The sequence below is a fragment of the Cohnella terricola genome, assembly GCF_007786475.1.
GTDB lineage: Bacteria > Bacillota > Bacilli > Paenibacillales > Paenibacillaceae > Cohnella > Cohnella terricola.
Genome location: NZ_VNJJ01000010.1, coordinates 1 through 115,343, shown reverse-complemented (window position 1 = coordinate 115,343; position 115,343 = coordinate 1). Strand labels below are relative to the sequence as shown.

General features: G+C 48.5%; 102 protein-coding genes and 1 pseudogene (1 of these 103 running past the window's edge). 29 read left to right on the top strand and 74 right to left on the bottom strand.

From position 1 onward, the window contains the following. Nucleotides 1–794 carry the 5' portion of a fumarate hydratase gene (locus FPZ45_RS17340; RefSeq protein ID WP_144704631.1) on the bottom strand. The gene continues 757 nt to the left of window position 1, outside the view, so only the first 794 of its 1,551 coding nucleotides appear in the window; its start codon is at nt 792–794; the stop codon falls past the left edge of the window. Nucleotides 795–881: 87 nt separating this feature from the next. On the opposite strand from FPZ45_RS17340, the gene yfbR reads away from it, so the two are divergent. Beyond that, the gene (yfbR, locus tag FPZ45_RS17335) at nt 882–1,490 is read left to right on the top strand and encodes a 5'-deoxynucleotidase (RefSeq protein ID WP_144704628.1); all 609 of its coding nucleotides are present in this window, start codon (nt 882–884) and stop codon (nt 1,488–1,490) included. 66 nt (nt 1,491–1,556) lie between these two features. Here the strand turns inward: yfbR and FPZ45_RS17330 are convergent, their stop codons facing one another. The 6 genes from FPZ45_RS17330 to citZ all read right to left on the bottom strand — a co-directional run bounded on the left by FPZ45_RS17330 (nt 1,557) and on the right by citZ (nt 8,610). After that, a complete protein-coding gene (locus FPZ45_RS17330) occupies nt 1,557–2,483 on the bottom strand; it encodes a DUF3221 domain-containing protein (RefSeq protein WP_144704625.1) in 927 nt (308 codons plus the stop codon). A 117-nt stretch (nt 2,484–2,600) separates the two neighbouring features. Beyond that, nucleotides 2,601–3,830, bottom strand: a complete 1,230-nt coding sequence (locus FPZ45_RS17325) for an MDR family MFS transporter (RefSeq protein WP_246120485.1) — start codon at nt 3,828–3,830, stop codon at nt 2,601–2,603. Nucleotides 3,831–3,952: 122 nt separating this feature from the next. Next, the gene (locus FPZ45_RS17320; RefSeq protein ID WP_144704622.1) at nt 3,953–4,387 is read right to left on the bottom strand and encodes a DUF2269 family protein; all 435 of its coding nucleotides are present in this window, start codon (nt 4,385–4,387) and stop codon (nt 3,953–3,955) included. A gap of 429 nt (nt 4,388–4,816) precedes the next feature. Further along, the gene (gene mdh, locus FPZ45_RS17315) at nt 4,817–5,767 is read right to left on the bottom strand and encodes a malate dehydrogenase (RefSeq protein ID WP_144704619.1); all 951 of its coding nucleotides are present in this window, start codon (nt 5,765–5,767) and stop codon (nt 4,817–4,819) included. A gap of 329 nt (nt 5,768–6,096) precedes the next feature. Beyond that, nucleotides 6,097–7,389: an NADP-dependent isocitrate dehydrogenase gene (gene icd, locus FPZ45_RS17310; RefSeq protein WP_144704616.1), complete on the bottom strand. Its 1,293-nt coding sequence runs from the start codon at nt 7,387–7,389 to the stop codon at nt 6,097–6,099. A gap of 105 nt (nt 7,390–7,494) precedes the next feature. Further along, nucleotides 7,495–8,610 carry a citrate synthase gene (gene citZ / locus FPZ45_RS17305; protein ID WP_144704613.1) on the bottom strand — a complete coding sequence of 372 codons (1,116 nt, stop codon included), beginning with the start codon at nt 8,608–8,610 and terminating at the stop codon, nt 7,495–7,497. 340 nt (nt 8,611–8,950) lie between these two features. Between citZ and FPZ45_RS17300 the strand changes: the two genes are divergently transcribed. Then, nucleotides 8,951–10,492, top strand: a complete 1,542-nt coding sequence (locus FPZ45_RS17300; protein ID WP_144704611.1) for a Ppx/GppA phosphatase family protein — start codon at nt 8,951–8,953, stop codon at nt 10,490–10,492. A gap of 21 nt (nt 10,493–10,513) precedes the next feature. On the opposite strand, the gene ppk1 is transcribed toward FPZ45_RS17300, so the two are convergent. Beyond that, nucleotides 10,514–12,595 carry a polyphosphate kinase 1 gene (gene ppk1 / locus FPZ45_RS17295; protein WP_144704608.1) on the bottom strand — a complete coding sequence of 694 codons (2,082 nt, stop codon included), beginning with the start codon at nt 12,593–12,595 and terminating at the stop codon, nt 10,514–10,516. A 143-nt stretch (nt 12,596–12,738) separates the two neighbouring features. On the opposite strand from ppk1, the gene ytvI reads away from it, so the two are divergent. After that, nucleotides 12,739–13,851 (top strand): sporulation integral membrane protein YtvI, encoded by a 1,113-nt coding sequence (ytvI, locus tag FPZ45_RS17290; RefSeq protein WP_144704605.1) that lies wholly within the window; start codon nt 12,739–12,741, stop codon nt 13,849–13,851. A gap of 10 nt (nt 13,852–13,861) precedes the next feature. On the opposite strand, the gene FPZ45_RS17285 is transcribed toward ytvI, so the two are convergent. The 8 genes from FPZ45_RS17285 to FPZ45_RS17250 all read right to left on the bottom strand — a co-directional run bounded on the left by FPZ45_RS17285 (nt 13,862) and on the right by FPZ45_RS17250 (nt 23,320). Continuing rightward, nucleotides 13,862–14,263 (bottom strand): FxsA family protein, encoded by a 402-nt coding sequence (locus FPZ45_RS17285; RefSeq protein WP_144704602.1) that lies wholly within the window; start codon nt 14,261–14,263, stop codon nt 13,862–13,864. 16 nt (nt 14,264–14,279) lie between these two features. Beyond that, on the bottom strand, nt 14,280–14,747 hold the full coding sequence (locus tag FPZ45_RS17280) for an acyl-CoA thioesterase (protein WP_144704599.1): 468 nt from the start codon (nt 14,745–14,747) through the stop codon (nt 14,280–14,282). 102 nt (nt 14,748–14,849) lie between these two features. After that, nucleotides 14,850–16,604: a pyruvate kinase gene (gene pyk, locus FPZ45_RS17275; RefSeq protein ID WP_144704596.1), complete on the bottom strand. Its 1,755-nt coding sequence runs from the start codon at nt 16,602–16,604 to the stop codon at nt 14,850–14,852. Nucleotides 16,605–16,656: 52 nt separating this feature from the next. Continuing rightward, nucleotides 16,657–17,622, bottom strand: a complete 966-nt coding sequence (locus FPZ45_RS17270) for an acetyl-CoA carboxylase carboxyltransferase subunit alpha (RefSeq protein ID WP_144704593.1) — start codon at nt 17,620–17,622, stop codon at nt 16,657–16,659. Continuing rightward, nucleotides 17,612–18,478, bottom strand: a complete 867-nt coding sequence (accD, locus tag FPZ45_RS17265) for an acetyl-CoA carboxylase, carboxyltransferase subunit beta (protein WP_144704590.1) — start codon at nt 18,476–18,478, stop codon at nt 17,612–17,614. The genes FPZ45_RS17270 and accD overlap by 11 nt, the downstream gene beginning before the upstream one ends. Before the next feature lie 103 nt (nt 18,479–18,581). Beyond that, nucleotides 18,582–18,770 (bottom strand): glutamate decarboxylase, encoded by a 189-nt coding sequence (locus tag FPZ45_RS17260; protein ID WP_094050319.1) that lies wholly within the window; start codon nt 18,768–18,770, stop codon nt 18,582–18,584. A gap of 143 nt (nt 18,771–18,913) precedes the next feature. Further along, the gene (locus FPZ45_RS17255; protein ID WP_144704587.1) at nt 18,914–19,657 is read right to left on the bottom strand and encodes an alpha/beta hydrolase; all 744 of its coding nucleotides are present in this window, start codon (nt 19,655–19,657) and stop codon (nt 18,914–18,916) included. 39 nt (nt 19,658–19,696) lie between these two features. Continuing rightward, complete coding sequence (locus FPZ45_RS17250; protein ID WP_144704584.1) at nt 19,697–23,320, bottom strand: DNA polymerase III subunit alpha; 3,624 nt, start codon at nt 23,318–23,320, stop codon at nt 19,697–19,699. A 113-nt stretch (nt 23,321–23,433) separates the two neighbouring features. Here FPZ45_RS17250 and FPZ45_RS17245 point away from each other — a divergent pair, with 113 nt between their 5' ends. The 3 genes from FPZ45_RS17245 to FPZ45_RS17235 all read left to right on the top strand — a co-directional run bounded on the left by FPZ45_RS17245 (nt 23,434) and on the right by FPZ45_RS17235 (nt 24,672). After that, complete coding sequence (locus FPZ45_RS17245) at nt 23,434–23,760, top strand: YtrH family sporulation protein (RefSeq protein ID WP_144704581.1); 327 nt, start codon at nt 23,434–23,436, stop codon at nt 23,758–23,760. 9 nt (nt 23,761–23,769) lie between these two features. After that, complete coding sequence (locus FPZ45_RS17240; protein ID WP_144704578.1) at nt 23,770–24,264, top strand: sporulation membrane protein YtrI; 495 nt, start codon at nt 23,770–23,772, stop codon at nt 24,262–24,264. Between the two features lie 108 nt (nt 24,265–24,372). Next, nucleotides 24,373–24,672, top strand: coding sequence for a YtpI family protein (locus FPZ45_RS17235; RefSeq protein ID WP_144704575.1), 300 nt, complete (start codon nt 24,373–24,375; stop codon nt 24,670–24,672). Nucleotides 24,673–24,680: 8 nt separating this feature from the next. On the opposite strand, the gene FPZ45_RS17230 is transcribed toward FPZ45_RS17235, so the two are convergent. Beyond that, nucleotides 24,681–26,024, bottom strand: a complete 1,344-nt coding sequence (locus FPZ45_RS17230; RefSeq protein ID WP_144704572.1) for a DRTGG domain-containing protein — start codon at nt 26,022–26,024, stop codon at nt 24,681–24,683. Nucleotides 26,025–26,191: 167 nt separating this feature from the next. Here FPZ45_RS17230 and FPZ45_RS17225 point away from each other — a divergent pair, with 167 nt between their 5' ends. Continuing rightward, the gene (locus FPZ45_RS17225) at nt 26,192–27,532 is read left to right on the top strand and encodes a sensor histidine kinase (protein ID WP_144704569.1); all 1,341 of its coding nucleotides are present in this window, start codon (nt 26,192–26,194) and stop codon (nt 27,530–27,532) included. An 82-nt stretch (nt 27,533–27,614) separates the two neighbouring features. On the opposite strand, the gene FPZ45_RS17220 is transcribed toward FPZ45_RS17225, so the two are convergent. The 6 genes from FPZ45_RS17220 to FPZ45_RS17195 all read right to left on the bottom strand — a co-directional run bounded on the left by FPZ45_RS17220 (nt 27,615) and on the right by FPZ45_RS17195 (nt 32,422). Then, nucleotides 27,615–28,346 (bottom strand): hypothetical protein, encoded by a 732-nt coding sequence (locus tag FPZ45_RS17220; RefSeq protein ID WP_144704566.1) that lies wholly within the window; start codon nt 28,344–28,346, stop codon nt 27,615–27,617. A 108-nt stretch (nt 28,347–28,454) separates the two neighbouring features. Next, on the bottom strand, nt 28,455–29,177 hold the full coding sequence (locus FPZ45_RS17215; protein ID WP_144704563.1) for an SDR family NAD(P)-dependent oxidoreductase: 723 nt from the start codon (nt 29,175–29,177) through the stop codon (nt 28,455–28,457). Between the two features lie 166 nt (nt 29,178–29,343). Further along, the gene (locus FPZ45_RS17210) at nt 29,344–30,996 is read right to left on the bottom strand and encodes a b(o/a)3-type cytochrome-c oxidase subunit 1 (protein ID WP_144704560.1); all 1,653 of its coding nucleotides are present in this window, start codon (nt 30,994–30,996) and stop codon (nt 29,344–29,346) included. 13 nt (nt 30,997–31,009) lie between these two features. Beyond that, complete coding sequence (locus FPZ45_RS17205) at nt 31,010–31,483, bottom strand: cytochrome c oxidase subunit II (RefSeq protein ID WP_144704557.1); 474 nt, start codon at nt 31,481–31,483, stop codon at nt 31,010–31,012. An 18-nt stretch (nt 31,484–31,501) separates the two neighbouring features. After that, nucleotides 31,502–31,663 carry a cytochrome c oxidase subunit 2A gene (locus FPZ45_RS17200; protein WP_144704554.1) on the bottom strand — a complete coding sequence of 54 codons (162 nt, stop codon included), beginning with the start codon at nt 31,661–31,663 and terminating at the stop codon, nt 31,502–31,504. A 375-nt stretch (nt 31,664–32,038) separates the two neighbouring features. Then, nucleotides 32,039–32,422: a cupredoxin domain-containing protein gene (locus FPZ45_RS17195; RefSeq protein ID WP_144704551.1), complete on the bottom strand. Its 384-nt coding sequence runs from the start codon at nt 32,420–32,422 to the stop codon at nt 32,039–32,041. 221 nt (nt 32,423–32,643) lie between these two features. On the opposite strand from FPZ45_RS17195, the gene FPZ45_RS17190 reads away from it, so the two are divergent. Continuing rightward, a complete protein-coding gene (locus FPZ45_RS17190; protein WP_144704548.1) occupies nt 32,644–33,249 on the top strand; it encodes a hypothetical protein in 606 nt (201 codons plus the stop codon). 76 nt (nt 33,250–33,325) lie between these two features. Here FPZ45_RS17190 and FPZ45_RS17185 read toward each other — a convergent pair whose 3' ends face one another. From FPZ45_RS17185 to FPZ45_RS17095, 19 genes are all read right to left on the bottom strand, one after another. Beyond that, nucleotides 33,326–33,529: a hypothetical protein gene (locus FPZ45_RS17185; RefSeq protein ID WP_144704545.1), complete on the bottom strand. Its 204-nt coding sequence runs from the start codon at nt 33,527–33,529 to the stop codon at nt 33,326–33,328. A gap of 59 nt (nt 33,530–33,588) precedes the next feature. Beyond that, on the bottom strand, nt 33,589–35,277 hold the full coding sequence (locus FPZ45_RS17180) for a DNRLRE domain-containing protein (RefSeq protein WP_144704542.1): 1,689 nt from the start codon (nt 35,275–35,277) through the stop codon (nt 33,589–33,591). A 34-nt stretch (nt 35,278–35,311) separates the two neighbouring features. Next, entirely contained in the window at nt 35,312–37,582 is a 2,271-nt protein-coding gene (locus FPZ45_RS17175) for a discoidin domain-containing protein (RefSeq protein ID WP_144704539.1), read from the bottom strand. Then, nucleotides 37,575–38,600: a discoidin domain-containing protein gene (locus FPZ45_RS17170; protein ID WP_144704537.1), complete on the bottom strand. Its 1,026-nt coding sequence runs from the start codon at nt 38,598–38,600 to the stop codon at nt 37,575–37,577. The genes FPZ45_RS17175 and FPZ45_RS17170 overlap by 8 nt, the downstream gene beginning before the upstream one ends. After that, a complete protein-coding gene (locus FPZ45_RS17165; protein ID WP_246120484.1) occupies nt 38,600–39,217 on the bottom strand; it encodes a hypothetical protein in 618 nt (205 codons plus the stop codon). The genes FPZ45_RS17170 and FPZ45_RS17165 overlap by 1 nt, the downstream gene beginning before the upstream one ends. Before the next feature lie 90 nt (nt 39,218–39,307). Beyond that, nucleotides 39,308–39,781: a hypothetical protein gene (locus tag FPZ45_RS17160; RefSeq protein WP_144704531.1), complete on the bottom strand. Its 474-nt coding sequence runs from the start codon at nt 39,779–39,781 to the stop codon at nt 39,308–39,310. A gap of 27 nt (nt 39,782–39,808) precedes the next feature. Further along, entirely contained in the window at nt 39,809–40,975 is a 1,167-nt protein-coding gene (locus FPZ45_RS17155) for a hypothetical protein (protein ID WP_144704528.1), read from the bottom strand. A 33-nt stretch (nt 40,976–41,008) separates the two neighbouring features. Then, the gene (locus tag FPZ45_RS17150; RefSeq protein WP_144704525.1) at nt 41,009–41,446 is read right to left on the bottom strand and encodes a hypothetical protein; all 438 of its coding nucleotides are present in this window, start codon (nt 41,444–41,446) and stop codon (nt 41,009–41,011) included. 16 nt (nt 41,447–41,462) lie between these two features. Next, nucleotides 41,463–45,026 carry a phage tail spike protein gene (locus tag FPZ45_RS17145; RefSeq protein ID WP_246120483.1) on the bottom strand — a complete coding sequence of 1,188 codons (3,564 nt, stop codon included), beginning with the start codon at nt 45,024–45,026 and terminating at the stop codon, nt 41,463–41,465. A gap of 23 nt (nt 45,027–45,049) precedes the next feature. Beyond that, nucleotides 45,050–45,685, bottom strand: coding sequence for a phage tail family protein (locus FPZ45_RS17140; protein WP_144704522.1), 636 nt, complete (start codon nt 45,683–45,685; stop codon nt 45,050–45,052). Nucleotides 45,686–45,708: 23 nt separating this feature from the next. Next, the gene (locus FPZ45_RS17135; protein WP_144704519.1) at nt 45,709–46,344 is read right to left on the bottom strand and encodes a hypothetical protein; all 636 of its coding nucleotides are present in this window, start codon (nt 46,342–46,344) and stop codon (nt 45,709–45,711) included. Nucleotides 46,345–46,359: 15 nt separating this feature from the next. After that, nucleotides 46,360–46,956, bottom strand: coding sequence for a distal tail protein Dit (locus tag FPZ45_RS17130; protein WP_144704517.1), 597 nt, complete (start codon nt 46,954–46,956; stop codon nt 46,360–46,362). A gap of 47 nt (nt 46,957–47,003) precedes the next feature. Continuing rightward, on the bottom strand, nt 47,004–52,574 hold the full coding sequence (locus FPZ45_RS17125) for a phage tail tape measure protein (protein WP_144704514.1): 5,571 nt from the start codon (nt 52,572–52,574) through the stop codon (nt 47,004–47,006). Between the two features lie 24 nt (nt 52,575–52,598). Further along, nucleotides 52,599–53,024 carry a hypothetical protein gene (locus FPZ45_RS17120; protein WP_144704511.1) on the bottom strand — a complete coding sequence of 142 codons (426 nt, stop codon included), beginning with the start codon at nt 53,022–53,024 and terminating at the stop codon, nt 52,599–52,601. Continuing rightward, nucleotides 53,021–53,485 (bottom strand): hypothetical protein, encoded by a 465-nt coding sequence (locus FPZ45_RS17115; protein WP_144704508.1) that lies wholly within the window; start codon nt 53,483–53,485, stop codon nt 53,021–53,023. Before FPZ45_RS17115 ends, FPZ45_RS17120 begins: the two co-directional genes overlap by 4 nt. A 137-nt stretch (nt 53,486–53,622) precedes the next feature. Further along, entirely contained in the window at nt 53,623–54,411 is a 789-nt protein-coding gene (locus FPZ45_RS17110) for a hypothetical protein (RefSeq protein ID WP_144704505.1), read from the bottom strand. Nucleotides 54,412–54,418: 7 nt separating this feature from the next. Further along, nucleotides 54,419–55,144: a hypothetical protein gene (locus FPZ45_RS17105; protein ID WP_144704502.1), complete on the bottom strand. Its 726-nt coding sequence runs from the start codon at nt 55,142–55,144 to the stop codon at nt 54,419–54,421. A gap of 13 nt (nt 55,145–55,157) precedes the next feature. Further along, a complete protein-coding gene (locus FPZ45_RS17100; RefSeq protein WP_144704499.1) occupies nt 55,158–55,637 on the bottom strand; it encodes a hypothetical protein in 480 nt (159 codons plus the stop codon). Nucleotides 55,638–56,407: 770 nt separating this feature from the next. Beyond that, on the bottom strand, nt 56,408–59,299 hold the full coding sequence (locus FPZ45_RS17095; RefSeq protein WP_186438444.1) for an RNA dependent RNA polymerase: 2,892 nt from the start codon (nt 59,297–59,299) through the stop codon (nt 56,408–56,410). 239 nt (nt 59,300–59,538) lie between these two features. Between FPZ45_RS17095 and FPZ45_RS25400 the strand changes: the two genes are divergently transcribed. Both FPZ45_RS25400 and FPZ45_RS25395 read left to right on the top strand, forming a co-directional pair. Further along, entirely contained in the window at nt 59,539–59,697 is a 159-nt protein-coding gene (locus tag FPZ45_RS25400; RefSeq protein ID WP_186438443.1) for a hypothetical protein, read from the top strand. 23 nt (nt 59,698–59,720) lie between these two features. Then, on the top strand, nt 59,721–59,879 hold the full coding sequence (locus FPZ45_RS25395) for a hypothetical protein (protein WP_186438451.1): 159 nt from the start codon (nt 59,721–59,723) through the stop codon (nt 59,877–59,879). Nucleotides 59,880–59,982: 103 nt separating this feature from the next. Here the strand turns inward: FPZ45_RS25395 and FPZ45_RS25900 are convergent. The 7 genes and pseudogenes from FPZ45_RS25900 to FPZ45_RS17060 form a co-directional block, all read right to left on the bottom strand. Further along, nucleotides 59,983–60,081, bottom strand: a pseudogene (locus tag FPZ45_RS25900) (LuxR C-terminal-related transcriptional regulator); the annotation flags it as partial. A gap of 71 nt (nt 60,082–60,152) precedes the next feature. Then, nucleotides 60,153–60,527: a retropepsin-like aspartic protease gene (locus tag FPZ45_RS17085; protein ID WP_144704493.1), complete on the bottom strand. Its 375-nt coding sequence runs from the start codon at nt 60,525–60,527 to the stop codon at nt 60,153–60,155. Nucleotides 60,528–60,821: 294 nt separating this feature from the next. Further along, nucleotides 60,822–62,750 carry a hypothetical protein gene (locus tag FPZ45_RS17075; RefSeq protein WP_144704487.1) on the bottom strand — a complete coding sequence of 643 codons (1,929 nt, stop codon included), beginning with the start codon at nt 62,748–62,750 and terminating at the stop codon, nt 60,822–60,824. 138 nt (nt 62,751–62,888) lie between these two features. After that, complete coding sequence (locus tag FPZ45_RS17070; protein ID WP_144704484.1) at nt 62,889–64,505, bottom strand: recombinase family protein; 1,617 nt, start codon at nt 64,503–64,505, stop codon at nt 62,889–62,891. 102 nt (nt 64,506–64,607) lie between these two features. Further along, nucleotides 64,608–64,778 (bottom strand): hypothetical protein, encoded by a 171-nt coding sequence (locus FPZ45_RS25390; protein ID WP_186438442.1) that lies wholly within the window; start codon nt 64,776–64,778, stop codon nt 64,608–64,610. A 207-nt stretch (nt 64,779–64,985) separates the two neighbouring features. Further along, complete coding sequence (locus tag FPZ45_RS17065) at nt 64,986–65,768, bottom strand: DNA-methyltransferase (protein WP_144704481.1); 783 nt, start codon at nt 65,766–65,768, stop codon at nt 64,986–64,988. Between the two features lie 20 nt (nt 65,769–65,788). Further along, on the bottom strand, nt 65,789–66,040 hold the full coding sequence (locus FPZ45_RS17060) for a DUF5348 domain-containing protein (protein WP_144704479.1): 252 nt from the start codon (nt 66,038–66,040) through the stop codon (nt 65,789–65,791). A 532-nt stretch (nt 66,041–66,572) separates the two neighbouring features. On the opposite strand from FPZ45_RS17060, the gene FPZ45_RS17055 reads away from it, so the two are divergent. Both FPZ45_RS17055 and FPZ45_RS17050 read left to right on the top strand, forming a co-directional pair. Further along, entirely contained in the window at nt 66,573–67,925 is a 1,353-nt protein-coding gene (locus FPZ45_RS17055; protein WP_144704476.1) for a PIN domain-containing protein, read from the top strand. A gap of 257 nt (nt 67,926–68,182) precedes the next feature. Further along, nucleotides 68,183–68,914, top strand: a complete 732-nt coding sequence (locus FPZ45_RS17050; RefSeq protein WP_144704473.1) for a LytR/AlgR family response regulator transcription factor — start codon at nt 68,183–68,185, stop codon at nt 68,912–68,914. 16 nt (nt 68,915–68,930) lie between these two features. On the opposite strand, the gene FPZ45_RS17045 is transcribed toward FPZ45_RS17050, so the two are convergent. Genes FPZ45_RS17045 through FPZ45_RS17035 form a run of 3 tightly spaced genes read right to left on the bottom strand, consistent with a single transcriptional unit; the run spans nt 68,931 to nt 70,853 of the window. Further along, on the bottom strand, nt 68,931–69,446 hold the full coding sequence (locus FPZ45_RS17045) for a crossover junction endodeoxyribonuclease RuvC (protein ID WP_144704470.1): 516 nt from the start codon (nt 69,444–69,446) through the stop codon (nt 68,931–68,933). Continuing rightward, nucleotides 69,443–70,330 carry a helix-turn-helix domain-containing protein gene (locus FPZ45_RS17040; protein WP_144704468.1) on the bottom strand — a complete coding sequence of 296 codons (888 nt, stop codon included), beginning with the start codon at nt 70,328–70,330 and terminating at the stop codon, nt 69,443–69,445. Before FPZ45_RS17040 ends, FPZ45_RS17045 begins: the two co-directional genes overlap by 4 nt. A gap of 4 nt (nt 70,331–70,334) precedes the next feature. Then, entirely contained in the window at nt 70,335–70,853 is a 519-nt protein-coding gene (locus FPZ45_RS17035; RefSeq protein WP_144704465.1) for a TOTE conflict system archaeo-eukaryotic primase domain-containing protein, read from the bottom strand. Between the two features lie 215 nt (nt 70,854–71,068). Between FPZ45_RS17035 and FPZ45_RS17030 the strand changes: the two genes are divergently transcribed. From FPZ45_RS17030 to FPZ45_RS17020, 3 genes are read left to right on the top strand one after another with little or no spacing between them, the layout of a single operon-like run. Next, nucleotides 71,069–71,308 carry a hypothetical protein gene (locus FPZ45_RS17030; RefSeq protein ID WP_144704462.1) on the top strand — a complete coding sequence of 80 codons (240 nt, stop codon included), beginning with the start codon at nt 71,069–71,071 and terminating at the stop codon, nt 71,306–71,308. Continuing rightward, the gene (locus tag FPZ45_RS17025; RefSeq protein ID WP_144704459.1) at nt 71,298–71,627 is read left to right on the top strand and encodes a recombinase family protein; all 330 of its coding nucleotides are present in this window, start codon (nt 71,298–71,300) and stop codon (nt 71,625–71,627) included. The genes FPZ45_RS17030 and FPZ45_RS17025 overlap by 11 nt, the downstream gene beginning before the upstream one ends. Then, entirely contained in the window at nt 71,628–72,035 is a 408-nt protein-coding gene (locus FPZ45_RS17020) for a hypothetical protein (RefSeq protein ID WP_144704456.1), read from the top strand. A gap of 325 nt (nt 72,036–72,360) precedes the next feature. Here the strand turns inward: FPZ45_RS17020 and FPZ45_RS17015 are convergent, their stop codons facing one another. Continuing rightward, nucleotides 72,361–73,245, bottom strand: coding sequence for a tyrosine-type recombinase/integrase (locus tag FPZ45_RS17015; RefSeq protein ID WP_144704453.1), 885 nt, complete (start codon nt 73,243–73,245; stop codon nt 72,361–72,363). A gap of 202 nt (nt 73,246–73,447) precedes the next feature. On the opposite strand from FPZ45_RS17015, the gene FPZ45_RS17010 reads away from it, so the two are divergent. Then, on the top strand, nt 73,448–73,825 hold the full coding sequence (locus tag FPZ45_RS17010) for a type II toxin-antitoxin system PemK/MazF family toxin (protein ID WP_144704450.1): 378 nt from the start codon (nt 73,448–73,450) through the stop codon (nt 73,823–73,825). A gap of 35 nt (nt 73,826–73,860) precedes the next feature. Here FPZ45_RS17010 and FPZ45_RS17005 read toward each other — a convergent pair whose 3' ends face one another. From FPZ45_RS17005 to FPZ45_RS16980, 6 genes are all read right to left on the bottom strand, one after another. Then, nucleotides 73,861–74,133 (bottom strand): hypothetical protein, encoded by a 273-nt coding sequence (locus FPZ45_RS17005; RefSeq protein ID WP_144704447.1) that lies wholly within the window; start codon nt 74,131–74,133, stop codon nt 73,861–73,863. 309 nt (nt 74,134–74,442) lie between these two features. Then, nucleotides 74,443–77,496, bottom strand: coding sequence for a type I restriction endonuclease subunit R (locus FPZ45_RS17000; RefSeq protein ID WP_144704444.1), 3,054 nt, complete (start codon nt 77,494–77,496; stop codon nt 74,443–74,445). 14 nt (nt 77,497–77,510) lie between these two features. Continuing rightward, nucleotides 77,511–79,409: a restriction endonuclease subunit S gene (locus tag FPZ45_RS16995; protein WP_144704440.1), complete on the bottom strand. Its 1,899-nt coding sequence runs from the start codon at nt 79,407–79,409 to the stop codon at nt 77,511–77,513. Next, nucleotides 79,406–81,181 carry a type I restriction-modification system subunit M gene (locus FPZ45_RS16990; protein ID WP_144704437.1) on the bottom strand — a complete coding sequence of 592 codons (1,776 nt, stop codon included), beginning with the start codon at nt 81,179–81,181 and terminating at the stop codon, nt 79,406–79,408. Before FPZ45_RS16990 ends, FPZ45_RS16995 begins: the two co-directional genes overlap by 4 nt. 218 nt (nt 81,182–81,399) lie before the next feature. Beyond that, entirely contained in the window at nt 81,400–82,755 is a 1,356-nt protein-coding gene (locus tag FPZ45_RS16985; RefSeq protein ID WP_144704434.1) for a reverse transcriptase/maturase family protein, read from the bottom strand. A 493-nt stretch (nt 82,756–83,248) separates the two neighbouring features. Continuing rightward, a complete protein-coding gene (locus FPZ45_RS16980; RefSeq protein WP_144704431.1) occupies nt 83,249–83,443 on the bottom strand; it encodes a helix-turn-helix domain-containing protein in 195 nt (64 codons plus the stop codon). Between the two features lie 135 nt (nt 83,444–83,578). Between FPZ45_RS16980 and FPZ45_RS16975 the strand changes: the two genes are divergently transcribed. Next, nucleotides 83,579–83,881 carry a hypothetical protein gene (locus FPZ45_RS16975; protein WP_144704428.1) on the top strand — a complete coding sequence of 101 codons (303 nt, stop codon included), beginning with the start codon at nt 83,579–83,581 and terminating at the stop codon, nt 83,879–83,881. Between the two features lie 80 nt (nt 83,882–83,961). Here FPZ45_RS16975 and FPZ45_RS16970 read toward each other — a convergent pair whose 3' ends face one another. Beyond that, entirely contained in the window at nt 83,962–84,588 is a 627-nt protein-coding gene (locus FPZ45_RS16970) for a YhcN/YlaJ family sporulation lipoprotein (protein WP_144704425.1), read from the bottom strand. 200 nt (nt 84,589–84,788) lie between these two features. Between FPZ45_RS16970 and FPZ45_RS16965 the strand changes: the two genes are divergently transcribed. After that, nucleotides 84,789–85,754, top strand: coding sequence for a ketoacyl-ACP synthase III (locus tag FPZ45_RS16965; protein WP_144704422.1), 966 nt, complete (start codon nt 84,789–84,791; stop codon nt 85,752–85,754). Between the two features lie 77 nt (nt 85,755–85,831). Here FPZ45_RS16965 and FPZ45_RS16960 read toward each other — a convergent pair whose 3' ends face one another. From FPZ45_RS16960 to aepX, 7 genes are all read right to left on the bottom strand, one after another. Beyond that, the gene (locus FPZ45_RS16960) at nt 85,832–86,593 is read right to left on the bottom strand and encodes a YheC/YheD family protein (protein WP_144704419.1); all 762 of its coding nucleotides are present in this window, start codon (nt 86,591–86,593) and stop codon (nt 85,832–85,834) included. Between the two features lie 4 nt (nt 86,594–86,597). Continuing rightward, nucleotides 86,598–87,347 (bottom strand): YheC/YheD family protein, encoded by a 750-nt coding sequence (locus FPZ45_RS16955; RefSeq protein WP_144704416.1) that lies wholly within the window; start codon nt 87,345–87,347, stop codon nt 86,598–86,600. Between the two features lie 4 nt (nt 87,348–87,351). Next, entirely contained in the window at nt 87,352–88,476 is a 1,125-nt protein-coding gene (locus tag FPZ45_RS16950) for a 2-aminoethylphosphonate aminotransferase (RefSeq protein ID WP_186438441.1), read from the bottom strand. After that, nucleotides 88,476–89,627, bottom strand: a complete 1,152-nt coding sequence (aepY, locus tag FPZ45_RS16945) for a phosphonopyruvate decarboxylase (RefSeq protein ID WP_186438440.1) — start codon at nt 89,625–89,627, stop codon at nt 88,476–88,478. Before aepY ends, FPZ45_RS16950 begins: the two co-directional genes overlap by 1 nt. A 15-nt stretch (nt 89,628–89,642) precedes the next feature. After that, nucleotides 89,643–90,881 (bottom strand): YheC/YheD family protein, encoded by a 1,239-nt coding sequence (locus FPZ45_RS16940; protein ID WP_144704410.1) that lies wholly within the window; start codon nt 90,879–90,881, stop codon nt 89,643–89,645. 4 nt (nt 90,882–90,885) lie between these two features. Next, nucleotides 90,886–92,061 carry a KamA family radical SAM protein gene (locus FPZ45_RS16935; protein WP_144704407.1) on the bottom strand — a complete coding sequence of 392 codons (1,176 nt, stop codon included), beginning with the start codon at nt 92,059–92,061 and terminating at the stop codon, nt 90,886–90,888. A 206-nt stretch (nt 92,062–92,267) separates the two neighbouring features. Continuing rightward, nucleotides 92,268–93,146, bottom strand: a complete 879-nt coding sequence (gene aepX / locus FPZ45_RS16930) for a phosphoenolpyruvate mutase (RefSeq protein WP_144704404.1) — start codon at nt 93,144–93,146, stop codon at nt 92,268–92,270. Between the two features lie 223 nt (nt 93,147–93,369). On the opposite strand from aepX, the gene FPZ45_RS16925 reads away from it, so the two are divergent. Together FPZ45_RS16925 and FPZ45_RS16920 are read left to right on the top strand one after the other, a co-directional pair. After that, nucleotides 93,370–93,588, top strand: coding sequence for a hypothetical protein (locus FPZ45_RS16925; RefSeq protein ID WP_144704401.1), 219 nt, complete (start codon nt 93,370–93,372; stop codon nt 93,586–93,588). Nucleotides 93,589–93,627: 39 nt separating this feature from the next. After that, nucleotides 93,628–93,882 (top strand): hypothetical protein, encoded by a 255-nt coding sequence (locus FPZ45_RS16920; protein WP_144704398.1) that lies wholly within the window; start codon nt 93,628–93,630, stop codon nt 93,880–93,882. A gap of 55 nt (nt 93,883–93,937) precedes the next feature. Here FPZ45_RS16920 and FPZ45_RS16915 read toward each other — a convergent pair whose 3' ends face one another. From FPZ45_RS16915 to FPZ45_RS16900, 4 genes are read right to left on the bottom strand one after another with little or no spacing between them, the layout of a single operon-like run. Beyond that, the gene (locus FPZ45_RS16915) at nt 93,938–94,507 is read right to left on the bottom strand and encodes a 4-hydroxybenzoate synthetase (protein ID WP_246120482.1); all 570 of its coding nucleotides are present in this window, start codon (nt 94,505–94,507) and stop codon (nt 93,938–93,940) included. Further along, nucleotides 94,504–95,358 carry a bifunctional 3-deoxy-7-phosphoheptulonate synthase/chorismate mutase gene (locus FPZ45_RS16910; RefSeq protein ID WP_144704396.1) on the bottom strand — a complete coding sequence of 285 codons (855 nt, stop codon included), beginning with the start codon at nt 95,356–95,358 and terminating at the stop codon, nt 94,504–94,506. Before FPZ45_RS16910 ends, FPZ45_RS16915 begins: the two co-directional genes overlap by 4 nt. A 41-nt stretch (nt 95,359–95,399) precedes the next feature. Beyond that, nucleotides 95,400–96,635 carry a phenylacetate--CoA ligase family protein gene (locus FPZ45_RS16905; RefSeq protein ID WP_144704393.1) on the bottom strand — a complete coding sequence of 412 codons (1,236 nt, stop codon included), beginning with the start codon at nt 96,633–96,635 and terminating at the stop codon, nt 95,400–95,402. 35 nt (nt 96,636–96,670) lie between these two features. Then, nucleotides 96,671–98,014 (bottom strand): phenylacetate--CoA ligase family protein, encoded by a 1,344-nt coding sequence (locus FPZ45_RS16900; RefSeq protein WP_144704390.1) that lies wholly within the window; start codon nt 98,012–98,014, stop codon nt 96,671–96,673. 275 nt (nt 98,015–98,289) lie between these two features. On the opposite strand from FPZ45_RS16900, the gene FPZ45_RS16895 reads away from it, so the two are divergent. The 4 genes from FPZ45_RS16895 to FPZ45_RS16880 all read left to right on the top strand — a co-directional run bounded on the left by FPZ45_RS16895 (nt 98,290) and on the right by FPZ45_RS16880 (nt 101,153). After that, nucleotides 98,290–98,796 (top strand): tetratricopeptide repeat protein, encoded by a 507-nt coding sequence (locus FPZ45_RS16895; RefSeq protein WP_144704387.1) that lies wholly within the window; start codon nt 98,290–98,292, stop codon nt 98,794–98,796. A 62-nt stretch (nt 98,797–98,858) separates the two neighbouring features. After that, nucleotides 98,859–100,058: a splicing factor U2AF large subunit gene (locus FPZ45_RS25385; protein ID WP_186438439.1), complete on the top strand. Its 1,200-nt coding sequence runs from the start codon at nt 98,859–98,861 to the stop codon at nt 100,056–100,058. 20 nt (nt 100,059–100,078) lie between these two features. Next, a complete protein-coding gene (locus FPZ45_RS16885; protein ID WP_144704384.1) occupies nt 100,079–100,357 on the top strand; it encodes a hypothetical protein in 279 nt (92 codons plus the stop codon). Between the two features lie 4 nt (nt 100,358–100,361). Continuing rightward, nucleotides 100,362–101,153, top strand: coding sequence for an alpha/beta fold hydrolase (locus tag FPZ45_RS16880; RefSeq protein ID WP_186438438.1), 792 nt, complete (start codon nt 100,362–100,364; stop codon nt 101,151–101,153). 39 nt (nt 101,154–101,192) lie between these two features. Here FPZ45_RS16880 and FPZ45_RS16875 read toward each other — a convergent pair whose 3' ends face one another. Next, the gene (locus tag FPZ45_RS16875) at nt 101,193–107,591 is read right to left on the bottom strand and encodes a WIAG-tail domain (RefSeq protein ID WP_186438437.1); all 6,399 of its coding nucleotides are present in this window, start codon (nt 107,589–107,591) and stop codon (nt 101,193–101,195) included. A 167-nt stretch (nt 107,592–107,758) separates the two neighbouring features. Here FPZ45_RS16875 and FPZ45_RS16870 point away from each other — a divergent pair, with 167 nt between their 5' ends. The 3 genes from FPZ45_RS16870 to asd all read left to right on the top strand — a co-directional run bounded on the left by FPZ45_RS16870 (nt 107,759) and on the right by asd (nt 110,652). Then, nucleotides 107,759–108,124 carry an ArsR/SmtB family transcription factor gene (locus FPZ45_RS16870; protein ID WP_144704375.1) on the top strand — a complete coding sequence of 122 codons (366 nt, stop codon included), beginning with the start codon at nt 107,759–107,761 and terminating at the stop codon, nt 108,122–108,124. A 229-nt stretch (nt 108,125–108,353) separates the two neighbouring features. After that, a complete protein-coding gene (locus FPZ45_RS16865) occupies nt 108,354–109,742 on the top strand; it encodes an Nramp family divalent metal transporter (RefSeq protein ID WP_144704373.1) in 1,389 nt (462 codons plus the stop codon). A 118-nt stretch (nt 109,743–109,860) separates the two neighbouring features. Beyond that, nucleotides 109,861–110,652, top strand: a complete 792-nt coding sequence (asd, locus tag FPZ45_RS16860; RefSeq protein ID WP_144704370.1) for an archaetidylserine decarboxylase — start codon at nt 109,861–109,863, stop codon at nt 110,650–110,652. A 56-nt stretch (nt 110,653–110,708) separates the two neighbouring features. On the opposite strand, the gene FPZ45_RS16855 is transcribed toward asd, so the two are convergent. Together FPZ45_RS16855 and pdxR are read right to left on the bottom strand one after the other, a co-directional pair. Then, nucleotides 110,709–111,494, bottom strand: coding sequence for a helix-turn-helix domain-containing protein (locus tag FPZ45_RS16855; RefSeq protein ID WP_144704367.1), 786 nt, complete (start codon nt 111,492–111,494; stop codon nt 110,709–110,711). Next, nucleotides 111,487–113,046 (bottom strand): MocR-like pyridoxine biosynthesis transcription factor PdxR, encoded by a 1,560-nt coding sequence (gene pdxR / locus FPZ45_RS16850; protein WP_144704364.1) that lies wholly within the window; start codon nt 113,044–113,046, stop codon nt 111,487–111,489. Before pdxR ends, FPZ45_RS16855 begins: the two co-directional genes overlap by 8 nt. A 118-nt stretch (nt 113,047–113,164) precedes the next feature. On the opposite strand from pdxR, the gene FPZ45_RS16845 reads away from it, so the two are divergent. Together FPZ45_RS16845 and FPZ45_RS16840 are read left to right on the top strand one after the other, a co-directional pair. After that, entirely contained in the window at nt 113,165–113,791 is a 627-nt protein-coding gene (locus tag FPZ45_RS16845; protein ID WP_144704360.1) for a pyridoxamine 5'-phosphate oxidase family protein, read from the top strand. Nucleotides 113,792–113,896: 105 nt separating this feature from the next. After that, complete coding sequence (locus FPZ45_RS16840) at nt 113,897–115,198, top strand: aminotransferase class I/II-fold pyridoxal phosphate-dependent enzyme (protein WP_144704357.1); 1,302 nt, start codon at nt 113,897–113,899, stop codon at nt 115,196–115,198. The last annotated feature ends 145 nt before the right edge of the window (nt 115,199–115,343 follow it).

Here is a 115,343-nt window from a genome sequence, read left to right as displayed (position 1 = left end):
GCCGGCAAACGATTGTTAACGCCGATTTTGCACCCTAGCAAAGTGACGTTTCCGCCGAAGCCCATCGTTCCGATGCCAAGCTGGTTGGCTTTGTCCATAATGTACTCTTCCAGCTGTTTAAGCTCCGGAATCGGGTTGACGTCAACGACGTTGCGGAACAATTGATGCTTCGCAAGCTCGTACCCGGTCGTCCGGTCGCCGCCGATGCCCACGCCGATAAATCCCGCGCTGCAGCCTTGTCCTTGCGCCTGATACACGGCATGGAGAATACATTTGCGGATCCCGTCCAGATCGCGTCCCGCTTTGCCGAGTCCTTCGATCTCGCATGGCAGGCTGTACTGAATATTTTTATTCTCGCAGCCGCCGCCCTTCAGAATAAGCCGAACGTCGACTTCGTCGCGTTCCCACTGTTCGAAATGGATAACCGGCGTGCCCGCCCCGAGATTGTCTCCCGTGTTCGCGCCCGTCAGCGAATCCACCGAATTCGTGCGGAGCTTGCCGTCCTTCGTCGCTCTGGCGACTGCGTTGCGTATCTCTTGCTTCATGATGATCTGGTTGGCGCCTACTGGCGTATGCACGATAAAAGTCGGCATCCCGGTATCCTGGCAGATCGGCGATACGTTGCATTCCGCCATCTCTATATTTTGCGCAATGGTTGTTAAGGATAATCCGGCGCGAGTAGCGCGGTCCTCCGACTCGCGGGCCGCTGCGATCGCGCGGCGCACATCGGCAGGAAGGTTGGTAGATGTTTCCACGATCAGTTTGTAAATGCTTTGTTCGAATGAAGATGCCATGAGTGCGAAATCCCCTCTCTGTTCGTTAATCCCTATACTATTATATAATAGCATAGTAGTCGCTTAGGGAGAAAAGGAGTCACGTTCATGGCGAATCATTTTTTGGCTTATTTGTACCGATTAAGACACATAGAGCGCTGGAGCTTAATGCGCAATACGACGCACGAGAACGTCGCGGAGCATTCGTTTCATGTTGCGGTTATCGCCCATGCCTTGGGCAGTATTGCACGGGAAATATTTCATAAAGACATCAGCCCCGACGAGTTAGCCGCTTACGCGTTATTCCATGACGCCACCGAAGTGTTTACGGGAGATATTCCGACGCCGGTGAAGCATCATAACCCTCGCATTCTGGCTAATTTTCGCGAGATCGAAGATTTGGCGGCCGAACGGCTGCTGTCCACTGTCCCCGGCGAACTGCGGGAGAGCTATCAACCGCTCCTAAACCGCAAGCCGCCGAATCCTGAGTTGGGTAAGCTCCTGAAAGCAGCAGATTTACTGGACGCCTATTTAAAATGCGTAAACGAAATGGCGACGGGCAATCGGGAATTCGCGACCGCGCGCAGGCAGACCGAAGAGAAGCTGCGGAAGCTCGATATGCCGGAAGTCGAATGGTTTCTCACTCATCTTGCTCACGGGTTCGAAAGGACCATCGACGAGCTCGCGGAAATCGAACAGGGAGATTTGCAGTCATAACCGTAAGAAGGGATAGCGCGCGACGGAGAAACTCCGAACGTTCTATCCCTTCCGCTTTTTCGTCGCTTACTCCGTCACTTCGATCGCGAACGCATAGGACGAGGATCCTTCGGATACCCGTTTCTCCTTATCGACCAGCCATGTCGCGCTAATGCTGCCGTAATAAATTCCCGGCTCCTTGGGAGCCAAAAATGAATCGCCATCCATGTCATATTGCGTGATAACCCCGTCATGAGAGAGGGACAAGTATACTTCCGTCGGCGGCTTGGAGTCGAAGCGAACAATCATCTTGGCACCTGCCTTCACCCGATCTTTGGCTTTTTCCTTCAACATTTCCGCCGGAGCGACATAATCCCTACATTCCCCCACCGTTCCCTTATCCCAACAATATGAGCTTTGATAGATCGTCAGCGAGACATCCTCCGACCGAATGACCGGTATCGGCGGCTTAATTCCTAACTTTAAATTTTTCTCCTCGCCGATGTCTGCGACCTTGACTACCATCGCATTCACGTCACCGCTACTCGTAATGGCAATCCGCCATTCCCTTGAAGACGCATCGAACTCAGCCGATTTCACGACAGGGGCGATTACATCGACAATTTCCGGGGAAATGAGCGCTCGTCGGATCGCTTCGGCCTCCGTTAACTTAGCGCCTTCGGGTTTCGCCGAACGAATCACTTTAACGCTGCGAGCTCTCCCTTGGCCCGGATAGGATGCATTGATCCCGCCATCCACTCGTACGACGACCCGATCTCCGACGCTGTTGCTTTTTCCCGCGTTCGAAAACCAGATCGCCTCGTAATAATGGCTAGCCCCGCCGTTTGCTGAGAAATCCTGCTCCTTATCACTTACGACTAGAATGCGATCCCCTTCTTTTTTGACGATATATCCAACGAACCCCGTTGTCTGTCCATTCTCCGCATGATTTCCGCATGCCGCTATGAGCATGATGATTATCGTTATCGCCGCAATCTTCCAATAACGCATCATTTATGCCTCCCTGATCAGACTTTTCTATTCCTCAGACGCTTTCTCCCTCCAATATGTTCCAAAAATTCGTACAATTCTCAAACTGTAATAACGATCTGCACGCAAAAAAAACGGCCGTTACCGGCCGCCCAGAACTTGTTCCGTATGCGTTACGCTCTTCCTGATCGCGCGATACATGAAATGTCCCGCTACGAGCATCAACACGGCCAGCACCGTGAACAGCGCCTCTCCACCGCCCCAATTGAGCAGCAAGCCCCCGAGAATCGGTCCCAGTCCCCTCGATAGCATCTGGCTTGTCCCATACACGGAGAAGTAGAAACCTCTTTGATCGGCAGGCGCCATGAGCGACACGACTTTCTGGATATGAGGCCCGTAGATCATCTCGCCGATCGTGAAAATAAATTCGGTCACGAAGAGCGCGATGACAATACTGGAATAGCCGTACCCAATCGACACGATAGCGAACAGAATGTACGAACCGCCGATTACCGTATGAGAAGGCATCTCTTCGGTACGCCTGGCGATCCATATTTGCAGCGCAATGACAATGATCCCGTTAAAAGTAAGAATTGAAGCCAACACCGTCCGGAAGTTCTCGAAGTTCGTTTGCAGGTGCAACGGAAACGTCGATTCGACTTGCGCGTACAGCAAACCGACAGGCAAGCTGAGTAGCGTTATCATCAGCAACAACTTATGCGACGCCCATGAAAACCGCGTTTTTTCCTGCTTTCGCGGTAGTCCGGCAGCGGCCACGCCCGTCTTGAACGGGGCGCTCTCCGGCAGCTTAAACCAGACCAACAACCCGTAGACAATAAACGAGACGGCCGAGATCAGGAACACCGCGGACGGATTCCAACCGAACATGACGAGACCGAGAACCGGTCCCACCGCTGCCCCGACATTAAACGCGGTATGCATCAGAGCGAACACTTCCGCGCGTTGCTCCTCGGGCACCACATCGGTAATCTGCGCGTTCGCCGCAGGCATATAGAGAGCGAAGCCGATCCCGTTAACGATCGAGATGACCGCATAATGCCACACTTCATCCGCGAATACATAGCCGACCATGCACAGCATTTGCAGCAGCAGCGCCGACAAGATCAACGGTTTGCGCCCGTACCGATCGCTCCATCCGCCGCCGAACCAGTTGACGATCAATCCGCATAGAGGCTGCAAGCCGACGATAATCATCGGCAGAATGATCGAGCCTTCCATTCGATCGAACAAATAGAGGACAAGAAAAGGACGAATCATAAATCCAGTAATCGTCGTTAGCGCGGATCCGAGCACACGAATCCATATCCCACTGTCATAGCGGCCAAACATATTCATGATTTTGTTCATCATCTTCCGTTCACCTGCAGTTCGAATAGTAGCTTAAGTTATGAATTATATCACAGAGGATTTATAGGATATTAAGCAAAAAAATCCCCGCCCATTTTCGGACGAGGATTGTGATCCAATGCTTTCTACTTGATCCAAGGATTGCTCATGAGCCAGATGATTACAATGAACAAAACAAAAATAATCGCGCTTAGCGTCTGCACTCTCGAGACGAAGGAGCTTGCGCTTTCACCGTTAACGGAAGCGGCGGCGATTTTCTTCAGTGGACCTTGAATGATTCCGGACAAAGCGCCGATGGCGACAAATACGACAACGATCGTGATCATCCAAGCAACCGTGTAATCCGGCATATCCGAATTCGAAATGAGGAAACCTCCGGTCAGCAATTGCAGCACCAATGCATATTGTCCTATTCTTCCTCCGCTAATCAACCCGCGAGCCAGTCCTTCTTGCGCGGCTCCAGATAACTGTTTGAACTTCCCTGCCAAGAACGGCATAATCGCGTACACACCCATGCCCACAGCGCCGACAATGTGCAAGAACAACATAACTTTTAACATTTTCGCCGTACCTCCATTTTAAAAGCGAACTAAGACAACCTAAGTATACATGAAAAGCCGGTTGAACAAAACCTTCCAGCGGCCAAGAAAAACCGTCAGAGGAGTTCGCCCTGGCGGTCCATTCGAGTGGGGTGCGCTCCCTATAGCGATGTTTTTCATCGTACTTGCACTCCACCAGTTCCCCACAAGGCAGAAGTACGATGTTTTTCACCACTAATTACCCTGATGGCGAACAAAAAGTAGCGGCTCACTCCTCTTAGCGATGTTTTTCATCGTACTTGCACCCCATCAGCTCCCCACAAGGCAGAAGTACGATGTTTTTCACCACTAATCAACCCGATGGCCAAGTAAAACGGCTTCGCCGTCCCTATGTGATTGATTCAAAAAAGGAGAGCCCGAGGGCTCTCCTTCAACGCATAATGCGACGAGCTAGGCTTGACCGTTCTCGACGATCTTAATGACGGCGCGAACCGATTCCGCGGATTTCTCGAGAGCCGCTTTTTCTTCCGCCGTCAAATCGAGCTCGATCACTCTTTCGATGCCGTCTCCGCCAAGTACCGCGAGCACGCCCATGAACAGGTTCTCGTAGCCGTACTCTCCTTGAAGCAGAGCGATGATCGGAAGTATGCGTTTTTTGTCTTTCAGGATCGCTTCCGTCATTTGCACAAGGGAAGCCGCTGGAGCGTAGTAGGCGCTGCCGTTACCCAACAAATTGACGATTTCTCCCCCGCCCACGCGAGTACGGGCGACGATCGCGTCGATCTGGTCTTTAGGAAGCAATTGCTCAACCGGAATCCCGCCGATTGTTGTGTAACGAACGAGTGGAACCATATCGTCACCGTGACCGCCGAGAACGACGCCGCGCACGTCTTCGACGGATACGTTCAGCGCTTGCGCGAGGAACGTGTTGTAACGGGCCGTATCAAGAACGCCGGATTGGCCGATGACGCGATTTTTCGGGAAGCCGAGCGTTTTGTTCGCAACGTATGTCATCGCATCCACAGGATTGGACAGGATGATCACGTAGGCGTCCGGACTAGTCGCTTTGACGTTCTCGCAGACAGATCTCACGATGCCCGCGTTCGTGTTCACGAGGTCGTCGCGGCTCATGCCCGGTTTGCGAGCGATACCCGCCGTAATGATGACGACGTCGGAGTTCGCGGAATCCGCATAGTCCGCTGTGCCGACAATGTTGGAGTCGATGCCTTGAATCGGAGTCGATTCCAGCATGTCGAGCGCCTTGCCTTTGGTCGGATTCTCGAGTTGCGGAATGTCGAGCAGAACGACGTCTCCCAATTCCTTCTGAGCCAACATAAGCGCAGTTGTCGCGCCCGTAAAACCGGCACCTACGACCGTAATCTTCGCACGTTTGATTGCCACATGATTTCCCTCCTTGTAATAAGCCCGAGCACCAAAGCGCCCGAGCCCATTATCCATTTAAAGTTACAACGGAGTACAAATAATTATGCAGACGACCCATCAAAATGCGCGAATTACAAAGCTTGCTTTTGCCTCGTTAAGTCTGAGAACCACCGCCGAATTGGGCGGTGGTTCGATTCCTACACAATCTCACATTGCCAACCGACTCTAGCCTTGCTTAAACCGCTCGTTGGTGTCTCCCACCGCGAAGGCGGGTGTCCAGAGGGCTGCAAGCCCTTTGGAATCCCCCTTGGAAAGGGGGACTTAGGGGGATTGATCAGATTGATCTCTTAGAAGTTTTTAATGATTTCGTCCGCGAACGCCGAGCATTTCACTTCGGTCGCGCCTTCCATCAGACGTGCGAAGTCATAAGTGACGACTTTGTTGTTGATCGATTTCTCGAGACCTTTGTAGATCAGGTCAGCCGCTTCCAGCCAGCCCAGGTGTTCGAGCATCATAACGCCGGACAGAATAACGGAGCCTGGGTTCACGACGTCTTTGTCCGCGTATTTAGGCGCAGTGCCATGAGTCGCTTCGAAGATCGCGTGGCCAGTCACGTAGTTGATGTTCGCTCCCGGAGCGATGCCGATGCCGCCAACTTGCGCAGCCAGAGCGTCGGACAGGTAGTCGCCGTTCAGGTTAAGCGTTGCGATGACGTCGAAGTCGGTCGGACGAGTCAGAACTTGTTGCAGCGCGATGTCGGCGATCGCGTCTTTGATCAGGATTTTGCCTGCGTCAAGAGCCGCTTTCTGAGCCGCGTTAGCCGCTTCTTCGCCTTTTTCCGCTTTGATTTGGTCGTATTGGCCCCAAGTGAATACATTATCGCCGAATTCTTGCTCGGCCACTTCGTAACCCCAGTTTTTGAACGCGCCTTCCGTGAATTTCATGATGTTGCCTTTGTGCACGAGCGTAACCGATTTGCGGCCGTGTTTGATCGCGTACTCGATTGCAGCGCGAACGAGACGTTTGGAGCCTTCCGAAGAAACTGGCTTGATGCCGATACCGGAAGTTTCCGGGAAACGGATTTTCTTCACGCCCATTTCCTTTTGCAGGAACTCAAGCACTTTTTTAACTTCTTCCGTTCCGGATTGATACTCGATGCCCGCATAGATATCTTCGGTATTTTCGCGGAAAATAACCATGTCAACCAGTTCCGGACGTTTAACCGGGGACGGTACGCCTTGGAAATAACGAACTGGACGCAAGCAAACGTACAGATCGAGCTCTTGGCGCAGCGCTACGTTCAGGGAGCGGATACCGCCGCCGATCGGCGTCGTCAAAGGACCTTTGATCGCGATAATCATCTCGCGGATGGCTTCAAGCGTATCTTTAGGCAGCCATTCGCCGTAAGTATTGAATGCTTTCTCGCCGGCGAACACTTCGTACCAAGCGATTTTCTTCTCGCCGTTGTAGGCTTTATCTACTGCCGCGTCAAGAACGCGTTTGGATGCTTTCCAGATGTCGCGGCCCGTGCCGTCGCCTTCGATGAACGGGATGATCGGATTGTTAGGAACGTTCAATACGCCGTTCGATACCGTAATTTTCTCGCCGGAAGTCGGCGCTGCGAATTTTTCGAGTTTCATGTGATGTTTCTCCTCCTGGAATAATCTGCGTTTTTTTCGTAAATAACCGACGGCCTGTCTCCGCGATAGGACGCTGGAGGCAATCCGCCGGCGACAGCATTAAGATTAGCCTCTCTCGGCGATCGGCGTGTAGTGCTGATCTACCGGCCCGACGTATTCGGCGCGCGGACGAATCAAGCGATTGTCTTCGTACTGCTCCAAAATGTGAGCCGTCCAACCGGATACGCGGCTGACCGCGAAGATCGGCGTGAACAGGTCGCGAGGAATGCCGAGCATCGTATAGCAGGACGCGGAGTAGAAGTCCACGTTCGGCTTGAGACCCTTCTGGCCGGTCACGAGATCTTCGATCTTAACCGACATCTCGTACAGCGTCATGTCGCCTTTCAGCTCGCCGAGCTGGCGGGACATCTGCATCAGATGCTTGGCGCGAGGATCGCCGTTCTTGTAGACGCGGTGGCCGAAGCCCATGATCTTCACTTTGTTGTCGAGCTTGTTCTGAATGTAAGGCTCGACGTTCGCCAAGGAACCGATCTCGTCCAGCATGACCATAACTGCTTCGTTGGCTCCGCCGTGAAGCGGCCCTTTCAAAGCGCCGATCGCCGACGTAACGCCGGAATAAATGTCCGACAGCGTCGCGACCGTAACACGCGCGGCGAAAGTCGAAGCGTTCAATTCATGGTCGGCGTGCAGCACGAGCGCTTTATTCATCGCTTCGATGGCTACTTGCGCAGGCTCTTCGCCAGTCAGCATATACAGGAAGTTGTGGGCGATGCCGACGCCTTTCTTCGGAGCGACCGGCTCTTTGCCTTCGCGGATGCGCGCGAACGCCGCGACAACCGTTGGCAATTGCGCTTGAAGTCTTACCGCTTTGCGGTAATTCGCTTCCTTGCTCATGTCGTTCGCTTCAGCGTCGTACAGCCCAAGGCTGGATACGGCCGTGCGAAGCGCCGCCATCGAATTGCTTCCTTCAGGATAAAGGCGCAGACCGGCGATGACTTCAGCCGGAACGGCCGCGTATTCGCCAAGCTGGGCGATTAAACCGTCAAGCTCCGTGCGCGTCGGTAGTTTGCCTTGCCATAATAAGTATACGACTTCTTCAAACGAGGCTTTCTCCGCCAGTTCATCGATGTTAATGCCTTGATAGGTAAGGACGCCGTCGATAATCGAACTGATGGACGATTTCGCCGCGACGATTCCTTCGAGGCCTTTGGTTGCTGTCATATTTTCTCTCTCCTTTAACCGGAAAATTCAGCTCCCTCGGCTTGTCTGATACCGAGACCGAAGGACTTCAAAGTCGTGTCTGCGAATGAGCAATACGCTCTTACGGCTCAATATTAAACGCAAACCGCAAATAAGTAAGCATTTTTAGACCTTTTTTAATGATAATCGATTTCAGAGGCGAATGGAACCGATAGGCATATAAAATTGATTTATCGGAACCATAACGAATCGTTCTTGAATGGCTGGCAACTTTAGTCATTTGCTTAAACGATCTAATTATTCGACATTTGTTTTGTGATACAATGATACGAAAGCTCGAATCGGCAGGGGGACTTGCGGAATGATCGCCAACAACAATCAAATTACGGGAATTATCGATATCGGCTCGAACACCGTCCGATTGTCCGTCTATCGGCTTTCGGATAACGGAGCCTACCGCGTCATCGACCAGGGCCGTTGGGCCGCCAGGCTGAGCCAGCGAATGACCGCGGAAGGCGCTTTGCCGGATGATGCCATCGACGAGCTCGCCGAAGTACTTCGGCGGTACTTGCTCATCTGCGACAAGCACGGCGCAGGCAACGTTCGCGCGGTCGCCACGGCAGCCGTCAGGCAAGCGATCAATCGCGATGTTGTCATCGCGAAACTGCGAGAGGCGACAGGCCTCTCCATTGAAATTCTGTCCGGCGAGGACGAAGCGCGAATCGGCAGCAAAGCGATGCTTAACAGTCTGCATTACACGGATGGCTACATCGTGGATATCGGCGGAGGAAGCACCGAAATCACTCTCATTCGCGACAGAAAAGTCGTATCGGCAGTTTCCTTCCCGATCGGATGCGTTAACGTCTCGGCCAAATTCGGTTTGGGAAGCGGTCCAGTGTCGCCATCCACCCTGGCGGATATTCAATCGGAGGCCCGCCGGTTACTTCGCAAGGAGAAGTGGATATCCGAGCACGCGGATCTTCCGCTGATCGGCTTGGGAGGCACGGTTCGCGCGATGGCCAAGCTATACCAGCAGGAATCCGGTTATCCTTATCATCGCCTTCACGGTTACGAGCTTCAACTTGACGGCATCTTATCATCGTTGGAGCTTCTATCCTCGATCTCCGTAAACCAGCGAAGGAAACTTCCCGGTCTATCGAAAGATCGCGGAGACGTGATCGTGCCGGGACTGGCCATTCTGATCGCCGTCATGCAGGAGACCCGGTCATCCCGGTTGGTCGTATGCGGCACCGGCTTGCGCGACGGCCTCTTCTACGAAACCTGCCTTCCCGAGCATAACGCCGTGTCCGGGAACGATGTGCTAGAAGAAAGCATAAGCAACTTGATGGCTTTATATCCCGGCGCTCCGCTCGGCCATCTTGAGCAAGTTCGCAGATTGGCCGCAACGTTATACGATCAGCTCGAGGAGAAAACGGCGATGCCGAAGGCCGGCCGCATATGGCTGGATGCCGCGGCGCGACTATTTCGCATTGGAACCGTGATCGATTTCAACGATTGCGCGGACCATACCTTCTACATGCTGCTGCATACCCAATGGAACGGCTTGTCTCACCGGGAAACGATCATCACTGCGGCGATCGCCTCCTACCGCGGAGGTAATCCGCTCAAGCGCAAACTCGCCCCTTACCGATCTATCCTCGCTGAAGAAGACGCGGAGACGATCGGCAAGCTAGGTTCCTTGCTCCAGCTTGCTTCCGCGCTCGACCGAAGCGAATCTCAGGCCATCGTATCGCTGGGGATCGGCCACTCGGGCAAGCGGCTGCAGTTGGTCGCCGCCGCTACCCATCCGCTGCCCGTAGAACGGATGGAAGTCGAGAAGATCGCCAAGGAATTCAAAAAAAATTGGGGGATAACCCCCGAATTGACCGTACGGATCGGGTAACCCCGATCCGTACGATTATGTTTACTCCATTACCGAAGCGATCGATTTCCACAGCGGAATATCCGCCGCTTCGAATTGGCTTCGCAGCGGCGTTTCGCCATTGATGACACGTTCGTAAGAACCCGTCGGCCGAAGTTCACGCGCCTTGACGTTATCGTGCAAATTCATCCGCAGAATGTTCATTAACATCTGGCGAAGTCCCGCATCGTATACCGGGCACATCAATTCCACGCGGCGACTCAAGTTCCGGGTCATCCAGTCCGCGCTCGAGATGTAAACCTCCTCTTCGCCTTCCCCGCCAACCGCCAATATTCTCGCATGCTCCAAATATCGATCCACGATGCTGATGACCCGAATATTCTCGCTTAGACCGAGAACACCCGGACGCAAGCAGCATACCCCTCTCACGATCAGATCGATCTTCACTCCCGCTTGCGAAGCTTCATAAAGCTTGTCTATGATCTCTTGATTCGATAGCGAGTTCATCTTCGCCACAATCCGCGCCGGACGGCCGGCAGCCGCGTGCCCGATCTCGCGATCGACCAAATCAAACAGCTTGGGCTTCAGGCCGATCGGCGCGACGGCGAACGACGACCAGAGATGCGGCGTCGAATAACCCGTCATTTCATTGAACAAGGCGGTGGCGTCCGCGCCGATGGCCGGGTCGCTCGTGAATAACCCTGCGTCGGTATAGAGGCGAGCCGTATTTTCATTGTAATTGCCGGTGCCTACATGGACGTAGCGCCGGAGCGTGTCCGCTTCCTTGCGGACGACGAGCGTAATCTTGGCATGCGTCTTCAACCCCACCAAGCCATATACGACATGGCAGCCGGCTTTCTCGAGCCTGCGGGCCCAAGCGATATTCCGGGCTTCGTCGAATCTGGCTTTAATCTCCACGACAACCGTGACTTGCTTGCCCGATTCCGCCGCGTTCACAAGCGCCTGTAAGAGCGCCGAATTCACGCTGACGCGATATAGCGTCATTTTGATCGCAAGTACGTTCGGATCAGCGGCCGCTTCCGTCATAAAGTCGTTCACGACCTCGAACGATTCGTAAGGATGGTAGACAAGCACGTCCCGCTCGCGAAGCACGGACAGCATATCTTCCGTTTCATCGAATTCCTTCGGATAGACCGGCTCGTACTTCGGATACCGAAGGTGATCGTAGTTTGGCAGCCCCCCCACGAACTTGGACAAGAACCCCAGGTCGAGCGGCCCTTCGATCTCGGCAAAGGCGTCGTCCTCAAGATCAAGCTCGTCCTGAAGCAGCTCCAACGCGTCCGGATGAATGCCCTTCTCCACCTCGAGCCTGGCCGGCAGTCCGCGTTGCCTGCGGCGCAGCTCCTTCTCGATCTCTTGCAGCAAATCTTCCACGTTTTCTTCGTTAGGCGTAAGATCCGAGTTGCGGGTCACGCGGAATGCATGAACCGCCTCCGTGCGATAACCGCTGAACAGTAAGCCGATGTGCTCCTTAATCAAATCCTCAAGCAGCAAATAAACGAACTTTCTGCTGTTTTTTCTTCCGGGCACGACCACGGTGCGCGCCAGAATCGAAGGCACTTGTACGATGGCGCAAAAAGTTTGAACCTCGTCGTGCGAGATTTCCTCTTCCTTTTTCAAAACAACAGACAAATACAATTCCTTGCTATGCACGAGCGGAAAAGGGCGGCTTTGATCGACCGCCATCGGCGTGAGCACGGGATAAATAATCCGTTTGAAATAGTCCGTCATTGTCGTTTTCTGCTCTTCACTCAGGTCTGCGAAAGTTGTCAGCGTAACGCCTTCCTTGGAAAGCAGACGCAGGAGCTCGCGATATGTACGATATTGCTCTCTAACCATTCGGGCCGTTCTTTTCATCAAACGCTTGATCAAGCCATTCGGCGTATACCCGGTGAAATCCGTCTTCGAATAACCAGCTCTGATCTGAGCCTGTAATCCCGCGACCCTTACGCTCATAAACTCATCTAGGTTGCTTTGTACGATAGAGAGGAATTGAAGGCGTTCCAGAAGTGGCGTTCCTGCGTCTTCCGCTTCTTCGAGCACCCGTTTGTTGAACTCCAACCAGCTCAGGTCCCGGTTAATGTACTTCTTTACGCTGGACATATGGCTTCCCCCTGTTCGACGTTCATGCGGTGAAAAACGGAAATTCGACTTGTCTTCTCCATTATGTCGGTCAATTGTAAACCGAGCATCAACAAATCGTTAACGGAGAGTTAAATGAAGAAACAGGGAAAAAGGTGATTAACGTGAATCGGAGAATCGGCGGACAATTTCTGCGTCTTTTTCAGGTTGCGTCGTTGTTTTTGATCATCGTGCTCGTTTTGTGGTGGTCTTGGCCGCTCGTCTATCCGTTCTTCCTCGGATGGCTGCTGGCTTACGCGCTTAATCCGCTCGTGAATTTTCTTCAAGCGCGGGCTCGTTTCCCCCGATGGCTTGCAGTTACCGTAATCCTGCTCCTGTTCGCCGCGATCATGATCACGATCGTGTCCGCGCTTGTGATGCGTTTGGTTAACGAAATTATGAGCTTGTCGGGTTCAATGCAAGATCTGGTCGCCTGGTTGGAACAGTGGTTTAACGACTTGCTCGCCAAGCCGGAAATTCAAAACATGGTGACGAGAATTAACGATTTCTATCAACAGAATCCCGACTACAAGGAAACGATCAACAATAGCATATCGAATACCGCGCAAGCCGTCACGCATGCGGGAACCGGGCTGATCAGCCTGTTTTTCAACACGATCGTGAATATATTATATTCATTGCCGTCCGTGGCTACGATCGCCGGCGTCGTGCTCGTCGCTTCCTTCTTTATCAGCAAAGATTGGAATCGCTACACGCGACGCATCAAGCTCTGGTTTCCGCGAACGATGATCCGAAAAGTCGGCACGGTATGGGGCGGCCTTCGGCAAGCCTTATTCGGCTATTTAAGAGCTCAGCTCATCATGGTATTGATCACGGCGGTCGTTGTCTCGATCGGATTATGGATCATCGGGATCAAAAATGCCTTGTCCGTCGGTTTGCTGTTCGGTTTCGTTGACCTGGTGCCGTACGTGGGCGTTGGCGTGACGATGATTCCATGGATCGCTTATTCGTTCTTGGCCGGAGACTGGCAGCTCGGAACGAAATTGTCTATCCTGTACGGGGTTATTCTCGTCGTCAGACAGCTGAGCGAACCCAAAGTGCTGGCGTCCAGTGTCGGGCTCGATCCGTTGCCGACATTGATCGCGATGTTCGTGGGCCTTAAGCTGTTTGGTATATTCGGATTGATCTTCGGCCCCGTAACCATGGTCGTCTTAACGGCTTGCCATCGCGCCAATGTCTTTCGGGATATCGCAAAATATATCAGATACGGGCGATGATCTCCGTCTGTTAACGATGCGGCCCTCGATAAATCGTAAACCGCCCTCCGCGCACCAAACGTTCCAGCCAACGATACATAAAAAGCTTGTAGATTGGACGGGTAAAAGGCAATATCATCGTGATCCCTACCAGATCGGAAATGAATCCGGGAACCATCAGCAATATGCCTCCAACCAATACGCACAAACCTTCAAGCAGCGCGTGTCCCGGCGGTTGGCCCGACTGCATTTGCGTTTTCGCCTGCTGCCAGACTTTGCGTCCTTCCGTTTGGATCAAATAAGCGCCAAGCGCGAACGTCGCAAGCAACAGCAAGAACGTCCAGAATCCGCCGATCCAACGTCCCATCATGTAAATACCCCAAATCTCGATGAGCGCCGCAACGACTAGTATCGGTAGCAGTTTTCTTTGCATGGCCATCCCTCTTTTCTCAGTCCACCTCGACGAGTTTGAGCATTTTGTCGTACCAATCCGGTGCTTCCTTTGCGAATCGGACCGGCTTCCATTCCTTGTTCACCCACACGTGCCGAGTACCGCCTTTAACGAGCACGGTGCCAGGCGGTTCCTCTCCCGCATAGCTTGATCCGAATTGTTCCGTCAAATTCCCGTCGATCACCCTGGATTCAAAACGCACGCGCACGCTCGTCATCTCCGCGACTCGTGTGCATACCGTCACCCATTCGTCGTAGCTGGCCGGTTGCTTAAAGGATGCTTCGACGTCCGTAACCGGCAGGAGAAGCCCCCTCGCTTCCATATCCTTATAGGCTATGCCGGCTTGGCGGACCCATTCCGTTCTCCCGATCTCGAACCAGTTCAAATAATTCGCGTGATAGACGACCCCCATCTGATCGGTTTCCTGATACCTTACCCGAAGCGGATGCAAAAACCATTGACCCACGGATCGTTCCTCCTTCCAACGACATCTTTTTTAGTTGCGCCGGATATAAAAATCCCCCGCAGCGCGGGCTGCGGGGAAATCTCGTATTCGCGTTCCGTTCGATTACATTACTTTGGCTTGGCCGGAGTAAATGACGCCATGCTCGGCATATAGCGTGACTTCCATGCCATCCTCAAGAATCGAGGTCGCGTCGTTCACGCCCACGATAACAGGGATGCCCAAGTTCAGGCCAACAACGGCCGTGTGGCATGTGATGCCGCCGCATTCCGTAATGACAGCCGCCGCTTTCTGGATTGCCGGCATATATTCTTTATCGGTGGATGGCGCGACAAGGATCGCTCCGTCAACCATTTTGCGATTTGCTTCTTCAGGCGTCTTCGCGATAACGACTTTGCCTGTCGTGCTTTGGGAACCGATTCCTTGGCCTTTCGCGATCAATTCGCCGACGTTGTGAATCTTGATCAGGTTCGTCGTTCCGGAGCGGCCGACAGGGACGCCCGCAGTAATGACGATCGTATCGCCCAATTGAACGAGGCCGGATTCCAAGGCGCCTTTAACCGCGATTTCGAACATTTCGTCCGTCGTCGCAGCGGATACGCCTTTCACCGGAAGAACGCCCCATACGAGCTGCAAGCGGCGAAGCACTTGCTCGACCGGCGTAACGGCGATAATCGGAGATTTCGGTTTGTATTTCGAAACCATGCGAGCCGTATAACCGCTCTCCGTGGAAGTCACGATCGCTTTCGCTTCCAGATCGAGTGCGGAATTGGCAACCGCTTGGCTGATTGCTTCGGTTACCGACGTTTGCTGTGCTCTCGCCTGCTTCTTGAAAATCTCGCGGTAGTGAAGCGCGGATTCTGCGCGTTCGGCGATGCGGGACATCGTCTGTACGGATTCAACCGGATATTTACCAGCAGCCGTCTCGCCGGACAGCATGATCGCGTCCGTGCCGTCGAAGATGGCGTTGGCAACGTCGGAAGCTTCCGCACGCGTCGGACGAGGGTTGCGTTGCATGGAATCCAGCATCTGCGTTGCGGTAATGACCGGTTTGCCGGCGCGGTTACACTTCTCGATCATCATTTTTTGTACGAGCGGCACTTCTTCCGCAGGGATCTCGACGCCGAGATCGCCACGCGCAACCATGAGTCCGTCGGAAACTTCAAGGATTTCGTCAAGGTTGTCGACACCTTGCTGATTTTCGATCTTGGAGATGATATGAATGTAGCGAGCGTCGTGACGCTCGAGAAGTTCGCGGATTTCCATGACGTCGCTCGCTCTGCGAACGAATGATGCGGCAATGAAATCGACGCCTACTTCGATTCCGAATTTAATGTCGCTGATATCTTTCTCGGTCAAACCAGGCATGGAGATCGCCACGCCGGGAACGTTAACGCCTTTCTTGCTCTTGATCTGGCCGCTGTTGACGATTTGGCACTTGATCTCGGTTCCTTGGATATCCACGACCGTCATGCCGATCAGGCCGTCGTCGATCAAGATCGTCGAACCGACGCTAATGTCGCTCGGCAATTCCTTGTACGTAATCGGAACGCGATTGATGTCTCCCAGAATTTCTTCCGTCGTCAACGTAATATATTCGCCTTGAACAAGCTCGATCGGCTCTTCCTTCAGTTTGCCCAGACGAATTTCCGGCCCCTTCGTATCGAGAAGGATCGCTACCGTTTTGTTCAGCTCTTGGGAAGCTTGGCGAATCACTTTGATCCGGTTGCCGTGCTCCTCGTAGTCCCCGTGCGAGAAGTTCAGACGGGCTACGTTCATGCCGGCCGCGATCAATTTTTTCGTGTTCTCCAACGATTCGCTGGAAGGTCCGATCGTACAGACGATTTTCGTTTTGCGCATGGTTTCTCCACTACCTCCGTTTATGTTGCCTTTGTTCACATGTATATAAGAGCTATTCAAGCTCTACGGTACCGAACTTTCCGACTTTGCGGAACTTTCTGTACCGGTCTTCCCTCAATTCGTCGGGCGTTAGCTTCAAGAGCTCTTGCAAGTGGCGCCATAGAGCTTCCTTGATCGCCTCGGCCTGTATTTCTTTGTCCCGATGGGCGCCGCCCTGCGGCTCCGGAATGATCCCTTCGATAATCTCGAACTCGAGCAAATCCTTCGCCGTAATCTTCATCGCTTCCGCGGCCTCGTCCGCCTTGGAGGCGTCCTTCCACAGAATCGAAGCGGCTCCGTTCGGGGAAATCGCCGAGTAGATCGCGTTCTCGAGCATCAGCACGCGGTTGCCGACGCCAAGCGCCAACGCGCCGCCGCTTCCGCCTTCGCCGATGACAACGCAGATAATCGGCACGCCGAAGATCGCCATCTCCAGAAGGTTGCGCGCAATCGCCTCCGACTGGTTGCGCTCCTCGGCCGTGTTGCCGGGGTATGCGCCCTTCGTGTCAATGAACGTAATGATCGGGCGTCCGAATTTATTCGCTTGCTTCATAAAACGAAGCGCTTTGCGGAAACCTTCCGGATGGGGGCTGCCGAAGAAACGCTGGATGTTGTCCTTTGTATCTTTGCCGCGCTGGTGGCCGACGACCGTAACCGGAACGCCGTTCAGCTTGGCAAGCCCTCCGACGATCGCGAGGTCGTCGGCGAATACCCGATCTCCATGAAGCTCTACGAAATCCGTGAACACCAGAGGGATGTAATCGAGCGTTGTCGGACGCTGATGGTGGCGGGCCATGTGCATGATCTGCGCCGCGCTCATGCCTCCGTAGAGTTCATCTTCAAGTTGTTTGTAACGTTCCTCCAGCCGTCCGATTTCATCCGTGAAATCGATCTGCTTCTCGGCGCCGAAATGTTTAAGCTCGTCTATTTTCTTGCGAAGTTCGGCGAGCGGCTTCTCAAAAGGCAGTTCACTGGACATCAGCCGGCTCTCCTTTCCATGCGTGCATATCCAGCAGTTTGGTCAGCAGCGCTCTCATGTCCTTGCGATGGACGACTTTGTCCAGTTGACCATGTTGCAGATTAAATTCGGCCGTCTGGAAATTGTCCGGCAGCTTCTGCCGGATCGTCTGTTCGATGACGATTCGTCCCGCGAAACCGACGATCGCGCCAGGCTCGGCCAGATTGTAGTCGCCCAAACTCGCGAAACTCGCGGATACGCCTCCGAGCGTCGGATCCGTGAACACCGAGATGAACAGGCCTCCCTGCTCCTGGAATTTGGCGAGCGCCGCGCTCGTCTTCGCCATCTGCATCAGGCTGAGAATGCTTTCCTGCATTCTGGCTCCGCCTGAAGTCGAGAAGAAAACAAGCGGCAACTTTTTCTCGGTCGCCCGTTCGATCGCGCGAGTGACTTTCTCCCCGACGACGGACCCCATGCTTCCGCTGAAGAAATCGAAGCTCATGACGCCGACAACGGCCGGAAATCCGCCGATTTCCCCTTCGCCGGTCACGACAGCGTCATTCAAGCCGGAGCTGGCTTTCTGCTGCTCTAGTTTCGCGGCATAACCGGGGAACTGAAGCGGATCCTCGGATACGAGATTTTCGTCAATCTCAAAAAGACGCCCCTCATCGAGCGTCATCGCGATGCGCTCCCAGGCGTTCAGACGGTAATGGTGTCCGCAACCGGAACATACCTTCAAATTCTTCTCCAGCTCCTTGCTCAGCTGGATTTGTCCGCATTTCGGACAACGGTTCATCAGGCCTTCGGGAATATCCCTTTTCGTGCGTTCCGACGGAACGACGGCGTATTTTTTCTTCTGAAATAAATCCTTGAACACAGCGACACCTCACAAGCGATAAATGGCGACCGTCAAACGATGGGTCCGCGTTCAAAAAGCCCGTTTTTCGGTTTTGAACAACCTCTATGGGTATCGTAATGAATTAAAGGTGCAGAATGCTGCCTAATACTTCTTGCACTTCCCGCACTTCGCCGGATGGAACTAGTATTTCATACTGCGGTTTCGTCAGATTAATGGGGCGTACTTGTACAAGAAACCCTTCATCGGTAAGACGCTTCTGAATCCTGTCGGCGATCTTAGCGGTCGGTGCAATGTAGATGACCGTCCACATGATGCGGTACCCCCAATTTCTTAGTCGTTCGAATAGAATGATGTTGAAGCAATATGAAAATCATAGCACAAATTCCGCAAGACTAGCAACCAAAGAGCGGCAGTTTCCCCAAGCGTTGCTGCGGGGCAAGATGGCCGAATCCATCAATCGCCCTTCAGCGGAAGCCACTTCAGTACATGTTCGATATAGCGGTCCCAGTATCCCCATTCATGATCTCCCGGCCCCTCCTCGTACGTGAGCGGCAGCCCGAGCTTACGGCAATGGTCGCGGAAACGGACATTATCCTCGTACAGGAAATCTTCCGTTCCGCACGCCTGATATAATAGAGGAATTTCCTGTTTGCCGGCGCATTGTTCGGCAAGAGCGAACAAATCCGCCGGCGACCCCGCGACTGAAGACGAATCCTCGAATATATCCGCGAAGTCCGGATACTTTCTCTCCGTGACGAGACGGTTCACATCCATCGCTCCGGACAGGCTCGCGACAGCTGCGAAACGGTCCGGGAATGACAGGCCAAGCTTCATCGCGCCGTATCCTCCCATGGACAGCCCCGCCGCGAAGTTGTCTTCGCGATGATCCGACAGCGGGAAGAACGAGCGCGCAATCTGCGGAAGCTCTTCGGCGACGAAGGTCCAATACTTCGCGCCACGGTTCATGTCGGTATAAAAGCTGCGGTTAACCGCGGGCATAACGACCGCGATGCCGAGTGCTTCCGCGTACCGCTCGATCGACGTTCTTCGGCTCCAGCCCGTGTGATCGTCAGACAATCCATGGAGCAAATACAACGTCCGATAAGGTCTTTTCTTCTCGCCTTGAGGCAAAATCACGTTCATGGATGCAGATATTTCCAATGATTCCGATGAAAAATTGCACTGTAGAAAAGCCATTGTTGTCTCACCTTCGCCATTTTATTTTATGACATCCGATTACTTGACCCGGATCATGCCGACGCCGAGAAGCTTCTCCATCTCGGCTACGAGCTCAGGGCTCGGATCCACGTTGTATTCCACGCTCAATGCTACGGTGCGCCGATCTCTTTCGTACCTCAATATCGTCGGCAGTTCGCCGGGAAACGACTTGAGCAGCAGCTTCAGCCGGATCAAGGTCGCCGGTTTCTCATGTAATGCGTCAATGAGAATATACACTCGCGACGGGCCGCCGCCGGATACGTCCGGGGCCGCGGGTTTGGCAGGTGCCGCGATCGTTTTCGTTGCTCTTGCGGACGTCTTCCGTCCGCTTTCGCCGGAAGCCTGAGGGGCGGCTTTATTCGCGCGATCCGCGTAACGGCCGCCGCCCGATCGCGGGTATTGTCCGATTCTGTGCAACCGTTCCGCTTGTTGAGTCAGATCCGGAGCTTCCAGCGGCAGGATGTCGTCCGCCAGCAGCTTGTAATCTTCGTCTCCTTGCTGGACTTTCGCCCGTACGAACACGAGCGAGCCTTTCTTGGCGACGGAAGCCGCCTTGGCCCATACGGACGGAAATGCGACTAGCTCCGTCCCCATTATCCGATCTTCGATCTCCAGAAAAGCCATCGCCTGCCCTTTGCGGGTGACGAAAGGCTTCGACGAGACGATCATTCCCGCGGTAAATACGGTTGTGCCATCCGGCACGTCGGCGATATCGACTAACCGCTCTAGCTTTAATTCTTCCCATATTCCATCGTAAGCATCGAGCGGATGGCCGGATAGGTACAGTCCCATCAGTTCTCGCTCGAGCTCCAGCATCTGCGGTTGGGTATACGGCGGTATAGCGGGAAGCTCTACATTCCAGTTAGGGGATTCCTCGAAATCGAACAGCTCGATCTGGAATTCTTCCCGCTCCTTGCGCCAAAGTGCCGCTGCCGCAATCGTCGGCTCGAGCGCGGCTAGCTGCTGGGAGCGGTGCCCCGGCATGGACTCCAGCGCTCCTGCCAGTACGAGCGATTCGATGACACGCTTGTTGCACGTGCGCGGGTCGACTCTTCTGCACAGGTCGCTTAGGCTCTCGAAAGGTTTCTCGACCCGTTCGCGCATGATGCTCTCGATCGCCTGCGTGCCGACGTTCTTCACGCCGGCGAGTCCGAAGCGGATTGCGCCCTTCTCTCCGTCGCCCGTCGCGATCGGAGTAAATAACACGCCGCTCTCGTTCACGTCGGGTTTAAGCACGGCGATCCCCATTCTGCGGCACTCGTCCACGTATTCCGCCGTTTTACGCTGATTGCCGACGACCGCCGCCAGCATCGACGCCATAAAAGCGACCGGATAGTGCGCCTTGAGATAAGCCGTCTGGAAAGCGAGAACCGCATACGCCGCCGCATGCGCCCGGCAAAAGCCGTAGTCCGCGAAACGGACGATCAGATCGTACACGCCGTTCGCTTCCTCGTTCGTATAGCCTTGTCCGAGGCTCCCTTGGACGAAATATTTCCTTTGCTCGTCCAGCACTTCCCGCTTCTTCTTGCCTACCGCTCGCCGCAGCAGATCCGCCTGTCCGAGCGAAAAGCCGGCCATCACGGACGCGATCTGCATGATCTGTTCCTGGTAGACGATAATGCCGTAAGTATCCGCAAGAATCTCCTTCAAATTGAGATGAGGATATTCGACTTCGATCAGCCCATGTTTCGCGCGAATGAATTGAGGGATAAATTCCATCGGACCGGGACGGTACAGCGCGACCGCCGAGACGATATCCTCGAATGAGGATGGCTTCATTTCCTTAAGCACTCGCCGCATCCCCGAAGACTCCAATTGAAAAATACCCGTCGTCTCCCCGCGGCCCATTAACTCGTAAGTCGGAATATCGTCGTAGGACACTTCCTCCCACCTTAGCTCGCGACCGGTCATTTCGCGAATGGACGCCAACGTCCGCTCGATAATGGACAACGTTCGCAGTCCGAGGAAATCCATCTTGAGCAAGCCGACGGCTTCCAGGTTTTCCATTGAATACTGAGTAAGCGGTACGCCGTCGGTGCCTTCCTGCAGCGGCACGTAGTCCGTCAGCGGATCGGACGAAATGACGACGCCGGCGGCATGCGTCGAGGCATGCCGGGGCATGCCTTCCACGCGCCGCGCCATCGCGATCAATTGCCCCGCTCCGGTCTCTCCGTCGGCGAGTGCCTTGAACTCCGGACTTTCCTTCATCGCCCGGTCGATCGTCATACCCGGCATGCCCGGAATCAGCTTCGCGGTCTTGTCGACTTCGCCGTAAGGGAGGTTAAGCACCCTTCCGACGTCCCGCACGGCGGCACGGGCCGCCAGCGTACCGAAAGTAATGATCTGGGCGACGTGCTGCGCGCCGTATTTCCCGACGACGTATCGGATCACTTCGTCCCGTCTCTCGTCGCTGAAATCGATGTCGATATCCGGCATCGTCACGCGCTCGGGATTGAGGAACCGTTCGAACAGGAGCTTGTGCTTGATCGGATCGACATCAGTGATCTTTAACACGTAAGCCACCAGACTGCCCGCGGCGGATCCCCGCCCCGGCCCCGTCACGATGCCTTGCTCGTGCGCGAACCGGATAAAATCCCACACGATCAGGAAATAATCGTCAAATCCCATCGTGCCGATTACCTGCAGCTCGTATCGCAGCCGATCCTCGGCATCCGCGCGGAAATCGGATCTCTCCCACTCGGCCGTTCCTTCGAATCTCTCTCTTAAACCTCTCTCGCACAATTCCGCTAAATACCGTCCAGCCGTCTTTCCCTCGGGCAACGGAGCGAACGAGGGCAGAATATGCCGTCCGAATTCCAGTTCGAGGTTACAGCTGTCCGCGATCTTCGCCGTGTTGGCGATCGCCTCAGGTACATGGCGGAACAAAGCGGACATTTCGTCTCCGCTTTTCAGGTAGAGCTGGGTCGTCTCGATCTTGAACCGATCCGGATCGTCGACCGTTTTGCCAGTGCCGATGCACAGAAGCACGTCTTGCAGGTTATGGTCGCCTTCGCAAATATAGTGGGAATCGTTCGTCGCGACGAGAGGAATGCCGAGCTCTTCGGACAAGCGAATGACGCCGGCCGTAATCTTCTTCTGCTCGAGAATGCCGTGATCTTGAATTTCCAAGTAATAATCGTCGCCGAATAGCTTGCGGTACCGGAGCGCCGTCGCTTTCGCCGACTTGTAATCATCTTCCTTCAGATGCCGGGACAACTCGCTGCTCATGCACCCGCTCAAACAAATGATGCCTTCGGCGTGGGCCGACAGCGCCTCGAAATCGATGCGCGGCCGATAATAGAAACCTTCCAGATGGCCGATAGAGGTCAGCTTCATTAAATTGCGGTATCCCGTTTCATTCTTCGCTAGCAGCGTCAAATGATAGGTCGGCTGCTCTTTGCGGGACTGCTTGTCGTGCCGCGATCCCGCAGCCACGTATGCTTCCATGCCGATAATCGGCTTGATGCCGCGCTCCCGGCAAGCTTTATAGAATGGAATGGCTCCGTACATCACGCCATGATCCGTAAGGGCAAGCGAAGACATGCCGAGTTCCGCCGCCGTGGCCGCCATCTCTTTAATGCGGGCAGCGCCGTCCAGCAAGCTGTATTCGCTATGAACGTGAAGGTGAACGAAATCGCACATGTGTATCCCTTCTTTTCCGCTATCGTTCTCTTTTATTAATTGTATCATAAGCGCATAGGCCAGTCCCATAGATATGATAGTGAAGGTAAATCCAGGACGCGGAGGGAATGGTCATGGACGAGTTTATCACTAAAGCGGCTTTCAGCTTTTTCATCGCATTCGGCGTCGTTCTGGGCGGGGCGCTGTTGGCGGGTATGGGGTCGTTATTCTTGCTCGTCCCGCCCAAGGAGAAGATGCTTCTGGTCGCGGGCAATCTAAAAATCTGGGCGCTCGTCGCAGCCGTCGGCGGCACCATTGATCCGATCCGGGTCATCGAATCGCACGTGCTCGAAGGTTATCTTTCCCCTGCTATCCAGCAGATCGGTTATATTATGTTCGCTTTCCTCGGCGCCCATATGGGCGTGGAGCTCGTACAATGGCTGCATAACAACGGGGGGTGAGCCGTCGCCATGCGCATCCCTTCTTTCGACCGGTTCCAGAAATTCATGCAGGTGACGGCTTTTTTCGTGTGCGGAATGATCGTGGGCAGCGCTGTATACAGCGCGTTAAAAAATGCGATCGTCGACAAGGTCATCTTTGAAAATTATAATTTGCAAGATCAGCTCGAAACGGTAAAAAAAGATTTGGAGGCAGCCCACCTCATTCGCAAAGAAAACGTCATCCGGAGTATCGTGATGACTTTCGTCTACGAGCAGGCCAACGAACCGCTGGACATCCTGACGGAGAAGGAGCTGAAAAAAAGGCTCAAGGACGACTTGGAGATTTTCCAGGGGAGAAGCATCTACCTGATCAATAAAGACGCCGAGATGGCTCGAAAACTTCTAAGCACGAAAATGTACGCGCAGGTAGAAGGCCAGGATTACGACGTTACGATCCGCACGATCCTCGTCGTCGACGGCGTGCTCCAGACGTGGGTGGAAGCCAAAAAACATCTTGGCAAATAAGCTCCTATCCTCGTGAGGACAAACGCCCTGCCCGGCGCGCTTTCCGCTTCTTTTTATGGTACAATAATGCTCGTTCGGCATAGTTCGAAAGGAGTTGCTACACGCGACATGGTTAACGCGCTGCAATGGGTGTTCGGCACCCTGATCGTCATTTCCTGTTTTTTCTCCGCGTTATACAGCTTCCGCTCCCGCCGCTCGAGCGACGTACGGCTGCGCGGGCTGTACGCTTCCCGCATGAACATCAGCATGGGGTTGATGCTAGTGTTCATCGCCTTCATCCAGATGTTTATGTTTACGGGGTCGTCCGTCAGGGTTGTCGTAGGCGCCCTCTTTTTCTTGCTCGGCTTATTCAACCTGTTCGCCGGCATGCGCAACCATTCCCACTTTGCCCGTCTTCTGCGGCAATAACCTACGGGTTAAGCCGGGTCGATCGTTTGGGCGGTCAGCATCGCTTTGGCGACCGCCTCTCCGTCCAATATCGCCTGGACTTCCACTTTTACATATCTTCTGCTCGCTTCGATAATTTGCGGCACGATCGAGATGCTCGCGTCCACCGGCACGGTTCGCAGAAAATAAGTCGTCATATTGTCCAGCACGTGCTCCCTTTTCCCCAGTTCTTCTACCGCCCTGCTCGCCGCTTGCTGCATAAGAGAAGTCAGAACGCCCTCCGATATCGTACCCAATGGACCCGACATCTGCGGTGTGGCCAAACCCGCGAAAGAGAGCCGGTTCTCCGAGTCGCGTTGCTCCGCGAAACCGCCCCACATGAGCGCATCGAACGTTTCGCCGAGATGAGCCGGACGATTGGCGAACTGCATCGCTCTGAGCACTTCCGCCCGATTGATCGCTCCCATCAGCTTCCGTTGCCGGTCGACTACGGGCAGCAGCTCGATGCCTTCCGACACCATGCGATGGGCCGCGGATGCGACCGGGGTATTCATCGTGACCGTCATCGGCCTTCTCGTCATCAGCTTGTCGAGCGTCTGATCCTGCGGCGATCCGACCACGTCCTTGGACGTGACCATCCCGACGACGCGATTCCATTCGTCGGTAACGGGAAACCGGCTGCTTCCCATCTCTTCGCTGAGCTTGTGAAAATCCGATACGGTAGAAGATTGCTTCAGCGCGCCGCTTCGCGCGGACGGCTCCAGCAAATCGGCGATCATCATGATTTTCCGCTTGATCAATTGGTCGTACATCGCCCGGTTAATCATCGACGCGACGGTAAACGTATCGTGGCGGCAAGTCAGTATCGGGAGTTTCCGTTCGTTGGCAAGTGCCCGGACTTCCTCGCTTGTTCCGAACCCCCCCGTGACAAGAACCCCGGCGCCTTGCTCCAATGCGATCCGATGCGCGCTCTGCCGGTTGCCGACGATAAGCAAGCTGCCCGCGTCGATATAACCAATCATCTCTCCAAGCTCCATCGCTCCAATGACGAACTTATGGAGCGACTTCTCCAATCCTTCCTCCCCGCCCAGCAAGCTGCCTTGAACGATTTCCAGCACTTCCGCGAACGTAAGCTGCTCCGGATTGCCTCGTCTTTTCTTGTCGATCCGAACGGTTCCGATCCGCTCCTTCGTGCTGACAAGACCTAGCTGCTCGGCTTCCTTCAACGCTCGGTACGCGGTTCCTTCGGATACTCCCCTGTCTTTGGCCATTTGGCGGACGGGAATTTTCGTACCGATCGGAAGCTCGCGGATATATTGAAGAAGCAACTCGTGTTTCGTTAATTCATTCGGATATATATCGTTTCCCGGCATGACGCATACCCGCTTTCTTTTATCCGTTTAGTAAATTTCATGTTAAATCGCGAATTGACTATTCCAAAGACTGCCAAACAAATGTAAAGTAATGAGATAGTCTCGCGACGAAAATCTGCGGCTAGTAGAGCCGATTCGACATAATTGTTAGGGGGAACTCGTAGTTAATGCTGCTTCATTATTCCTATATCGTAATGGCAGTGTCCATCCCCCAGGCCATAGTTCGCATGTGGCTGACGTTCGCGATTTGGGGGCTTATGCCCAGGTACCATGCCCGGAAACTGATTCTCTTCGCGGTCGTGAGCTCCATTTTGATCGATATCGATTATCTTTTCGTACCTGCGATCATACATGTCTTGACTTCAACGTGCATCGTGTTTCTCGTCCTTTACGTCATCTTCCGTAAATTCGGCATTCGAAACGTTCTGGTCGTGTTTCTCAGCTATTCCGCGGTTAGCCTGTTGACCGATCTGATGGGTTTCATATTGCTGCAAACTGCGTACGGTTCGTTTCTCCCAGCAGGAATGGCGCGGCATCACCCGCTTCAATACCAATCCGTATTCGTTCCAATAGGATTGGCGCTCCTATTGCTGGCGCGATACTTGGAGAACAAAAACTTTGCCTACTTCCAACGATTATATCAGTATTTCATTAATATCAAACAAACCCGCACGACGGAAGTAGTCCTGCTGACGCTGTTTCAGGCTTTCCTTCTCGGTTTGCTGTTCGCGATCGGTTCGGAGTACGAACGAGACTATTCGGGCGTTGCCTTCAACCTGGTCTTCTATGCGCTCGTCCTGTTGACGTTCGGGGCGTTCTTCTATACGGTCCGCCTATTGGTTCGAATTCGAGAGGAGGCCGTCCGGCAAACTCAAGACGTCTACGTGGAGGAGATCGGACGAATGTTCACGATCATTCGCGGACAGCGGCACGACTTCCTGAACCATATGCAAGTGATTTCGTCGATGCTGAAGATGAACAAGCTCGAGCAGTTAAAAAAATATATGGACGACCTGGTGAAGGAGTCCAATTCGGTCGCATCCGTCGTTTCCCACTCGTCACCTGCCCTCGCCGCCTTTATTCAGGCGAAAACGGAATTATCGCTTTCGCGGGGCATCTCATTCACCTGCGACATTCCCGAAGATCTGAACATCGAAGCGACCGTTAAATCGATCGACCTCGTAAAGATCGTCGGCAATCTCGTCGATAATGCTTTCGAAGAGAGCGACACGCTTCCTCCAGATCAAAGGCGGGTCCGCCTCCATATGGGCATTTCCGACGGTTTGTTGACGATCGAGATCGCTAACCGAGGACGTCTCCTGTCCGACGCCGAGAAGCAAATGATGCTGCTGCCCGGATACACGACGAAGAAGACCGGTCACTCCGGGCTCGGGCTTGCGATCGTACAGGAAAGAGTCAGTCATTATCAAGGCCGTCTGCAGATCGAATCCACTGAAGAAGACGGCACCACGGTTCGCGTGGCGATCCCGCATAGGCAGCGTCCCTGACGCTTTTCCTTCCGTTCGCGGCAAAAAGCCGCGCGGTTCGACTCCCGAACCAGCGCGGCTTTTGTATTGCGAAAGCGTCATTTTACACAATGATTACGTACGCGAGGAAAAGCAGCACCAAATAGATCGAGATGGAATACACGAAAAACAGGAATCTCTTTTCCCGGCTTACCTCATGAAGATCCGTAGCCTGGGAGACGAGCAGCAGCAAGCTGATCAACAAAATGATCACGCCGAGAAGCATCGACAATTGAAGTGATAAGAAAGCGATGACACCGCTTAATATCCATCCCGCGCCGAACAACAATTGCGTGCTGCCTTGGAACGTCACGGCTTCCATCCAGTTTCTTTTTCTGGCGCCCTGCCAGTTGCCTACCGCCCCCAGCGTGCCGACCAGCAGCGCGATGGAGAAAACGCCGAGAAGCAAATACTTGCCAGGCGTCGCTAGCACCATCACGCTATAGCGGAATAGATTCCCAAAGCCAGCGAAGAAATCATACTTACCTCTTATTGCTTCCTGAAAAAACCAAATCCAGAAAAAGAAACCCACTACACCCGCAGCCGCCCCGATCGCGCCGTAAATCCAATCCTTCTGGGGTTGAAGCTTTAGCGCCTCCGAAGGGTTCTTCAGCAGCTCGAGCAGCTTCTGCGGTTTCACTTCCGATAATGGCGATGATGCCTCTCTCGTCGGCTCGCTGCCCGTATGTTGCGGCGGTTGCGCCGGAACGGCTGACGAAGCCGCGGCTTGGATTTCCGCTTGCTCGTGATTTTCGTGCTTATGCAAGTCAGGCTGATTCGATTGCGAATCGGACATGTCGAATTTTCCTCCTCGGAACAACTTAGGAATATTTTTCCTAGCAACAAGTTTGTTCGACGAGAACATGCAATTTCCTTTTATTTGACAGCATTTTTTTGTTGAAAATTACCATGGAAGCGGATTTCCAAGTAAATCCACGAATAGGGGCGTTTCGGACTTGTATAGATCGGGACGCTCGGCAAGATTCAGAATATGGGACGCCGCCTCGGCGGAGGTATAGGTCGCCGCTTCGTCTAATTTCCCCTGCATGTAGGTGCGCACCCAACCCGGGTGAACGGAAATAACGGAAGTGCCTAACGGCTCGAGTTCTTTGTGGAGAAGCGCCGTCTCCATGTTGAGGGCCGCTTTCGACATCGCATACGCGAACCAATTGGTGCGCCAGCAATCCCCGATGCTGCCGGCTTCCGACGAGATGTTCATGATCAGCTTCGTTTCCGAACGAAGATGAGGTTGAATCAGGGCGTGCGCAACCCTAAGAGGACCGACCGCATTCACGTTATAGACGTCCAGCATTTCCTGAAACCGGGGTTCGCCGAAAATCGTCTGCTGGATATCGCCGAGCTTGGCCGCGTTGTTGATCAGCACATCGATCGTCTCCGTACGTTCCTTGATCCAGTCCGCCGCGCTGCTCACGCTTGCGTCGTCGGAAACGTCCATGTGCACGGTTAGCAACTGCTCCCCGTAGCGGCTCTTGAGTGCGGTCAATCCTTCCCCGTCTTCGAGGCAGTAACGCCCGGCGAACACCTTGTATCCTCTCTCCAGCAATCCTGCTGAGAGCTCTAATCCCAACCCGTAATCCGCTCCCGTCACGCAAGCGACTTTGCTCATCCTTACTCCCCCTCGGCCTTTTTCGCGTTGAGCTATTCGTCAATAAGACGCTGTTCGAAGCTATTTGTTTCGCCTCCGTTGCCGCGCATGCAAATAAGCCTGCCGCCGAGCCTCGAAAGGCTTACGGCAGCAGGCTTGGGTAATCGGAATACGAGAGTATGGGCGATTACCAGGTGACGTATCCGGGCGAGCCCGGAGTCGTGTTGCCGATCAGATCGATAAACGGAATCGTATACGCGATCACGATCAGAATAACGGCGACGGTAATCCACAGCTTCCAGTTTTCCAGGAAACGAGGCGTCGGTTCCGAAGCTTCGGACACTTCGCCGATCGGATACTCCGTTTCGCCCTTCGGAGCTCGCATTAAGGAGATTATGTTATAAATGATCAACACGACTCCGGCGAACAGAATAATTCCGCCGACGGCCATCGCGACGTGGTACGGCATCCAGAGAATGGCGTCGGGATGATCGTCGTAAACGTTGTACGCCGTTCGTCTAGGAGAGCCCAATAAGCCGACGATGTGCATGCTTCCGGACATGATGAACATGCCGACGCACCATAGAAGCGTCTGGATGATGCCGAGTTTGTTCAAGCGCGGCGTAAGCACGCGGCCCGTAATCGTTGGAATGAGCCAGTAGGCGATGCCGAAGAACGTCAGCGCGACGCTTGTCGCCACCGTCAGATGGAAGTGTCCGGTGACCCAGAGCGTGTTGTGGACGACGGCGTTCATCTGGTTGCTCGCGTTGATGAGTCCGCCTGCCCCTGCCGGAATAAAGATTAACATACCCATGAACGGGGCGAAGAACCGAACGTCCGTCCACGGAAGGAACTTAAGCCAGCCGAACAGCCCTTTGGCGCCTTTGGACCTTCCGTGCAGCTCGAACGTCGCGAACAGAGAGAACGCGGTCATAAGCGAAGGAATGACGACCATGAACGTCAGCACGACCTGAAGGAATTTCCAGAAGTGGCTGATGCCCGGTTCCATCAACTGGTGATGGAAGCCGACCGGAATCGAGAACAGCAGGAACAGTATGAACGACATCCGGGCGAGCGCGTCGCTGAATATTTTGCCTCCGATAATTTTCGGAATGATCACGTACCAGCAAATATAGGCCGGAAGCAGCCAGAAGTAGACGAGCGGGTGACCGAAAAACCAGAACAACGTTCTGCTGAGCACGACGTTGACCGTTTCCACCCAACCGAACGACCACGGGATGAGCTGTACGACCACTTCCAGCGCCACGCCGATCGTCGCAATCTGCCACAGCAGCATCGTGATGACGGACATGTAGGCGAATAACGGTGACAGCTTGCCTTTGTTGCCTTTTCTCCACTGCACGTATTGATAGAAAATGCCGAAGCCGCTCAGCCAGCTCCCGATGACGACTAGCGCGAGAGCAATATAGAAGTAAGGAGAAGCTTTCATCGGCGCATAGAACGTATATAACACGCTTGCCTTGCCGAGCAGGATGACGACGACCCCGATCAGCGTGCCGACGGACATGAGCGAGTAACCCCACCAACCGAACTTCCGGGCTAAAGGAAGCAATTTGCCTCCCAAGGTATTCGAGACGCCGGAATATAAGAAACCGATAATGAAATAAGTCGTGAAGATGAGCGCCATGAGCACGCCGTGCGCGGTTAGCAGCTCATAATAGCCAATGTTGGCAGGCAGGGTGATCGTTCCGCCTTTGACCATGCCTTGAAGCATGCCCGCGATGCCGCCTATGAGCAGCGCCCCGAAGGCAAACAGGATGTGGGCGATGACCAGTCGGCCGTCGTTGCGGTCGAACGTCGCGATTTTGGATGAATTCATGGGACGCGGCCTCCTATTTCACCACGAGGGTGGTTTTCATCATTTCGTGGGCGATCCCGCAATATTCGTTGCAAAGGATCAAATATTCGCCGGGTTTGTCGAACGTATGGGAGACATGGCTGACTTCCCCTGGCGTCACCATGACGTTGACGTTCGTTCCCGGAATCTCGAAGCCGTGCACGACGTCTGACGACGTAATCTCGAAGTGCACGGTCGCGCCCGCCGGAATTTCCATTTGCTCCTGCGGATCGTAGCCGAACGCATAGGCGACCATGACCGCTTTGTACAGATTGTCCCCGATCTTGGTCAACTGGGGTTTGTCGAACGGCGGTGTCTCGCTTACTTTGGTCGGATCGATATGATGAATGTGTTCGTTAGGCGGGGCGATCCCTCTTCCGAAAGTCATCACTCCGAGCACGAGCAGAAATACGGCCAGCATGGATACTCCGATCGTCAGCCATGCTTTCTCCAGTCGATGCATGTGCATATTGATTCCTTCCCCTCTCTAGTTACGTGCGACGAATAGAATGAAAACCCCGACCCAGGTAATTGCCAAAAAGGCTCCCAGCAGCATGACGGAGGCGAAAGTTCCTTTAAGCGACGGTTCTTTCGCTTCGGGGGCGGAACTGTTATCGTGCGGCTTAGCCGCGGATTTGTTATCGCTCATTCCGGTTCCTCCTGATCTCAAGTTGTTTTCATTGTAAGGACTTACGTCCTGCCGTACTGTGACAATTGTCACGGAGAATCGCGGAGGAATGTGGACGATTTGTTACATTGATTAGGGTACTGGCCGGGAATAACGATGTTTTTCATCGCTATGCTATGGATTCAGGCGCTTTGTTGTCGCAATAGCAATGTTATATATCGTTATTTGATGAGAAATTGCTAGCTGACCGGCGACTGTTCCGACAAATACGATGTTTTGTACCGCTAATCGTGTTACTGCCCGACCAACATCGGTCAATACGATGTTTTGCATCGTTGTTGACCGATGTTGGTCGGGTTGTCAAAAAAAAGCCCCCTCGACGAGGGAGCTTTTGATCTATTCGACAATCAGCTTACCGACCATATCTCCATGGCCTTTGCCGCAAAATACAGAGCAAATGAATTTAAATTCGCCGGTCTTGTCGGCAACGAATTTCACCGTGGCGTTGCCTTTCACTTCTTTGTCGTAGCCTTCGATCTTCAGGGCGTGGTTACCTTGGCTGTTCTTCAGCGTAATGCTGACTTCGTCGCCTTTCTTCACCTTGATCTCGCCGGGATCGAACTTAAAGTTCGTCGCATCGATCGTGATCGCTTGCGACCCGCCGGCCGCAGCCGCTGGAGATGCGCCCGACCCTCCTTTATCATTCTTGCCTCCGCCGCATCCCGCCGCGATCAACATTGCCGCTAATAACATCGCGCTAAGCGCCAACCATTTTTTCATGTAAAATAACTCCCTTCATCGGTATCTGCTTTAGTCACGCTAATCATATACCGGAGGGATTCCCGCGAATGTAACAAAATTCACAACGTAACAATATTGACACAACGTTCAGCCCAGCTCGCGACCCGGCATTAGCGCATGAATGTCTTACTTGCTGGAAGGAACAGTGCGAATATCGTCGAATTATAGAATGTTAGATCTACACAGTTTGGAGGCATTTTTTGGATGAGCAGATGGAACGTTCATATCTCCTTTCCCAGCTACGAACATACAAGATTATTTCCGTGATCGCCATTGCATTAGCGGCATTCTCCTTTTATTCCGTGATTTCGCTGCAAGTGAATCGAATTCAAACGAAGCTTCAGCTCACGGAGATGAAAAGCTCCATCGAGACGATCAAAGGGGACAAAGTGTTTACCGACGAGTACAGGAAGGCCATTATGTATACCTCCACATTGGTTTTGTTGCAGTACATCGAACACGTCGCGGAGTCTTTTGTAGCAACGGACGACTTTATCGTCGACAAGCTGCACCTACTATTTGATCCCGACGACGGCTCATTTGAAACCTTAATCACAGTAAGAATGGTTTCGGGGAAGGAAGCCTATTACAAAGGGAACGGAGATTTCATCTTCACCGATAAGGAATTGCAGGAGAAAGGTGAAGATATGGTCGCTCAAGTTAAAGAGTATTATAAGAGAGCACGCACGAGCGAATTGCCTAAATGGGACGACAAAAAAGTGTCCCTGTCCATCGAATACTTCGACATTGGCGATACGGAGTCAGGAAAATTCAAGCTCGCCGACAAGAAAGCCCTTGCCGATTAATCGGCAAGGGCATTTTTTTCATCTAAAATAGCTGGCTTTTAGAGGAATAATTAGACCTGGAAAATATGATAAATAGCTAGATTAATAAATCATCTTGGTACCGCTCCTTGTTGCGTTCTACCCATTCCACGTAAGAGCGATAGGTTGCAGGCTCGAGATGTTCTGCGACAAAAGGAAGCGCATTTTCGATGGACAGGATTTCCGCGGGAGTAGGAGTTGATTCTTTCGTGCTGTAACTGATCATGAGTTCGATAATGACATCGTGAATAGACTGCGACATAACCGTTCCTCCCTGAAAAAAGGGGAGTGCCTATAATTTAGACACCCCCCTTTTGATAATCAAAGAATGTACACATAACCGCCAGGAATATTGTCTCCGCCGACAATCAGCGAAGAAAATAAATCGCTAACCATTTTTGCTCTTACCGTCACTCTTGCAGCTTTATCCTGTGTGGCATATGCAGGTATTTTAATGTTTGCCTGTAAAAATCCCGATATGACAACAAGACTTCCAGGTAGCGTATTCGCGTATATAACATGAACGGATGATGGTAAATCATCGCGATGTAAGACAAGCAGATTACCTGCAATGTCTTCATGGATTCTAACCGTAAGATTGGCGGGAAGATCATTGAAATATTTAACCTCTATCGAACCTGCGACATCTTTTCTTGATACTTGTAGATTGGACGGAATATTGCTGTGGATGATCGTTTTGAGATTTGACGGAATATCCCCAAATACTCCACGACGCACAGATAATCGTCCCGATAGTTCATCCCGAGTAATCTTGATATTGGATAATAAATCATTTCTCCCGTTCATTCTAACTGTAACGCGAACGGATGAATGGATTTCGCTACGATTTTTTATCCAAACCTTACTTGGTCTATCCGGTGCGTTTACTATTATGCGTGATAAAAGATTATCTTGTGGCAGATATCCGCCTTTTACGCGAATAGTAATAGCACCCGCAATTTCGGAATCCTGGTTTTGTACCACTGTTAAATTCGCGATCAAATCCGGTCTATTTACGGAAACGTTCGATTCAATCATATCAGGGTTGAGAATATGAACGCGTGACGGCAAATCTCCGTTGCGGTCAAATTCTCGGATTGTAAGGCTTCCCGCAATATCGCTTTTTCCGGTTGCTAAGACCATGATGCTGCTGGGAAGGTCGACTCTCCCAAAGCTATAGATGACATCCTGACGATAGGTAATTTCTATATAAGGCTGATGAATCGGGCTTTCTCTCGTTGAGAATTGCACATACTGCGAACCGTTCTCGTTGAGTGCCTTAATCATAAATCCATAGTTGTTGGAATTACCCTTCGGATACCACATTTTTAGTTGGTTTGTAATATCCAGCTTCGTATATTCCAGCGCGCTGCCGACATCACTAATTGACACCAAGTTATTAATGGCAGGTTGGTTAACCCATGTAATACCGTCTTCGTCCCATGGACTGTCGAGAGTATAAACCCCTAATTGAATGTCCGAAGTACGTTTTATTGAGTTAAAAAGCCTAATGTATGCCTCTTCAATAATGATGTTTTTAGGAAGCTGCGTTACATCGAACTGAACGAAAGATCGATAGATCTCATTATTAACTACGTGCCTACCAACAACCATCGACTGCTCAGAGCCATAGTTTAACGTTGGTATGCTGCTCCGTGTAAAGGCATCCTTAATAATTGGAATCTCCAAAGTTAGTTTCGGAGGGTCAATTATTTCAACACGACCAGCCATTCTATTCTTTGGTTTTACCGACAGCGACGCATTTAAGTCGCTACGATTAAGAATGTACATTCGGGCTTTTCTTTGATTGCCGAATTTCGGCGGGAACGCTATGTCCTCAATGATCTGATCGCTGTATACCGACATTTTGGCCGCTATATTGCTTGGTGCTCTAACTTGTATGAGAGAAGGAACAGACGACTTTCCTGAAGCAAGTACATTAAGCTTACCGCTCATACGGTTACTTGGGCGAATGATAATATGCCCCGAGACATCTATAAATTCATTCAATAATAATCACAACCTATCTCATTGTATTGGATAGTTATGCAGGATCTGATTCAACACGAATATCGAAATTTCCGCCGCTATTAGCGGTATCAGCAACCATTAAGCGTATGTGAAATTCAATTGTCTGATCGAAACCCAGTGTTTGGGGATATAAAAGTTCACTTTCTGTGATAAACGGAGCGTTCGTTTTGCTGAATTCAATAGTCAATCCGTTAATATTATGTTCGCTGAAAAGGCGCAAGTTTTTAACATCAAATGGATAAGTGTTCGTTAAAATAATTTTGACATCCAGTGAACTTTGTCCAGCAATTAATGTTCCGAAATCTAAATACTTGATGATGTCTCCAATTGAAGTCGAATAGTATTGCTGGGATGTATCCATGAACATCAAGCCAGAATATTTTTTGTCGAGTTCATCGTAATATATAGTTAGAGAATTAACTATTGGCGTTTCTGTTGCAACATCTTCTACTGAAGACAAGGAAAGTATTCTTGCAACATCGTTAATATTAATTTGCTCCAAGTAGTAGGCTAAACGTATTTTGTTGGTACTAAGTAACCCCCACTGCGACTGAGTTATTGCATTAAATTCCGTTGCCGTCATTCCATTAGCTTTAACATCAAGTAGATTAGAAATATTTATTTGCTGCCAAGAATTAGACTTAAGGGATTCCCATGTTACACCTTGATCTTTGCTGGCAATAACTCTAATTGTTGGATGGGATACCAGTGACATCATCTCAATTCCACCAATGCTAACATAGCTAATGTTCCCATTATTCGTCTTGGCAAATATTCTATATTGCGAATAAGAAATATTATTAGGAAAAACAAACTCCCGTTTAGCGCCAAGTGACCAATCTATAATATTTGTTCTTGTATCCAAAACACTCCAATTAGCACCGTCATTACTCCCTTCGAAAGTCCAGTCCTTTGGTGCAGCACTTGCACTATAAGTTTCGACTAATGTATATTTATTAATTATTTTTGGTGATAGAAAATTAAAAGATATCCATTGATTTGAACTACCAGATGAAACCCATCCATTACCTGTTAATGTTCTATCGAATGCATACCACGCATAGTTTGTATTTGTTATTGAACTTGCACTTACAATACCACTTGGAGCGGTATTTGATGTCATTTTTGGTATTAGATTATTAGAGTATGTTGGTTCTTCAAAAGTTACAAGATTAAGGTTTTGTATAGCCCCAACTATATCTAGATCTTTCAATGGCATTACTAATCGGGGATATGGAACACCGATCAGACCCACTCTTCGATTTATATAATCACTTCTCGTCCAAACATGAACTTTTGGATCGTTCAATTCATTAATAGGATTAGTTATTGATGAATTAAATAAGTAGATATTATCCATTCCATGTTGGTCAAATAAAGATTTATTTAACGAAGTTCCAACCATCTGCCAAGCATTATTTTTATAGGTAATAATTTTATTTCCGTCTGAAAACAGATACTTTATGATCTTTTCTACTTGAAGACTCGGATATTTCCCTTGTTCAAGCAGCCAGATAACCGATTCAAAACCTACGAAAGAAGAAGGGGTTTGACATTGGCTTGTATTAAGAGGGATTGTTCCATCCAACACATAATTAGGAACCATATCAGAGTTGTAATAACAATTAGAAATGGTGGAAGTGGCAGCTTTGTTGGAGCAAATGCCTCTTGCTCCGTTAATTGTATGTTTTATTGTATATGAAGTCGCGAAGCAATTTATTAATTTAGCAGTACCAGATAAAGTGCTAGCAACTAACGCGGTGTTAGTAGCTCTTGCATCAATGTCTATAATTGCATAACAGTTCGAGATTGTTGAGTCTGTTGCAGTTGATACAAAACCACCAGATGCTCTATCCGTTATCAGACTACCGTAAAGGAGATAACAAGAATCGATTGTTGCTCCAGCCAATAATCTGTTACAAATTATTCCTATACTATAACTAGAACTACCTGTAAAGTTATAATTGAAGTGCTTAAATCCTAAATTCGTTATTGATGCCCCAGCACCTGTTATTGTTGCAATAAAACCTGTATTGCTAGTATTGTTATAGTTCATTAGTAAATAGTCGATATGATATCCTTGACCATTAAGTGTGCCAGAAAAGGTTGTAATTGCTGTCCAACCATTTCCTATATTGAAAGGCGGTACATCCATGTTAATGTTGTTTACTAACTTATAGTGTGCAGAGGTGTTTTTTCGGATTGCATCTAAATCAAAAGCATCTTCAATTAAAAAAGGGTTTAAGTTAGATCCGTCTCCGCCAGCAAACTTCCCATTAGCCATTATGCATCACCCCACCTATTTTCTGATAATCGGATTTATTGATGTTTGCGGTGGACAACACACCTTCAAAAGCCCACAATTGGTCTTGAACCAATTGTATCGAGTATTCGTTCCTCATCTGTAATCCTTGTTTGAATATATTTTTATCATCAGGAATAAACTGTATGGCTTCCCCTGCCTCAAACATGTTTAAGACTCTTGGGGATGTTTGTTGTTTTCCTGCCATTACGATTTTTACTTTTATATATCTACCCTGTGGAGATGTAATATTTCCATTTGAATCAACTAGGGAGTATGGAGAAAAGTTGGAATAAGTGTTTGATGTAGACGTATATATATCTACGGATGTTCCTGCTGGAATTCCTGAAATCATAGAAACTGTACTAATCTTTCTAAAAAATTGATCTAAATCAATAATCTCTGACTCGTAAGATCCATTTGAAACATAGGCATTCATTATGCCTGGTTCCATCATTTCAAATTCTTCGATAATAACACCTAAACTACTTCCATTGTTTGATTTAATATTTAGTCTATAGAGCTTAAATGGCGTAATATTCTCGAAACTATAAACCCTTTTTTCTGAAGCTGTCCAATTAATTTGATTTACTTTTTCATCAAGTAGTTTCCACGCAATGCCATCATTACTACCTTCGAAAACCCAATCTTTTGGAGATTGTTTTTCAGTTGAAAAAAATGAAGCTTGAATGGAATAAGTATTTATGCATATTCCAGATGGAAATTCATAAGAGATCCATTGAGGATATCCGGTCCCTGGCTGCCACCCATAATCATTCGTTCTATTAAATGCTTTCCAAGCCTCTACTGCCTTGTTACTTGCATTTACAATTCCGCTTGGACTGATATTTGAAGTCATTCGAGGTATGACGTTATTAATTCCTGGAGCAAATAATTGCCCCACAATCGACAATTGCAATCTTCCATTTACAACCTCAACATTCGTTTTTACGCCCTTATCGAAATCAAGACTTTTCGTGCTTGAAATAATCACCGCCATTATACATTCACCTGCCAATTGAGTTCTGAAGCGACATTCGCAGCTAAAGGAGCATCGTACTCGAAAGTTTGCAAGCTGTTTTTCCTAATAATCAATGTGCTATTGTTAAAATCGCGATCAGAAACAAGACGAAAATTTATGAAAACCGGACGACCGTATGGGACAGAACAAGTTGCTTTAAAGTGAAACTTTACGCCGTCGATATCCAATGATTGTTTGTATCCGAAATTGTATTGCGTGATGACCGAATCGGTAGTAGTAATCCCCCGATTGTGCGGGTCAAAAGTTGATTCGGCATTTTTATATTGAATAATATCTTTGTACATCGTCATCGGTTGTCCCGTAAGAGGATATTCTTTTCCAGTGATATTGTCTTTATAGGAGACCTCGATCATTTGCCCCGCGATCTTGAATATTCCTCCAAGAACTTCGTAATACAGGTTTATGCCATATCCGACCAGTCCAAAACGAATCAGCTTATCCTTTTCGATATCATAAAAGCTATTTTCTAATTGGGAGTCATACGAAAACTCCGGAAGAAAAGTGCCGTCTGCGTAAGATGCGACCCAAATAAAACTTTGTTTAGAAACGGGGCTTTCCAATACTAAATTATTCAATTGATACTGATCCCCTCTCATTGTATTGAAAGATAAAAAAGGCGGATGCCGCTAGCAGCATCCGCCAAACAAATCGATTTTTATTTTGCATCAAACATAAGTGTAAGAAACCCGCATCAGGAAATCGACGTTTCCTGCGGTAGCCGTAGCATGAGGATGCGCATGGGCAGTAAATTGGGCAAAATTCACGATCGAATTCGCGGTTGTTCCATCATTGATCGCGCCTTTAATTGTAGAAGCAGGCGCGGATCCGCCAGCTTTCATCGCTTTGGTCGCCGTCCCTCCGATAGGCGTCCAACCTATCTCGCCCATCGAATCCACCCGAACCTCGATCCACTTATTTGTGATGAGCTCAAAATTGGGACCGCCATCGGAGCCATCCGGCGCCTTTGTCGTAATCGTTACGGATTGCATGTCGGACAAATCCGTGTTTCCGCCCCTGTTATTCCAAACTAAGAATGTCGTATCCGGGCTGATACTACCTGCGTCCACCGTACCGACCTGCCATTGCGTGATTTGGGAAGTATTACTCGAATTCCACCAACTTACGACTGGTTGTGCCATTTGAATTCCTCCAATTATATAATCAGATTATTTATTTTTTGTATTTACATCGATTTGAATCGTAACGCCTTTGATATTGTTGTCTAGACGCAAAGCATTGATCCTAAAATAGTCTCCTGCCGTCACATCGGTTGTTTGGATAACGGGAGTTGTTCCTTTGGTTGAATTAGGATTAATTGCGATATTCGTAGATAAAATATTTTGCCAAACGCCGCCCGAATCATAGTCGGCAGACGATATTTTTTCGATGGCAACCTCCAAAGGATGCGCAGATCCCCCTTCGGAACAAAACGCATAGGCTTTTACGATTTCCCCATCAAGAGGAAACTGCATTAATGCGGATTGCACGCCTTGTGCCAGCATTTTCGGAAATTGAAAAATGATGCTCCGAACGACGAATTTTCGGTAGTCTTCTTTTTTGAGCAACCCATCCGTTATTTCGGACACGAACGGGATCGCCGCTCCGAAAACATTGCCGACATGCTCCCATTGCCCTGATTTCCCGTCGAAACGATAGACATCGCCGGTCGTATTAATCGTTACCGTCCAACCGTTCTGAGGGTCCGGATAGACAATATTTAAATCATCGTATTGATCAACCGAATCTTTACGAATGACGATCGCGCTGTCTGCTGCATCATATGCGGCTTGAGTGGCAAGCTCGGCATTATGGGTCGCGACAATCGCATTATCGGCTGCGATCGTGGCTTTATCCGTTGCTTCACGAGACTTCTCGAGCGCATCGTTGATGTCGATTAACTTCCGATCAAGCTTGCTTAAATAATCCTTAGTTTCATCAACAAAGTCTTGCACCGTCTTCACGACGTCGGGATTATTCCTGGCCATCGTATATATTCTTGTGGCCGAAGTTAGAATCTTCCCTTTTCCTTGATAGATGCATAGATGGGTTTTCGCTTCTTGATCCGGGTGAAATTGAACGATGCCCGTTGCATAATCGACAAGAAATTCGTCCGGCGCCAGATCGGATTTCTTTTTATAGGTTTCATAAACGACTTCCGTGAATCCCGATATCCGAACCTTATGGATTTCGGACGGTATCTCCAGAAGCGTTATGATTCCGTTGATCACGGGCAGAGAATCCATCCTTGGTTTATAAGGATCTTCCGGTCTGCCGCTTCTCCAGATGACGATATTCGGATCTTTATATTCCAGGTTTGTTTGTAAGTTTGGCAATTTGTCACCTCCTTCCGGTAAAAAAGTTTGTTGCTACGTCGCAAAGCTTTCCTTATCGTTCCCCGAAGCAATTGTGGTCTCGGTATCTAAACATGTCTTTACTACCGAACCTATAAGAGCGATTGGTTTTCCTTCAAGGGTGCCCTTTGCGCTGCCGGAAATAATTTTTCCTTTCCCCGTATCAAACGTTCGGCCACGTGGAAAATATTGCACAGAGTCATTACTAGGCGGTATCGGAGGGTAAGCCTCCCATTGTTCTATTGTTTCATCTCCTACTTTAGCAACATTACTCCCTGACAATTTCATCTTCGATGTTGGCGCAGAAACGACTCCTGTAATTCTTGCTCCGGTACTGCCATCTCCGGCATATTGCCATCCGAAAATACCGTAGTTCGCGTAAATTTCATAGATAACGTGCCCAGGTTTAATCGTCGGAGTTATCTGTGACCCATCTATAGCTACTCCTGCCATGATTTATCGCTCCTTTCTAAGCAAAATGATAAGAAGGCGCGTTGAAGTTCATGCCAACGGAAGACTTCAGCTTCAAACTTCCATCTGAAGCGAATTCTATTTCGCATCCGTTAGCATGCGTAATCTTCAAATCGCCGCCGCTAGTAACATCAAACTTATAATTCTTGGCATTCACGTTAAACGAATCATCTTGAGAATTCAGGTACACCCCGTTGTCCTTGAGCCTTAAGCTTCTTTCCTTGGCATTGTTCTTGGCATAGTAGATAAAGTCGAAAGACCCTGCCGGTTTTTCAATAAATCCCCTTGCGGATTTATGATTGTCGATATTATCTTTTACCGAGTCGTCTTTGACCATGCCGTCTCCCAATCCCCATGCAGAGCGTGGATAGGCATCATCGCCGTGTTCCTTAAAGTCGATTAAGAGTTTTACCTTTTTCTTTAAGTCAAATCCCTTGACCCGCCAAGGGGTTTTTTCAGTTGTCATCTGCCCTTGTTGCGAAGAGTCTTTCCAATACAAAGCTCTTCCATCTGGAAGATCTTTGTCCGTACCTTCTCCATCTACTTGGCCGGTGATCCATTTCATCGAGTTCCCTTCGATCGTGAGATAATCGAACCAACCATTTTTGGCTTCATTCGTAAGCGTAGACAATCTGCCTGCCGTTAGATCGCTAATGAATCCCGAGTCTGCGGTCACCATTTTCGCGCTGATCAGCTCGGCATAGATGGCCCCCGCTCCGACCAGATCGAATCCGCCAACGTCGATATAGCGATTTTCCCCATCGATAAGAAGCTTATTGTCCTTATCCTTTACGATGAGTTTTCTGAACGTAGCCGTACCGTCCATGCCTATACTCGCGGGACTGCTCGCGAAGTCTTCGCTTCCCGCCCATAACCCGAGCATAGGATCGAGCTTCATCACCCCTCCCCCATTGCGAAGCGTGATCGTCGATCCTTCGATATGACCGTCCTTGAATATCGAATTTTTGATATCGGCGGAATCGGCAAACAACTTGTTCATCCAGACGTTCCCGTACATATCGGCGTGGAAAGGAGCCGTAGCCCAATCGGAACCTCCAAGCTGCAGTCCCGTATGAGTCACCTTAAATATTTGTTCGTCCTCGCCTGCTTGAAAGTTCCCCTTCATATAGAGGTCGCCGTCTAGAGATGTGTAGAACACATCGTCAAAAGTCGATATTTTCTTCCGTTGAATCTTAAAGCCGTCTTCGCTATTGACGATGATTCGGTTCATAACCGTCGGACTGCATAAGGTGTCGGAATCATAACGATTAATGATCATTCCATACAGATCATGGGGCGATGTCTCGTACAACCCTAACTTCATCGCCATCCGGCCGCAACGGTCCGTAATCGTCGTTCGCGGTCCTTCGGTCATCCATATCCCGTCGGGATCTCCGATCGTGACTCGCTGTCCAAGAATGAGCTTGCCCAGCACCATTTCCGCGATTAATCCGTCCGCCGTCAAAGCCGTCTCATATCGCAATCCTCCGGATCTCGTCAGTCCGATCTGACCGTTCGTCAATCTCAGGAATCTCAGCGGGTCATTGTCATCCGTAATCGTAATGCCGTTCTCGCCGATTTGAACCGTCTGATTAACGGTCATATTAATCTGATTCGTCACCTTGTCCCAGAAATGTTCGAACAGTTGACCGAACTCGCTCGTATCGACAACGGCTTGACCCCATTTGGATTTGTTCAGATCCACGATGCTTGTCGTATTTTTGCTGTCATAAATGAACTTTTCCAGTTGTTCTCTACGAGTCGTCAGATCCTTGAAGTGGGCGATCGTTAACTTGATCTTGTTATTGGCGTAATCGAAATCCATCTCGATGATTTTGGCTTCTACTTTAAGATCGAATCTCTCATACTTAATCACGATTTTGTCGCCCAAATATAACTGATGCCAACTTCTCTGTTCTTCCAAACAGCTCATAAAGTTAACGATGTCAATGCCAACGGACAATTGAGGAGTTTGAATCTCCTTAAATTTTTCTTTGGCGGCTTCATACAAATCGGACTCCTCGATATATTTGTCGTCGCTAAAATGGTGAACGAGAATATAAGCGTCCAGTTCTTCGAGTTGATCGGGAGTGAAATGATTGGATGTCGAAAGCACACTTGTAATCTCGTCTATTTCTTCATGCACCGAGGCTAATTCCGCTTTTACTGATGCGATCTCGGCTTCTTTAGCGGCGATTTCATCCCTTTTGCGATAGTCGCTGTACCTTCCGATAATTTCATCCTCGTTATTGTCCTTAGCAAACTCCATATTGCTGATACTTACGATTTGAACGAAGACTTCCGTATTTCCCGTACCCGATAAGGAAATTGTTATTGGTGAAGGAGAATTCCCGGCATCTATTTTCCTGGATAGGCTCCAGCCATTGTTTCCTATGTTGCAGACGATTCCGTTTACGACAAGCGTTTTCCCTACGGCATCATTTACCCTGACCAGGACGGCATATTTGTTATTCAGCTTAGTCGGATAAGTAAACTGCCGGGTTACGCCCGTAAATTGGAATACCTCATAAAACATCAAACCGTTGAATTGCTGAGTCAGCCTTAATTCGTTAATGGCGGCAAGCTCGGTTTTTAATTCAACCAGCTCGTCTTTTTTCACAGCCAGACTTTTGTTTAACGCGTTCGTCCGGGAAACCAGTCCGCCGAATATCTTCTCTTTCCCTTCGATTAATGCTTTATAATCCAGCAACGCATGGCAAAGGCCGTCGCTCATGTAATAGCTGCTTCGGATTACGTTTCGTTGATCATCGCGTTCGAAGGGATAAATCCAGTAGCCGTAATCCTCGATATAATTCTGGCCCGTCGGATTTAATCTTTGAATCCCCAATCCGTCATTACCCGCCGCGCTTAGCCTTGTGGCCACCACTTCCGCGTTGGACTCTTGATCTATGGATTTCAGGTATCTTTGATAAGAGAACGTTCCCAGTCGGTTAATTCCGTGCAGTTCGGGCTTCACTAAATCAAAGGTTCTCGTGTCCGTGTGCCACTCTATGATCGCATTGTAGGTTTCCGCGACGGAGTAAATCGCATCCAGCAGAGTGTTGTCCGGGAATTCGAAGGCTCTTCGCGTCAACTGGAAATCGGCATCGATATAACCGACGGACCAGTTCCGGTTAAGGCTTAGAATATCAGTCAGTACCTCGCTCGCGTTTAACGCTTCCTCGGCGTACCCTCGAATCAGCTTATCGTTAAGCTCCTGAGGCAAATACAGACATTCGACTTCTTTGGAATCTCCTTTGTCACCCATAACGTCCGTGATTTTCATGACGATGTACCATTCGACCTTATGCCCAAGCTCAACCTTAATGCGATACCTTTCCCTAATCAGATCGGTATTGCGATTTCTAACTAAACGATTGTTTTCTTCCATATGGAAAGGAATCTTAAAACTCAGCGTGTTCAGTGACGTAAGCGATGCAACACGCCGATCGTCATAAGCTTCGCTTATTTTGGACACGATTTCCCCGTTCGGTTTTGCAATAAAATATTTAGGCTGAATCGGCTTTAATCGATCATCGATATCTCCAAGCACTGTTCTCATAACCTCCTTCCCCGTAGAGTCGTTTAAATGAATTTGTACTGGTACCGAAACTGTAATTTGGCGTTTCCTTCGACTCTAAGAACGTTTTTGCCGATAGGCAAATCGAAATAATGGTCGTTAAAGTCCGCATATCTATATTTAGCGGATACGCTAGTCTCGATATATTCTCTCTCCGAGTTCACATATACCGTCTCATCGTTCAGCAAGTTCGCGAATCCGAACCTTTCATTGTTTTTCGAAATATTCGTTAAGGAGAAATCGCCGTTCCCCGACTTGGTTATCCAAATCTCCGGCAGGCAAGCCGTATCTCCCTTGTTCTCAAAGACGATTACGGGTTCAAGCTCAAAGGAGATCGATTGGAAGATCGGTTTTATCGCGGCATCGTTCGAATGCATGAATACCCTAAATTTAAGAATTGCGCTTCCTAAATCTGATTCGGGCAAAATATCGGGAATGTACCCGTCGTTTACGCATTGCGCCCAATTCGTCCAATCATGCCCGTCATTAAAGGATGCGGATGTCCACACGGTAATCGATGTGCCCTCGGGTTCAAGGCATGCCCACGAGATTTTGCTTATTGCTCCGTCTCCATCTAGCGCAAAGGGAATGCCCTCCGATTCGTAGTAACCTCCCAATCCTGAAAGCTGCAACCAATTCATTCTATTCACCTCTTGCCTCTCGTCTATTCGATCTTGCCGAAAGGTCTAAAATTAACAGCCGTTCCCGATTCCCTCCATTTGACGATACGATACGTCATCCAAACCGCGTGATGATCAGAGGTCACAATGCCGTCCGTCGTTTCCCATGCCGGTTCGAGGGTTCCGGAAGTTCCGGGAACGGTGCAGACATAAAAGCGCCCGTTGGGAACAGACGGCATCACGATATCGTCAATATGGTATACGGTCGACGGAAGCCAGTTCGTTCGATTGCGCGTATCTTCCGTTGTCGTGAGCGCCGCCACTAGCCATGCCGGCTCCATCGGAGCGCTGGTTCCCGATTGAATGCACTCGTACCAGTGGCCATTGTCTATATTCGGCACGACTCTGTCTCCTAGTTGGTAGGGGTGCAGGGAGTTCCACTTGGAAGCTGCTTTCCCCGATCTAATATTTACTGCACCAATATGCCCTCCGACCTTGGGATTAGTAAAAAAAACGCGCTGGCCTTCATTCCAGTCTCCGTTCGTAGGGAGATTCGAAACATAGATATCCGAGCGATCATCGATCTTCTGAAAGTTGGAAGCAAGATGAAGCACGGTTTGATGGATGTTGTCGGACAAATCGGGCTTAACTAGCGATAAATTTGATGTTGTGGCAGACACATTGTCACGTCCTTTCTAAATGGATAGATCCTTCCAGCTTATAGCCGGAGAGATGTCGTTCCAGGTCTTCGCGGTATTTAATGTGATTTGATCGTTTGAATTCAAGAGAATTCCGTGCTTGTCTCCGTTCGTAAACGCGTTACGTGCAATAATCAACGGATTTTCATCCCAGTCGTAAACCTTCGATAAGGATAACGGGGAATACGCATAAGCATCGTTACATCGGAAATTCAGCTTCATATAGCCTTGCTGCAAACAGTTGTGAACGAGCTGCGGATCGTCGACGCATATCGCGTAATAGACTTTTTCGGGATCATTGGAGAAAATCAGCGGCTTGTAATAATCGGGTTCCGTCAGCCATCTTTTTACTTCTCTTATGGTTGCTTCATCCCAAGCTTCTTCAAAGGCGAAACTGACGGAAAATTTTAATGGCTCTTTTTCTATACCCTGAAAATAGGGTTTGCTTCGCCCGCGGATTTGTTCCTCGTTAATCCTTCTGGAAGCGGCGAAGTATTCTTCTTGCATCCCGCTATCCAGATTTACATTGGCAATCCCGTATCTCTTGGATTCAATTCCGTCGTAAATAAAATAAATCGAATCTTTGATCGTCACTTCCGTTACCTCCCTAAATAAAAAAAAGAGAGGATTCTTCTCCTCTCTTACTGCCCGATTCGTATTCCTTTCCTGCTTAAGCCGTCGACGAATTCATCCGCAAAACTCCTGCCGTCTTTAGGCAGGCTTCCCGTGAAAGTCATGTTTAAGTTTTCGATGGTCGTTCCCGATGGAGTCGCGGAGGAAATGATCGGCCTGGCCGTCATAACGTTGGATAATCCGCCCATCATTCGGCTTGCCATATCTTGAATGAATCGGATCGGCTGATCCAACACCACTTCGCCTTTCCTTAAAATCGAAGGAACTTCGTCGGATTTCAAGATTTTTTTCCACCATTTTTGAACAGTTGTTCCTTCTTTGCCTACTTCGCCGCCTAGATGATAGTACTTATAATCGACGAGCTTTGCGTAGTTCCCTTCGGGAAATCTGTATGGCTCGTCCCTATACTTGGCATTTATCGCTTGAAGTTTTTCAATTTCCGCGTTCTTCTCCGCGCGGTCTTTGTCAGTAAGTTTGCCTTTTTTCACTTCCTCCAGTAAGGCTTCGGCTTTTTTTTTATTTTCCAAATACTGATTCCATGCAGCGGCCCTTGCAGTATCTTGGGTGTTGCCGCTTCCCGAATTTCCGCTATTTCCGCCACTATTAGAGAGAGGACTGTTTTTCAGTTGATCGAAATCCATTTGGAAATTGCTATTGATCGAACCGAAAGTCTCGCCTAAGTGACTTGCTTGGGATTGCAAATAGGAGAAGAACCTTTCGTACTCGCCACGTAACCCGCTTAACGCGCCAGTTACCGTACTTGCATCATCGCTTATCAATTTCTGTTTCAGTTGATAAAAGGACTTTTCGTCTTCCAAGACGGCTTTCCAATGCGTTTCCCGAAGTTTCTTCTCGTTTTCAAGCTGGCTTTTCGTCTTGTTGTAGTTCGAATCTTCCTGATTTCGTTGCTCTTCGTAAAACTCTTCGCGATCCGACAATAAGTCTTCCAGCGCTTCTTTAGAAGACGTTCTTGCACGTTCCCTCTGCTTGTCGGCAATCTGTTCTTCGATCGCGTTTAATTGTTGTTCCAGCTCGGCTCGTTTTTTCTTGGCCTCGAATGAATTGTCCTTCAAAAGCGTATTGTACTTGTTTTGAATCGTCGAGCGTTCATCGCTGAGTTTTTGAATTTCCCGCTGGTAATCTTCGGATGCGTTTAACCGATCCATGGCCTTAAGGCGAGTATCGATATCTTTCTTAAAGGCATTGCTCTCTTCGTCAATGTCTTTAAGCCGTTTATTGTGACGCTCGTCTTCGGCCTCCATGAGGCGATCGATCGCGTTTAATTCAAGATCGCGCTTTTGTTCAAGCATCTTCTTGTAGTTGCCGATGATTTCGTCCGCTTGACTCTTACGCAAACTTAGTTCTTCATCCGCAAGTTGCACAAGCTTTAGCTTATAATCCTTTACATAACCTTGCAGGACTTCGAGTTTCGACTGATACTCGTGTCTTTTTTCTTTCGTTAGCTTTTTAGACAGCTCCCCTTCCAGTTCCTCGATCTGTCTATTATATTCATCGATCCCGTTTAACAGGACGTTTCTCACATTTTCCGAGATTTTGGCCGCTTGCCGTTTCTCGTCCTCGGTATCGATATTTCCGAGCAAAGACTTGGAATAATTCAAATCGTCCAGCTGTTTATCGAAACCGAAAACGATCGCTTCCGCGTGCGCCTTGCCCGATGCTTCCGCCTGCTGTACGCTTTCTACGTTTAAGTTAGAAAGGTCGGCTTTAAGGGTTTCTAAGTAAATCGTATACGCGTCTTTCTCCTGATCGCTTTTGCTGTTTCTGATTTTATTTTTTGTCTTAGCGAACTCCTTGAGAATGTCTTCCCTCTGAATGGCTAACGCTTTGACGATACCGTCCGTATTTTCGGCCAATTGCTTTTTTTCTTCTTCGGTGTTGATTTCTCCAAGCAATGAAATCGCATTGTTGTAATGAGTTTTCTTCTTGTTCGCGTTCTCTGCGATCCGATCGAGTCCGGATTGCAGCGTGGCCGCGATATCCATCGTCACTTGCTTTAACTGCGAGTTGGTGTCGGCCAATTGATTCGTGAGTTCCAGATATCGCTTGACGAACTCTTCGAGTTTATCGGCGGCATGACCAAAACGTGCCGAATTGCCGGCCTTCGATAAAGCAACGAGGCGGGCTTCGACATTGGCGATAACTTCTCCGTTTTTCTCGATCAACCCGGTTTTGGATAGAATTTCTTTAAGCTTGTTTTGTTCTTGTTGCTGCTCGGATTTGAGGTTCCCGATCTCGGATGCCAGTTGCGAGTAAAGCTTCAGCCTCGTACGAAGTAACTGATCGTAAGATTCTCCTTTTGCCTTCGCCTCGTCAATGGTCTTACTGTTGTCTTCTAGAGCACGATTATATTTATCGATCTCAAGCTGCGCCTTGGAGAGTTTAAGGTTGGGTTCGTACTTCGCAGTTGAAGCCGAATTTCCGCTCCTAGAAGTAGATTTAGTAAATACTATTGGCTTGGACAGTGCTTTTACTCGCGCTTCAAGCTTTTCCCGATCTTTGATCATAGCTTGATATTGCTCTCTATCTGAATCGCTAAACATTGATTTTCCGATTTCTAACGGAAGCGCACCCGCCATTGCCGTATAAAACTGCTCGTACATTCTTCGTTTGTTTTCCAATGAATCCAGCGTATCCTTATTGCTGTCTAGAAGTCTTTGCGCTTCCTCTAATCTTTCTTCCCTTTCGAAGTTCGCGATCTCTTCAAGCAAAGCGCCTTTATCTGTAATCAATCCATTATTTTCGTTTAAATATTCCGCAAACTTCGGATACTGATCGATCAAGTCCAGAATCGTATCCAGAGACAGATTTTCGCCATTTTGAAGCGTCTGGTAGGCCGATGATAACTTGCTGAACGATGATAACGATTGGTTCATTCGCTTATCGAATTCACCCAATTCGGCACTATATAAGGCGAAGCCTGCATCTTTGGACGGTTTGGGGGTATTAATCAAACGATTCGAGAATTTTGCGATCGTCTCTTCAGCAATTTTCGCATCCCCGCTAATATCCTGAATGATTTGGATAATTCCCTGACGATCTCCACTCTCAATCATTTTCGTAATGTCGATTTGATTCTCTTGAATATGTTTATTAACTTGCTCTGCCAGTTGTTCGTATTTATACGAGATCTCTTGGGCACTGTCGCCCGTCTCGCTGGCGGCTTCTACGAATGCGGCTCCAAGATTATCGAGGAGTACCTTTACGTTTCGGTCTGCTTGGCCGGACTGTTCGACCAATATTTCGTTATAATCCTGAAATTTCGATACATATCCATTTAAGCCTTCATCGATTTTGCTTCTAGCTTTGTTGATTTCGCTTTCGACTTGCCCGAGCTCGGCCTTGGCTTTTGTTGCCGCGCCTAAGAACCCTGTTCCAATGGTCTCTACCGACAAAAAATTTTCAGAAACGTATTGCCCTTTTTCTTTAAAAATGCGCTGAATTTCGGCATTCAATTTATTAATATGATCTTCGTATTCCTTTGAAAAGGGATCCGAATTTGCAAGATTACTCTCGTTTGCGTAGCGTTCGGCAAAAGACAGAGCTTCATACTTTGCGGATGAATAATCAAATTCATCCTGCTTTTTTTTTATCGTTTTACGTCCCGAAGAAATCTGCTTCTCTGAATCTTTGAGTTGATCCGAGCTTTCCGAATACAATTCCTTTTTTCTTTGTAAATTCAGTTCCTTTTCTTTTTTGATTAATTCGTTTATTTCTTGCGCGGTTTTGTAAACGGCCTGTCCTTCCGCATCGTAATGATCGATGATTTGCGGCATTTCATCAGCCATTTGACTTCTAAGTCTCGCCAGTTCTTCTTGCGTTCCGACGAACGTTTTTAATTGATTGTTAAGTTCCGTGATTCTGGTAATGCTATCCTCGGTAGACTTAATCGTTTCAGATAGGCTTGACAAGTATTCGTTTTGCGAATCTTTAGCCTTGTAGAACAGTCCGATAAGCTTCTCCAACACGAAGCCCAGTGCGACGAACAGAGCGCCGACGACAGTCGATGCAAGAAAACCGCGAATCGCTCCTTGAGCCATTCGCGCCGAAACACCTAGTGCCTTTAAGCCTTTTCCTAGTGTCATGACTCCGATGACAAGATTTTTGAAGTTAACGTTTAAAGCGGAGCTAGAGAATCCGATAGCCCCGAAGATGACCGGAAGAACTCCCGCGGACTGAACAAACTTGTCCAATGCTTTGGTCAAAACAATCATGACTTCGATAACACCATTAAAAGATTCCGAACTAAACCCGGACTGCCATACGCCGGACCATGCATTGCTCAGTTGATTCAGCTTCGCCTCCGTCCCGCTGAGATAGGATGCAAATTTCTCTTGCGCGCTGCCGTTTGCGTTTAATGATCCCTCGAATAGCTGGATGGACTGACTATAATTTTGCATCAGACTCTCAAACATGCCGCTTCGGCTTTCTCCGGCTAGCGTAGCACTTACATACTCTCTTACCGAATCGCTTAAACTCGCCCATCGGCTCCCCAATTCGTCCATGATCGTTCCGAAATTTCTAAACTTGCCCTCGGAATCGACCAGATCTACATTCGCTTCCCGCAATGCCTCGGAAACTTGAACTAGGCTCGTATTTCGCATCTCGTCGAATCCCGTGCTCGTTAGCGCTTGAAACCGTTCAATCATGGCATTAACCGAACTGCCTATCGCCGTGCTCGAAAGCTCCGTTTCCGAAGAGAGCGTTGCAATCCAACTCGCGACTTTCTCGAATTCAAGCCCAGCGTCACCGACTTCTCCGGATATTGACCGCATCGCTTCGCCAATTCGCGAAGCGCTTGATTTCGCGGAATCTCCCAAATACGTCAGCACATCTGACGCTCTTGCTGATGTAACTCCCATTGCGTTAACTACGGATTCCAGGATATTTGCGGATGCGGAATAATCAAGATTTGCGTTTTTGGCGAATTGAGCCGATGTGCTCAAACGTTCCATAAGCTCCGATTCGCCAACGCCCAAGCTTCCGAGATGCAATGCCAATTGCATGATCTCTTCCGTCGCCAACCCCATGTCGTTGCTTAGATTATGAATTTTTTCCCCGTATTTGGAAGCGCGTTCGTCGCTTATTTGATAAACGGACGCAATATCCCGTAATGCTTTGTTTAACTCAAGCATGTAAGGGATTCCGTTCTTAAATACGGTCCCCATTTTAGCCAACGAAGGGCTGAGATCCGATAGAAAAGAAGCTTTCTCCGAAACCCTTGTTACGGCATCGGATGCTTGCGGTGAACTTTTTAATACTCCCTCGCTTTGCAACTTGCTTTGATTTGTGGGAAGAGTCGACGAAACCGTTAAGCCGGAAGCATTCGCTTCTTTGACTAGCTTAGCCACCCTGATCGACTCTCTAAATGTGGCATTTAATTTATTCATCTGCGTCATCATCGTCGAAATATCTTGACTCGCAAACCCGATGCGTACGGATAACTTCTTCAATGAAGATGAAGTTTCCAGTTCTTTAAGAGCCCGGTTCGCGTTTTTTAACGATTCGCCGATATTCAAATCGGTCTTTATTTTAATATTCAAGTTTTTGTCTTGAATCATGCGATCACCCCTTTGCCCTATACCTTAATCTCTAATCTGATCGAACAGTTTGGCAACCATTTCATGCTCCAGGGCTTGGTCCCCGCTCCAAGGGGTAGGACAATCTATCAAGGATTGTCGAATGGATAACAGCATTTCCTTATTTTCATCGTTCAGTTCCAACGTAAACGTTTCTTCCAGGAGCTCTCTGAGATCCCGCTCGAAAGCAGTTGGATCTATAACGTCGTAAGTGGTTTGGTCATTCTCGACCGTAACCGTTTTCGGTACGCCTTGATCATCTAAATAGCAATGCTCTTGAAGAAGCTGCAGATAATACTTGCGTAATTCATTCGCCTTTATGCCTAGAATTTCAACAAACCGGATTCGCATTCGATTGCTTTTACCAGCTAAGGAGAGATTCTGAAGCAGCCATTTGGCCAGGAATTGTACTTCTCCGTATTTGATTTTCATTTAGATTCCTCTCCCGTTTCGAACTCTTGCATGGCTAACTTGATGCCATGATTTACTTTATCGATGGCGATTTTAAGGTCATTGAATATCGAATCCAATTCCGTCTGTTCGAATGCAGCAAGAATGGTATCCAAATATCCGCCATCCTTTAATGTGCGAATTAAACTCAATAATTCTTCGCAACTTTGGGCATCCGTTTCAAGGCTGGTAAAACATTTGACAACGAGAGCAATCGTAAGGCCGATGCCGACTGCAGCATCTACCTTTTTTTCTTTCTCGTACGAGGACTGAAGCAATTCCATCAATTCAACGATCAAAGCGTCCTTCTTGGACGGCCGGAATAACATTTCTATATCGATCGTATGCCCATCCTCGAATTGAACTCTTTTCGTTTTTTTGTACTTAACATCAACTTGTTTAGTGATTTCCGCAGCAGAAAGATTGTTTTTTCTTGGTTTCATTCTTACACCGATCTCCTTTGATTAAATTTACGTTTAATAGAAAATGAATTTTCTGCAAGCCAACAAACGGAATGTTTGAATTCTTGCAGAAAACAAAAAGGGAGAAGGATAGTCACCCTCTCCCTTTTCTTGCAAGATTACGAAATTTGATCCTCGTCGAAAATCTTCATCATCCACATATCGTTGCTTAGCGGATCCTTCAACACGTCCATAGTCATGTCCAGAACCGCAGGATCTCCTTCGGCTGCCAAAGCCAAGTTAAACGTGTCTTCGAACTTGGCGCTCGGAATCGTAATTTGAGCCGCATAGTCTTCTTTCGTGTACTCGTCGCGCACTACGCAGTCAAGTACGACTTTGAACGTTTTGCCGAAGGCGTCGGAGGTGACTTTCAACGTTTTGGCCGTAGCGTCGGTCGTAACGCTATAGTAAGCGGCAATCTTCTGGCCGTCCGCGAAGTCGCCGCTGAAGAAGGTCAGGTTCTTACCGGAGATCTTATATTCTCCCGTAGCGACGGTACCTGCGGCAAACTTCACTTCATCGCCCAGCGTACCGTCTGCGTTCAATTTGTATACGCCGATCAGGCTGCCAACGGGGGTTTTAGACAGCGCGGTCGCATTTGCGTTCACGGTCAACGTGTCGATAAAGACGACGTCCGAAGCCCCCTCCACAAGGTTGTTGCCGGTCAACATCGCCAGCGCTTTATTGTCGAATACCGCATCTTGAAGCGTCAGCTTGGCTTCCCGGTTGCTGGAGAAACCGAGGAGTTTCGGATTGCCCCGGCCGCCGCGAGAGTAGACGGTTTCGCCGGTCGTTTCGAGACCGCTCGTTTTCAAAGTTCTGAGCGTCGTGACCGGTTTGCCGGTCGCCAAGCTGTAGAATGTCGCGATACCCGCGTCGCGGATCGCCCAACGGTTAGGTGTTGTCATAGGTTCATCAAACTCCTTTGATTTTTCTGCTCCAATGCAGATGGTTTAGGTTGATTTTTTTGCCGTCCACATTGCCGGCATAGATGCCTTGCATCGTGAACAGATAGTGGTCGACTTGTTCAAGCCGATTCAGAGCATCGTGGAATTGGAAGATCGTCATGTCGAACACGTTAAAAATGTTTACCGAATTCGACTTCCAGGCGATCCCGGATATCTTGCTTGCGAGGCTGTAAATTTGTTCTTTCTTACGGAGAATCTCGTCTTTGCCTTCCTGAAGCTTGTCGATTAACGCTTTTGCTTTCGCATTGGCAGGCTTGTACTCTTCCTTCGCGAAGCTGACATGATGAGAAATCAGAATCAGACTCTGAAAAACCTCGAAATTGCGATTGTCGAGTCTGCAATCCGGATCGTCGCCGAGCCAAATAAATACCTCATCTTGGCTCTCGCCCAAATGAGGCTCTTGGTTAAGAAGCGTCGATAAGCCCGTTCTGGCAAGTTCCCAGAATGCTGGGTTCGCATCGCAATTCAAGTAAAAAATCTGGAAGCTCGTCAATCCGCTCTCGGACATGTCCGGGGAAGCGTCTTTGTTGATCAACAGCGTCGAGATCATCCTGTCGTATTGGCCATCTCCAATGCTTATGAGCTGCTTCAATGTCGGTGCGACGAAATTCAATCCCTTCCCGATCCTGATCGGAAGATTGGCCAACAATTTCAACTCGATCTCATCGTTCATCCCGTTCATCCGCTTAGCCGAAATCTACGCATTGGTATTGTAGATTAACCCCTTGGTATTTTTCGTTCACCGCGAGCGGATTCAATTCGCGAAATTTCAAGCCGCCGAGTCCGAAGCCCTTGGCCTGACGTAGAAGGCCGTCGACTTTGCTCATCGCGTAATCCGTTCGCGTAACCCCATATGCGGTCTCTTGCGAATCCTGATGGGCGAACAGACGTACGATCATGACACCCGATTTGTAGATTTCGTTCACTTTGGCGAAATCCCCCGCCGAGACGGTCAGGAAAAGCCCCGGGCTCGTTTCCGTCCCCGGAACGAACGGATAAGGAAAGACTTTGTTATACAGCATCGCTGCGGAATCTGATAGTTCAGGCTGATCCAGAAAATCGTTTTCGCCGTAATAAAGCGCTTTGCACAAGTCGGGATCGGACAAGATCAGTTCAATGATGCGTTTCTTGTAACCGATAATCTCTTCTAACCTGGCTATATCCATTCACCTCCTTCACATCTCTGAACCTTCCCGGGAAACTTCGGCGAGAGGGGGAGTCTCGCTTCGTTCCCGAGTATCAGTTTCATATTAGGAATTTGGCCTCGAATCCTGTCAGCCCTACAGGGACAACGTGTTTCGACATTCTCGACTACTCCACAAAGGCCAGCCTCCGCTTTCTCATATTCTCTCGTTTCCAAGCCAACTCCCTCTCCTTTTTGCAGCCCGCGCAATATTTGGCATTGTTGGACGCTCTCCGGAACAAGAGCCCGCAGTCGGAGCAATGCGTATAGCGTGCGCCCCCTTCCTTCCACCTTGAATAATAGTGGACGATGTCCCGGAAATCGCGGATCGCAATGCCCGCCTCGCCGATCTCAACCGCGAAATTCACTTGCACGTCCTCTCGGTCTACGACGCGCGAAGGAGTGATATAGCCTTTTCTCGTCAACTCGTAGATCAGAAGTTCTTTGTTTTTCAACCGGGAAACTCCCGCTTCTTTCAATAGAACTTTCGTCTTCTGACTTACCCAGCCGTTGTTGTTCGGATTCATTTTGTTTTTGGATTTAGCGTAGACGAGCAGGACGAATGCGAGCTTCTCCAGATGGCGGTCGTTCAAAGCGGCGATTTTCTCCAACTCGGGCTGAACGATATCCACCTGTTCGACGCAATACAATTCATGGCTCTGACCGGCGATCGTTCGAACCATCGAGGTCAGCGTCTTGTCCCATCTGGAAGGCTGGTAGCCGGACATCCGGCCCATGTAGCCTTCAATCCGATCACGAACTTCCTCTTTGCTCAACCCTTGCGCAAAATAATGCTTCATCAACACGCGAATCGTCGCGGTCGGTTTCTTCCCGAGTTGCTGCGTCTCCAATGCCTGCTCCAGAACCTTCTTCTCGTTCGTCACCAAATTCATCCGAATCCGCTCCTTTAACGTGGTAAGTATGCATAGCAAAATGCTCCCCCCGATAGACAATGTCTCCTTCGGGGTCCAATATCGGATAAGAAACCCGGTAATCGTTTGCTTTCAACAGATTTCCGATGATCGTCTCGCCGGCAACGTCCCAGGCGAATTGTTTCGATCGGTTGGTCTTGTAGCACAGATCGACGACAATATCGCAAAGCTCGTTCGCATCGCCGCATATTCGATAAGCTTCTTCCAGAAACGTCCGTCGCGCGCTCTCCGTACGGTCGTCCTCGTCCCCGGGGAGCATTCCCGCGCTTTTTAGAGCCATGTAGTCCTTCATTTCCGCCTGATACAGGGCAAGAACATCGGCCATCTGCTTGTACTTGACAGGACGGTAGCCGACACCTGACTTCAAACGCGAATAATCGTATCCTTTAAGATGCACGGGCATATCCTTGACGTCGGCCATCACCTCTTCGACTTTCCGGCAAAGCCGGTTCATGACCGAACTTTCCATCGATACGGGCATTTTCATCCGGTAATGGCGCAAGAAATCTTCCTCGTCTTCCGTGCGCTCGTTCTTGGCTGTCAACTGTTCTACGGTGCATCCGAACCGATTCCGGCAGTTTGCGTTCCCGCCACCGATAAAATTATCGTAATCTTTCTTCAACTCGGGATAACGATAGATCATAAAATAAGGCTTTTTTTCCGCGACCAGTATCCGGTTGTGCTTCTTGGTCTCCGCCGCCTCCTCGTTATCGCCCTCTTCGGGGAGGTTCGCCCGATAGTCGTACCAACCCTTTGGCATCGGACGGCTTTCGATTCCCTTCGTCCGGTCGATCGCGTTCTGCTGATAATTCTGGCCGCATAGAATGCGGTACGCCATCGTCCTGTATTCCTCGCTATCCGAACTGAACTTGGCGAGCACATCGTACATCGCCGTAATCCGATTCGTAATGCTGCCGATCCGATCCCCGAAGCTCAGCTTGTTGGCCCGGATCAAATCCGCCTCCGCGATCGTCTTCTTTGGTGCGCTCTTCTGCTCGCACACGATGGCGTCCAGCCGCCGAACATTCCTCAGAATCGCCGGATTATTCGTCGTGAATACCGCATCGCCGTCCATGTCCGCGCCGTTCATCGCTTGCGCCGTCGTATCGTGGGCGTTAAAGATCGTCACGGTGCCCATATGCTTGTACCAGTCCCGCATCACGGGCGTATCCGCCAATTCGAATACCCGAATGTTCGAATGGCAAGTCATCGGCGCCCTGAAAGCAGCCACTTGCGAAATGCCGCGATCGCTCCAATACCGCTGGTAAAATTGTCCGGCGGCGAGCAATCCCGTGACCTTCAACCCGAACATGCTCTGACATAAAGCGTACGGGTCTCCGGAAATTAATGAGTAATTCCCCTTCACGCGGATTTCCCCCATTTTCGCTCCCTGGATACGTTTGGCTATTAATTTATGAACATGATGGCGCACGTAAGGATCCCGGACCATATCTTTATCGATCATCAACGCCTTGGCGAAATCGAAGTCGCTTTTCTCGTAGGACGATTCGTCCATTCTCATTCCTTTAAGAAAAAGCAGCGTTTTTCGATAATCCCCTCCGAGCGCCTCTTTGATTTCCGTCATCGTCGGCGCGATCAATTCGTCAATATCCCCGTCCGTCAGATCGAGCGACTGGATAAATTGATAATTGAGATCCCGCTCGTTATCGAGTTGATTCGGCGCCGTTTTCGTCACGCTGAACGTATATCCTTCGCGCTCGCAACTTCCGAGAAAATGTTCCATGCTATCGTAACAATGCCATAGCTTCAGCATCGATTCCGTCAGTACAAGCTCGCTTGCGGCCGCGGACCTTCTGGTTCCCCAGACATCGACGACTTCGTCCGATCTGGCGACTTCCCGACTCCAGGCGCGGTAGTCGAAAGTGTACAACATCCCCTTCGTAAAAGCGTTTCGGATGCAAAACCCGCCCGGCATATAATCTAGGCCCAATGCATCGGCCCATCTTCGACTCAGTTCCGGTGAAATTAGTCCGTATCCGTCGCTATTATTGTTCATCATTGCGAAGTTCTTCATTTCTCGGATCGTCGGTTCCGGGCCTTCCTCCGAGATGTGCACGACATCCGAGACGATCGGTACTCGGCAGTCTTTAACGACCAAAATACCTGCAGGGCCGGGTACGGGTTTGGACGCGGAGCAGGCCAGTGCCTTATATGCTTCATACTTAGCCGGAACAAGCGGCACGTCGGACTTTCGCCCGTTTTCAAGTTTGGCTGCCAACGTCGGATATATATCCTCGCTCACGTAGACGACCGTGTTTTTTTTCACGCCGCCCGGCGTCGCGAGCAGCCGTCTGTACTTCGTGCCGTTGACGAGAAAGCCGCTGGCCGAATTAACCCGATCGAAATCCGCTACGCTGTCCATAATGACGGACAAATAATCCGACATGAACAAGGCCGAATAGAGGTTTTCGTACAGCTTTGCGATTTTGGCACCATTCCTTCTGCTGTCCGGCCCATTCTGCAGCGAACGAATATCCTGTCTGACTCGACTTGCGCGCAGGCGAGCATCTTCTTCGCGAATCCCCTTGATCTCACGAATAAATCGCAGCGTCTGGCTGTCGGCAATTGCGACCAGCTCCTCGTTCCTTCTTGCTTCCTTGAGTGTATAGTTTTCGAGATGCCAACCGGCCTTGCGAAGGCGGGACGAACGGATTTTCAACACATAGGTCAGACTCGTATCGGGTAAACTCATCCGCCCTTCCCCCTCTTCAAGACTTGCGCATTGGATAGCTTGGCGAATTTCATCATGCGAATTCCTCCCCTCTCCAATAGGTGGCATTCGAACGACAATTTTCGATCACGACAAAAAGCCTTCTCCTTCGCTCCCCGTCCGGAACGACAGTTTGGATGCATTTTAACGCTTCGTCGAATAAAACTCAGGCACGGCGCGAACATTAAGCGGAAAAAATCCGAGTCGAAGGAGATGGACCAGTGACCGAAAACAATCAATTTCTCGATCCCCCGATCGTCCCCCAGTACCGAACCGACGAAGCGCATACTGCGGCGAATGACGATCACGATAGTTACAAAGATGAGATTGTGGAAGAACTTGAACAGAACGAAGGTTATCGATCGATCTGTCGGGAATAAGCGATGCGAAGGAGATGATTCGATTGTCAGCAGATCATAATCGGGAAAATCGAGAACCAACGATCGCGCCCGGCGTCGATACGCACAATTCGCTTGAACAGGAAGCGACGGACGAAGAAAAGAAAACCGGGGATTCCACCGAGGTGACGCATCTTTACTTAGACCGAACGCCGGACGAGTAGTCGCCGGTTTTTAAAATCAAAAGGCCTTCTTCTCGTCCCCCGGGGAACGTAAAAGAAGGCCGGCGCCGATCGATCAGCGTCAATATAAGGTGCACCTGCTGCTTTAAATCTTTAGCTCCCCGAGCTTAATAAGCTCGACAACCGCTTGCGAACGACCTTTGACATTCAGCTTTTGCATCACATTGGAGATGTGTTTTGAAACACACCCAAAATACGGGTTAGAGAATGGAATTCGAGGAATCACATTTAATGTGTCAGTGGCTATTCGGCAGTTTAGGTAGCAGTCAGTTCAAGTTTATTCAAATCCACGATGAAACCATATCTCTTCAAGATATCTAATCCGAGCAAACCCTTATGCGACTTAGGAAGCATGCCGACATCAACTTCAATACTCTGAATTTGCAGCTGGTCAATCACAATTTCGTCCAACACTTTCGTATAGAACGGCACTGTCCCACCAATTCCATACGCTTCGTAGACCTCATCGCCATTCTCATACGTCACTCCGATTTCTTCCAACACATCAGGGCTGAAAATCGTGTGCGAAGAACCAGTATCAATAATAATGTCTGTCAGTTGTAACCTTTGTCCACGATAACAAACCGTAAGCGAAGCTGTCAGAAGTTGTCCATCATACGTAATCTTCATGATCCCCGTCTCACTCTCATCAGAGGGTCTCTACGAAGGTGTATGATACATTCTTCGTTCGAGGTATGATAGACGAGACATCCAGCTTTCGCATTGAAAAATTCCCTATTTGCATCCTTCTGAGCAACCGCTCGAATAGGTGCTACATCCGTAACAATTTTCTTATCGTCTTCCTCACGAAAGTCAAGGATGGAAAGCAGAACGAATTGGTTGGGAAACTGTTCTCTGACTTGCTGCCATTGCATCGTATATCCCCTCCTGTTAGATTTGGAAACTTCTATGATTATTCTATCACTATTCAGTCTCTACTTCACTTGATTCGAAAGCTTGGTTCAATTCATATTGTTCTTTTGGAGACAATTTATCTACATTTACTACAGTATTAATATTTACCCCGAAGTCCATCAATTTTAGTCCAATTTGCTCTGTGTAGTCAAAAGTCCGATGTTCAATTCTTTTCTTGTAATGTTCAATAAAAGGATTATTCTTTATAAAGTCAATAAACTGACCTGAACTAATTTCTCCTACGTAATGCTTCTCAAACAACGTTCTAGAAACTATTATATTCTTTTGAAGTTCATGCCTTTGAGGCGGTCTTCTTAAAAAAAATCCTGAGAAACCAATATCATCAATTACAAAAATATCATCTATATTTAAATTTTCTCCTTGAGCTGTATTGGTCACAACCATTTTATAAATATTATTGATTTGGGCTATTCCAAGTTTTCTCCTTATTTCTAGTAGATATTCTTCTTGTGAATAATAATCGACTACCCTATCTAATTGCATAGCTCCACTATGGATTTCATCTAAATTCCTCATATAATCTCTATACGATGTAGGGTCATTCAAATGTTTAACTTGCGTGAAAAACAAATCATTATCAAGAGCAAAAACTACATCGCATTCATAATCAGGCTTATCAAGATGAATATTTTTCAAGCCAACACTCGTTAATAATGTTCTAATTTGATCCTCAAATAGGGTTCCTTTAATTTTAACGTCCACTTCTTTACTTTTAAGATTAGACAATAAAGCACGAGAAGGGTCTGTGACTCCTGATATAGAAGGAATCACTATGTATTCATCTCCTACTTTTAACAATGGACAATCAAGAAGATCGGCTGATTTATCTCCAAAAACCAATAAATCAAATATTTTTTCAGCACTTGTTTGTTTAAGCCCCCACTCGATAAATAAGTAAATCCACTTTCTCTTAGTTTTTACAATACAAACATCTTGCAACGAAATACTGCTGTACTTTGATTTAAGTTTGCGTTTCTTAATGAATGTTTCGCATTCATTAACAATGATACAATATGCTCTGATATACTCAGCTATTGTAATATCAAGGAATTTGATATCCAAATTATTTGTTGAAAAGTACTCTTCAACAAACTCACAAGTCATTCTTTCATTGTATGAAATAAAGTCATGTGGTGCTAGTTTTCTAGTTTTTGAAATAGTTGAATATTTCCCATATAAAATTAATTGTTGGTGGGCATATCTTGTTTGTTTCGCGTTACGTACATCAAGAAACTTCATATGGGATATAGTCTTACCTAACGTGCGATCGCCTTTGGATGTAGCAGTAATAAATTCATCAATGTGAATGTCTAATTCAAAGTAACTCCATAGTTCTCTTAAAACATCAAGAACAGCTCTGTAATCCGAACATCTAATATGCATTGCTGCATTCTTCACATTTTCAAAATCTATTTTTAAAGTTGGATTCTCTAATGGAAAGTTCTTGTGTTTTATCAAGTATTGAAGAACCTGACCTGATGATTCAGCTACATTTTCAAATACGTCTGATCGATTGTTGTTCAGCGCTGAGCCATATTGTAATTTATGAATATCATTTGCTAAAAAAAGCTCAATTGCTATAAGGAATGAACTGATATGGATGTCGTCATCAATTAATTGTTCAATTTCTCTTAACTGGTTGTTGGTAAAGTCCTTATATAATTGATTAATTGTAGCAACTTCATTTTCAAATCGTATTATTTTCTCTTCATTAGGGTGAAGACTTAATAATGAATCCATCACTCGTTGATATTTTTCTGAATTTGACGGCTTTCCTGAACCAAAAAAGTCAATGCAGATGCCAGATTTTTTTACTAATTCTAACGCTTCATCCAGCCCCATTTTTTCGCATGTATTAATAATTGTATTTACAAACCCTTTTCTTTTCGCCAACTTTTCTAAGTCATACATGTACACGAGCATTCACCTCTTAACCCTAGTTGTGAAATCACATAGTATAATTTTAACATATCTGTCGCTTATATTTGTTCGAAACTGACGAACCTAATTTCCAATTAAAACAAGCGATGCCTATTCAAGCATCGCTTGTTCTTGTTATTTATGAGAGACCTCCGTCTTGTCTTCACATGCTAATTCCTCCAAAGACAACCCAAACGTCGTTATTACCTGAATATCGCCAGAACGATCTACTTTTATGTCGGAAAGCAACTTCTTCAGTACAAACTGCATCTCATCAAACGAATCAAAATCCATGTCCAACAATTCATCCAGCAGTTCCATCACTTGCTCATATAGCTCGTTCAAATCTGCTTTCTTTCTTCGTTCCTCCGACAATTCCGCCAGTCGTTTCTCACATTTTATAATTTCATTTTCATAAATACCCTTCTCCAGATTGTACTGTTCCTCGTCATGGAAATTCCCTGACATTTTCTCACGACGCAGTTCGAACAGGTATTTGCGGTTATCGGTAATTCGCTTTTGCATTTTTTGCATTTCACTTTCCATGTCCGAATGATTAATTTGGATTAGCCCTTTGTGTTTCTCTAACAACTGTTCAGCCGAAGTAATGCTGTGAAGTGTCTCAGACAATGTGTCCATTAGCTCATCACGAAACGGATAATAGGGAAGCGATAAATCATTGTTGCACCCTGCATCTCCTTGCCTTCTTCTTCTGGAACAGATCAAATAACGGTATTCTCTTCCGTCTTTATCTGTTTTTTTACTTTTGGATCTCATGCTGACCATAGCTGAACCACAATGCGCACACTTCATGATTCCTGCGAAGATATTGATCTTCTGCTTGATTCCGCCTCGTTCGCCTCCACCGCGTTCAAGACGTAGCGACTGCGCCAGTTGAAATGTTTGCTCATCTATAATGCCTTGATGTGTAGTGACTTTGTTTGCATAACGCCACTCGCTCTTCGGTCTTTGCACCTGTACTTTTTTTCGTTCAGACAGATCGTTGACGTTTGTATACACTTTTTTAGTCTCGTATTTCGAGGAACGATTTTTTCCGATATATGCCTCGTTCTGAAGCATACGTTGGACCGTTGTAACGCCCCATACGCCGTTCTTAGGAGAAGGGATACCCTTATCATTCAAATAAGCGACAATCGCCTTCTCACCCATCTTATTAGCGGTATAAAGCTGGAAAATGGTATTCACAACATTGGTCTGATATTCATCAGGAATTAACACTTTCAAACCGTTTCTGACTTCTCTCATGTATCCATACGGTGCGCGGCTCCCTGTGAAATTCCCTTTGAGGGCTGACTCCCTCTTGCCACGTCGAGAACTGCGACTGATTTGCTCACTAACGGACTGATTTATGCTAGCAATGATGGAAAACAACATTTCACCGTCTCTATTTGAATCATAATGGTCATCAATGGAAATGATCCTGACTTTCAATGCATCGACCATTGTTCTCTTTAATTCGATGGAGTCGCCAATATCGCGAGCAAAACGCGAGAGAGCCGCAAAAATAACAACTTGGAATGTACCACGCTGTGCATCTCGTACGAGTTGCTGAATCGCTTGCCTATCGATAATGTTCGTTCCTGATTCGCGGTCTTCGTATATGATGTCCTCACTTATTTCCCAGCCCATGTCCTCTGCATAATGTTTACAGGCAGCAACCTGATGCTCGGGACTATCCTTCTGACTATCTTTCATCGTACTGACACGTACGTAAATAGCTGCTCTCGTCATGTTCTGATTTCCCCTTATAGAAAAGCAAATCCCTCTGGCGCATAAGATACTTGCCAAAGGGACCGCTGAATTGTATGGATTTGTTTTAGGCAATAAACTCGTCTAAATGGCACGTCCTAAAGCGGCGATTTTTTTTACTCGGTAGTTGTTGGCCTGGAATTCATCCACGTTCTTCTTAACGACTTGCCTTGCAAGATCATCGATAAGTTCTGGCAAATTTCCTTGACCTGCTTGAATGTGAATACGAAATGATTTATTTAAATCCCTGGACATAAGGGCATTCTCCTCTCGATATTTCCTTTTTTATTTTTATGTGACTCCAAGTTTGTACCATGACCTTCCACTAAACTTAGCGGTCGGTTCTCCATTTTTTTGCGTTTATGAATTATAGCTCGATCAGATAAATTCGATAAATTTCAATGTATATGAACTGCGGATATCACAGTAATTTTCGATATTTATAAGATGTTCGTAGACTTCCTAATCTTCCAACAGGTACGACAGCTTTGCTTTCAAATCATCGGTATTGTCCAAACGGATATTGGCAAGCTCTATGTATGCAGGCTCACGCTCAAAGGTTACAAATGATCTTCCCGTCAATTGTGCGGCAACGCATTCCGTCCCGCTCCCACAGAAGGGTACGAGTACAACCTCGTCGCGATGAGAATGGAGATTAATCAATTTAACCGATAGTTCAAGCGGCTTCTGACAAGGAAATCTACCAAACTTCTTTTCCCTTGGCGGCGTTAAGCTTGTCGTAAACACATTCGTAATATTTTTACCGTCATTGATCTTGTGAGCATAATCGCGGTTGTACGTACCGCCTGTCTGCTTCGTTGCCCAAATAATTGATTCAGTCGCGAACCTCGGATTCGTTCCCAGAAAGCTTGGCGGCGGATTTGTTTTTAACCACTCATATTTGATGCGAACCTGATAATCTATCTTCGACATCAGATAACCGACTTGGAAAATATTATGGTGTGTGCCGTAGCACAAGATTGAACCTCTCGGCTTTAATACCCTGTAACACTGTTCAAGCCAAGCTTGGTTGAACGCTTCAAAGTCTTCGATATAGTCCCATTCTTCGTTAATCGTCTTGAATCTCAAGTGCTTCATATCCGCATTCGCGCCGTCCCTCGCAATATTGTATGGCGGATCGGCGATGATAAGATCAATGCTATCTGAGGGTAGCATCTTCATCCCCTGAATACAGTCTCTTTGGTAGATTCTATTAAGTTTGATGCCTTGTGATTGTTTATTCATGGTAGGTTTCTCCTTGTTAATTATAAAATGATAATTTCGTAGTGTTCTCTGGGATGCAGTCTAAATCGTTGGTTGCCGCTGATGATGTACCAGTCGTTATCCATCTCGATGTGGCATTTCAGCATTTGTTCGCCTATTTTCAGGAGGAACACGTCGCCGCAATGAAAGTAATCCTTCGACCAGTCTTCGTTGTCTAGCGGATATCCCCAGCGGTCTATTCCATTGTCGTATTTCAAAATAAAAGTAGCTTTCGTCGTTTTTGGTGATTTCATGGCAGTCCTCCATCGTGTTTTTCTTCGTTTTCCCTAACACGTTCCCGCGACAGCTTTGTCATGGGGGGTTTAGGGTTATCCAGTTGTCAAGGTACAAGTAAAGGGAGTCCATAATTGGACTCCCTCGGGGCTGGCTATAAACCAAAAACACCCAAGGTTTTACCGTATGAGAATCGTTTCTCATCTTTGCTTCTATTCGATTCCTACAATCAGGATAGACTTCTCCCTGTTAGTAGGCGTCGATTTAGAAGTAAAACATAAAGATGAGCGCTTACTGTGTGGCTACTGCCACTCAGTAAGACCGATTCCGCACATCCGAAGATGTCGGTATCCTTGGGTGTTACATATGTGATTATAATTTTCGCTCAGTTGAGCTTGGAATTGATAATATCAGTTGGGTTCATACCTGTCAATAAGTTTTCCAAATTTCGTCATGACGAATTTCGTCTCGTTTTGACCTAATTCTTCTCATAAAACATGTAGCAGCCTATAAAATAGGAGATGTCTATGCCATTTTGAGAGGAGCAGCAAGTTGAAAATCAAAATTTTCTTTTTCACCATGCTAGGTTTTACTATGTTGCAAACAGCAGCTATGGCAAGTGGGCTGTCCGAAATTCAGGAAGCGCAACACAAGAAAGCCGCCATGATCCCAACCCTCATCGTGCTTTTCTTCCTGTTAGGTCTTGCAATCGCTGCCACCAAAGCTGCGTTATTGTATTTCACCTATCGCCAACAGTACGGTTCAAAAAAAGCTCTTTCCAAGGTTCTACTCAACCCTAAATCAATCTTAAATACTAGCACAAACAGCAAACAGTGGAAGCTCGCGGAACAACTTCATAAGGCTCTACGAACGAAAAAAGGACAGAATCTAGCTTTTGGTCTGGACACAAACATTCTGATGTACCTGTCTTCGGATATATTTTATCTGCTGAAGAATGAAACCATTCTCGTCAGCCGATACGTCCAGCAAGAATTAGACGGACTGAAGAATAACGCAGACAAAGAAACTGCGGCAAATGCCAGACGCGCATTCAAAGCACTCGGCGATGCGCAAATAAACGATCATCACGTACAGATCGTGCCTGGCGTTGATTATAAAACACTGACCAGATACAACTTGGCAGATACAAAGGATGACCGTATCATTGCGTCTTACCTGAATGTCTCGGCGGCTAATCCTTCGGCGATTTGCTTCATTTCTCATGATAACGGGGCGAAAATAACCGCTCGTAACGCTGGGTTAACGGTACTGGAGACATCAGCGCCTGACCGAACAAAGCCCGATGCACAACGGAAAGTTATATGGGGCGGTGGACTTGTTATTACAATTCTCTTACTCCTGTTTGGCTCTCAGTTGGTATCATTCATTAAAGCCAATAACGAGGTATCGTCAGCATTTTCTAATCCGACAGAGTCCAAAGTGGGCATTGCTAAGGATGCCCCTAACGCCGCCTTGGATGTAGCTACACGAAATCCCGAAAGCATATATTTCTCTGAATATCAATCAGAATTTGAAAAAGCAACTCAGTCTAGTGACAAGCTTATTGCTGAGCTTATTGCGTTACCTGATAAAGAAAGAGCAGACGGTACTCAACAGCTTCGAGAATTACTAACAACCCTGATGTCGAAGCATTATCCAAATGTTCGAATGGATTCTTTGACAGATCATCAAGTCCAAGGAACGTTCTATATCGGACAGGGTGATGTTCGTTTCGGATTACTTTGCCTTGATTACTACTTAAATGCCAATGATACTAAACTTCAAGAAATTATCGCGATTGATGCTTCGGATGTGGGGAGTCACTTGTTTAGCCAATACACAAAAGTTAATTCCGTAAAGCGAGATATTGGCGAAATCATTTCTTACGGTCTTACAGCAAACTAAACATCCAAATCCTATTCAAGGGCATGACAGTAAAATCTGTCGTGCCTTTTTATTTCGTCATAACGAATGCCAAATAGGTCGGACAGAATCCCCATTGTTACAACCTATTCCCCACCACCAGATCCATGCCGTGCGATAGAATTGAACTATACGGCTCACGTTTGGACGAATTCGCTTTCCGTGTTAAAAACATGTAGCTCTGTCTATCACAAGGAGAGGATTATTTTGAACAAATCGGCGTTATCAAGGGGAAGATCATGCAAGAAAAACCGTTGAAAATATTGTTTGTCAAAGAACCGAAGAGTGATAACAGCATCATTAGAACGCTCTGCTCTTCTCTTGGAAACTTCGAGATCGAATTTACCTCTACCCTTACTGTATATATGCAAGTCATGCAAAGCAATCCTGACATTCATGCCGTACTGCTTGACGCTGATCTGCAGGAAGATATATCGGCACTGGAAGCATGCCATTTATTGAGATTGAACGGCGCTCCTGTTCCGACAGCGCTGATGACGAGCAAGCCGCTTGAAGCGTGTACGACTGCCAATCTGAATATTTGTGATACCATCCCGAAGCCTTTTACATTCGAGCGATTAAAGGCATGCTTAATCAAGTTGAAGCAGGCTATGGCTTATCAACAATTCTTATCCTATGGCGGGCTATACGTTCCAGTCATATCAGACCGAATCATGCATTTCATGCCTGACGAAATTCTCTTCATTGAATCCGTGAACCGAACTGCCTATGTGCATACGTTAAGCGATTGCTATGAAACGAAAATATCCATTAAGCTCTACGAGCAATATCTGGTATACAACGATTTTTTTCTGACGCATCGTTCATGCTTGGTGAATCTGAATAAAATCAATCGCGTATCCGATCAAGCAATCTGCTTCAAGAACAGCGATAAAGCCGCCATCATTGCCGAAGAAAAACGTCATGCCTTCATGCATCGGTTCCAAATCCATAATAATAAACAGGCTTAGAGAGTGATTCTGCTTTCTAAGCCTTATTGTTATCCCAACCGATATCCGCGTTCGGATACGTTATACGGCTCCAATACAGTCCCAAACCCAAAGCGTCGCTGACATTGTGATCAAAGGATTGGTCATGCTTGAACTGGGTATAAAAATAATTGTATAGCGTCATTTTCTTGCCATCGGGCAGGTTCAGCATCGTCTTAATGCCATGCGTGCGCCACGTTGTTACATGTATGCTTTCAAATGAAATGCCTTTGCGCCAGCAGACGCTCTCTAAGACGTAGAAGAGCATGCACAGCTTGCGGTAAGTCCTCACATTGCGCTGCATCTGAATTTCTTCAACCACAACGTGCTGAATATTATATTTGGCGATTATATCGTTGAGCCAGTTTTCAATCACAAACAAGCGATTCATGACTGCTGATTTATCGTCTAATTGCAGTACTCCCGCCGTTATCAGCGTGCATTGTAAAGCCGAAGCATCGTAGATGCTGTACCCAAATTTGAGAAGCGACTGATCGCAGAAAAGAACATTCATAGCGCCATCCCCTCTGCGTCGGCGAGTGGCATCGTGTCGATTAACGTATATGTATTTTCAAAAATCTCTTGCAACGTAGTCGCCTCGATGGGCAATGTCTTGTCGGGCTGCCATTGTTCCAACAGACGCATATAATAGATGTTTGCCTGTTGCTTGTAGTAGCTTCCTTGCTTCTGTAATTCGATGAACCTATTCTCTATTAATTGTCTGACTCGGGTATATACCGTACTCTTTTTGCAGCCTGTTATTTCCTCGATTTTCCTGAAGGAAAAGAAGAACCTCCCTTGAACATGGAACATTCGTCCAAGAATGATGATGCACCAAACGACTTTTCTGGTCGTATCATCTGCGATGCTCTGGACATACGCTATGTCCACATGACTGACAAGAATTTCATCGCAGATCATCGTACCGAAATGCTTGTTTTCTGCAAAAATACATTTCACATCTGCTTGGACATCTTGTTCAATTTCTTCTATCGAGCTTTTGGATCGTCCGCAAGCTCTCTCACGACTAGCCCACTCCATAACCTTCTTCACAGTCTCAGCCTGATTGAAGCCTTGATGCTTGTAATAGAGAATCACGAAGAATTGAAAATAGTGTCTGCGGCGTGTCGCGGTCATCTCCTCTAGGTCCATACCGTATTGAATCAGCTTTTGCGCCAACGCATAGCCTGCAAGCAAGCTCCCCTGAGGAGTTTCGGACATCATCTTCTGTCTGGCTACAATCTCCGTATGCTCACATGCAGTCGCTTCAAATTCAGGTTGTATTGTCTGCCATATCTGAATGAAGTGGTTGCTGTCCATCGGCTGGATACGTAGAAAATAATCGATAGGGTCATCGAGTGCTTGCAGCTCATGTCCAACGAAGACCGTTCGGCGCATTACTTTACGGTGAATTCCATACGGAAGCTTGATGCCGCCGACTGGTCATCGGGTCCTCAGGACGAAGCTCAATACTCTTGGCAGATGCGCCTAGCACTTCACGAACAAAATTGCCGAAGGCAGCTAACGTATCTATGGGCAGTGGAAAATTAAAAAAGATCCAAAGATGCCAACCCTTAGTTCCACTAACTTCAAGGTGAAGATCGCCTGATTGAAAACCATAGCCTTTGAGCAGACGAATTAGCCCTAACGGAATAGAGGGATCTTGCTTGTCTATATCATAGACGAGGAATTTACTATGGCTCCCCTTATAAAAACAACCCAATGTCATATTCCCAGTTAGATGTTGCTCGACTCGCCAATCTGTTAGTGATTTGTCCGTAACCGTTCGGTAAGCGACACTTTCATGTTTGCCGTATTGCTGGATGAATCGTTTGCGTTCGCCGATAATGAGTTGATTTATTTTGTCCACAAGCTCGTGCATGCGGTTTTGTATTTGGATTTCGATTTGTTCTTGTTGCATGTTTATTCCTCCATAACTTTTTGAGTTATGAGGATTATATATGGGCGATTTCGGATGTCAAATCTCGATTTTACATTATTTAGTAATTTAATCCTCTGGACATATCTCTATCTTTTTTCCTTCTCTGAACGGAACACAGACATCCTTGGCAAGGGAGAAAGAAGCAGCTATACTGGAGGCTATAGAATTTCTGGATATAATTAGGAGGTTTTGTTATGACTACTATCATTACACCACAGTTCGTTATGTGGATTGGTATATTCCTGATCACACTTGGGGCTTCAAGCAAATGGCTAAATAAATATACACGCAAACCTAAGCTTGTGCAAAATGAACAGCTGGCTACAAAAGAAACGAAATATCATCTGCGCTACCAACAGCAGCATGAAACAGAGCGTAACAACAAGCATTTGCATTTTATGAGCAAAAAAGGCTCTACGACCGATGGAGAATAGTTCACCCATTATCGGGTTCTATATCCGAGGAGAGACACCGCGAACGCTGGCTCATCAGCATTATTTACTGCGTCAATTTAGCAAAGACTACAACATCCTCATCGAGGAGATTGTCGTCATCAAGGATGTGGCACGTTCAAATGATTCACGACCACAGTTAGAACAGATCATCAATGGACAGGTGAAGGTAGATATTCTGGCGATGCACTCAGCGCATATTCTTCATTTGTATAGCGAGGAATCCGAGCAACTCATGAAATTGCTCCACCAGCGGGGCGTATCCTTACTCTTCATCAATCTCAACAAGGGGAATGAATAATTGACCTACTTTGGAATTGTAAAATTCACCATGCAAAGGGTCTATCTGCTAATTGCATCAAACCTCGTACTGATTGTTCTGAACGTATTTTTATTATGGGGATGGCTGAACGTAGCGTTTCTTATTGGACTGCTCGCATTTACGGCGCTCTTGTATTTGGATATTGTGATGTGTGAGCGCAAATCGAGCGCAGCCTTGTCTGCTTCAACCTTCGAGCTTAATCGGGCATATGTATATGGCTTCATCACGATCAATCGCGAATACGCCAATGATGCGAACCAATCGACGCTTGAAGAATTTACACGTTCGGAAGCGGAAACATTCTCCAGTGACACGCTCGATGAAATTGCCCATGCCAAAATTACTTTTTTCCGAGAATCGGCTGTTTTTTCCGAGAATCGGCGCTGATTTTTCTGTTATTTCACTCGTATGAACCCTGTGACAGTGGGAAAACCATCCATCCGACCATTTTCTGTTAGGAATCTGGTCTGAGGGTTGATCAAGTATGGTAACCCACCATAGCGCATATCCCCGTGCAGCCATACTATCTATCGTATACGATAGATGTATCAACTCTATCATATTCAATAGATATATCAGCTTTGTCAGACAGGATAGATACATCATCTCTATCCGATACGATAGATAGGTGAGATAGAACCGTTCTCTCGCATAGAATAGATAAAACCAAGCAGCTTACCGATTGGATAGGGGCGCATGCTTGGTTTTTGTGTTATACGAGGTCATCCATCTTACGTAGAACATCACTTAACTCTTCTGTACGGTGCAGCGTATAAATTTCGGTCGATGATGTGTGCCGATGGCGAAGTAGCTCTTGAGCTTTTTTGATATTGCCCGTTTCATCTATTATTCGCTTCCCAAATGTATGACGCAGTTGATGGCTGGTGAACTCAGCCACTCCCGATGTCTTGCGGACTCGCTCAATCATCCTGACAACAGATCGCTTCCCCGCGTGCGGAGCTTTTCGACTGACGAATAAATACGGACTATCCGCAAATCGGCTCATCGCTCGTTCTTCAAACCATTGGTCAATCGCATTTCGTAACTCAACGCTCTCTAATGCCATTTCAGCGTAGAAACCGCCTTTTCCCTCACGGATAATGACCTTCTGTTTACCAGGAGTCCGAATGAGATCGGCAAGCTGAATATTCAACATTTCTTCCAGTCGGAATCCCAAATACAGCATCAAGTAAATCATACAGCGGTCACGTGCGCGAAGGAAGTTGTTCGGTTCCTTCTCAATAGATTTGCGTATTTCACGTACCTGATCACGATCCAAGTAGCGTGGCTCTCTTAATCGCTCCATCTCTGAAATCATCTCATCCTTGACATGAATCGCTTCCTTGAGTTGCCCATGCATACTTAAATATTGTATCCACTTGCGGAGTCCCGCAAGCTTTCGATTGATTGTCTTAGGATGGTTCTTTCTGATCGTCTTCAAGTATGATTTAAATTCCAAGACAAGCAGTTGAGTTAGCAAGTCTTCCTGTTCGGGAAGAGCCGAACACCACTTTTCATATTCAAGCACAGTCGTGCAATAAGCTTTAATGGTTTTGGGGCGTATCTCTTGTTGCTTCAAATATAGGGCAAAGTCCAAGCCGCTCAACTCCTCTTCAACATTCTGGAACCTCTTTTTCCTTCATGAATGCCACTCTGGTTGGGAGATTCTACGCCCTTTTATAGCACGAAAGGGCATATAATCAAAATTCTCTATCCTAACGCATACGATAATTTTTGAAGATATCTCTTTCGATGATATGATTCAGCATTACTATAAAATCCAAAGAGAGGGTATCACAATGGCGCAAATTATTGACTGGTTGCAAACAGAGAGAACGATCCAACGAGGGGAACTATACTTATGTGATTTACCAGCAGAGCGGGGGTCTGTCCAATCCAAATATCGTCCAGTGATCATTCTTCAAAACAATACTGGCAATCGCCATTCACCAACGACCTTAATCGCTCCGTTAACCAGACAAAATAAGCCTCTGCCCACTCATGTACATCTTCGAGAGGGAATCGCTGGCTTACTGTACGATTCGCATGTGCTTTGCGAGCAAATACGAACGATAGACAAGTCATGCCTCGCAAAATACATTGGAAAAATCGACTTCGATACCGAAGAATTTCGAAATATAGAGAAATCAATTTTAATCAGCCTCGGATTTAAATGAGCATAACGCAATAGAAGCAGCGCAGACTTCTATTTTCATTTTTCAGTCAAGTCAGAGCTAGTTTTATTCCAAGAATTTAACCGATAGGCAAAAATCATTTTGTTGAGACGAAGATGAATCAACTCCATTCTATATTCGTTCTGAGCAGATTGGAGCATTACTAAAAGTTTCGTCACTGTTGCTTGATTCAAGTCTTCTTCGTGCTTAAATGTAAAACTGTAAATAGCATCCATACACTTTTCGACGGTTTCAATTTGTTCAAGTAACCTGTCCTCTTGCTCAACTAACTTATTGTACTGCTCTATCATCCGTTATCCTTCTTCCCTCTTGGGTCATCAACCAATTTGTGGATCCCAGGATAACTCGAATGGTTATTTTTGGCAATAATATTGTTTAAGAATTTTTGAGAATCAACATGAGAACCAGATGACCTACGGCAGTTCGATACGAATTAATCGAACCTACACTACACATTGAAAGTTACGAAGCTTCACAGTAAGGTATGAGTATCTATTAGTAATCTAACGCTTAAGAAGCGGACACCTCTGAATAAGAGGGTCCGCTTCTTTTGATACTCTTAGATCTTCCAATCAACAGAAACATTTACAATATTGATTCTACTCCCCACTTCTTAAGTCCTTATATGATTCCCTTGCAATCTCTTCCATCACAGAATTATAAAACTTCTTGTCTTCAAATAATTTCGAGAATGAAGTCATTGATTCTGTATAACATTCCTGTGCAATTTTTTTGAATATGTCAGGAAAAATGCTACGTTCAAAAACTTCAGCATCGTTATTTTTAGCATACGTCTTAAGCTTCTTATTATCCTTTACAACCTTATTATAAATCGTTTCTACGATAACCCTATCGCCCTCTGTAAACATTCCATTAAACCGCTCGTTAATCTTCCTGATGATGTTTTCTAAAAGTTCATCATCACCGATGACTACGGATTCTGGAACGAACCTTTTGGGATTTGTAAGTATTTGATACTGCGAATTGGTTTCAAGGCTAATGTCGCCTTTAAATGTTTTTTCAAGTTTGTAAAACTCCAAGCGCAGCTTGTCCTCCAAATTAATCTTCTTGTCGTTTTCTTTAGGAATCATTTTCGCAAGATAAGAAGTAAATGCAAATTCCTTTTCGAGGCTCTTATCAAACATTCTTACTACTTGAGCAATATAAGAATACCACTTGTTAAAATTCCTTATTGTCATTCGGTATTCATAACGTTTTTCAACATCAAGGTTATTGTATCTATCTACAACTGGCTTTAAGAGGGCAGTCATTTTGCCAAGGTCTTTATCGGTCTGATCACCATTCTTATAGTATATTTTGATGAAACTCTCAATGTCAGCATCATTATACAGCTTGAACTTACGTAATAAACTTTGTGTTTGGTAAATTAGAGTTGCATTTATTTCTTCATCAAGAAAAGTGGCTTCGTAAAAACGCGAGAAGGATTTTTTCATATCCTCTGCAGAGTTCACGAAGTCCAAAATAAATGTATCCTCTTTGCCGCGACAAGTTCGGTTCAGTCTTGATAGTGTCTGTACTGCCTTTACACCATCAAGTTTTTTGTCTACAAACATTGTGTGAAGCAATGGCTCGTCAAACCCTGTTTGATACTTTTCAGCAACGATTAAACAGTTGAAATCGTGATGAAATTCTTCTGGCAACTGCTTTTCTTTGACAGTTGAGCCATCTACTCGCTTGTTCATACCCTCTTCTGTATAGGCAACCGTGTCTCCATACTCATTGAGATCATTTATTATACCTGAAAAGGCAATAAGAATATCAATCTCGTCATACCTATTCTTCTCAATATACCGCTTAAATTCGTGATAATAGCGAACTGCGTGAAGGCGAGATGCCGTAACCACCATTGCTTTTGCGTTGCCACCAATTTTATTCTTGGTAATCTCTCTAAATTGTTCTACTATAACAGCTGTTTTTTGTTGCAGATTATGCGGGTGCAGCTCCTGATATCTACGAACTGCTTTAACCGCCTTGGTCGATGGAACCTCAGGGTTGTCAGGAGTATTCTTGGCAATCTTATAGCAAGTTTTATACGTCATATAGTTTTTAAGCACATCGAGAATAAATTCCTCCTCGATAGCCTGTCGCATACTATAAATATGATAAGGGCGGAAAGTGCCATCGTCTTGCTTTTCACCAAACATTTCAAGCGTTTTTTCTTTTGGGGTGGCAGTGAAAGCAAAGAACGATAAATTCTTGTGCTTACCGTGTGTAATCAGTTCTTTTACAAGCTGATCCTCAGTATCTTCCACTTCGGATTCTGCTTGGTTTTCAATTTCGGCATATTCTTTCAAAGCCTCTTCTACATCAGCAAGAGCTGCCTTTAACTTCTTAGCGCTATTACCAGTTTGAGAAGAATGTGCCTCATCCACAATAAGAGCGAACCTTCTGCCTTTGTTATCGTCTATTTCCTCATAGATAACTGGGAACTTTTGAAGCGTAGTGATAATAATTTTTTTGCCATCATTAATAGCATCACGCAAATCTTTTGATGTCTTCTTTTCGTCAATGGTTTCAACTACACCTTCGATATGATCGAAGCCTGAAATCGTATTTTGCAGTTGATTGTCAAGCACACGACGGTCTGTAACCACAATTACGGAAGTAAATACACTTTTGTCGTCTATATCGTGAAGGGTAGATAGGCGGTAAGCAAGCCATGCGATAGAATTGCTTTTTCCCGACCCTGCGGAATGTTGGATTAAGTAATTCTTCCCACTACCATTTGCTCTAACGTTAGCTGCCAGCTTTGTCACAACATCAAGCTGATGATATCTTGGGAAGATGATTTTCTTGCTTGTTTTCGTTTTGCGCTTTCCATTCACTTTTTCAGTGGATTCTGAGATATCCAAGTGTATATATCTCTGGAGTATGTCAAGGAGAGCGTTCTTTTGCAGAACTTTTTCCCATAAATAAGAAGTGATGTAGCCTTCTCCATCACCCTCAGGGTTTCCTCCACCGCCAACCTCGCCCGCTCCATTAGATCCTTGATTAAAGGGCAAAAAGAGAGTATCCTTACCCCGTAAATGCGTTGTCATTGCTACTTCGGATAGATCAACGGCAAAATACACAAGAATTCTATTGTTAAACCCGAAAATGAACTCTTTCGGATCACGGTCATACATAAACTGCCTCTTTGCATTATCTACGGATTGACCTTTTAGTTGGTTTTTAAGCTCTATGGCTACAATTGGAATACCATTTAACGATAACACCATATCAATTGATTTTTCATTTTGTGTTGAATATCTAAATTGGCGAGTACAGCCTAATATATTGTCGCTATATTGTTTAATAACAGTATTATTGAGCTTTGTCTCTGGTCTAAAAAAGGCAAGTTTGAATTTGATACCACGGTCAATGATTCCGTGTCTTAGGACATGGATTAATCCTTGACCGTCGATATTCGTTTGCAAACAACGATAAAGTCGAGTTTGAGCATCTTCGCCATCACGCTTAATTTGACGCTCCCATTCTTTTGGCTGTGATGCGCAAAGAAAAGCGATAAGTTTTTCCATATCAATGGCTTTGTCACGGTTATAGGTACTAAGATCACTTTTTATGAAACCGCCATTTGGGGAAAGGAGAAAGCTTTCAATATCCTGCTCAAATCGTTTTTCATTGTCTTGCATTCTTCCCGACCACCTTATTCGATTATCGTCTTTTTGCCATACCCTCTTGGAACGAGTTCAAGTTGTTTCATTTGTTCGATAGCATGAAGCCATGTATCTTTTGAAAATCGTTTTTTACTCTCATGCCAGTTGTTTAAAACATCGCTGACAATATCTTCATCAGTAAATGCACCACCGCAAATAACAAAATCATTCCAAGAGGCGTAAAGAGTTGCAAAAATTTCAGCTTCATCGGTAGAAAGAGAGTTAAATATGTTAATAATCCTATCTATTTCGCCAGCGTAGTTCACGTAGTATTTTTGATAATACTTTTTATAATTAGCCATATCCTTGGCAGGACTATACTTCACGCTGCTTTTGGTTACATTAATTCTAAACCACTTGTTTCTTTGAGATATCATGTTCTCACATTGATAGATTGAGCCATCAAGTGGACCTGCGATCTGCCGCTTATAATCCGTATCAAAATCAAATCCAATATGTGTTTCGATAGTGTATAGTATTTTTTCAAGCTTTACACGCCCAAGTTGTGAAGTATGGGCAACATCGATAACTTTGCTTGCCAAAACCGCCTGTGCAAAACGTTTTTTATTGGTTGCAAGTAGGGCGGGGAAAATAGGGTGAATTGGGATTGATATTTGTTTGGTTTCTGTTACTCCAACATTCAGTTTTCCTGTTACACATTCATAGATTAAGGATTTTTTATAGGTTTCAAGTTCTGATATTAACTGTTTCTTTTGGAGAATCAGGTTATCAATTTCAACACATTTCTTTTCGATGAAATCTGTAATAGCAACCTGTTCATGGTAATTAGGTAAAGCAATTTTAATATTAAATAAATCGCTTGTATAAAGGCGACTTAATCCTGCACCCACACCTCTGATATATTTTTTGAATTGTTGAATACATTTCTGTGTCTTGAAAAGATATTCAAGAAATTTTACAGAAGCCCCTTCTTTACCAACATAAACCGCATAATCGGGACTAACTACTCCGCTATAAGGTGATACCGCAAAAACACCTAAATGTGCTTTTAATTTATTAAAGACCAGAAAATCTTTATACACAAGTTTCCCACCAATGTAACTAGAAGTGGGATTTGGAATATCGAGTTCTGATGATTTAATGACCCCGAATTGTTGGCTCATTGATAGCGGTTCTTCGATACCCTTGATAGATTTTTCTTTACTTTCATCGAGTAGATATTTAACTCTGGTTACTCTCCAATGTTCTGGTATCTCTCCAATCCACTCTATTCCGCTTTTTTTCATTAGCACATTTGGATTTAATCCTTTGGAAACAGATTCTGTGATTACCGCTTGTTTATATGCCTTATATTCTTCAATAGAAGATTTTGTGTTTTTAATAATATTGTCAATCTCTGCACATCTATGGTCCAGGTATTCGGCAATAGCTTGTTGTTCTGTTAGAGGAAATTTAGGTAGTATAAAGTTTAAAAATTTGTCAGTTTGTAATCTCCATCTTCCTAAATTGGAAACACCCTGTCCTAAGCCATAAAACACCTTATTCATGTAGCATGCTTGAAATAAATAAGTATAAAATTCCTTACAATAACTCCCTGCATCGAGCAACTTAAATACTCTATAATCAGGGCTAGTCACTCCCTGATAGCTTGAACAATCAACCCATCCCGTAAGTAAATCCATATGATTCATAACAAAATCATCGATATCTACTAGTTGATACTTGCTGTAATCAGCTGATATTTGCCCCTCGTTTTTAGAGATATCTTTTATCTTTATTCCACTTTGCGTTACAGACAGAATATCATGACCCAATTCATTAGAAATATCTTTTTTTATTGAAAAAATATACTTTAACTTCGTTGTCTCCCAATGACAAGGCATCTCACCGATCCAATCTGCCCCACTGTCCATCATCTGTCGACTCATTTTGTGTCACCACTCTTTGAAAACAATTTTTCAAGGGAGGCAACGATACTTTTTTCAAGTATATTTAATCTCTTCGCTATATCTCCGCTTCTTTCAGGTTCTATATATTCATAAAAATACCTTGTGAATGGAATTTCGTATCCAACGGTAGTTTTGCTTTTATCAATCCATGATTCAGGATTAAATGACTTTACTTCGCTTTCAAAGTAAACATCAATATCTTCTGTTAATGGCACATTTTCTGTATCTCTTTTTGAAGTATCTGGTGTTACCTTTTTGCCCTTCATAACTGGCTGTCCATCTTCGTTAAGCAATGGGCTTTCAATAATTATCTTGTTAAAGCCGAAGTCAATGTTATCAATAATTTTTGATTCACATGTTTTCTCGCCTATTAAATAGGTTTTGTTTTGATATTCACCATAAGCTTGTACGATAATTTCTCTACAAGCATCTGATATGTCATTTTTCTTGTTGCCGATAGATTTTCTTCTTTGTTCGTACATATTAGAAGCATCTATAAGCTGTACTTTACCTTCTCTATGCGGAGGCTTGCTTTTTGTAACTATCCAAACATAGGTTGTAATACCTGTATTGTAAAATGAATCACTTGGAAGTTGTATAATTGCATCGAGCCAATCATTTTCAATTAAATATCTTCTAATCTCACTTTCTCCAGAGCCAGCTGCGCCAGAAAACAACGGTGAACCATTTTGAATAATCGCCATTTTACCTGTGTTCTTTAACTTGCTCACACCATTCAACATAAACAGCATTTGACCATCAGATATTTTGGGTAACCCTGCTCCGAATCTACCTTTGTCACCGAGCCTATGTTCCGCTTTAACCGCAGCCTCTTCCCGTTTCCAGTCAATACCAAATGGTGGATTCGAAATACAGTAGTCAAAGGTATACCCTGAGAACTTATCGTCAGACAGTGTATCGCCAAACTTCATATTGTCAGCGTTACCACCCTTAATAATCATGTCTGCTTTTGCTATTGCGTATGTTTCAGGATTAAATTCCTGCCCAAAACAACGTATTTCCGCATCTGAATCTAATGCTCGGAGACGCTCCTCCATACACCCTAACATCTGAGATGTCCCCATTGTTTGGTCATAAACAGTTTTAACAACGCCATTTTCTACTAGGGAATTTTTCTCATCACAAATAAGCAGATCTGTCATTAGATATATAATGTCACGGCTTGTAAAGTGCGCCCCTGCTTCTTCATTGTAACTTTCTGAAAATGTTTTGATTAAATCTTCAAATATATAGCCCATATCAACTGCGGTAATAAGATCAGCACCAAGATAACTAGACTTTTTGTTGAACTCCTGAATGATGTAGAAGAGGATGTTGTTATTAGCGAGTTTTGTAATTTCTTTATCAAATTCAAAATGAGCAAGTACATCTTGTACATTGTCGGAGAAACCATTTAGATATGCTCGAAAGTTTTCTTCGATATGAGAAGAGTCTGCCAAGAGCGACTCAAAGGTAAAAGAACTTACGTTATAAAAGCTTAATCCTGATGCAGCTTCCAAAAAGCCATCCTTTACTTCAAAGTTCTTAACCTTTTCGTAAGTTTCAAGCACTTTCCCTCTGGTTGGTAGAAGTGTATCATGAAATCTCTTAATAACCGTCATCGGAAGAATAACTTTGCCATATTCATGTGGTTTATAAAGTCCTACTAAATGGTTTGCATTGTTCCATATCATATTGGACTTTTCCGTAATGTTCACTGTTGTTTGCTTGCTTGAATAAACTTCTGACATCCTGCCTATCCCTCTTCCATATAAAATAGTGCCTTTGATTTATTCAACAATTGGGCTGTATTGTCCTTCATTAGACAATTGGCATCATAATTATACTCGATACGCTAACAACGATAGTACGTTCTCGTCAATTTAGATGTAAAGCAGAAAAAATCCCCACTAATCCGATCTCTCGTAACAGTGGGGAGACAATTTTAGAATTTAAATATTATGAAGACCTAGCTGTGGGGACTTAATTCGTTATTGACTTTCTTCAACTGTTTTCTAATCTTCTGCATGTGTCTCTGTCTTATTAGTGCAACCGCTCTTTCACCCTTAAAAAAACGTTCTGCCTTCAAAGCATATGTAATGAAGTTTCCGTCCTGATGCCTCTTACCAACCGCCGCACCTTTAATCGAGTATTTCTCATAAATGTTCCGACTACTTATTCTGTTTCTTTTCTTAGTGATACCATTGGTTCGCACAACGGTCTTCAATTTTCGGTAAAGCCTGTAATAATACTTAGAAATCGTTTTATCTCTTATCGAAACCGTCCGACCATCAAAAGTGAATCCTAGGTAGTTCATAAAATCCTTACCATTCTTCACATTACTCAACACATCTTCATTGCGACTCTTTATGGTTCCATTACTATATTCAAAAATTTGAGTTTTCTCTGATTCCAATTCCACCTTAGGAACTGAATCGACCACAGAACGAATATGTTGAAACTGCATTTTAAAATGTTCCGCGGTTCTCTTGGGCAGAATAATGATAAAATCATCGCAGTATCTCATATACAGCCCGTGATTCTCAACTATATAGTCGTTAATTAGCTTATCAAAATCCAGCATATATATATTGGAAAAAACGGCACTAATCGCAGAACCTTGCGGTATTCCAAAGCTATTTTTATTCCGTTTTACACATTGCTTCTTCAAGCTCTTAAACTGTTCTAAGGAAATTGCCCTCTCTAATTTATTGAACGCCTCAACATCTTTTCGTTTATCCGTAAACCCATTAAGCGCCAACAGATCATCTCGGTTCCAAAGAGAATACTTTGTTATGTTCTTATAAACAGCATAATAGTCTGATGGTAGCTTGTCTGCTCCTAGCAAGCGACACAGCATTTCCTTCAAATACTTATGATCTAGACTATCGAAAAATTTCGTGAAGTCTCCAATCATCATATAGCACTCATTATTACTCTTGATAAAATCAATCGCTCTTTTGGCAAAATGAATATTGTTTTTAGGTAGGTTATCTCGATAAGCGATAACGGCATTATCAGTACCATTATCTTTAACATACAAATTATAATATTGATTCAATTTGAATCCATAATACTGGTAAATGTATCGATCTATGTGAGCTGAATAACAAATCTCACGCGTCTTAGTTTTAGTCTTGTTTACGCTCGCTTCATGATATTTGCGGAACGACAGAGTATAGTGAATGAACGGGTAAAAACCATGCATTGTAACCCGCCGTGGATCACTGATATAGTTCCAAACTTGATCCAATGATACTTTTGAATCAAAGTGGGCAAGACCTCTTCTCGCTTTATGTTTTTCTTTCCATTCATGAAGGTCCATATAATAATTCCCCCATTAAAGGCGTAATACCTGTCGACATGAGGGGCAGCATCCCTAAGCCGACAGGTATAACCCGACTTGCATTCAGTTATAAAATACATAATGAATCCAGCTGCCCAACAATTCGCTCAATACTTAACTACGTTATAATAGTTAAGGAGATGGGAGGATTAGACTTCATGCTTGTGAGTTGGCTTGTCACAGTCATGCTATCTAAACAGCTATCAACCGAGACCCGATTCCAGATAGGAATGCTAATCAGACAGTTGACAACAATCCCTTACCCTTATGTCGATACATAAGGCGTTATTACTCTTCCAGTATAAGACAAACTTCTCGGTTATTCAATGTTTACTGCAAGCAGTTATTATTCCGTAAAACTTGCGTTGTTTAAGGACATACTCATTGCTTATCCGTACTTATCACAATAAAGCAACTCTTCTTATTGAACAAACACCACACAGATGAGTTAACTCCGAAAAACCCAATAAAATCAACGCTTCCCGCCGTTCTCATTTGGGTGTGTTTCAAAACACATCACATTCGAGATGTGGTTGCGAACCGTTTTCTCGCTGATAAACAACTGCTGCGCAATGTCGCGGGTCGTCTTGTCCTGTACGAGCAGTTCGAAGACTTCGCGTTCCCGATTGGTGAGTAGGAATTTGCTTTTATGGTCGCTGCCTTTCAACGTTTGTCACCCCTCCTTGCCCGGGAATGTGTGATTACAAGGTATAGGGATACAGTCAACTTTATCATATGAAAAGGGTTTTCCTCTGGTGCGGCGGTCCGACAAAATGGGCACCGTGCCTGAAGTTCGCGACTAATGGGCGGTGGTTCGGCGTCTGTTACGGTCTGCAGGACCGTTAGAGTGTGCGCGGATGGGATTTTGGTGGCTGTTACGGTCTGCGGGACCGTTAGAGTGTGCACGGACAAGGTTTTTGCGGCTGTAACGGTCTGCGAGACCGTTACAGCGCACGCGAGCGAGGTTTTGGCTGTTGTAAGGGCCTGCGAGACCGTTACAGCGCACGCGAGCGAGGTTTTGGCGGTTGTAAGGGCCTGCGAGACCGTTAGAGCGCCCGTGAACGGTGGTTCGCCGTCTGTTACGGTATGCGGGACCGTTACATAACCCGTGGACGGTGGCAACAAAAAAAGGGCAGCCCAATCGCTTATGGGACAGCCCTTTTTCGAATATGGCAGTCACGTCGTCTAACGGGCTCTCGTGCCAGAAGGAGCCGGAAACACACGCTCGACAAGTGCGTTGAATTCGGCCAGGAAACCTTGGATCGGATGGCCGGCTTTGACGTTAGTCGCATAACCTTCCATCCGGCCTGCGAAGTCCGGATTCGCGGAGACGTAGACATTCTCTACGGATGGCGACAGCGATTTGACTTGATCTACGATCTTGTCTTTGACTTCGTCCGTCAGCGCGGTGCTTCCGCTATTCGCTTTGACGTGTTCTTTGACGGCCACATACGCGTTATGATCCGTCATGATCACGAACGCCGACCCGATGCCCGGCATCGCGGATATTTTGTTTGCGATTCGGTCGCTCGATTCGATCCTTGAGTTGCCATGCATGCCAATGACGTTGTTATTAATGCGCCTTTCCCCGTACATGCGATTCTGGTCGTTGTCCGAATCGTTGGCGAAATGCATTCTCAGAGCGCTTCCATGCAGCTTGTGTCTATCGACTCCGTATTCGCGCACGGCGTTATTGTGAACGGAGTTATTGCGAATATTTTTGTTTCCCAAATCCCCCGTATTATTCATGCATCCCGACAAAGCAATTGCGGATGATAATAAGACGGAGCTGGCTACTATCCCTTTGCGCATGGGAATATTGCCCCCTTCTTAGTCGTATGCTTAGCGGTGCCGCCACAACATAGAGTGCGCTTTGAAAGCCGTTATTATTCGATTTCTGCTCCGCTGCGCTGATCCAATTGCAGTATTGACAAAGGAGATCGCCCAAAGTATGATGTAGTCATTAGAACCTGGTACTAATACTTAATACCAAAATATTCGGAGGCGGTAACATGACGCAGCGCATCACCGGCATAAGCTCAACGGCTCATATTGCGGCTATTGGAAGTTACGTGCCCGAACAGCTGATTACGAACGCGGATTTGGAACAAATGGTCGATACGAATAACGAATGGATCGTTAGACGCACGGGTATCGAACAGCGGCATCGCGCTTCAGCGGAGCAAACGACAAGCCGCCTGGCGATCGCCGCCGTGCAGAACATGCTGGAACGTTTCCCGGCCATCGATGCTTCCTCGGTCGACGGCATTATCGTGGCAACGACGACGCCCGACATGCCGTTTCCGTCCGTCGCTTCGCAAGTTCAGCAAGCGATCGGAGCGGAGAGATGCTTAGCTGTCGACATTAGCGCCGCTTGCGCGGGATTCGTGTCCGCCCTGCAGATGGCGAACGGGCTCATCTTAAGCGGAGCCTATCGCCGAATCGTCGTCATCGGAGCGGAAACGTTGACGAAAATTACCGATTATTCGGACCGTTCCACGTGTATCCTATTCGGCGATGGCGCCGGCGCGGTGCTTGTCGAGGCTGCCGAATCAGGCGCGTTCCTTGCTTCGAACGCCGTAACGGACGGAACTGGAGGCATGCATGTGTACAGCTATCCAGGCGGAAAGATTGTGCAGAACGGCCGAGAGGTGTACAAATGGGCATTATCTACCGTACCGGGAGGCGTCGCGGATTTGCTTAGCAAAGCTGGTCGGACAATACATCAGCTCGATTGGTTCGTTCCTCATAGCGCCAATCTCCGCATGATCGAAGCGATCTGCGAGCGGATGGAATTCCCTTTCGAGAAAGCTTTGGAAAGCGTCGTTCGCAACGGCAATACTTCCGCCGCTACGATCCCGCTTGCTCTGGACGCGGCTTATAAGGAAGGCAAGCTTCGTCCGAACCAGTTGGTCGCCTTGTACGGATTCGGCTCCGGATTGACGCAATCTGGTTTGCTGCTCGAATGGACAATCTAATTGCACATGGGGAAAAGCACCAACAAACGAAGGGACGATTCCCTAGTCGGTTGGTGCTTCTTCGCGTCAATTTATTCTTATTTCTTCTTTTTATATTCCGCTGCCAATTCTTTTATCCTACGATAATAAGTTTTATCTTCTAATCGATTGAACAATCCGTATGATGGGTAAGCCAGGTTAACCTCGATAATCCAAATTTGTCCTTTCTTATCGATACCGATATCGATGCCTGTTTCATAGGTTTTGTATCCTCGTTTTGCGGCGTAACGTATTAAACGATAACCCGTATCGATTATCTTTTCTTTCATTCTCTCGATTTGTTCGCGGCTATATCCCAATGACTTGGACAAGGCATGCTCGATGGTGGCGGCGTATCCCCCGCCCCTCCGTATGTTTGTTACCACGCTGTGTTCGCCGGCGACTTTGGCAAGCATCCCCGCATATTGCCACTTTTCTCTCCTGTCCCGCATCAACATGAGACGAGTGGAGAACGGTCTCCCCTCAATCTTGGCCAGATCGATTGCCCTTTGCACAAGAATCGAGCTTGATCTTCTTCCTTCTGTTACTTGCTCATAGAAATCCTCGAAGGATTCGGTGTAGATCGGATCGCCTTTTACGTTTACGAATTCGTATCCGTGCCGGATCTTGCGCGCTTTGATCATTCTCAAGCCGGTATGTTCGTTCTTCCCCTTGATATAGACGTAGGAGTAACGGTTTAAGAACTCGGACAACGTTCCTCTGGAAAGAATCTCAGTATGCGGCAACAGCTTCTTCAAGTCGGGATGTCCGGAATACAGCTTATGAATCTCCCACTTGGAAGGATCCCATTTGGTTACCATCAACTCACTCCTCTGAAGCTTTCCTGATGATTCTTTTAGCCTTCAAATATTTGCGATGCAGCCTCCGATCGATCGACTCCAAGCCTACGTTATCCGGTTTCGTATTGGCTTCGAGAAACCAGACCTTGCCTCTCTTATCTACAGCCAAATCTAATCCAACGATTCTAAGGGGAAATTTAGCGTTTAATATCTGCGCGGTTTGAAAGGAGACATCTAATAAATCCCGCATGACCTCCGACGTTTTCAAGATCTGATCGGTTCTCCTGAGCAACCGATAAAGATTGTAATCTTTGGCGCCTTTGGCCACGTTGGTGACGACCGACGATTTACGGGGAGCGACTTTGGCGCACATCAATGTCGCTCTCCAAATGCCCGATGGCTTTTGCAGCACGACGCGGACATCGAAAGGACGTCTTTTATATGTCGCCAGATTAATTCCCTGTTGGACAAGGTAGCTCTTATTCGGTTGCAGCATAGGCTCGATTTTGGAGTATGCCTGATCTCGCGGACACGCGATCGTACCTTGTTGAGAAGAAATTTCAACTCGTTTTCTACCTATATTCCGAACCCGGATAATCCCGTTTCCCTTTCTGCCGATGTCCGGCTTAACGAACACGCTGGTATAAGACTTCAACATTCGGTTGAAGCTGGGTGATGTCAACCAGTCCGTATCCGGAACATAATATTTCATGAAGGGATCGCCCATAAGCGGAAGCCCCTTTTTCATTTTGCTGCGAACAATGGCGTGCTCCACCCGATCATCTCCCGTTCAAGATAAAACCCTTGCGTCTGAAGTAGATTTCAAGAAGCCCGATGAAGGCCTCGATATCGCTTGGGGTGATATCTCCGATATTCGCAATGCGAAACGTCTTGAATTCGTCGAGTTTGCCCGGATAGATGGTATACCCTCTGAAATGCAAATAATCATGCATTTCTTTGAAGTTGTATCCGTCGAAATCCGGTTCGAAAATCGAGGTGACCAGTTTAGAATGGAGACGTGAGCTGGATATATACCGTAAACCCAGCCCCCGTATGCCTTCGATTAACGTTTCCCAGCACTCCTGATACCTTAAATACCTTTGCTCGACGCCTTCTTCGTTCAGTTCCTCGATTGCCCGTTTCAGCGCATAAATCGTTTGTACCGGCGGCGTAAATCGCGTTTGTCCGGTCTCGCTGAAAAAACGATGCTGCTCGAATAAATTCAAGTAATAATTGCGCGGTTTATCGGGCAGCCCCCGTTGCAATAATTCCGAATCGGCGATGACGAACGAAATCCCGGGCATCGCTTGCAGATTTTTGTTCGAGCTCGCCGCGAGATAATGAATGTTCATTTCCTTCATCCGGATCGGAATAGCCGCGAACGAACTTATTGCATCTACGATGAACCGGATATCGCGTCTTCCGCATATCGCTCCGATCTCGGCGATATCGTTCAGGAGCCCGGTCGTCGTCTCGTGATGAACGACGGCCAAGTGGGTGACGGGCTGTCGGGTATGATCGAGAAACGATTCCAAAGCGGACAGATCGAGAGCGACATGAGGCTCTCCATGGAAGACCAGATAAGTCAGACCGTAGGCCTCGGCGATTTCGCACATCCGCCTTCCATATGCACCGTTGTTGACGATGACGATCAAGTCGCCCTTCCGAACGACAGAGCTCAGTATCGATTCCACCGCGGCCGTGCCGGAACCCCCGAACAACACGGTCGAATAGTACCCGGAATCGTCAACGATGCGCGTCAATTCGAGGGCGACGTTCTGCATGAGTAATCCGAATTCTTTTTCTCGCGGGCATACATCGGTTACCACTTGCGCATATTTGACGGCATCCGTTGTCGTAGCCGGTCCGGGAGTCAGCAGCACCTTTCTTTCGACGGTTCTCATCAGGTCCCCTCGCCTTCGGGTCTGCCGTTCAAAAATTGCTTAAGCCTATTAATGACCTCGTGCGGTTTCTTGGCGGGACGTCCAAGGGAGACCTCCTTGCCGGTTGAAATTTTCAGATGCAGAAAAGTTAAGCCTTTCGTCCTTTTCCACTCTTTAAGGCAGTCGTTTAATTGATCCAGATTGTGGACGAAGATGGATTTGGCGTAACCGCATGAGCGTGCGATATTGACGAAATTTACGTTATGGGAAACCGTCTTCTGTCCTCCCGTAGAATCATGAGCGTTATTGTCCAGCAGAATATGAAGCAGATTGCCCGGATTGTAATACCCGATCGTAGCCTGGCTGCCCATGCGCATGAGCAATGCGCCATCCCCGTCGATCACCCATATATCGAATTCCGGTTTGCTAAGCGCAATCCCAAGACCCAATGATCCGACGCAGCCCATGGATCCGACCATATAGAGGTTATTGCAGGCATCCTCGATTTCATACAATTGCCGGCCGGTTTTACCGGTCGTGGCCAGTTGTACGGTCCGGTCGTCTTTGCACCTATTGATCGTCTGCAAAGCTTCATGTCGGGAAGGGAACTGGCTGTCGCCAAGCTCGATCGCGTGTACCAGGTTCAAGCTTCGCCGACTATCGTGCTTCCGGAGGGTTTCAGGTTCGAATGTCCCGTTCCGGACGACGAAGAAAAAGGGAACATCATGTTCGATATATTTCGCCGCAATCGCCAACTGCCGCTTGGCTTCCATCCACTCCGAGGATAAGATCGCCCATTTTACGTGCATGGAATCGAGCATTTTTGTCGTAATTCTTCCCATCAGCTCATGCTGCGGCTCATCCGGAAATCCGGGCTGGCCCCGCCAACTGATGAATCCTAGAACCGGTATCCGGAATGGATAGATAAGCGACACGAGCGGCGAAACCGCATTGGACAATCCCGAATTTTGCATCAGCACGACTGCCTTTTTTCCACCCAAAGAGGCACCCGCCGCTATGGCAACCGCATCGCCTTCGTTAGCCGCGCCAATATAATCGCATTCATTGATGGCATAATTGATCAAGTGTTTCAAAAAGGAACAAGGAACCCCGGTATAAAAATCGAATCCCAGCTTCTTAAGCTCTCTCCCGAAAATGTCGGTTTGAATCACTTGAACAACACCTGCCTAATACTGAAACGTGAGCTCTTCAACGCCGAGATCCTCAACAGGCTTTGCCTCTTCCTTAGCGGCTTCGAAATCCGCAACAGATGCCGCGGAATCTGTCGTCGCGCGATCGGCTGTCCGATTAGGAATATCGCTGTTTTCCGTAATCAACTTCGCATATTCGAGTGGATTCAAGAAAATGCGATCCGCTCTGGATCCGTATGCCTTGACGATGGATACTTTAGCCGATTGCGCGTTGCATTCGATCAGCCAAATCCTTCTATTGCGATCGACGCCGAAGTCGATGCCGATTTCTCCGAATTGGCCGTATTTTCTCTCCACCGCTTCGTAGACGTTGTACAAGAAATCTTTAATATCGTATTTTAAGTTCGTGATTTCTCTGTCCGAGGCATGCGGGAATAGCTTGGAAAGATAATCCTCGTACCGGTAGGCGAAAGCATGCGTCGTAATTGGGGAATTCGGCTGTCCGACCCGAACGCATACGCCGACGATATCGAGTTCGCCCCTCTTGTCTCTTTGTACCTCGGCCCGAAAATCGACAAGACGATTATGGCGGAGCTTCACCAGATCGATCGCCTTTTGCACGATGATTTTTTTGCTGCCGAAAAAGGATCTCGCCGATCTCACCGCGACGTCCAGATTGATCGCTCTTCTGCGAACCAATCTGCCCAGCGTTGAATAACTATACCAATATCCCCTTCTATTCGCCGCCCTTTCGATACGCATGACTTGAAGTCCCCGTCTGCCCCGATGCGCTTTCAGATAGGCTTTGCCGAATCTGCGGACCGCGCGTTTCGCTTCTTGCCAATTTCTGATGATCACCGTGGATGGGAGATGTCTGCGCATGATGGGGTCCTTGCTCATGATCTTAAACAAATCGTCTTTGTAGAAAGCGGCCAATGGATTGATTCTCCTGATCCCGAGATCATCGAACTTTTCCAATAGGCGTCTGGTTCTCCTGCCTCCGCCACGAACGTAGACGACGTCCGGCAAGGGGAAGTATTTCCTTCTCCAAGTTTCAGTGCGGTAGTCGTAATAAGCCCCGTAGAATCTCTTTCTGGCAAAGTCCACATCCGCCCCCGTGAAAAAAGTAAGCGTCGTTCTCGCCTTCCTATTCGCTTCTACCAGCTTCCGCAGTCGGTAATACGCTTTGATTTCTCTTCTCGACAAATATTCGCTGCCCAGATAAACGCCTACGATCGGACGAACGACCGAAGTTGATCTAAAAAATCGGACCATCTTGTCACCTCTGCAATTCGTTTATTTTTTTCTGCGGCATATCCGGGAGCTCATTCACAGAGACGATCTCATTTGTCTTCTTCTCCGGTTTGTGCCAATATTTTTCGTTTCCGGGCAAATCGTCGAACCAGGCGGCGTCTTGCGGACAATCCAAAATCATGAGTTTGCCGTATTCCCCGTCGCGTGATTGATGATATTTAAGATATGCTTTGCCCCCCTCGACGGCAAGGATTTCGATTTTTCCGGACGTGTGGCTCATGCACAGTTTTACGCGTTTGCCTAAGCCCGACGTTCTGGCCTTGGCTTCTTCGACGATTCGATACACTTGAGAAAGCGGAAGCACGAATCCTCTGTTGCCTGCAACGGGCCGATTAACGAAAAAGTAATACGGAGTCACGCCCGCCCAGGAAAGCTGATCCAGAAGCTCTCCTAATACGGCGGGGTCGTCGTTGATTCCTTTGAGCACGGGAGTCTGATTCACCACGATGGCTCCGGCTTCGTAAAGCGCTTTGAAGCATTTTCTGGCTTCCGGCGTGATTTCTCTGGGATGATTGACATGCGCCATCACGTATATCCGCTTCTGTTCCGAGGAATACATGCGAATCGTGTCAAGCAATTCTTGGTCTTCATAGATCCGCATGGGATTAAAGACAGGCAATTTGGAGCCGATCCGTATGATTTTGACATGTTCGATCTCTCTTAAAGCTCCCAGGAGCGCCCTTAATTTCCCGGTCGCCAAGATCAGGGGATCACCGCCGGTAAGCAGGACGTTGTTGATCTCGGTCGTCCTTGCGATATAATCGAGTCCGTCTTGTACGTCCGGCATGGCCTCTTTCACGTCGGCACGGAATAATCTTTTGCGGAAGCAAAACCTGCAGTAGGCCCCGCATACTTCCGAGACGAGAAGCAATGCCGTTGTCCGGTATTTGTGTTGGCATCCTTTGACGACATAGTTGGTGTCTTCGTCGGAAGCGTCCCAACGTCCGTATTCCTGAAGTTCGGTAGAACTGGGTATGACAAGCTTCCGGATGGGGTCATCCGGATCGGACCAGTCGATCAATCGCAAATAGTAGTCGTTAAGACGAAAAACGAATTTGTCCTGCACGGCTTTCAAGGCGGTCTTCTCTCCGTCCGTCAACCAGGGTAACTCGTCTAGATTGGTGATGTATTTCGCCGGCATGATCTTGATTTCTCCTCTCCATGACCAAACTTTGGACTGCTCTAATAGATGCGCATATTGGCATCCCTGTGTAGGTCAATCGTGGATAGGCCTTAGAAAATTTCGCAGGCTTATGGGTGAATGCAAGAAAAAACCGCGCCTTCATACGGCAGGCACGGTATCGATGCGGGATTACAGCCTAATTAATCTACATGGATTTCGTTTCGTTAATCGTGGTCGGGCAAATACTTATCCTCGGCCCGCTCCAATTCTTCCGCGTCTTGCAGCCGGAAGATTTCCTCTAACGAGGCTACGCTGTTTTCGATCTGCAGAAGACTTTGCTCCCGGTATAATTGAGCGCATAATTGCTGCATCGCGCGGACGGAAGCCCGCAAATTGTGATTGCCCCAAATGATCAGGCTGATACCCAGCTCTTCGAACCGTTGTTTTGGCGTCGTGTAATATTTGGTAGGCACGGCGACGACCGGCAACCTCCCGGCCCACTCCTTCATGAACGCTTCAATTTCGCCGATATCGGCCTTTTTGCTATGCGCGAGGATGGCATCCGCGCCCGCTTGCCGGTAAGCTTCCGCTCTTCTGAGCATTTCGTCGAGCCCATGTCCCGCAATCAATGCTTCTACCCTTGCAACGACAACAAAATGATCGTCCCGCTGGGTGTCTTTCATCGCTTTGATTTTTCCGCAAAACTCGTCGATCGGGGCAAGAGGCTGCGCCTCTCCCCTGATAAAGGAATTGGTTTTTGGAAATAGCTTATCCTCGATGCACGCGCCGGCAATGTGAAGCTGTTCCAGCTTCTTAACCAAACGCCTTGCGTTGTTGAAATTGCCGTATCCCGTGTCGCCGTCGAGCAAAATCGGGATGGAAGCGGCATCGCTCATAAATTCCAGAACATCCAGCACTTGCGTCCAAGAAGCTTCATTATTATCCCTCACGCCCAGCGAAGCCGAAATCGACAGACCACTCGCCCAAATCCCTTTAAATCCGGCCTCTTCTACGATTTTGGCGGACAAGCCGTTATGCGCTTCCATCAGATAATCCGTTGATGACGACTCGATCATGTTCCTTAATTGAGTTGATTTATTCATTGGAATCCTCCTTTAACCGATCTAGGCGAAAGGTATATGGCTTGGATTTTCAGACTCCTTTATCAGTTCTCTTTTACTCCATATAGGTATGTACTGCTCTGCATGCGCGGAATGGACGGAAGTGGAAGTCTTCGGAACAATATGCGAACATCCATAAAATCACGGAAAACGATTCATATACTATTCTCTAACTCTAATAAGTAGTGAGGAGGTAGGATCGGAAATGAATTTAAGGAAAATGGGGTTTTGGGACAAGATGATTTTTATACTTGGGCTATCGTTAGGCGGCGTAATCGCCTTTGTTCTTCTGGTAGGCGTGCTCGTGGCGGTGATTCGATTGTATATGACCAACGAAACGCGTTCTGCCCGGAAGGATTCCGCCCCTATGCTGGATGATCAGCCTGAGATGAAGTTGAAGCCTTTCGGAAACGGCAATGAATAGGAGGAGGTGAATCGAATGTCAGGTGGAAATCAGGATTTCATGAGAATTCTCGGAGAAATCAAGCAAGAACTCTACCGTTTCGCCGACAGCTATGCAAAGGCCGTTAAAGGCGGTGCGGATGTGACTAGCGAAAAAATAAGCGAAGCCGTAAAAGAAACGGATCAAAACTCCGATATTCCGATAGAGAAGTTGATATCCGCTGTTAAAAGCGGCGTAAAACATGCCGGCGAACACATGGTAAAAACGGGAGTCGATTTCTTCGAGCATAGGGATGAAAAAGAAAAAAACCAATAGACTCACGAAGGCTGACTCTCGGAATATACCTTCCTCCCAGAGTCAGCCTTTTCGTTTACTGTCGGTTCTTTGCTCCGTATCCGATGACATTCGGATTAAAATATTCAAGCATCTGAATGCCCGGCTCAGGTCCGAAATAAATCGAGTACTTTTTATAAGGCACTTGGCCGCGTAACTCCGGAAAACGAAGCTCGATTGGTTTTTGGAACAGATCGACCGCTTCCTCTTCGTTTTTCGCTCCGAAATCAAGCACTTTTCGAAACGTTCGCAAGCCCATCGTGCCGATTGATTTTCCGATCCCCTCCTGTCGGTTTGAGATCTCCTCGAACAAAGAAGGCGGCACATGCTTCGATAGTACCAGCGAAAAATTGTGAGATACCAGAAAGCCGCTCTTCTCGCTTACCAATAGAGATTCTCTAATATAAAACGGATCACCGGAGGACTCTTCATTCATTTGCTCTTGCCGAATGACATGAACAATCATTTTTTCGTTCAACAGAGCTTCCAGCATATCCGTTGTCCGTCCATCCGTTACCAGTAAAATTTTCAAGATCGATTCCCGCAAAAATTCAAGCGCCTTTACCGCAATACGCGAATCCATGTCGAAAGAGTTTATGGTTATCAACTCCCTCCGTTAACGAACAAGCCCGAATCTTGGAGGCCGTTCCAGAACGTATGAAATTCGTCAATATCGATCTGCTGTTTCGCATCCGAAAGCGCGACCCGCGGATTAGGGTGCACCTCGACCATGATCCCGTCGGCGCCAGCGGCCAGCGCGGCTTTCGCGCAAGGCAGCAAAATATCCTTTCGTCCGGTGGAATGACTCACATCCACGAGTACCGGGAGATGAGTCTCCTGTTTTAATAGCGGAATGGCAGCAATATCGAGCGTGTTTCTTGTCCATTTTTCAAAAGTACGTATCCCTCGCTCAATCAACATGACCTGCGTATTCCCGGAATACAGGATATATTCCGCCGCAAGAATAAACTCCTCCAGCGTGGCGGAAAGACCGCGCTTCAAAAGAACGGGCTTTCCGGTTTGGCCGACGGCTTTAAGCAATTCGAAGTTCTGCATGTTGCGGGCGCCGATCTGAAAGATGTCGACATAAAGGGCCAACGTATCGATTTGCGAAGCGCTCATGATCTCGCTGATCGTGACCATCCCCGTCTCATCGGCTACTTCCTTCATGATTTTCAAACCTTCCACGCCTAGGCCTTGAAAGTCGTACGGGGAGGATCTCGGCTTGAACGCGCCACCGCGCAATACGGTAACGCCGGCATTCTTCAAAGCAGCCGCAACCGTCAAGAGCTGATCTCTCGATTCGATTGAGCAGGGACCGGCGATCATGACGTGCAAAGTACCTCCAAATTCGACATCCTTGACCCGAATAATCGTATCCTCGCTCTTATGGCGACGGCTAACGAGAAGTTTTTGTCCGGTTTTCTCATTTGGATCTTGCTGCGATTTCTCGCTCATTCGAATACTCCTTTCTTAACGGCTATGACGGGATTCTATCCTTAACTGAGTTTTTGAACATAAACTGGCTTTGTCGATGGGATGTTCCTCACAAGCTCCGCGCGGTCAAGCAACCTAGAGTCGGCAACGATCTCTACGGTGACAGTCGCTTGGAGTTTCTCGGATAAATGAGCGCGAATTGCCTCCTCCGACCATTTCCCGGAATCATGCGAATCGAGTAGAAAATGGAGTCCTTCCTCTTGCTCGATAACCTTCCAAGCATCCGGAGCAGGAGTTAACGAATAAACGGCTTCTTGGAGGTCCGCGGCGTCCAGGATGTTATCGCCAATACGGATTCGATCCTTGCTCCTGCCGTAATGCGCTAGCTTGGCACCGGTTCGGCCGCAAGAACACGCGGATTGTTCTACAGAGATAATGTCCTCGTTAAAGTATCGCAGCAGAGGAGAACCTTGATGGGAAAGCGTTGTAATCGCCGCAAACCCTCTTTTTCCATAAGCAATTGGGCCATCTCCGTCTTCCCGCAGCACTTCGACGTAGAAATCCTGTTCCTCAATGTGCATCTCGCCGTATTCGCACATCGTAGCGATACCGGACGTTTCCGTCGAACCATACATATTAAAAACAGGCACGCCCCACAGCTTCTCGATATGCGCCTTGCGCTTGTCGCTCAAGAGTTCTCCGGCAACGCATAGAGCACGTAATGCCGGAAAATGATTGCTCGGAATCAAGCCGATCAGGCGCGCTGTTTCGGCCAGGAGCTCAAACTCTCGCGGGAGCCCCGCGGCTACCGTCACATGAAGACGCTCCATCAGCTGTAACACTCTTGGGTATGGCGTAACAACGGTGCGACTGCTTGCGGGAACAACCCCTGCTCCCGATTGCCATGCCGCTTGCTGCATCGAGTACCCGGGCAGTGCCATCGCGAATGGAAAGCGGATCAGCACAAGATCTTCGGCGGTCAGCCGAACCCCGCACTCCTTCATCTGTCTCCCCGCTGTTCTCATGTCCTCTAGGGTGAACCAGGAGGAGGAAGGTTCTCCGGTCGTGCCGGTTGATTCGTGGTATTGCGCAACCTCTTTCAATTCGACGGCAAGATGACCGAAATTCCCGGCTTTCCGTAGATCTTCTTTGGTCGTGAGAGGCAGTGTTTGGATATGCTCCAACCCAACGCCTTTCAGGCTATATTTCGATAGTTTTTCCTTGTATAAAGGAGATTTGAGAATGCGAGCCAACAACTCTTTAAACTTTCTCTCCCACTCCCGATCGTTGTCAATCATAACGAATACCCTCCTCTCCTTTTTAAGAGGTTTGACTAATTGATCACTCGGGTCGCTTTCCCGAAAGTACGAGGGATGTCGTGTCTGATTTCGACTTGACAGTTAATCCCGATCCGATCGGACATATGCTTACGGATTTTCTCCGCCAATTGCTCGTCGTTTAACTTCGTCCGAAACGGCTCCGCTTCGATCTTCAGCTCTCCGTTATTCAGCTTGAAATAATACCACATGCCCACATCGGGAATTTCCATCAGGAAGTGTTCCAACAAGAACGGGGAATAGTCCTCGCCATTCAAATGCATCATGTTTTCCTTTCTTCCTCTCAGATGCAGAACGTCCATGGTGTTCCCGCAAGCACATCTAGCCTCTTGCAAATAACCAATATCACCGGATTGGTAACGTAACATCGGCATTCCTTCGCGAAGCAGCGTCGTTACGATGATCTCTCCGGTTTTGCCATACGGAATCGGCTTTTCCGTACCAGGATCGATAATTTCTACTTTTACATGTCCTTCCATGACGTGATAGCCTTTGTGTTCGCTGCATTCAACGCCAATGCCCCCGCACTCCGTCGAGCCGTAGAAGAAGGACACTTCGCAGCCCCACCATTTCTCCAGCCGGTCGCGGAAGGTAGAGGAGCATCCTTCGCCGGTCAGCCAAATCTTCTTGAGTCTGATATCCTCGCCGATTCGGATTCCGTATTTCTCGCTTTCTTCTACTAAAAGCGCCGCATAGGAAGGCGTAGTAGCGAGTACCGTCGCTTGGTATTCCTTCATCAGTTCCAATGATTTATCGACGGGAGCCATGTATCCGCCTTTGCCGAGCGACAGCACCGCCGTTCCGAACGCAAACTGGAATAAACGTTGAAATCCGAGACCGGGCAGCGCAAACTCATAAGGCAGCGCAATGGCCGCAATATCCACTTCAGTCTCCTTGAATAATTCTAAATATTTGGGCAGCAAATCATAGACATACTGATCGGCTAACGTGTAGGCGGTATAAATCGGCTTCCCCGATGTTCCGCTTGTAAGGTGAACCTGACCGATCTGTTTCGGATCGACGCTCAAGATCTTCGTCTTATCCCCGCGAATAACGTCTTTCTTAAGCAGCGGTACTGACGCTAATTGCTCCAAGCTGTCGATTCTCGATTCCGCGAAACCCGCTTCTTCCAGCTTCGAACGATAATATTCGTTGCCGTTCCAAGTATGGGCAAGCGTAGCGTTAATGGCTTTCAATTGATAGTCTTCTATTCTAGGCCGAGGCAGCTTTTCAATGGTTATCCCTTCGGAGTCCAACTGCTCGAAAAAATGCTTGAACGGTTCAAGATGGGACGGTTCCTCGTCGATGGAAACCTTCATCTTATGAGATTGCAATTTCATAACAACCCTCCTTAACAGATTTCCGATAGAATCCCGAGATGATACATTGCCAGATTTCGCCCTCTCCCGCCTGTTCCACATCCTCTCTTTATTTTCTATGGAATGCAAGAATACAAGGACTTGACTCAGACAAATGAACATTTTCATAAATCTGAGTTTTTCATCCAACCGCTCTATGAAGATCGTACATATCGTAATTCATGTTCTTCTAATCTCCCACGCGTTTTATACCAGATGAGTGTTATATTCCATATTTAATTGAGGGGTAATCGGGAATGACAAATAACAGCGACCATATGAAATCATTCGAGGAAGCCAAAGCACTCCATCATAAAGGAGTTGAAGGAGACAAAAAAGCGGTAATAAACGCACACGAGAAGCTCTTAAAGCTTCGCGAGGCGGAGCCCGACAACGCACTAATCGAAGCCTATTACGGCAGCACTCTCGTTCTATTGAGCCGGGATGCTGTGAAAATTCTGGAAAGAGCGGATAAGGCGCAAGAGGGATTAGACGTTTTGAATCGGGCCGTATCTCGGGACCCGAACCATAAAGAAATTCGGATGATACGCGCCAACGTTTGTCTTAGGTTGCCGGATTCGTATTTCCATTGCGCCAATACGGTGATCGAGGACTTCATCTTCCTATTGGACCGCTATCAAGTAAATGCCGACTACCTGACGCAAAACCAAGTTCGCGAGATCCTGCAAAACCTAAGCGCAGCCTACCATAACGCAGGAAAACCCGACGAAGCGAATGCAGTCTTGCAGCGTCTCTATCCATAGAGACCGAAGAAAAATTCAAATAGAAAGGGAGGAGTTCGTTGACATTTCAGGAGAGAATCCAGATGATTATCCCTTTGCTTAACGATGGCGTGAAAGGCAACGTATACGCCGCTCGGGAAGCGAATCGGCTCTTGGAACGGCTGCGGCTCGATTACCCGGCCAACCCTCTTGCCGACGCTTACCATGGAAGCGCGATGATGTTAATCGCTCGGGATAGCACGGATCCGCTGGATAAGCTGAGTTACTCGGAAAAAGGCTTGGAGCTTCTCGACAAAGCCGTAGCAGCCGCTCCGCGGGAAAGCAGGATTCGATTGCTTCGTGGAAAGGCCGCATTCCCGCTGCCCGAGGAGCATTTCTTCCGGACGCGGACGGTGATCGAAGATTATGCCTTCCTGCTCGAACAGGAGTCGCTGCAAGCGGACAAACTCAAAGACGTCGACTATGCGAAAATAACCTTCGATCTCGGCGAGGCGTTCCGTAGAATCGGTCGGCACCAGGATGCGGCCAAATGCTGGACGAAGCTGGAGCAGCAAACGCAGGATCCGGAATTCAGGCAGCTTCTTCAGCAGAAGCTGCTAACCTTGGAAGATCCATCTGCGATCGAACCCGTTGAATCCAACCATACCAACTTCAGCACCAAATCCATCTTGTTAGGAACGATCGTCCGCGCCGCCGGCCAAGCACTTCACAAATGGGTGGAAGATGAAGATAAAAGAGAAGCTCTCCGTGCGCAGCGCGAAGAGGAAAAGAAATATGACTCTCGCAGTAAACGCCGCTATGAGCCGAAGAGATACGATTCGCGCAGTTCCCGCCGCGACGAGCCGAAGAGATACGATTCGCGCAGTTCCCGTCGCGACGAGCCGAAGAGATACGATTCGCGCAGTTCCCGCCGCGACGTGCCGAAGAGATACGATTCGCGCAGTTCCCGCCGCGACGAGCCGAAGAAATACGATTCGCGCAGTTCCCGCCGCGACGAGCCGAAGAGATACGAATCTCGTAGTTCCCGCCGCGACGAGCCGAAGAGATACGATTCGCGCAGTTCTCGTCGCGACGAGCCGAAGAGAAAAAAAGCTCCGGTAAGCTCCACGACTAGGCGAAGTAGAAGGAGCCTCACTATAAGCGTCACGAAAAAGACATCAAGAAAGAGACTCCCCTTAAGCGTTACGAAAAGAGCAACAAAAAAGACGTCTCCCCTGATTTTCACAAAAGGAAAAAACGATGTTAGAACAAGAATCATCTCCATACCCATGAGATTTACCTGATTGGAAAGGAGGTGAAGTTCATGTCAAAAAAAGCAACGCTGGAAGATACCTTCAAGCGACTTAAACAAGAGGCAAAACCGATTCTCGATGCTGCTTTGAGAACCGGCGCCATCAACGTAGGCAATCAGCTTCTGAGAGCGGCGAACGATGTAAACGACACGACCAATCAATTCAAAAGACTCGGCATCGCTGTTAGAAACGGTTTCTTGACGTCTGTCCAGGAAATGACGTCGTGGGGACTGGACAGCGTGAAAACATCCCCTCCACCGGGCTATGAGCCGAACGTTCCTGGAGAGTGAAGACTTGAAAAAGATTTTTGTTAATGGCGTGAATATTTGTTATGAATCGATCGGGGAAGGCCCCCCCTTAATCGGGCTCACGGGAAAAGACAGCAACATGGACTGGTGGCACCCGGCCATCAAGGAAACGTTAAGCGAAAAGAACCGCTTCGTCATGCTAGATCATCGGGGCACGGGACGAAGCGACGCTCCGACGGAAGCCTATAGCATCTCGGATATGGCCAAGGACGTCATCGGGCTGATGAACGCTCTCGATATCGAGAAGGCGCATATTTTAGGCCAATCCATGGGCGGAATGATCGCGCAGGAACTTGCGATTGAATTTCCTAGTCGAGTGGGGAAATTAATCTTATGTTCGACAACCTGCGGGGTCAAAAGGGTGCCCCCGTCTTTGCGGATGCTGAAATGGCTAATGCGAAAAAACGTTGCCTTTTCCCCGCAAGATACGCTAAATATGCTTTACTCCAAAACCTATATTCAAGAACATCCGGCCATGATCGCTTCATTCGTGGCACGGATGCGGATCGCGCCTTCGAACCCTAGAAGCATGGAGATTCATAAACAGGCCAGCAAAAGTTTCGATTCGTACCGTCGGCTCGGGCGAATCTCCGCGCAAACGCTTATTATTCACGGCGAGGATGATTGGGTCTTCAGACAGAAGCACGCCCGGATTTTAAACCGCCATATTCCGGACTCCCAGCTGATTTTGTTTCCCCATGCAGGCCATGGCGTATTTGCGCAGGAGCATCGTAAGGCGTTGGGGGAGATCCGCCGTTTCATCGATACTGACGATTAATAGACGAAAGCTCCGGGCGATCACGTCCGGAGCTTCTGCTTATTCATTCGCTTTATAACCCAGAACGATCCATTGAATGAATCCTTTCGGCTCGGGTCCCAATCTCGTACGGTAAACGACTAGCTCGGCTTCGTTCGGACGTTTTTCGCCGAGAACGCAACTGCACGAGGGTTGATCCGACATAGCCACCAGCGTATATGAAAGGTCCGCGAAAGGCGCCGGGAAAGACACGGTCAGCCTCAACGACTCCATCCCGCCTTGGAACTCGTAGGGCGAGCATCCGAATAATACGCCTACGCCCGGTAATTGGGTCGTCACGGTCGGAAAGGAAAGCTTCGATTCGCTCACGCTACCATCGGCCAAGTGCTCGTTTGTTACACTGCCTACGGCTAAATGCTCGCTCGTCACACTGCCGATGGCCAATTGCTCACTCGTTACGCTGCCTCCGGCTAAGTGCTCGCTCGTCACGCTGCCTCCGGCTAAGTGCTCGCTCGCCACGCTGCCTCCGGCTAAATGCTCGCTCGTCACACTGCCGATGGCCAATTGCTCACTCGTTACGCTGCCTCCGGCTAAGTGCTCGCTCGTCACGCTGCCTCCGGACAAATGCTCGCTCGTTACGCTGCCGATGGCCAGTTGCTCACTCGTTACGCTGCCTCCGGCTAAGTGCTCGCTCGTCACGCTGCCTTCGGCCAAGTGCTCGCTCGCCACGCTGCCGATGGCCAATTGCTCACTCGTTACGCTGCCTCCGGCTAAGTGCTCGCTCGTCACGCTGCCTCCGGCCAAGTGCTCGCTCGCCACGCTGCCTCCGGCTAAATGCTCGCTCGTTACACTGCCCGGCTCTAACGCTTTGTCCGTCGTTTCCTCCGCGTTCGCCGACGTTTGCAGCCTTCCGATCCATTCCCGAACTTCCGGCGCTAGCTTCGATTCGCTTACGCTGCCATCGGCCAGCTGAGCCTCGGTCACGGATTGAGGTTTGAAATGACTCGAGGTGATCGTTTGCTCTCCCAGATGATAACCTAATACAGAACGCGGGATGATATGAGAGGAACTTACGCTTCTATCGGCGATTTTCTCGGCGCTCACCGCTCCGGGAGCCAATTGCCCGGTACTGACGCTGCCTTCCTTCAGCTTCTCGCTCGCGACGGATCCGTCCGCAAGCTGCTCCGTCCCTATCGCCCCGTCCGCCATCTTCTCGGAAGTCACAGCTCCTGGCGCAATCCGTTCTTCCGTTATCCGGTCTCCCGCGAAGTTCAGAAATTCAACGAGAGGGAGCGACAGTTTTTCCAACGTTACGGTTTCAGGCGCCAGCTTTGATGTCGTCACCGCTCCTTCGGCAAGCTGCTCCACTCCTACGCTGCCTTCCGCCAGCTTCTCGGAAATGACCGCGCCGTCGGCCAACTTGTCGGAAGTAACGCTGCCTTCGCCCAAAATATGGGCCATCACCGCGCCATCCGCAAGCTGTTTCGTTCCCACGCTGCCGAGTGCTATTTTCTCCGAAGTCACCGTACTGTCTTGCAGCTTCTCCGTCGTTACCGAGCCTCTGACCAATTTATCCGCGGTCACCGCGTTATCCGACATTTGGCTCGTGCCCACGCTGCCGCCCGCGAGCTTATCTGTCGTCACGACTCCGTCGAGCAGTTTCGACGTCGTCACGCTCTCGTCCGCCAATTTGCTTTCCGTTACCGCGCCTTCAGCTAGTTGCCTGGTTCTGACGCTGCCCGCTCCCAGCTTCTCCGATGTGATCGCTCCGTCAGTCAGCTTTCCTGAAGAAACGCTGCCTTCTCCTAAGGAAGCTTCGATCACCGAGCCATGCGCCAACTGGTCCGGTCCCACGCTGCCATGCGCCAATTTCTCCGACGTAACCGCCCCGTCCGCCAACTTCCCAGCCGTTACGCATCCGTTCGCCAACGAAGATTCAGTTACCGCGTCAGCCGCCAATTTCCCCGCTCCGACGCTACCGTCGGCCAGCTTCTCTCCAGTCACCGAGGCGACCGCTAGCTTTAAGTGCGTAACGCTTTCGTCCGACAATATCTCGGAACTCACTGCGCCGGCTGCCAATTGATCCGTTCCGACGCTGCGGTACGCCAGCTTTTTCGCCGTAACCGCACCGTCCCTTAGCTTGCTTGCCGTGACGCTCTCATGCCCCAGAATATCCTCCGTCACTGCGCCGATGATCAATTGGCTCGTTCCGACGCTTCCTCCCGCGAGCTTATCCGTCGTCACGATACCGTCCAGAAGTTTGTTCGTCGTAATGCAGTCGTCGGCCAGAACATCCGAGACGACCGAGCCTTCCGCCAATTGCCACGTTCCGACGCTGCCGTAGGCGATCTTCTCCGCGGTTATTGATCCGTTGGCCAATTTATCGGCCGTCACGCTGCCGTCCGCAAGAATATCCGAGATGACCGAGCGGTCCGCCAGCTTGCTAGTGCCGACGCTGCCGTAAGCCAGCTTGTCGGACGTCACCGCACCGTCCGCCAATTTCCCGTTCGTCACGCTGCCTTTGCCTAGAATGTCCGAAGTCACCGCGCCGACGGCCAGTTGCCCCGTTCCGACACTGCCGTAGGCCAGCTTCTCCTCCGTCACTGCGCCGTCCGCCAGTTTCCCGTTCGTCACACTCTCATCAGCCAGAATATCCTCCGTCACCACGCCTGATGCCAATTGTCTTGTTCCGATGCTCCCGAAAGCCAGTTTCTCGACCGTTACCGTACCGTCCGCCAGCTTCGCGTTCGTCACGCTCTCATCGGCCAGAATATCCTCCGTCACCGCGCCTGCAGCCAGTTGCGCCGTTCCGACGCTGCCCAAGGCCAGCTTCTCGGACGTGATCGCCTCGTCAAGCAGCTTTTCCGTCGTTACGCTGCCTTCAGCCAATATGGCGGCCCTCACCGATCCGACGGCCAATTGTTTCGTACCGACACTGTTATCCGCCAGCTTATCGAACGTTACCGCGCCGTTCGCCAGCTTCAAACTCGTAACGCTCCCGTCTCCGAGGATGCGCTCGACAACCGAGCCGTCCGAGAGTTGCTTCGTCCCGATCACTCCGTCTTCCAGCTTAACCGAAGTAATCGCACCGTCCGCTAGCTTACCTGAAGTGACGCTTCCGTCTGCCAAAATCTCCTCGGTCACTGCGCCGTTCACCAACTGCCCCGTTCCCACGCTGCCGACCGTCAGCTTCTCCGAGGTCACCGCGCCATTCGCCAGCTTTTCCGTCGCGACGCTGCCGTCCTCAAGAATGCGGGCCGTCACCGAGCTGTTCGCCAGTTGTTCCGTACCTACGCTGCCGATCGCCAGCTTATCGGAAGTTACGGCGCCGTCGCTCAGCTTATCGGTCGTTACCGATAAAGCGAGAAGCTTATCCGACGATATGCTGGAGGATCGCAACTTCTCGTTCGTCACGCTCTCGTCCGCCAACTTCCCCGTCGTAATCAATCCGTCGACAAGCTTATCCTCCGTAATCGTCCGATCTTTGATATGAACCGTGCTTACCGCGTTAGGCTCCAATCTTTCGGCATCGATACGACGCTCCCCGTTCTTGGCCAATGCGAGCAGATCCGGCGCCAGGTGAGTGACGGATACCGTTCCTTTGCGCAGATGGAAGCCGTGCACTGCTTCGGATTTCAGGTGTTTGCCGCTGACGCTTTCGATCTGCAGATGCTCGGCTCCTACGCTTAATGGAGCCAACTTCTCGAACGTTACGCTTTCTGCGACCAATTTATCCGAAGTGACCGCTCGATTCGCGAGAGTCCCTTCATGAACGCTACCCTGCCCAAGATGCGACGCGACGACGGCCCCTTCGGCGATATGGACCGAATCGACCGAATTCGGCTTCAGATGGCTCGCCGATATCGTCTGATCGCCGATATGGTGCTCACGCACGGAGCCGGAGGCAAGCTTGCTGCCGTCCACGCTGCTTGCGGCGAGCTTGCCGGTGCCGACGATGCCGTCGCTTAAGTGGAACTCTCGGATACTTCTCTCGGCCATATGGATGCTCATGACGGATTGCTCGGATAAATGTCGGCTTTCCACTGATTGGGACTCCATATGCCGGGACTTTACCGAACCATCCGCGATTTTTCCCGTCGTTACCGAAGCATCCGCAAGTATTTGGGATGTCACCGCGCCATCGCTCAGATGGAGCTGTTTAACGGCTTTCGGCGACAAATGCTTCGAAGAGACGGTTCCTTCTGCAAGCACCCGTCCCGTCACGGAACCGTCTTGCAGGGCTTTATCGTATACGGCGTTGTCCGCGATCTTGCCCGCCGTCACGCTATCGTCCGCGAGCTTGGAAGCCGTCACGGCCAAGTCGGCCAGCTTATCCGTCGAGACGCTTTCTGGTGAAAGCTTCAACGAAGTGATCAAATGGTCGGTTAGATGATGCGAGAATACCGATCGTACGCCCAGTTGGCGTTCGCCTACCGCCCCCGGGGCGATGTTCTTCTCCGTTACCGATTCGATCTGCAAAGCGGACGTGCTTACCGAACCGTTCGACAGATGGACGGCTTCGATGACCCCGCCCCGGATATGTCGGCTTTCGACAGAGTCTGTGGCCAACGCGCCGGCAACGACGGATTGCTGTCCGAAGTGATAAGGCTTGAGCACGCCCGAGCCGAGATGCTCGGACAACACGCTTTCCGCGGCGAGATGCTCCGCCCTGACCGCGGATGACGCGATATGTCGGCCGGCGACTGCTTGATCGCCCAGTTTGGCGGAAATGACGGCGCCTTCCGCCAGTTGGGCGGAGCCGATCGCTCCCCCGGAAACATGATCCGGTTCTACCGCGTTTTTCGCCAGCTGATCCGGGCCGACCGTTCCGTTCTTCAGGTGTTCCCTCGCGACCGATTGAGCGAATAGATGCCGGCTTTGGACGGATTGATCGGCTAAGTGCTGCCCGTTCACGCTTCCGTCGGCAATCTTGTCGGATACGACCGCGCCTTTGGCGAAATGTCTCGATTGTAAAGCTTCATCCGCGATTTTCGCGGATAAGATGCTTTGATCCGCCACCTTGGTCGACGTGATCGATTGATCGACGAGCTTAAGCGTCGTCACCGATTGGTCTGCGAGCTTGGAAGCGGTAATCGCCCCGTCCTCCAAATGTTTGGATTTAACGACGTCGTCCCCGAGGTGTTCGCTCTTGATCGCTCCGGGCCGAAGATGCTCGGATTGGACCGATTCGAACATAAGCTTGTTTCCAGACACGGCTCGGTCGGCCAGCTCCCGAGTCCCTACGGCCCCGTCCCCCAGATGCTCTGGCGCGACGGCGCGCGGAGCCAAGTGCTTTCCCTGCAACACTCCCGGAGCCACGTGATCGGCCAAAATAAGTCCTTCGGTTAAGTGCCGCGATTCGATTGTTCCCCGCGACACTTTCTCCTTCGTAACCGAGCCGTCGCGAAGCTTGGAATTCGTCACCGCCCCTTCGGACAGCTTGGAGGTATCCACGATTTCGTTCGCCAGATTTTCGCTTCGAATGGAACCGCTGCGGATTTTCTCGGACGTAATGCTTTGGTCCTGAAGCAGCTCCGATGAAATCGCGGACACGCTCAAATGCTTGGACTGGATAGACCCCTCGGCGATTTTATCCGAGCTGATCGTCCTGTCCGCCAATTTTTCGGAAGATACGCTCCCGTCGCGAAGTTTCTCGCTCGTAATCGACCGATCGCGGATTTTTTGCCCGGAAATCGAGTTTTTGGTCAAATGGTCTCCCACGATCGATTCCGAGGCCAGCTTCGAAGACGTAATCGAGCCGTCGGCCAGCTTAATAGCCGTTACAGAAAAATCGGCCAATGCGTTCGTGCCGACGGAATCCGCCGCGAGATGGACGCCTTTCACCGAGAACGGAGCCAGCTTCTCGCTCGTCACCGCTTCGTCCGCGAGATCGTCTGTATAGACGATCGGCGCGGGCCGCTCTGGCAGCCTCTTTTCTTCCAGCTTGGAATGGCGTACTTCCCTCGATTCCGGTTCCTCGGCGGTCCGTTCGCCGTTCATAATCGCCACCAGCTCATCCGTAGACTGAACGCTTTCCGCATCAAGCGATTCGACTACCGCTACGATATCCGACAGTTCGGCCGAGTACGGTACTTCGAACTCAAGTGGCATCGATACCACGACCTCGACAAGTTCCTCCGTTTCCTTAAGCGCGGATTCTTGCTCCGTAGACGAAGCGATATCGAGCCGAGGAGTCGCCGAGTCTAACGCGGCCGCGGCATGGGAACCGGCCGAAGAGTCGGGTCCGTTCGCTTTGACATTGCCGGGCTTGGTTTTAGCGACTGCCTGGTTCTCAGCCGAAGGCTTCTTCGGTGCAAGGGCTGCGCCAAGCGTGGACACCGGCTTTTCCTTCGTTTTTTGTATGTCATCCAGCCAGTTCAGCTCGAGTTGGTTCGGATCGTCGACGAAGTATAGCGGACGGCGCGATTTAGGAGATTTACCCGCTTGTTTCTTTTTCATGTCCCTCTCCTTCCTGTTCATGGGAATCTGCAGTATCATATGCATTCACCCATAGGCACGCCACGAGGATGGGCAACTGTACCTTTCTCCGGACGGCTTATTTCCGCGAATAGATTGTTGCGTTATAATGAAAGAACGAACTTATCGCGTGAAGAAGGTGCCATAACATGGATAAAATAACGCTTGAACGGCCGCTCGATTGTTGCGCCCATTCCGAAATCCAATTAGCGGAAGTCAAGGAACGTATGATCACCGACGGTTCCGCTTCGCGGTTGGCCGAGCTGTTCAAAGCTTTGGGCGATCCGACGAGAATCAAGCTGATCGGCGCATTGCTCCATCGCGAGCTGTGCGTTCACGAGTTGTCCCAGCTTCTCGAGATGGGACAATCCGCCGTATCTCATCAGCTTCGCTATTTGCGCAACATGCGGATGGTCAAACGGAGAAAAAGCGGCAAAACCGTTTTCTATTCGCTTGACGATTCCCATATCGAACAAATATTTCTGCAGACGCTGCAGCACTTAGAGCATGGCTGAAATTCGTTTACCGTGCAAAACAGAAATGGAGCTTCAGAAGCCTTTGGGCTTCGGTAAGCTCCTTTTTTTATGTTTCGGTATCTTCGAATCGTAATTTTTTCCGTTTACTTTTTCGCGAATCCGGCATATATTTATATCAATCTCAAGTTTTGCACAAGGGAAAATTAATTTTATAGACGCCACACTTGTTGCTTCATACAAGTTGTAAGGTATAAAGAGGTGCATCTTCATGCGAGACGATCTGGCAGTTGCAGAAAGACCAATTCAGGCAACAGAAGCAGAACCGGAAGAAACCCGCGGCAGCGGCGGTTGGCGCAGGAACAGGGATATGGCTTCGCTGCCGGAATCATACCGTTCCGTACGCATTCCCAAGAAAGGTTCAGTAATTCGCAAGTTTCTCGCCTTCGTCGGCCCCGGTTACATGGTAGCCGTCGGTTATATGGATCCGGGCAACTGGGCGACGGATCTGGCCGGCGGATCGCAATTCGGGTATACGCTGCTGTCGGTCATTCTCATCTCCAATCTAATGGCCGTCGTCCTGCAAGCTTTGTCCGGCAAATTGGGCATCGTAACAGGGAGGGACTTGGCTCAAGCCTGCCGGGATAGCTACAGCAAGCCGGTCAATTTCTCTCTATGGATTCTATGCGAACTTGCCATCGCGGCCTGCGATCTGGCCGAAGTCATCGGCGCGGCGATCGCCTTGAATCTGTTGTTCGGTATCCCGCTCTTGTACGGCGTCATATTGACGGCGCTAGACGTACTCATCATTTTGTTCCTGCAAAATAAAGGATTCCGTTATATGGAAGCCATGGTTATCGCTTTGATCGCGACGATCGGATTATGTTTCGCCCTGGAAATTTTCTGGTCGTCTCCGAACTTCGGGGACGTGATGAAAGGGTTCGTCCCTTCGACGGAAATCGTCAAAAATCCGGAAATGCTTTATATCGCTATCGGTATTATCGGCGCAACGGTCATGCCCCATAATCTGTACCTTCATTCCTCGATCGTGCAGACCCGCCAATTCGAGCAAACCGAGCTCGGCAAGCGGCAAGCGATCCGTTTCGCCACTTGGGATTCGACGATCGCCTTGTTCTTCGCCCTGTTCATTAACGCGGCCATCCTCATCATCGCCGCGGCGGTATTCCATACCGCAGGTCGCACGGACGTCGCGGAGATCGACCAAGCGTATCATCTGCTCGCCCCAATGCTCGGTTCCTCGCTGGCGGCCGTTCTTTTCGGCGTCGCTCTCCTGGCATCGGGCCAGAACTCGACGCTAACGGGCACGCTGGCGGGGCAGATCGTAATGGAAGGGTTTCTTAGCATTCGGATGAAACCGTGGCTTCGCAGGCTGATCACGCGGATGATCGCCATTATTCCCGCCGTCATCGTCACCGCTGTCTACGGGGAGAAAGGAACGATGGATTTGCTCATTTTGAGCCAGGTCATTCTTTCGTTCCAACTTTCGTTCGCCGTCGTTCCGCTTGTGCAACTCACGGGAAACAAAGCCAAGATGGGGTCGTTCGTTAATCCGAAGTGGCTGAATATTCTAGCTTGGTTCATCGCGGTCGTCATTATTGGATTAAACATTTATTTGCTGTATCAGACGTTCACGGACTAGCGTTTGCGGATTCCGCGGCACGGCGGGCTTCTCCGAAAAACGCAGCTATTGCACTTTGTCCGGCGATGTGGCACAATTCACGGGAATGAAATTTTTAGTTAAAGGAGTGCTCGGCCGCATGACTCGTTGGCTGCTGCGCATGATGACGGAGCTATCTTCGCGCAAATTCGTGTCCCGCTTGACGGGGCGTTTCGCTAAATCCCCTTTGAGTAAGCGGTGGATTCCCCGCTTTGCCGCCATGTACAAAATTCCGGTCGAAGAAGCGGAAAAAAGTTTGGATCAATATCGTTCGTTGAACGACTTCTTTACCCGCCGGCTGAAACCGGGAAGACGCCCGATCGACGCGACCGCCGGAGCGTTGGTCAGCCCGGTCGACGCGCTCATTACCGGTTGCGGCGTTATCCAAGACGGGATGATGCTCCAGGTCAAGGGACAAGACTACACGATCGAAGAGCTTCTAAACCAATCCCCGCGGTTATCGCAATATCGTCGGGGGTACTTCTGGGTGCTCTATTTGAGCCCTACCGACTATCACCGTATCCACTCCCCGTGCGCAGGCGATATCGTCGAAAGCGAGCATATTCCGGGCAAGGTTTATCCGGTTAACGAATTCGGCCTGACTTCGATGCGGCGCGTCCTATCCCGCAACGAACGCCTCGTGACTTATATCCGCAACGAGATCGGCGAAGTTGCCGTCGTCAAGGTAGGCGCCTTGAACGTCAGCAGCATCAAGTACGTCGATCCTATGCCTAGCCGCTTGGAGCGCGGAGACGAGCTCGCTTATTTCGAATTCGGTTCCACGATCGTGCTTCTGACGGAAGACGGCACGCTTGACCCGCGTTCCGATCTGAAGACGGGAGATAAAGTCCGGATGGGCGAAAAACTCGGCACGTTAACGGCACGGCAATAAAGAAGCTCGTCCCCGGCGCGAACGGCGCATAAGGGACGAGCTTTATTTTTGTCGGATCAGCGAATTTCGGAAGGACTCTTGCCCGTGTATTGCTTGAACTGCCTGCTGAAGAAAAAGATATCCCGATAGCCCAGCGCATCGGCCACTTCCGTGACGTTCATTCCCTCGTGGAGCAGAAGATGCTGAGCCCGTTCGATCCTTGCCCGAATCATGTAAGTTTGCACGGACACGCCGATGATTTCTTTGAATTTTATCGAGAAATATCGGGAAGACAATCCCGCCCGTTTGCCCAGATCCTCCACGCGATGAACGATCCCGGGGTGCTGCTGGATATAGTTCGCCACTTCCCGGATGCTTTCCGTCAATTGATTGCTGGCTTTGCGCTCGACGGGCTCGTCCTGGTCAAGGCGCAGCAATTGGATCATCAATTGCTTCAGAATCAATTGCGCTTCGATCTCCGCGGCATATGTCTTGATCAGGAACAAACGAACGTACCTGGACAGCAGATGCTCGAAATCAAACCTGTCCTCGATGACCCGATACGGAACGGGAACCTGCTCCGTCGGCTCGGTCACGTCGAAGTGGATGTAAGTGAGCACGAGCGGTTTCTGCGGATTGTGGGTCGCGCTCGTATGGTCATCTTTGCGAAACAGGAAGCAGCTTCCCTTCCCCAACGCGTACGTCTTTCCGTTCAAGATCAGCTCTCCTTCGCCGCTCCAGACGTAGAAGAGATCGTAATTGGCTAACGGTTTCTCGCGATACTGCCACTTCCAGCCCGGTTCGCACGATATTTTCGCGAACCAGGGAAGCAGCTTAAAAGAAGATGGCGACAACTCAAGCATGAACGGTTCCTCCTTGATCCTTGTCGGAGTGAATCATCTTTAACGATAACGCAGCTTGGGCGATCCGATCAATCCCTTCTTCGATTTGTTTCTCGTTCATATGGGCGAAGCCGAATATAGCGGACGGCCCAGAGAGCGGATTCAGGCTTCTGTCCGCATCCCGTACCTCGTAGATCGTTCCGTCTTTCCACGTTACGCCTCTTCTGCGGCACTCCTCGGCCAACATCTCGTATTCCTCCGGACTTCTCCGCCATTTCGTATACACATGCAATCCGGCGTCCGATGGAACCGTCGCGAATAATCCGGTAAATCGTCGTTCAAGATTTGCCCTCAGTTTGTTTTCGAGCTTTCCCAATAATCTGCGCATTTTGCGCATATGTCGATCATACCCGCCCGCAGACATCCAACTGGCGAGCGCTTGCTGCTCCGCTATTCCCGTCGGATACGGATCATAGAGCTGCTTGGCCAAGATGAAATGCTGCATTAATTGTTTGGGAACGACTGCGAAACCGATTCTCATATTCAAGCTCATCGAACGGGAGAACGTGCCGATATATACGACCCTGTCTTCCTTGTCCAACGATTTTAGCGGTTCGATCGGTCGGCCCCCCCAACGGAAGTCGCTGTCGTAATCGTCCTCGATAATCCAGGCATTGCGCCGAGAAGCCCAAGCCAGCAGCGCCCGGCGCCTATCATAGCTCAAGACGACCCCCGTAGGGAACTGACGGGTCGGCGTTACGAACAGCAATTCCGCATCCCAATCCTCGGGAACGATGCCGCTGGCATCCAATCGCTGCGCGATGACGCTTGCTCCCGTCGCTTTCGCCGCATTCTGTATCCCCGTATAACATGGGTTCTCGATCACCGCTGTTTTTCCTTCTTCAAGCAGCAATTGGGTCAGCAGTGCGATGGCTTGCATCGAGCCCGCCGTAATAACGATATCCTCTTCCCGGCAAGAGATCCCTCTTTCGCGCCGCAGCCGGTTGGCAATCGCCTTGCGAAGCTCCAAGCTGCCCGCCGTCGGCAGGTCGCCGCTTCTTGCGGACGTGCCTAAGCTTCTCCATTGCCGCGTTACCTCCGACCTCCATTCCGCCCAAGGAAATCGCGCCCCGATCCCTTCCGGCGAAAAAGACACTATGTTCCCCATGCCCGTCAGGTCGGACGAATTGACGGACTGGCGAGCCGCCGTCGGCTCGAGACTCAACAGACGGCACCCCCACTTCGTGATCGCAGGAGCGGCCGAATGCCTGTTCTCCGTTCCTGACGTCTCCTTGCCGGAACGGTCTGTCGGAAATTCGGATCCGCCCCCCGCGACGAATGTGCCCTGTCCGACGCCCGCCCGGACGAACCCTTCCGCCGTCAGCATCTCGTAAGCAAGACTGACGCTCCCCCGAGAGAGGTCGTATAGCTCGGCCAACCGCCGCGTAGATGGAAGTTTCTCTCCCGGCGCCAGCTTTCCTTCGGTTATCGCCTCTCGAATGGCCAAGTACATCGCCATATGCTTATTGCTGCATTCCGCGAGCTTTACGGTGTACGCAAAAGGGGAATTCAATTCGTTCACGCCCCTCGAAATGGACTAGTCATTTTAATTTAAAATGGATCTTTTCTCTTGTCAATTTGAAATATATACTATTCATCAACCCGATGGAATCATAAAGGAGAGAAATCCGATGAGAAGAAAAGAGTTCCAAGTTGCCGAGCCCGAGCAATGCATAGCGTTTCTGGAGGAAAAGAACGATGGCGTGCTTACGTTCATCGGCCCCGACGGCTGGCCGAAATGCGTGCCTCTCAATTACGTTTATCATGGCGAGGCGGTCTATTTTCACGGAAGCAAGCAAGGAGAGAAAATGGCGGGATTAGCCGCCGACCCGAGAGCGGAGTTCGTCGTCTATCAAGCTCACGCTTTTATACCGTCGCATTTCACCGATCCTTACATGGCATGTCCGGCGACCGTGTTCTTTCGTTCCGTGCGTATCCGCGGCATAGTCGCCCAAGTCGAAGACCCCGAGGAGAAAGCTTCTGCGCTAGGAGCGCTGATGAATCGGATGCAGCCCGAGGGCGGACATGCGCCCATAGACGCCGCGGACGAGCGTTACGTCGCTTCCCTGCGGGGTGTGTCCGTTCTTCGTCTCGACCCGGAGGAGATGAGCGGAAAGTTCAAATTCGGGCAAAATTTAGCGGAGAAAAGAAGAGAACAAGTCGTTAAAGGATTGAGCGAACGGAACCTTCCGGGAGACCCCGATACGATCTCGCGCATCCGCGACAGCGCTTTAAAGAGACAAATTAGCGAAACTTGAAAAAAACGATGCTTTTTTTGGTAAGAAAGCGCTTGTTTTCAATGACGCTCTCCGGTCAATGGTGTATAATATCACCTAATATGACCGATTGGAAGGATGGAAGTTATGAATCCTCTTGCCCAGCAATTAAACGACACGTTAAACCGCGACAATCCGCGCGCCGCCGAGATGCTCTCCGGACTAGGCAAGGCAATCTACTTGCCTAAGCTTGGCATCTTAAGCCAATCCGCCGAAGCGAAGACAAAAGCCGGCGTATACAACGCGACCATCGGCATCGCGACCGAGAACGGCAAACCGATGCACTTGAATGTCATTCAAGAGACGTTGTCCGCATACGATCCGAAGGACATTTACGAATATGCTCCTCCCGGAGGGAAACCGGAACTCCGTACCGTATGGCGCGATAAGATGCTCGCCGAGAATCCGTCCATTGCCGGCAAGAACATCAGCCTGCCGGTCGTGACGAACGCGTTGACGCACGGCCTCAGCATCGTCGGGGACCTGTTCGCGGACGTGGGCGACGCCGTCGTCGTACCGGACAAAAACTGGGAGAACTACGAACTCACGTTTAATGTTCGCCGAGGCGCAGATATGGTCTACTACCCGCTCTACGATGCGGATAATCGCTTCAACTCGGCGGGTTTGCGCGATGCCCTGCTCGCCCAGAAGGACCGGGGCAAAGCGATCGTTCTGCTGAACTTCCCGATTAACCCGACAGGGTATACGCCGGGCATCGATGAAGGCCGCGAGATCGTAGCCGCCATCCGCGACGCGGCGGAAGCCGGCATCAATGTCGTCGCCGTGACCGACGATGCGTATTTCGGCTTATTCTTCGAAGATTCTTTGCAGGAATCGCTGTTCGGCCAACTGTGCGGACTGCACGAACGCGTGCTGGCCATTAAAGTCGACGGCGCGACGAAAGAAGAATACGTATGGGGCTTCCGGGTAGGCTTCATCACGTACGGCGGATTATCCGAAGCCAGCCTATCCGCACTGGAGCAGAAGACTATCGGCAATATCCGTTCGACGATCTCGAGCGGACCGCACCCTTCCCAGACGTTTATTCTTCGCGCTCTGAAATCCGACCAATTCCAAGCGCAGAAAGAAGAGAAGTTCAATATCATGAAAGGCCGCGCCAACAAAGTGAAGCAATTGCTCGACAGCGGCAAATACGGCGACGAATGGAGCTATTATCCTTTCAATTCCGGTTACTTCATGTGCCTCAAGCTGAACGTGGACGCCGAGACCGTTCGCCAGCGTTTGCTGAACGCTTACGGCGTCGGAACGATCGCGCTCGGAACGACGGATCTGCGCGTGGCGTTCTCCTGCATCGAAGAGAACGATCTGGAAGATTTGTTCGATCGCATTCACAAAGCGGTTCTGGACGTAAAAACCGGGAACGCATAAAAAAATGGCGGCGCAGGGGATCTCTGATATGCTCCCCATACGGTAGACAGGTGAAATAATAAAAAACCTGTTTACTGTGGGGAGCATTTTTCATGTCTAAAAACAAACTGAATGCTTTAGAAAAATTAGCTATTCTTCAAGAGAT

Bases quoted from the DNA above. Each gene is read 5' to 3' on its own strand.
- yfbR (WP_144704628.1), top strand. From the start codon at position 882: ATGGCGAATCATTTTTTGGCTTATTTGTACCGATTAAGACACATAGAG.
- FPZ45_RS17330 (WP_144704625.1), bottom strand. From the start codon at position 2,483: ATGATGCGTTATTGGAAGATTGCGGCGATAACGATAATCATCATGCTC.
- FPZ45_RS17325 (WP_246120485.1), bottom strand. From the start codon at position 3,830: ATGATGAACAAAATCATGAATATGTTTGGCCGCTATGACAGTGGGATA.
- FPZ45_RS17320 (WP_144704622.1), bottom strand. From the start codon at position 4,387: ATGTTAAAAGTTATGTTGTTCTTGCACATTGTCGGCGCTGTGGGCATG.
- icd (WP_144704616.1), bottom strand. From the start codon at position 7,389: ATGAAACTCGAAAAATTCGCAGCGCCGACTTCCGGCGAGAAAATTACG.
- citZ (WP_144704613.1), bottom strand. From the start codon at position 8,610: ATGACAGCAACCAAAGGCCTCGAAGGAATCGTCGCGGCGAAATCGTCC.
- FPZ45_RS17300 (WP_144704611.1), top strand. From the start codon at position 8,951: ATGATCGCCAACAACAATCAAATTACGGGAATTATCGATATCGGCTCG.
- ppk1 (WP_144704608.1), bottom strand. From the start codon at position 12,595: ATGTCCAGCGTAAAGAAGTACATTAACCGGGACCTGAGCTGGTTGGAG.
- FPZ45_RS17285 (WP_144704602.1), bottom strand. From the start codon at position 14,263: ATGCAAAGAAAACTGCTACCGATACTAGTCGTTGCGGCGCTCATCGAG.
- pyk (WP_144704596.1), bottom strand. From the start codon at position 16,604: ATGCGCAAAACGAAAATCGTCTGTACGATCGGACCTTCCAGCGAATCG.
- FPZ45_RS17270 (WP_144704593.1), bottom strand. From the start codon at position 17,622: ATGTCCAGTGAACTGCCTTTTGAGAAGCCGCTCGCCGAACTTCGCAAG.
- FPZ45_RS17260 (WP_094050319.1), bottom strand. From the start codon at position 18,770: ATGTGGACGGTCATCTACATTGCACCGACCGCTAAGATCGCCGACAGG.
- FPZ45_RS17255 (WP_144704587.1), bottom strand. From the start codon at position 19,657: ATGGCTTTTCTACAGTGCAATTTTTCATCGGAATCATTGGAAATATCT.
- FPZ45_RS17250 (WP_144704584.1), bottom strand. From the start codon at position 23,320: ATGTGCGATTTCGTTCACCTTCACGTTCATAGCGAATACAGCTTGCTG.
- FPZ45_RS17245 (WP_144704581.1), top strand. From the start codon at position 23,434: ATGGACGAGTTTATCACTAAAGCGGCTTTCAGCTTTTTCATCGCATTC.
- FPZ45_RS17240 (WP_144704578.1), top strand. From the start codon at position 23,770: ATGCGCATCCCTTCTTTCGACCGGTTCCAGAAATTCATGCAGGTGACG.
- FPZ45_RS17235 (WP_144704575.1), top strand. From the start codon at position 24,373: ATGGTTAACGCGCTGCAATGGGTGTTCGGCACCCTGATCGTCATTTCC.
- FPZ45_RS17230 (WP_144704572.1), bottom strand. From the start codon at position 26,024: ATGCCGGGAAACGATATATATCCGAATGAATTAACGAAACACGAGTTG.
- FPZ45_RS17225 (WP_144704569.1), top strand. From the start codon at position 26,192: ATGCTGCTTCATTATTCCTATATCGTAATGGCAGTGTCCATCCCCCAG.
- FPZ45_RS17220 (WP_144704566.1), bottom strand. From the start codon at position 28,346: ATGTCCGATTCGCAATCGAATCAGCCTGACTTGCATAAGCACGAAAAT.
- FPZ45_RS17215 (WP_144704563.1), bottom strand. From the start codon at position 29,177: ATGAGCAAAGTCGCTTGCGTGACGGGAGCGGATTACGGGTTGGGATTA.
- FPZ45_RS17210 (WP_144704560.1), bottom strand. From the start codon at position 30,996: ATGAATTCATCCAAAATCGCGACGTTCGACCGCAACGACGGCCGACTG.
- FPZ45_RS17205 (WP_144704557.1), bottom strand. From the start codon at position 31,483: ATGCACATGCATCGACTGGAGAAAGCATGGCTGACGATCGGAGTATCC.
- FPZ45_RS17200 (WP_144704554.1), bottom strand. From the start codon at position 31,663: ATGAGCGATAACAAATCCGCGGCTAAGCCGCACGATAACAGTTCCGCC.
- FPZ45_RS17195 (WP_144704551.1), bottom strand. From the start codon at position 32,422: ATGAAAAAATGGTTGGCGCTTAGCGCGATGTTATTAGCGGCAATGTTG.
- FPZ45_RS17185 (WP_144704545.1), bottom strand. From the start codon at position 33,529: ATGTCGCAGTCTATTCACGATGTCATTATCGAACTCATGATCAGTTAC.
- FPZ45_RS17175 (WP_144704539.1), bottom strand. From the start codon at position 37,582: ATGGCTAATGGGAAGTTTGCTGGCGGAGACGGATCTAACTTAAACCCT.
- FPZ45_RS17170 (WP_144704537.1), bottom strand. From the start codon at position 38,600: ATGGCGGTGATTATTTCAAGCACGAAAAGTCTTGATTTCGATAAGGGC.
- FPZ45_RS17160 (WP_144704531.1), bottom strand. From the start codon at position 39,781: ATGGCACAACCAGTCGTAAGTTGGTGGAATTCGAGTAATACTTCCCAA.
- FPZ45_RS17150 (WP_144704525.1), bottom strand. From the start codon at position 41,446: ATGGCAGGAGTAGCTATAGATGGGTCACAGATAACTCCGACGATTAAA.
- FPZ45_RS17145 (WP_246120483.1), bottom strand. From the start codon at position 45,026: ATGAGAACAGTGCTTGGAGATATCGATGATCGATTAAAGCCGATTCAG.
- FPZ45_RS17140 (WP_144704522.1), bottom strand. From the start codon at position 45,685: ATGAATTGGTTGCAGCTTTCAGGATTGGGAGGTTACTACGAATCGGAG.
- FPZ45_RS17125 (WP_144704514.1), bottom strand. From the start codon at position 52,574: ATGATTCAAGACAAAAACTTGAATATTAAAATAAAGACCGATTTGAAT.
- FPZ45_RS17120 (WP_144704511.1), bottom strand. From the start codon at position 53,024: ATGAAAATCAAATACGGAGAAGTACAATTCCTGGCCAAATGGCTGCTT.
- FPZ45_RS17115 (WP_144704508.1), bottom strand. From the start codon at position 53,485: ATGAAACCAAGAAAAAACAATCTTTCTGCTGCGGAAATCACTAAACAA.
- FPZ45_RS17110 (WP_144704505.1), bottom strand. From the start codon at position 54,411: ATGACAACACCTAACCGTTGGGCGATCCGCGACGCGGGTATCGCGACA.
- FPZ45_RS17105 (WP_144704502.1), bottom strand. From the start codon at position 55,144: ATGAACGATGAGATCGAGTTGAAATTGTTGGCCAATCTTCCGATCAGG.
- FPZ45_RS17100 (WP_144704499.1), bottom strand. From the start codon at position 55,637: ATGGATATAGCCAGGTTAGAAGAGATTATCGGTTACAAGAAACGCATC.
- FPZ45_RS17095 (WP_186438444.1), bottom strand. From the start codon at position 59,299: ATGAGTTTACCCGATACGAGTCTGACCTATGTGTTGAAAATCCGTTCG.
- FPZ45_RS17085 (WP_144704493.1), bottom strand. From the start codon at position 60,527: ATGAAGATTACGTATGATGGACAACTTCTGACAGCTTCGCTTACGGTT.
- FPZ45_RS17070 (WP_144704484.1), bottom strand. From the start codon at position 64,505: ATGACGAGAGCAGCTATTTACGTACGTGTCAGTACGATGAAAGATAGT.
- FPZ45_RS25390 (WP_186438442.1), bottom strand. From the start codon at position 64,778: ATGTCCAGGGATTTAAATAAATCATTTCGTATTCACATTCAAGCAGGT.
- FPZ45_RS17065 (WP_144704481.1), bottom strand. From the start codon at position 65,768: ATGAATAAACAATCACAAGGCATCAAACTTAATAGAATCTACCAAAGA.
- FPZ45_RS17060 (WP_144704479.1), bottom strand. From the start codon at position 66,040: ATGAAATCACCAAAAACGACGAAAGCTACTTTTATTTTGAAATACGAC.
- FPZ45_RS17050 (WP_144704473.1), top strand. From the start codon at position 68,183: ATGCAAGAAAAACCGTTGAAAATATTGTTTGTCAAAGAACCGAAGAGT.
- FPZ45_RS17045 (WP_144704470.1), bottom strand. From the start codon at position 69,446: ATGAATGTTCTTTTCTGCGATCAGTCGCTTCTCAAATTTGGGTACAGC.
- FPZ45_RS17040 (WP_144704468.1), bottom strand. From the start codon at position 70,330: ATGCGCCGAACGGTCTTCGTTGGACATGAGCTGCAAGCACTCGATGAC.
- FPZ45_RS17035 (WP_144704465.1), bottom strand. From the start codon at position 70,853: ATGCAACAAGAACAAATCGAAATCCAAATACAAAACCGCATGCACGAG.
- FPZ45_RS17030 (WP_144704462.1), top strand. From the start codon at position 71,069: ATGACTACTATCATTACACCACAGTTCGTTATGTGGATTGGTATATTC.
- FPZ45_RS17025 (WP_144704459.1), top strand. From the start codon at position 71,298: ATGGAGAATAGTTCACCCATTATCGGGTTCTATATCCGAGGAGAGACA.
- FPZ45_RS17010 (WP_144704450.1), top strand. From the start codon at position 73,448: ATGGCGCAAATTATTGACTGGTTGCAAACAGAGAGAACGATCCAACGA.
- FPZ45_RS17005 (WP_144704447.1), bottom strand. From the start codon at position 74,133: ATGATAGAGCAGTACAATAAGTTAGTTGAGCAAGAGGACAGGTTACTT.
- FPZ45_RS17000 (WP_144704444.1), bottom strand. From the start codon at position 77,496: ATGCAAGACAATGAAAAACGATTTGAGCAGGATATTGAAAGCTTTCTC.
- FPZ45_RS16995 (WP_144704440.1), bottom strand. From the start codon at position 79,409: ATGAGTCGACAGATGATGGACAGTGGGGCAGATTGGATCGGTGAGATG.
- FPZ45_RS16990 (WP_144704437.1), bottom strand. From the start codon at position 81,181: ATGTCAGAAGTTTATTCAAGCAAGCAAACAACAGTGAACATTACGGAA.
- FPZ45_RS16985 (WP_144704434.1), bottom strand. From the start codon at position 82,755: ATGGACCTTCATGAATGGAAAGAAAAACATAAAGCGAGAAGAGGTCTT.
- FPZ45_RS16975 (WP_144704428.1), top strand. From the start codon at position 83,579: ATGGGCGGTGGTTCGGCGTCTGTTACGGTCTGCAGGACCGTTAGAGTG.
- FPZ45_RS16970 (WP_144704425.1), bottom strand. From the start codon at position 84,588: ATGCGCAAAGGGATAGTAGCCAGCTCCGTCTTATTATCATCCGCAATT.
- FPZ45_RS16965 (WP_144704422.1), top strand. From the start codon at position 84,789: ATGACGCAGCGCATCACCGGCATAAGCTCAACGGCTCATATTGCGGCT.
- FPZ45_RS16960 (WP_144704419.1), bottom strand. From the start codon at position 86,593: ATGGTAACCAAATGGGATCCTTCCAAGTGGGAGATTCATAAGCTGTAT.
- FPZ45_RS16950 (WP_186438441.1), bottom strand. From the start codon at position 88,476: ATGAGAACCGTCGAAAGAAAGGTGCTGCTGACTCCCGGACCGGCTACG.
- FPZ45_RS16940 (WP_144704410.1), bottom strand. From the start codon at position 90,881: ATGGTCCGATTTTTTAGATCAACTTCGGTCGTTCGTCCGATCGTAGGC.
- FPZ45_RS16935 (WP_144704407.1), bottom strand. From the start codon at position 92,061: ATGCCGGCGAAATACATCACCAATCTAGACGAGTTACCCTGGTTGACG.
- aepX (WP_144704404.1), bottom strand. From the start codon at position 93,146: ATGAATAAATCAACTCAATTAAGGAACATGATCGAGTCGTCATCAACG.
- FPZ45_RS16925 (WP_144704401.1), top strand. From the start codon at position 93,370: ATGAATTTAAGGAAAATGGGGTTTTGGGACAAGATGATTTTTATACTT.
- FPZ45_RS16920 (WP_144704398.1), top strand. From the start codon at position 93,628: ATGAGAATTCTCGGAGAAATCAAGCAAGAACTCTACCGTTTCGCCGAC.
- FPZ45_RS16910 (WP_144704396.1), bottom strand. From the start codon at position 95,358: ATGAGCGAGAAATCGCAGCAAGATCCAAATGAGAAAACCGGACAAAAA.
- FPZ45_RS16905 (WP_144704393.1), bottom strand. From the start codon at position 96,635: ATGATTGACAACGATCGGGAGTGGGAGAGAAAGTTTAAAGAGTTGTTG.
- FPZ45_RS16900 (WP_144704390.1), bottom strand. From the start codon at position 98,014: ATGAAATTGCAATCTCATAAGATGAAGGTTTCCATCGACGAGGAACCG.
- FPZ45_RS16895 (WP_144704387.1), top strand. From the start codon at position 98,290: ATGACAAATAACAGCGACCATATGAAATCATTCGAGGAAGCCAAAGCA.
- FPZ45_RS25385 (WP_186438439.1), top strand. From the start codon at position 98,859: ATGATTATCCCTTTGCTTAACGATGGCGTGAAAGGCAACGTATACGCC.
- FPZ45_RS16885 (WP_144704384.1), top strand. From the start codon at position 100,079: ATGTCAAAAAAAGCAACGCTGGAAGATACCTTCAAGCGACTTAAACAA.
- FPZ45_RS16875 (WP_186438437.1), bottom strand. From the start codon at position 107,591: ATGAAAAAGAAACAAGCGGGTAAATCTCCTAAATCGCGCCGTCCGCTA.
- FPZ45_RS16870 (WP_144704375.1), top strand. From the start codon at position 107,759: ATGGATAAAATAACGCTTGAACGGCCGCTCGATTGTTGCGCCCATTCC.
- FPZ45_RS16865 (WP_144704373.1), top strand. From the start codon at position 108,354: ATGCGAGACGATCTGGCAGTTGCAGAAAGACCAATTCAGGCAACAGAA.
- asd (WP_144704370.1), top strand. From the start codon at position 109,861: ATGACTCGTTGGCTGCTGCGCATGATGACGGAGCTATCTTCGCGCAAA.
- FPZ45_RS16855 (WP_144704367.1), bottom strand. From the start codon at position 111,494: ATGCTTGAGTTGTCGCCATCTTCTTTTAAGCTGCTTCCCTGGTTCGCG.
- FPZ45_RS16845 (WP_144704360.1), top strand. From the start codon at position 113,165: ATGAGAAGAAAAGAGTTCCAAGTTGCCGAGCCCGAGCAATGCATAGCG.
- FPZ45_RS16840 (WP_144704357.1), top strand. From the start codon at position 113,897: ATGAATCCTCTTGCCCAGCAATTAAACGACACGTTAAACCGCGACAAT.